This is a genomic window from Azospirillum fermentarium, from assembly GCF_025961205.1.
Classification (GTDB): domain Bacteria; phylum Pseudomonadota; class Alphaproteobacteria; order Azospirillales; family Azospirillaceae; genus Azospirillum; species Azospirillum fermentarium.
On record NZ_JAOQNH010000001.1, the window covers coordinates 2,784,994 to 2,897,096 of the forward strand.

A 112,103-nucleotide genomic window follows, 5' to 3' on the forward strand; every position below is an offset into this window, starting at 1 on the left:
ACGCGCCAGCGACGACGCGCTGATCCAGGCCGGCGCCTAACTAAAGCACCTGCTTGGGCAAGGACAGGAGTTCCGCCCGGATGCGCCCCAGGCTCGGCCGGTTGGCCGGGCCAAAGGGGACCGGGCGGCACAGGTGCATGGCCGCCAGCCCCACCCGCGCGGTCAACAGGCCGTTGATGACCCCCTGCCCCACACGGGTGGAAATGGCGGCGGCCAACGTGCCGCCCAGCGCTTCCACCGCCACGTGGTGGGCGCTTTCGGTCACCCCGGCGACGGCCAGATTGGCCAGCATCTTGCGCAACAGCCGCAGCGACCCCAGATAGCCGGGCCGGGCGCCGTACAGCCCCGACACCTCCCGCACCAGCTTCAGGTTCCGCCACAGCACGATCAGCAGGTCCAGGATGGCCGCCGGGCTCAGCGCCGTGCCCACCGCCGTGTCGCGGGACGCGCGCAGCACCATCTGGTACGCCCGGCTGTCGATCACCGCCAGCAGTTCCCGGTCCAGCAGCCGCACCACCTCGCCGTCGTCATGGGCGTCGGTGACCGCTTCGCGGAAGCGGGCCAGCGCCGGGGCCAGATCGGCCCGCCCGGCGTACAGGCCGGCGACGTTGCCGGTGAACCGCTCCGCCCCGCTGTGCCCGCCGGCCAGGGCCAGCGCCCCCGCCTCCCCCCGCAGGGCGTCGATGCGGCGCAGCCGGCGCAGGCTCAGCAATTCCTTGACCACCAGCGTGACCGACGCCACCGCCGCCACCGCCGCCAGCAGCGCCACCACCCCGCCCAGCGCCACGCTGGTGGCGAACGACCGCTGCAACAGGTCGGCGGTGTCGAAGCCCACCGCCACCAGCAGCAGCGCCGCCACCGCCCCGGCCAGCCACCGCCCCACCCGGCTCTTTGGCCGGTCCAGCAGGGTGGCCAGGGGCTGGGCCGGATCGCCGTCCAGGGGCGGTTCGTCGGCGGGCACCGGCATGGCGCGCTCCACCGGCATCTCCACGGGGCCGGGGGCCGGGCGGCGCCGGGGCGGTTCGGCCTCGTCCACCGGCGGGGCCGGCTTGTCCGGGCCGAGCGTCTCGGGGTCGAGTTCCAGGGGGGCGGTCCAGCGGTGGCCCTGCGCCTTGGGGTCGCGGTTCATGGTCCCGGTCACTCCAGATGATCGCCGATCAGGAACTGCATGGCCTGATCCAGCCGTACATGGGGCAGCCCGCGCCCGTCCGCCCCGGTGCCGGGCGGCGGGCGGAAATCGAGGAAGCGGTACGGCGCCTCCTGTCCCGGCGGGAAGATGGCATGGCCCTCCGGGATTTCGCCGGGGAACAGCACGGTGGGCCTGTCGCGCCCGACGGGATAGCCCTGGACGCAGCGCAGCGTGCGCCCCTCGTGCTCCACCGCCACGGTCTCGGTGCATTTCAGCGACGCGATGGCCATGGTGTCCACCGCCGCCCCGTCGAAACGGATGGCGGCGCGGGCGTCGGCCACCAGCGTGTCGAGCAGGCGGCGCAGGTCGCCGTGCTGGTCGGCGGGGATGTGGTCGGCCTTGGTGGCGGCGAACAGCACCCGGTCGATCTTCGTGCCGAACAGCCAGTCCAGCCAGCCGCCGCTGCCGTGGCGGAACGGCTCCAGGCTGGTTTCCAGGGCGCGCTTCATGTCGCCCACCCCGTCCGCCCCGGCGTTCAGCGCCCCCAGCACGTCCACCAGCACCACCTGACGGTCCAGGCGGGCGAAATGCTCGCTGAAGAAACGGCGCACCACATGGGTCTTGTAGGCGTCGTAACGGCCCTCCATCAGCGCCCACAGGCTGCCACGCCCGCGCGCCTCCCCCGGCAGCGGGCAGAAGGTCAGGAGCGGCGCGTTCTCCAGATCACCCGGCTCGATGAAGCGGCCGGGCTGGATGATGCTGAGCAGCGTGTCCGCCGCGCGGCAGGCGTGAAGATAGGCGGTGTAGAGGGCGGCCCCGCGCCGCGCCGCCTCCTCCTCCGCCGGGGCCGCCGGGTCGATGGCGGCGAGCCACCCGCGCCAGCCGGCGGACAGCGCTGCCCGCGCGCCCCGCTCGGCCAAGGCCAGCGTCTGCGCGCTCCATTCCCCATAGGACAGGGCCAGCAGCGGCAGGTCCATCAGCCATTCGCCGGGATAGTCGATGAGGTCGAGGTTGAGCGTCACCGTCGGCTGCACCACCCGCCGCACGGTGCTGCCGGTGCGGAACCGCACCGCCACGCGCAACTGGCTGATGCCACGGGTGGGATCGGGCCAGCGGGCATCGGGGCCGGTCAGCGCCGCCCGGTGGCGCTCCACGTCGAAGCGGGGCACGTCGGCGTCGGGCTGGGGCTGGAGCCGCGCGCCCAAGAGCCGCCCCGACGCCGCCACGTCCAGGAACGGCAGCCGCCCGCCGCGCAGCAGATTGTCCACCAGGGCCGTCATGAACACGGTCTTGCCCGACCGCCGCAGGCCGGTGACGCCCAGCCGCAGGTTGCGTTCGAGCGCCCGGCCCGCCAGCCCCTCCACACGGTCGAACAGGCGGGTGCCGGCATCGGTCAGGTCGGTCAGGTCGGGAAAGCGCACGGGCAGGGATCTCGATCAGGAAAAGCGGTCGGCGGTTCCGCATATGGGGGGGACCGGCCTTGGCGTAAAGACACCCGCCGCAGGGCTGCCCCGCCGCGGCGGGCGGACAGGGGGCGCTTTACCCCGCCGGGTCACCTGGGGCACACTCCGCCCGCGCACAGCACCAAGAGACACCTTGCATCATGTTCGTGGCACTTCCTCAGGACGGGGGGCTGACGCCGCAGCGCCCGCAGCTCACCCTCGGCACCAAGATCCGCATGATCAACTGGGGGCTGGTGTTCCTGGTCTGCCTGATCACCAGCGTCGGCATCGCCATGCTCTATTCGGCCGCCGGCGGGCAATGGGATCCGTGGGCCAAGTCGCAGATGATCCGCTTCGCCCCCGGCTTCGTGCTGATGCTGATCATCGCGCTGGTGGACATCCGGCTGTGGATGCGCTTTGCCTATGGCATCTATTGCGTGGTCTTCCTGCTGCTGGTGGCGGTGGAGATCATGGGCCATATCGGCATGGGCGCCCAGCGCTGGATCAACCTGGGCTTCTTCGTGCTCCAGCCGTCGGAGCTGATGAAGCCGGCGCTGGCCCTGGCGCTCGCCCGCTATTTCCACGGGCTGACGCTGGAACAGATCGGGCGCCCGCTGATGCTGATCCCGCCGCTGATCCTGGTGTTCGCCCCGGTCGGTCTGGTGCTGCTTCAGCCCAACCTGGGCACGTCGCTGCTGCTGATCATGGGCAGCGGGGCGATCTTCTTCGCGGCGGGCGTGCGGATCTGGAAATTCCTGCTGGCCATCGGCGCCGGGCTGGCGGTGATCCCCATCGGGTGGGAGATGCTGCACGATTACCAGCGCCAGCGCGTCTATACCTTCCTGGAGCCGGAAACCGACCCGCTGGGGGCCGGATACAACATCATCCAGTCCAAGATCGCGCTGGGATCCGGCGGGCTGTTCGGCAAGGGATTCATGATGGGCTCGCAGAGCCAGCTCATGTTCCTGCCGGAAAAGCACACCGACTTCATCTTCGTGGTCCTGGCGGAGGAGCTGGGCATGGCCGGGGCGCTGGCCCTGCTGTTCCTCTATTGCCTGATGCTGGTGTACGGCGTGGTCATCGCGCTGTCGGCCCGCAACCAGTTCGGACGGCTGGTGGGGGTGGGACTGACGACCCAGTTCTTCCTGTACATGTTCGTCAACGTCGCCATGGTGATGGGCCTGATCCCGGTGGTGGGCATCCCGCTGCCGCTGGTGTCCTATGGCGGCACGGCGATGATGACGCTGCTGATCTGCGTGGGCTTCCTGCTCAGCGTGTCGGTCCACCGGGAGATCCGCATTCCACGGTCGGGCATCAGCGATTTGTGAGGGCCCGAAACGGAAAAGGGCGGACGGGGATGCCTCACCACCCCCGTCCGCCCTTTTTTCATGCCGGCCTCAACGCGCCGACCGGATGGTCCCGGTCTTGGCGTCCATCTCCACCGTGGTCCACGACCCGTCGCGCTGCTGGGCCTCGGCCATATAGCGGTCGCCGTCCTTGTGGAAATTGCGCACGCCCATGAAGCCCGCCGAGCTGAAGCTGTTCAGCAGCGAGGTCTGGGTCAGCTCGGTCATGTTCTGGCCGCGCCCGCGCCGCTCGCGGATCGAGGTGTCGTTGCCCACGTCGATCATGACACGGCCCGCCGTCATCGCACCGGTTCCGCCCATGGACGTGCCCGAGGAGCCCGCGGAGCCCGAGCCCATGGCCCCCTGATCCATGGTCCCGGTCGAACCATAGGTGCCCTGGGGATAGGCGCCGGTCGCGTCCATGGGCGGGGTCGCGGTTCCGTTGACCGACCAGTTGTCGGCCCAGTTGGTGGACACCGGATCGGTCATGGTCACGCCGTCCTGAGCCATCAGGGGCGCGGCGAACAGGGTGGCGGCGACGGCGGCCCCGGTCAGCATCGGTTTCAGCATCGGATTCCTCCTGTTTGTTCATAACGGCACGGTCACCGGAGTCAACACCGCGGCCCCGGTTCCGGTTTCCTACCCCCTTCGGTGAGGAGGGATGGTGGGGAACCACGGCGCGGCGGCGATGTTGTGCCTATCGGAACCGCCGCTGCCGCACGGCACGGGGTCTTTCCCGGTAAAGGAGAAGGGTCATGCTCTATTGGGCCTTGGTGTTCCTGGTTGTCGCCCTGGTGGCGGGGGCTTTGGGCTTTGGCGGTATTGCTTCGGCGTCCGCCGGGATTGCGCAGATTCTGTTCTTCATCTTCCTGGTTCTTTTCGCCGTCAGCCTGATCATGGGTTTCGTACGGCGGCGTTAGCCCACCTTCCCCACAACGAAAAACGGCAGCATTCCCACCGGGTGCTGCCGTTTTCGTATGGGGAGGGGGCGGGGTCAGGCGGCGTCCCGTGCCGCCTCCGCCGCCGTGTAGCCCTCCATCAGCAGACGCAAAGCGCGCCGGCCGCGGGACAGGCGGGATTTGACCGTGCCGATGGAGATCTTGAGGATATCCGCCGCCTCGCCATAGCTGATGCCCTCCAGCCCGATCAGCAGCACCACCTCGCGCTGTTCGGTGGGCAAGAGCTGCAAGGCCCGGCGCAGGTCGCGCAGCTCCAGCCGGTCCATCTGCGATCCCGGCGCCGAGCCGATGGCGGCCTGCGCCTCGTCGTCGATGTCCACCACGCTCTGGCGGCGGCGGATGCCGTTGATGTGCAGGTTGCGCAGGATGGTGAAAAGCCATGCCCGCAGGTTGGTCCCCGGCTGCCACAGATGCAGCCGGCTCAACGCCCGCTCCAGGCATTCCTGGACGAGATCGTCGGCCAGGACCGCATCGCGCACCATGGCGCGGGCAAAGCGGCGCAGACGGGGGATTTCCTGTTCGATCTGGCCGATGATGACGGCGCGGGGCGGAACCGCGCCCGCATCGGCGGGGCCGGCCGCGGCCGTCTCAGCCGAAGCGGTGATGAGCGGACTGCACCGTTCAGGCACGTGCTTCCGGCCGGCCTCTGCGTGCAAAGTGCGCATGACATCTCCCAGACATTCAAACGCTGTCGTTGAATATCAGGTAAGGTCTGCCGCTGCCGTTTCCATTGATAAAAAGGCTAAATGCGGAACAGTAACCCTGGGCTTACTGCCTAAGTCATGGATTAAACCGACTGGTACGAAAGTCCGGGGCACCCCCGAAGATCAGTTTCATTGCATGGCAGAGCATCCATCTTTGCAGCACAGGATGGACAAGCCGCGGAACAGCCATGACCCCCCTTTCGGCGCTGGTTTCATCACCACCGACGTACCCCTGCGGCCCCATCCATTCGGCCGATGACCGGATGAACCGCCGAAGCCCGTAACAGGACACCCCCGCACCATGAAGCACTGGATCGTTGCCGCCTGCCTTGCCGGGGCGGTGGCCGGCGGCGCCCCCGCCGTGGCCGCCGCCGGAATGATGGAACGGGAAATCGCGGCCCTGGAGGCGCTGGCCGCCAAGGGCAGCCCCCGCGCCCGTCAGGAATTGCAGGACCGTCTGGCCAAGGACGACAAGCGGGGCCGCGTGCGCCAGGCCTATTGCACCGCGGTCCGCGACCGCATCCTGGACAGCCGCGCTTCCGGCAAGGGCAGCCGCCGCGTGACCGTCGCGCTCAATCAGGAAAAGAGCGCCCTGATCTCCGCCGTCCGCGCGGCGGCGAAGCCGGTGCCGGCGGCCCGCTGCACCACCCTCCCGGCCGGGCGGGCGGTGATGGTGCCGTCCCCCCCGCCCGCGGCCATCAAGGCGCTGGTGCACAAGATGGCCCCCGCCTATGGGCTGGACCCCGATCTCGTCCTGGCGGTGATCGCGGTGGAATCCAATTTCCGCGCCGGGGTGGTGTCGGACAAGAACGCCATGGGGCTGATGCAGCTGATCCCCGAAACCGCCGAACGCTTCGGCGTCGCCAACGTCTTCGACGCCGAGGACAACATCCGCGGCGGCATGAAATACCTGCGCTGGCTGCTGGCCCATTTCGACGGCGACGTCACCCTGGCGCTGGCCGGGTACAACGCGGGCGAAGGGGCGGTGCGGCAATACGGCGGCATCCCGCCCTACCGCGAGACGCAGGACTACGTGGTCAAGGTCCACAGCCTGTACCGCCCGGCGCGCCATCCCTTCGACCGCACCGCCGCCCGGTCGGCGGGCGTGGGGCGGGAACTGGTGGCCGAGCTGTCCTTCGCCGCCCCCCGCCGGGACCGCTGACCCCCCGGCCCGCCCCCGGCTTTCACCTCAGCCGGACACCTCAGCCGAACAGGGCGTCGATGGACGACTGGTCCAGCGGCGGCGGGGGATTTTCATCCTCCGGGGCCGGCTTGGCCGCCACCGGTGCCGACGGGGCGCACGGCGCCGCCGCGGGCGCGCAGGGAAAGGCATCGCCGTTCAGCAGCCGGTCCACGTCGTCCTGATTGACGCCGTTGTCGCTGGGACCGTTCAGCAGATGGGCGTCGGGGCGGGTGTCCACCGGCCCGGCGGGCAGATCGGCGGCGGCCACCTCCACCACGCCCCAGATTTCCATGATCGCCAGGATGCGCTGTTCGATGTAGCGCAGGGCGTTGACCACCTTGGTGGTGCGCTGGCCGGTCAGATCCTGGAACGAGCAGGCGGTGAAGATGCTCATCACCTCCGCGTCCAGAATATCGCACAGGGCGGCGGGCGCCGCGGCGGCGCGCAGCTTGCCCGCCGCATCCATGATGTGCTCGGCGGCGTTCAGGATCTCGAACGAGGCGCGCTCGGTGGACATCACGATGGCGTCCAGCTCGTTGGCGGCGGTGGTGATGCGGTCGTTCTCCACATCCTTGGGCCGGATCGCCGCGATTTCCCGCCGCGCCTGGGAAATGGACGCGCTCATGTCCTGCAACTCGTGGCGCAGCACGTTGATGTGGCGCACCGCCTGCGATGCCGCCTCGTGCTCCAGCCAGGCGTTGCGAAGCTGGCCGACCAGCCCCTGTACCTCGTCGATGCCCATGCTGCGGGCACGGCGGGCGTGCTCGTCCAGAAAGGCCCGCCCCTTGGGCGTGCGGGCGATGAAGGCCGCGATCTGCCGGTAATCCTCGTCAGGGAGAGCAACGGTATCCATGGTCACGCCATACTCCTGAAACGGGCGGCACAAAGGGAGGATCGGGCACCCGGCCGATACGTCGGTGATATTTCCTGAATCACCTCGACAAGACAACCACGAAGCCATACGAAGGTGATCGGCCGCCCGGACGCGGTATGCCGGTGCCGGCAGCGGCGCATATTACGCAACAAACGTCCGGCGCCTCTGCGTCACGCCGCCGCAATCACGAAAAATAACCATAACGGCCAGGCCCATGGTTAATCGTTTGGTTACCCCCCATCGCCTAAGATCCCGTCCGTAACGCCCGCCTTACGGGAATAAGGATCTTGCGGATGCCAAAGGCTGCCGACGTCGATACCATCGAACGGACCTCCATCGTCTCGTACACCTTGCTGCAGGAACTGCACGGCGTTCTCGCCCATCCCCAGACACCGGACGATGTGACGCTGGGCATGCTGATGGGAATGGCCATGTTCCTGGACGAAACCGTCGGCCCTATGCGCGCCCAGCGCCTGATGGCGGAGGCGCCGTCCATCGTGCTGAAGACCGACGCCCATGTCACGGCGGACCAGATGCAGCGGGTGATGCCGGTTCTGCGCGCCCTGGGCGACCATTTGAAGGACATCCGCCACCCGACGGAGCGCGCGCCCGCGGCATAAGCGCATCCGGTCCCGGATGCGGCCTTGACGGCGCGGGGCCTTTGCCCCGATGCTTGGTCCATCCGACGTTTCCGGTTCCCTCTTTTGCCATGACCATGGATTGGCTGACCGCCCTTGCCATCGTCACCATCGCCGCCGGCGTCACCATCAGCGTGGTGGTTCTGGTGGCGGTGGGGTCCATCCGGCGCAGCCTGAACGATCATGGCCTGCGGCAGGCGCAGCACATCCGCGCGTTGCGCGGCACCATCGCCGCCCTGACCCGCCAGCAGCAGGACGCCGACGCCCGCATCCTGGCCCTGCTGGAAGCCAACCGCCGCATGACGGAGGAACTGGCTGCCCTGGGCGAACGGGTCGCCGACACCGACGGCACGGCCCGCCCCGGCGGGGCGCCGCGGATGCTGCATTAGAGTGTGATCGGTTCAAACGGAATCGTTTGAAGCGTGACTCACACGGGGACTCTCGGGCCGGACCGTTGCGGTTTGGGCGGCCTTCCCCGATAGTGGCGGCCCTGTCCCAACAGCCATGCCGCACCGATCATGACCATTCCCGACCGCGATGCCGAGCGCGCCCGCTGGACCGCCAGCGCGCCCGCGTGGGAACGCTGGGCCGACCCCATGGCCGATCTGGCCGACCGCATCAACCAGCCGCTGCTGGACGCCGCCGGGGTCACGGCGGGCGGGCGGGTGCTGGATCTGGCCTGCGGGGCCGGCGAACCGGCGCTGAGCGCCGGGCGGCGGGTCGCGGCGGGGCCGGGCGGGCTGGTGGTGGGCACCGATCTGGTGCCGGCCATGGCCGAGGGCGCCGCCCGGCGGGCAGAGGCCGGCGGGACCGCCGTGTCCTTCGCCGCCGCCGACATGACCGCCCTGCCCTTCGCGGACGGGGCGTTCGGGCACGTGGTCTGCCGTTTCGGCATCATGTTCGTTCCCGATGCCGCCGCCGCCCTGGCCGAGGTGCGGCGGGTGCTGCGTCCCGGCGGCACCGCGGCCTTCATGGTGTGGGGGCCGCTGGCCGGCAACGCCCTGCTGCGCCTCCTGAACGACGGCGTTGACGCCGTGCTGGGGCCGGACGCTGGGCCGGGGCTGGGGCCGCTGTTCCGCTACGCCGCCCCCGGCAGCCTGGAAACGGCGATGAAGGCGGCGGGCTTCACCGCCGTCGCCGCCACGCCCCTGATGCCGGAGGGCAAGGCCCGCGCCGGCGCGCCTTTCTGGAAGGCGCAGCTTGAGATGAGCTTCGGCACCCGGCTGACGGGGCTGGCCCCCGCCCGCCGCGCGGCGGTGGAGGCGTCGGTCGAGACCCGCTTCCGCAACGCGGCGGTGGACGGGGTCGTTGCCTTGCCCGTCCACATCCGCATCGTCACCGGAACCGCCTGAAGACCGTCACCCGTTCAGCCGGAAGCGTCCGACCAGGTGATCCAGGCTGGTGGCCAGCCGCCCCAGTTCGTTGGCGGCGGCGGTGGTCTGGCTGGCCCCGCCCGCGGTTTCGGCGGCGATGCGGGCCAGGAAGCCCACCGCGTCCTTCACCACCTGCGCCTGGGTGGAGGTCTGCACCGTGTCCTTGGCCACCTCCTTGGCGGCGGCGGCGACCTGGGACACGTTGCGGCCGATCTCGGCGGTGGTGGCGCTCTGCTGGTCCACCTCGCGGGCGATGGAGGCGGCGATGCCGTCGATCTCGCCGATCACGTGGTTGATGGATTCCACCGATCCGCGCACCTGCTCCATGATCCGGGCCACGGTGTCGATGGACGCCACGCTGCGGTCGGTCATGGATTGGGTGGTGGTGATGCGGGCCTCGATATCCTCGGTGGCCTTGGCGCTCTGGTTGGCGAGCGTCTTGACTTCCCCCGCCACCACGGCGAAGCCCTTGCCGGCCTCGCCCGCCCGCGCCGCCTCGATGGTGGCGTTCAGCGCCAGCAGGTTGGTCTGTTCGGCGATTTCGGAAATGACCTTGATGACCGCGCCGATCTCGCCGCTGGCCTGGGCCAGCCCGCGGATGTTCTCCACCGCCTCGGTGATCGCCCGATCGGCGGAGGACAGCACGCCGCGCACCTGCGACGCCGCTTCCGCCGCCCGGTGGGCCACCTGGGAACTGTCGGTGGCGTGGCGCGACACCTCGTTGATGGAATGGCCCATGTGGGCGGCGGCGGACGCCACGGTTTCGGCGTTGGCCGCCAGTTCCTCGGCGATGGCCGACAGGTCGCCCACCGCCCCGACCACCCCGTCCACCGCGTGCGCGATGCCGTCGGCGCGTTCGTTCATGCTGGCCGCCTGCCGGTTCATGTTGGCGGCCGACGCGTTCAGTTCGACCGACGCGGAGGAGACGGCCGCACTCGCCTCGCCCACACGGGCGATGCTGGTGCGCAGGGTGCCGATCAGCCCGTTGAAATCCTGGGCCATCACCGCCAACTCATCCCGCCCGCTGACCGCGGCGTCGCGGGTCAGGTCGCCGTCGCTGGCGGCCTTGATCACCGCCTGCATGACCGGGATCGGCCGCACCACCGCCCGCCCGATCAGCAGCGTGACGCCCACGCCCGCGGCCAGGATCACGAGGCAGGTGCCCCCCAGTTTCCACACCTGCTGGAAAAAGGCGGTGTCGATGTCGTCCACATAGATGCCGGTGCCGATGGTCCAGTCCCACGGCTCGAAATAGCGGACGTAGCTCAGCTTCGGCTTGGGCTGTTTCGCCGGGTCGTTGGCACGGGGAAAGGCATAGCCGACGAAGCCGCCCTCCGCCTTCGCCCTGGCGGTGCCGATCATGTCGCGGGTGAAGAAGACCCCCTGCGCGTCGGCGACGTTCCACATGTTCTTGCCCACCTGGGCCGGAACCGGGTGGGCCATGGTGTTGCCCGCCGAATCGAGGATCATGAAATAGTCGCCGTCGCCGTAGCGCATCTGCGACACGGCCTTCAGCGCCGCGGCCTTGGCCGCGTCTTCGGCCATGCGCCCGGCCTTGGCCTCGTCGGCGAAATGGGTGACGAGGGTGAAGGTGGCCTGGGTCAGATCGCGGACCTTGGCCTGCCGGTCCCCGACCATCTGTCCGCGCAGGGCGAACAGCGCCAGCCCGATCACCACCAGCAGCCCGACGACGCTGACCCCAAGGATAAGCCCGATTTTCCCACGGATTCCGAGTGTGCCCATGATGACGCTTCCTCCGCGGGCCCTTCCGGCAGCCGCGCAATCTTGTTGTTCCTTATGGCTTATATTATAAGGCGTAGAGAATGATAAAAGGTTAAGGAGCGGATAACCTTTGTGCGCCGTGGACAGGGCAGGCATACGCATCAAAGGCCGACGAAAATTTATTTCCGATAAATTTTATGCTTATGGCGTATAGGCAGCATGTTTCTTTTCTCCCCATCTTAGGTTTACGACTTGTCCGCATTTTGAGATAATCAGGGAGACGAGCAAATGCATATAACAGTATGATAAAATGGGCCGCCCTCATGCTGAAATCGCAATACATTCCTGTTATTTTGAATAAAATACAGGAACTTGACTGGAAGCGCCGAGGGGCACTGAGAGTTTTTCTGGAGTCTTTTTCTTTTTTATTGTTAATTCTTCTTGATCCATTCGGATTGTCTGCCATCACCTCCATAGCATCCCAGAATATGTTCGATAGGCTTCACGCAATAATTACGCCGGCGAATGAATCAGATCGAATAGCAATCGTCCTCGTAGACTTAAAAACACTAAATGATGCGAATGAAACGTGGCCACCATCATTTAATTTATGGAGCAATCTCCTTACCTCAATTTCAGAATATGATCCATTAGCAATTTTTGTTGATGTTTATTTTGGGGTTGACCGCTCGAAATCAAAAGAAAGTGACCTGGCGGCCCTTGTAAAACATGATATTCCGGCAAGCCCGCGTATTTTTCTCGCCGACCATGGACAGAACGCTCTGAGGCGATCCCTTTTGGATGGGGATTGTCTGGAATGGTCGCCGGATACCGCCTATCCGTCATCAGGGCATCAGATCCCCAGTCCCAAATGCCAACCAAGCGCCCTGTTCCCCCGGCTGCGGGATGCTGCCGGCGACCGGCGCACCTACATTGATTGGCCCCTGCGCGACGACCGGCGCCTTTATCCTCTACATACCCTGCATTCAATTCCCATGAATCAGGCGGGGGATGTTCTGAGCATCGCAAGTTCCTTGCCTGCCACGGCCCTTGCACGCGAAGTATGCCGTGAAACACCGGGGCGGCCGGCTGGACCCGCATGGTGCAAGGAGAATTCTCAGTTCCTCACTCCGCCCACCGAATGGGTTGCTCCCCGCATCAGCCGCCAAGACACTATAAAAAAAGCAATTGAAGAAAAATTTGATCGTGCCCTGCTGCCCCGCTGGTCATTTTACAGCTCCCCAAAATCAGAAAGCTTAATTGAAGATTTCAAAAAAACAGGATGCATTGTTCAAAAATCTGACTTCATTGGGAAAAAGATAATACAATCTATTGGTATTTTACCAATAACAGCTTTTCCTCGAATTTTTGACACGCCATATTTTCGGAATATGTTTTTTCTTCCTGCATTTTCGAACTCAGGACCTGAGCATCTGGATGAAAATGGAATGTTCGCGCAAGGTATTTCATGCCCCCATATCGTCACCATTCATGCATCCGATATTATCATGCCAACAAATATTAAATCTTCCAATTCGCTGCAATCGGCGATTAAAGACAGAGTCGTTCTGATAGGGATGGCTTTTGATGGGATAGATCAATGGCCAACGCCCATCTACGGGAATATGCCGGGTGTTTTCATTCATGCTGTTGCCCTGGAAACGCTTTTGAATTATGGGCCTGATCATCCTGAAAAACCAGATGAATACATCATGGTGTCAAGCAGTGATATTTTTGATATATTAATTCATGCAATTTTTATATTTTCTGTCATTGTGGCCGCAAAAAAAGAAAAACTAATTGTTGGCGCTGCCGGATTCTTTGCTCTGACAATTGCAATGCCATATATTTATTTTTTTATGGGTTATATGATACCATCAATTACAAGCATAAATGTAACGGAACAGATGGTATTCACCACCACCCTCGCCATAACTCTTGCCATGAAAAGCATACCCGCTCTCGATGAGGCAGACTCCTGACACTTATTAATCAGACAAGAGGCTTTCCCATGAGATCCGATATCTTGAAAATCTTGCTGACGGCCGCCAGCCTTTTTCCAGCACCCGCTTGGGCCGGAAGCCAGGTGGAGATTTCCGGTTTTGCCCGCTCCTCAATCCCAGCCATGGACGCACAGGGTAACAGCACGACACTATCGTCAGACGATATGAAATTCCCTTTGCTCGCTGATGAAGAACATGAAAAATATTGGGTAATGGTGAAAGGGCAAAGGCTGTCTTTGCAACGGCGCCACATCATACTTCCTAAGCCATCATGTGCATTTTCTATCTCTGGCGGTAACAGCATCTCGGCAGGCAATGCGGGTGCTGGCCCGAGTGGCTGCCCGGTTGATATGGGGAAGCCAAAATGATGCGCCGGTTGACATTTTTTTCCGCTACCACTCTGGCCATGAGTTTGGCCGGGTGCATCTCGACCCCAACCACGCGGGTTACTCAAGACCCCAAAATAATTGAAACCGCGATCCGAACGATCCAGCAGGCACCATCACCGCCACAATGCACAGCGATCCGCGGTCCCCACCTGCTTGAAGAACGTCAGATCATAAACAGCCCTGAACTGAATCGAGAATTACGCCGCATTCTCGACGATGTGCGCACCGGCTGGACGGCAACCAGGGAAATGCCACCGATCGACATTTATATTGTTGCAAATGATCGGTACAACGGATTCACCAACATCCATAATCAGATCTTCATCAATCTTGGGGTGCTGGCGGGCGCAGAAACCCGGGATGAAATCGCCTTTATGGTCGCCCATGAAATGGCCCATGCCTCTCTTGGCCATATCGGGGAGCGGCGCCAACGCCAGCTTGAAACCCGCCGAACCTTCAGCCAGATCAACGATGGGATCTCGCTGGGCGTGGTTCTCGCAAACACCCATCAAATAAATGCAGGGCAGAATGCGGCCCCGCGGTTCCGATCCGATCTCGGCCCAGGAGACATGAACACCGTTGCGGCCTCGGCAGCCGGAATGCGCATTCTGTCTTCACTGTATGCCGAAGTCGGCGATGCGCTTTATAGCCGGGAGCAGGAAACCTATGCCGATCTGTTTGCTTACGACCGTTTGATGGATACGAAACAATCCGTAAACGGCACCGGCGGCTTCTATGATCGGCTGCACAAGGCCGAGGATATTAAAAATAAAGAAATCGCTGTATTGAAAGGCGCAGTCAGCCAAAGCGTCGCCTTAGCAACAGCTCTTGCCCTTCGCGATGCCAAACCGCCAGACAAGAGCATTACCTCTCTGTCTTTGACCGCAGCTTCCGTATTCGGCCCCAAACTCGAAAACATGATCGGTGATATTTTAAGCCCCTGGGCTGAAAGATACGATCCGATCGTAAAGCGCCGGGAAACGGCCGGCAAATACGAAGACAGCCTGTGGAAGAATGCGGAAGTACCGCCCTCCAAGCCGTCTCCTTTCACGGAAAAATCGTCAATCCGAAAAGCCGTGAAAGATTATATGGAGGCGATAAGCGCCTACAATGATGCGGAAAACGCAATCATGAACCAAAATCCTGAAGCCGCCGCCAAGGCCGCCAATAATGAAAAATTACAGCGCCTTTTGCCCGTCTTGGGATTGATGACCAAAGCCCGTCTTTCCGAAGCGGATGGCAAACTCGAACAGGCATTGCATCATGCCGAGGCCGCAAAACGCCACCAAGAAGCAACGCCAGGGACATTCACCATGGTCGCCACACTCTTGACACGGCTTGACCAACCCCGGCGGGCTTTATCCGTTCTTGACGAAGCGGAAAAACGCTTCTGCACACGCGAACCGTTCCTCGTGACACGGGCGGGCGCTATGGCCAAGAACAAGGACAAGGCCGGCACCTTGCGGGCATTGTCGGAATGCGACGCCACGGGGGATGCCGCAATCGGACGGGCCTGCTATCTTGCGGCACGGCCTGAAGACAAGGATGGCAAGGAAATCGAGAGCAACCCTCTCGTGAAACTGACGGGATCGAACAACAATTTTCTAAAGGATATATTGGGTAAGGCAAGCTTACCATTCTGATCGGCGGTTCTATCACCGGTGCGGTCCATCAACCTCGCAGCGGATCCCCGCTGTTCGAACCGGGCCGTTGACCGGCAGGCTTCAGACGGCACGTGGGCGCCAAGGGGCCAGCGCACATCTGAGGGGCCAGCCCACATCTGAGGGGCACGGAACCATCACGGCCTGTCCGCCGCCTTCCGCCGGGATCCCCCCGGCGGAAGGCGGTCCTTACTCCTCGATCAGCTTCTGTTCCGCCGCGGCGGTGCGGATGGCCTTTTGCAGTTTCTCGAACGCGCGCACCTCGATCTGGCGCACCCGTTCGCGGCTGATGCCGTATTTCTGCGACAGGTCTTCCAGGGTGGTGGGCTCGTCGCGCAGGCGGCGTTCGGCCAGGATGTCGCGCTCACGCTCGTTCAGATGGGCCATGGCCGCGGTCAGCAGGGTGCGGCGCTTGCCCAGTTCCTCGTCCTCGGCCAGCACATGTTCCTGGTTGGAGCTTTCGTCCACCAGCCAGTCCTGCCACTCCCCCTCCCCCTCGGCACGCAGGGGGGCGTTGAGGGAATGGTCCGGCGCGCTCAGGCGGCGGTTCATCTGCACCACGTCGCCTTCGGGCACGTCCAGGTCGGTGGCGATCTTGGTCACCTGTTCGGGGCTGAGGTCGCCCTCGTCGATGGCCTGCATCTGGCCCTTCAGCCGGCGCAGGTTGAAGAACAGCTTCTTCTGGGCCGCGGTGGTGCCCATCTTCACCAGCGACCAGGAATGCAGGATGTATTCCTGAATGGCCGCCCGGATCCACCACATGGCATAGGTGGCAAGCCGGAAGCCGCGGTCGGGGTCGAACCGCTTGACCGCCTGCATCATGCCCACGTTGCCCTCGGAAATCAGTTCCGACAACGGCAGGCCGTAGCCGCGGTAGCCCATGGCGATCTTGGCCACCAGACGCAGATGGCTGGTGACGAGCTGGTGGGCGGCGTCGGTGTCGTCATGCTCCTGCCAGCGCTTGGCCAGCATGTATTCCTCTTCGGGCGCCAGCATGGGAAACTTGCGGATCTCCTGGAGATACCGCGACAGATTGCTCTCCGCCCCGATGACGGGAAGATTGCCGGACGTGGCCATGCGTGACGGACCCTTCTCTCCTTCGGCCCTGGGGTTGTGCTGCGCCATACTGGCGGGCGCCCCGGCGGCCGTTTGCCGGGGAGTCTACGCCCGCACCCGGCCTATTGCCAAGGTGCCGGGTTCTATATGGGGCAATATCCCGCATTCAAAAAGGGGTACGTCCACCTAAATCGATTCCAGACTGTGCAACAGGGCCGTGAAATCCTCCGGCAAGGGCGAATCGAAACTCACCACCTCCCCGCTGCCGGGATGGACAAAGCGGATGGCGGCGGCGTGCAGCGCCTGGCGCGGAAAGCCGGTCAGCGCATCGCGCACCGCGTCGGGCAGGCTGCCGGCGTTGGCGCCGCCGGCCCGCCCCGTGCGCCCGCGGCTGTAGAGCGCATCGCCCACCAGCGGGTGACCGATGTGGGCCATGTGCACGCGGATCTGGTGGGTGCGCCCGGTTTCCAGGGTGCATTCCACCAGCGCCACCCCCTGGCCGCGCTTGGCGCCCTCGAACGCGCGGACCACGCGGTAGCGGGTGGCGGCGGGCTTGCCGCCGTGGGCGGTCACCGCCATGCGCTTGCGGTCGGTGGGGCAGCGGCCGATGGGCGCCTCGATCCGGCCCTTCGCCGGGGACGGGATGCCCCAGACCAGCGCGCGGTAGGTGCGCGACAGGCTGCGGTCGGCGAATTGCGCGGTCAGCCCGTGGTGGGCGCGGTCGTTCTTGGCCACCACCATCAGGCCGCTGGTGTCCTTGTCCAGCCGGTGGACGATGCCGGGGCGGCGTACCCCGCCGATGCCCGACAGGCTGGCGCCGCAATGGAACAGCAGGGCGTTGACCAGCGTGCCGTCGGGATTGCCGGCGGCGGGGTGGACCACCATGCCCGCCGGCTTGTCCAGCACCAGCACGTCGGCATCCTCGTACACCACGGCCAGGGGGATATCCTGGGGCCGGGGCACCGGGGCGGCGGCGGCGGGAATGGTGACGGCGAAGGTCTGGCCGGGTTTGACCCGCTGGGAGGCGTCGGTTATGGTCCGGCCATCGGCCACCACCCGGCCCTGTTCCATCAGGGCCTGGACCCGCGACCGCGACAGGCCGGCGATGCCGTCGGCCAGCAGCTTGTCGAGCCGCGCGCCCGCCGTGTCCGCCGTGACGGTGACGCTGTGATGCTCCGCGGCCCCGCCGGCGGCGGCATCCTCGTCGTCCAGGTCGGCGTCCAGGCCCGCAAGGGCATCGTCCGGGAGGCTGGCGGCGTGTTCTTCGTCCCTGTTCACCGGATCGGATTCCCTATCGTGCGCGTTCTCAAAGCGGCTATGATCATCATGGGTGTGTTCATTCTGGCCGGATATGCCTATCTGGGGGTGGAGGTCGTCAAGCGCTTCACCAACCACGAAGCCCGCGACGCCGCCAAGGATGCACGCGAGGCGGTTGAGGACCGCACCGTCACCCCCGCCCCCGGCGGCGAGGTGGCTCTGGGCCTGCCCCAAGGTGCCCGCATCGCCGGCATGGTGTCCACCGGCAACCGCGTGGTGGTGCAGGTGAGCATCCCCGACGGCCCCGACCGGCTCTACACCCTCGACCCCCGCACGGGCGGGGTGACCCCCACCCTGACCACCGGCGCCAAGACGCCGTAACCGGACACGAAAGCCCCCGCCATGACCGGCCCCCTTCCCCGCGGTTACGATTTCCGTAGCGACAACGTGGCCGGGGTGGCCCCGGCGGTGATGGCGGCGCTGACGGCGGCGTCCACCGGCACCGCCCCGTCCTATGGCGCCGACCCCTGGACCGCCCGGCTGACGGCGCAGCTTTCCGCCCTGTTCGAGCGGGAGGTGGCGGTGTTCCCGCTGGTCACCGGCACAGGCGCCAACGCGCTGGCGCTGGCCGGGCTGGTGCCGCCGTGGGGGGCGGTGCTGTGCCACGAGGAAAGCCACATCACCGCCGACGAATGTAACGCGCCGGAGGCGTTCACCGGCGGCGCCAAGCTGGTGGGGCTGCCCGGCGCCCACGGCAAGCTGACCCCGGACACGGTGACGGCGGCGCTGGAGCGGGCCGGCATCGGCATTGTCCACCACGCCCAGCCCGCGGCCCTGAGCATCACACAGGCGACGGAGGCCGGCACCGTCTACACCCCCGATGAAATCACGGCCCTGAGTGCGGCGGCCCGCGGTTTCGGCCTGTCGGTCCACATGGACGGGGCGCGGTTCGCCAACGCCGTGGCCCATCTGGGCTGTTCCCCCGCCGACGTGACGTGGCGGGCGGGGGTGGACATGCTGTCGCTGGGCGCCACCAAGGGCGGGGCGATGATGGCCGAAGCTCTGGTGGTGTTCGACCCCGCCCGTGCCGAGGGTCTGGCCTTCCGCCGCAAGCGGGCCGGGCATCTGGTATCGAAGATGCGCTTCGTCTCCGCACAGGTGGAGGCGTGGCTGACGGACGGCCTGTGGCTGCGTCTGGCCGCCCACGCCAACACCCAGGCCCGCCGTCTGGCCGATGGCCTGACCGCCGCCGGCTACCCGCCCGTCCACCCGGTGGAGGCCAACGAGGTCTTCGTACCCCTGCCCGACACCGTTCTGACCCGGCTGGAGGCCGCGGGCTATCTGTGCCACCGCTGGGACGGCGCGTCGGTGCGCTTCGTCACCGCCTTCGACACCCCGCCGTGGGCGGTGGACGGGGCGGTGGCGGCGGTGCGGGGCTGACAGGCCGCGTGCAATCCTCCTCTCGCCTCTGGGGAGCCACGCATTGCACACATTATGCAACATACTGATATAAAATAACTTTTCATCGTCATCCCAGCGAAGGCTGGAATCCAGAAGGTGTTTCCATCGCTAAAACCTCAGGCGATTCATATCGCCGCTAATCGCGGCTCACGCCTGGATTCCCGCTTTCGCGGGAATGACGACGAAATAAGGTATTTTATATCAATAAGTTAGATATCTGCGCAGTGAGTAGCCCCTCCATGGAGAGAGCCTCTCAGCCGTGGGCCGTATCCGGCAGGGGGAGGGGGTTGCCCGGTGGTATGGACAAGGCCGCCACATCCCACGCGGGTTTTCACGTTTCCTCCTCTCCGTTATCTCCCTACCATCGGGCCTACAAACGATTTTCCGGGGAAACGCGCCGATGTCCACGCCCGCCTCTACGCCCAAGACCGTTCTGCTGATCCGCCACGGCGAGAAGCCCGACGACGACACCGATCCCAACCTCTCGGCCAAGGGATGGGCGCGGGCCTGCGCCATCACCGACACCCTGCCGGCCCTGGTGCCCAAGGGGGCGGACCCCATCGCGGCGGTGGTGGCGACCGCGCCCTCCGCGAACAGCGTCCGCCCCATCGAAACGGTGACGCCGATCACGCTGATCCGCGGGCTGCCGTTCGCCCACACCATCGCCGACGACGACGTGGCCGCCGTGCCGGCCCTGCTGGCGCAGCCACCCTATGCCGGGGCCACGGTGCTGGTGTGCTGGCATCACGGGATGCTGCCCAAGCTGGCCCTGGCGCTGGGCGCCCCGCCCGCCGACGTTCCGGCGAAGTGGGAGGGCGACGATTTCCACACCGTGTGGATCCTCACCCACCACGCCGACGGGAAGGTGGATTTCACCGTGACCCGTCAGCCGCACCTCTGACCGTCAGCCGTTCCCCCCGCAGCCGGTGCCGCGGGTCGGTCAGGCGGTAGACCGCCCCGGTGGTCGCCAGCAGCACGCCGACACCGCTGGCCCCGGCCAGCAGGAACATGATGAGGATCTGGTACTTCACCGCCTCGTGCGGATCGACGCCGCCCAGGATCTGGCCGGTCATCATGCCGGGGATGGACACCAGCCCGGTGGCCGACATGGCGTTGACGATGGGCATCATCCCCATGCGCAGCGCGTGGCGGTGGACGGTGCCCAGCGCCTCCCACCGCGTGGCACCCAGGGCCAGCCGCGCCTCGATGGCGGCGCGGTCGCGGACCACGGCGGTGGTCAGGGCGTTGAGCGCCAGCGACACCCCGCTCATCACATTGCCCAGCACCATCCCCAGCATGGGAATGGCGTAGCGGGCGTCGTACCACGGGTCGGGCCGCACCGCGGCCAGCAGCCCCAGCAGCATCACCAGCGTTGCCGCCACCACCATCGAGCCGGTGCCCAGGCCATAGGTCCAGCCGCCCGACAGCCGGCGGTCCTGGCGGGCCATGATCTCCTGCCCGGCGAACAGCCCCATGGCCAGCGCCGCCCCCAGCGTCAGCCATGGCGATTGCAGGGCGAAAAGCTGTTTCAGCACCAGCGCCACCAGCGACAACTGCACCACCATCCGCACCGCGGCGATGGCCAGCGGGCGGGCCAGCCCCAGCGACAGGGCCAGCGATACCCCGCCGTTGACCAGCAGCAGCAGCGCCGCCAGGGCCAGATCGCCATAGGACAGCGAAATCAGCGGCATGGCGCGCCGCCCTCCGTCCCGTCCCCCTCGGCCACATCCCGGACCATGCCGTCGGCCACCCGCATGCGGCGGCGGGCCAGACGCGCGGCCTGTCCGGCGTCGTGGGTGACCAGGATGATGCCGGTGCCGGCGGCCATCCGCTCCCGCAGCACCGCCTCCACCAGCGCCGTCGCCGCGGGGTCCAGGGCGCCGGTGGGCTCGTCCAGCAGCAGCACGCGGGGGTGTTGCACCAGCGCGCGGGCCAGCGCCAGCCGCTGCCGCTCGCCGGTAGAGGCCCGCGCCACCGGCCAGCCCAGCGCCGCGGGAGGCAACCCCAGACGCGGCAGCAGGTCCGCCGTTGCCCCTTCATCGGAAAAATGATCGCCCACCCGGTCGGTCCACCACCCGGCGTCGGGCCAGACATAGGTGACCAGACGGCGCCAGCGCGGGGCGGGCATGGCGCTGCGCAACAGCCCGTCGAGCCGCACGTCGCCGCTGTTGGGGTCGAGATCGGCGATGGCGCGCAGCAGCCGGGATTTGCCGGACCCGGACGCCCCCTCCACCGCCAGACATTCACCGGGGTCGAGCCACAGGCTGGCCGCGCGCACCACCGGGGTCAGCAGCCCGGCCACCGACAGCAGCGGCGGCACCGCCCCTACCCCGCCACGGGCGGCGATGGGGGCGACAGCGGCGTGACTCCCACCACGGTTTCGTCGATCAGCCAATCCACCACGCGGGCCAAAGCCTCCCACCCGGTTTCGCCGTCCTCCAGCGCCTGTTCATAAAGGGCGACCTGCCGGTGGGCGCTGGTGCCGCGGGCCAGGATGCCGCGGGCGTTCTCCAGCTCTGCCACGCAACCGAAATGCTCGGCGTCCTCCCGCACCAGACCCAGCATTTCCTCGAGAAGGTCGGCGTAGGGCACGATCTGCCCCCGCCCGAAATCCACCAACCCCTCGTCGAAGCCATAGCGCTGGGCGCGCCAGCGGTTCTCACCGATCAGCAGGTTGCGGTAGGGGCGCCAGGTGACGTTCTTCAGCTTCAGCCGCCACAGCATCCGCAGCAGGCAGCGGTAGAACGCCGCCACCGTCACCGCATCGTCCAGCCGGGTGCAGATGTCGGTGATGCGCATCTCCAGCGTGGGAAAGCGGCTGGACGGGCGGATGTCCCACCACAGCTTCGTCGCATCCTCGATCACGCCGGCGCGCACCAGCACGTTCACATGGTGCAGATATTCGCCATAGCTCTCGAACCGGTCGGGCATGCCGGTGCGCGGCAGCTCGTGCCACACCGACAGGCGGTAGGATTTGCGCTCCATGGGCCGCCCGCGCCAGAACGGCGAGGACGTGGCCAGCGCCAGCAGGTGGGGCAGGAAATAGCGCACCTGATTCATCAGGTCGATGCGCAAATCGTCGTCGTTGAGCCCCACATGCACGTGCATGCCGCAGATCATCAGCCGCCGGGCCGGCGCGCCCAGGTCGCGGGCCAGCATGTTGTAACGGTCGCGGTCGGTGGGCCGCTGCGGCTCCCACGCCGCGAACGGGTGGGTGGAGGCGGCGATGGGCGCCAGCCCATAGGCATCGGCCACCCCGGCGACGATGCCGCGCAGGCGGGCCAGCTCGGCGCGTGCCTCCTGCACCGTGGCGCAGACGGGGGTGCCGACCTCGATCTGGCAGCGCAGGAATTCCGGGTGGATCTGGCCGGGGGCGAGATCCTGGCAGGCAGCCAGCATCGCCTCGGGCGGGGACGGCACGATGTCGCGCGACCGCCGGTCCACCAGCAGATATTCCTCTTCGATGCCGATGGTGAAATCCGGTTCGGTGGTCATGCCGGCTGCTCCCGCGGGTAGAGTGTCGCCGTGTAGAGCGCGGGATCGGCCAGGATGGGGGCCAGCGCGTCGCCCAGCACCGCCGCCCATTCCCCGGCACCCGCGTCGTCGGCGATGAGATCCTGGCGGATCTCGATCAGCACGTTGGGCAGGCCGGCGGGGATGGCGTGGGTTTCCACCGTGCCGCCCAGCGTGCCGCGGCCGGAATAGGGCTCGTTGTCGCCCACGCACCACCGCCCGCCCGCCCGCAGCCGCTCCATCAGCGGCACCGGGATGCGCGGGTCGTAATCCCACAACACCCCCACCTGCCACGGGCGGGCGAAGCCGCGCATGACCGGGGTGAAGCTGTGCACCGACACCAGCGCCGGCACCCGCCCCGCCGCCCGGTGGCCGGCGATGAGGGCCGCGATGGCGTCGTGATAGGGGGTGAACAGCGCCGCCACCCGCCGGTCCTGTTCGTGGGCGTCGATGGCGCGGTTGCCGGGGATCACCACCTCGTCGCTGATCACCGGGATGGCGGTGGGATCGTGCAACGCGCGGTTGGCATCGATCACCAGCCGCGAATAATTCGCCAGCACCGCCGCCGCCCCGAACCGTCCGGCCAGCCGGTGCGTCACCGCCGCCGCCCCGATGTCCCACGCGATGTGGCGGTCGAGATCCGCCGCCGCCAGCCCCAGCCGCCCCAGCGACGCCGGGATGGCGCGGCCCGCGTGATCGCACACCAGCACCACCGGCACCGTCGAGCCGGGGTTGAGCACGCTGACGGGCGGCGGGTCGTCCGGCCCCAGCAACGGCGGCGGCGGGGCCTTGGACGGAACGGGGGCGGTCGGAACGGGCATGGTCGGGGATGGCGCGGGACAGCGGGGAAAGGGCGGAGGCATGAGCGTCAATTTAGTGCCGTCCGGGCGGGGCTGGAAGCCATGTCCTCGCTGGTATGCCCTTGGTTATGTTGTTAAGGAGGAAAGACCTTACCCATTCCTTAACCCAAACGAGGCCCCCATGACCCGCCTGCTGCGATTTGCCGTTCTTTGTCTTTCGTTGGGGCTGACGCTGACCGCGTGCGGGCCGGTCATGGAAACCCGCTACCACTTCACCCCGCCGAAATCGTCGCAGGGGAAGATGATGGTCAACCAGTGCCAGCAGAATCAGAACATGTGCCGCCAGAACTGCCGCCTGGAAAAGCAGGTGTGCCTGAGCGATGCCCGGTCCCGCGGCATGATGGAATATCAGCAGTACGTGGCCGAGCGGAACGCCAAGAAGGAACCGCTGAAGCGTTCCCCCGAAAGCTTCGTCAGCGAGTGGCGCTGCAACGAGGACAATTGCGAGAAGTCGTGCGCCGAGGATTTCCGCATGTGCTACATCAACGCCGGCGGATCGGTGAATTCCAAGCAGGTGTGCACCGCCTTCTGCGAATGACACCTTCCTTAGAAAATTCTAATTTTCCACCAACACCCCGGCACCCGTCGCTGCACGGGTGCCATGCGGGCGGGCATCGCTGACAGCCATCGGCTGGAACGGTTATAAAACGGCGACGCCCGCCGCCGGTCCCACCTCCTCCCTATTCCCGGTCCGTCCGGGCGGCGGCACCCGTCATGATCGTGTTCGCCTGCCGGGAGAGGCTGGAAGATTGCAAATTCTTTGCACTGTTTGCCGCATGTGCGGCATCCGCGTTGACGCTGCGATACCAGCGAGTTAGCCTATGCCGAAGGAAAGAGGTGAAACCATGGGCGTGGCCGACGCTGGCCCAGCCGCGGGGCATGATCCGACGCGGCGTATCTCCGATTGGGTTGCTGAACAGTTGCTGGACCGCATCGGCCGGGGCGATCTCGTACCCGGACAGCGGCTGCCCGGCGAGCGGCAGCTTGCCGAACAATTGCATGTGTCCCGCGTGTCGGTGCGTGCGGCCCTGCAAAAGCTGAAGACGCAAGGGTTCCTGACCGCGGTCCAGGGCGGCGGCACCCGCGTGGTGTCGTCGGCGGGCGTGATGGACGGCGCGCTCACCGAAATGGTGCGGGCCAAGCTGGACAACCTGTACGATCTTCTGGAACTGCGCATCGCCATGGAAAGCTGGGCCGCCCGCCGGGCCGCCGAGCGTGCGACGCCGGACCAGATCGACGCCATCACCCGCGTGGTGGACGCCATGGCCCAGCCGGGGCGCAACCATGGCCGCGACGACATGGATTTCCACGTTGCCATTGCTCAGGCCGCGGCCAGCCCGGTCTATCTGCACATCCTGGCGACCGTGCGCGACATCCTGAGTCATATGGTGGAATTCCACCACTCCCCCCCCTTCATCGAAGGGCAGGAGGAACTGATGCTCAATCACCACCGCGCCATCCGCGACGCCATCGCCAACCACCAGGGCGAAGGGGCGGCGGAGGCCATGAAGACCCATCTGCGCTGGGTGCTGGACCGTTACCAGCAACTGAGCCAGGGCGGCACCGCCTCCCCCCTGGCCAAGGTGGTCAGCGAGTAAACGGCACCGGCCTTTCGGGCGGGGGGCTTTCCGCACCCTCCGCCGGGCCGGCGGCGTCCATGCCGCCCCGCTCCCGCAACAGAACGATGCTGACCCGCCGGTTGCGCGGCGAATTGGGCTGATCGGGCACCAGAAGGTCGCGGTCGGCGCGCCCGGCGATGTCCTGCACCCGCCCCTCCCCCACCCCGGCGGCCACCAGCACCCGCTTGAGGGCGTTGGCCCGTTCGAACGACAGCGACCAGTTGTCGCGCCCCGCATCGGCGGCAAAGGCGCTGGCGTCGGTGTGGCCGGTGATGACCATGCGGTTGGGCACCTTGGCCAGCACCCGCGCCAGCAGCAGCATCACCTGCCGGGTCTGGGGGTACATCTGGGCCGAGCCGCTGGGGAACATCGCCACCCGGTCCCCATCCACGATCTGGATGCGCAGGCCCTCCGCCGTCTGGTCGATCAGCAGGTTGCGGGCCAGCGGCTCCAGGTCCGGCACCGCCTGCAGGGACTGGCGGATCTCGGCGGCGGCGTTCTGGAACGCCGCCGCCTCCGCTTGGGCCTCTGCGTCCGCAGCCGCGTCGGCGGCGGGGGGCGTCTTCGCGGCTTCCTGCACGCGGGCGGCGAAATCCTCCAGGGATTCACCGGGGCGTTGCGGGGGAACGGCGGCGGCCTCCGCGGCGTGCTCCACCCGCCCGCGATAGGCGAAACGGCTCTCCTCGGCCCGCTGCCCGTCCAGCCCCGTGCCGTCCTCCTCCCCCTCGGGCATGGCCGGGGGCTGGGTGGTGGATGGGGTGTCGGGGGTGATGGGCGACGACGGCGTGCTCTGCGCCCCCGGTGCGGTGATGGACCGGCCGCCCAGCAGCCCGCCGGCCCCCGATGTTTCCTGGCTGACCGCCACCGGGGCGAAATACTCGGCGATGCCCTTGCGCTGCTCGGAATTGATGGTGTTCAGCAGCCACAGCAGGATGAAGAACGCCCACATGGCGGTGACGAAATCGGCGTAGGCCACCTTCCACGCGCCGCCATGGTGACCATCGTGGCCGCCCTTGCGCCTGCGCTTGATGATGATGGGCCGTTCGACGCCGGTTGAACCGTCGGTCATGATGTCCGCCAAGACAATCCGATATCATCAATACGATACCATACGGTATCAATTTATGCCAAGAATACACCCGTTCCCCCCGACGCACAAGAAACCCGACACAGGCGCCGCCATGCCCAAAACCGATACCCGCCCCCCCGACAGCCGCACGACGAAACGCCCCCAGCGCCGGGGAGAGGAACGCGCGCAGGCGCAGTTGGAAGCGGCGGCGGCCCTGTTCGTGGAAAAGGGGTTCGAGGCCACGTCGCTGAACGACATCATCGGCCGGGCCGGCGGGTCGCGCACCACCCTCTACACCCGCTTCGGCGACAAGGACGGGCTGTTCCGCGCCCTGATGAAGGAGCATTGCAACCGCATTCAGGGGGAGATGGTCCGCATCCTGGAGGAAAACACCGGTCTGTCGCGCCTGAGCCTTGCCGAGGGGCTGGCCCGCATCGGGCTTCACATCATCCGCACCCTGGCCGACCCCAAGACCATCGCCATCGTCCACACCCTGGTGTCGGAGGGGCGGCGCATCCCCGACATCGCCGGGGAGTTCCAGGCCATGGGGCAGGAACGCGGCATCCAGAAGATCGCCGAGTACCTGCGCGCCGCCCCCACGGGCGACGGACGGCGGATCGGCGATGCCGACGCCAAGGCCGAGATCTTCTTCAGCATGATCCTCGGCTCGCGCATCCTGCGGCAATTGACCATGCCGGGCTACCGGGTGGATGTGGACGCGGCGGAGGAGTATGTCCGCCACAGCGTGCGGGTGTTCCTGGCCGGGTGCTTCGCCGAAGGGTGAGGTGGGGCCGCCTCACACCGTCGCGCGCTGTGCGAACACTCCCGGTCCCGGATCGGCGGCGGGTTCGGTCTCCACGCTGCGCACCACCGCCATGGGCGGGCCGCCGCGGCAGGCGGCGAGCATGGAAGCGACCCGGTCCGCCGGGCCGGCGAACAGCGCCTCCACCGCCCCGTCGGACCGGTTGCGCACCCAGCCGGACAGGCCGCGGGCGGTGGCCTGCTCCACCGTCCAGCCGCGGTACCATACGCCCTGCACCCGCCCGGCGATCACCGCCCGCACCGCGGTGCGCGCGCCCGTTTCGGTTCCGCTCATTCCCACCGTCTCCGTTCCGGTTCCTGCACGGCGGCGTGGAGCGCCAGGGCGGTGCCCCATCCGGCCAGCGCCGGCCACACCAGCCACCGCCCGAACCCGGCCCCCGCCGCCATCAGCACCACCCCATAAACCACCAGATGCAGCCGGAAAAGCCGCATCGCGCGGCGGCGGCTCAGGCGCTCTCCTGCCCGGCCCGGCGGCGCGCCTCCTCCTCTTCCAGCAAAGCCTTGCGGGAGAGCTTGCCGATCATGGTCTTGGGCAGATCGCCGCGAAACTCCACGATCTTGGGCATCTCGATGGGCGACAGCTTGTCCTTGAGGAAGGCCAGCAGCGCCTCCTTGTTCAGCGTGTGTCCATCGGCAATGCGGATATAGGCTTTCACCGTCTGCCCGCGGTACGCGTCGGGAACGCCGGCCACCACGCATTCGGCGACCGCCGGATGCAGATAGATGGCTTCCTCCACATTGCGGGGATAGACGTTGAAACCGCTGCACAGGATCATGTCCTTGATGCGATCGACGATGGTGACGTAGCCGTCGGCGTCCATCACGCCCACGTCGCCGGTGTGCAGACGGCCGTCGATCAGAGTAATCTCGGTCTCATAGGGTTTGTTCCAATAGCCCTTCATCACCTGCGGCCCCCGGACGCAGACCTCCCCCTTTTCGCCGGCGGGCAGCACCCGGCGGGGTTCGTCCAGGCTGACGATTTCCACCACCGTGCCCGGCAGCGGCAGGCCGATGGTCCCCTGCTTGTCGGTGGGGTGGATCGGGTTGCAGGTCACCACGGGGGAGGCTTCCGACAGCCCGTAGCCCTCCACCAGCACGCAGCCGGTCAGCCGCTCGAACGCATCCCGAACCTCCGCCGGCAGGCTGGCGCCGCCCGACAGGCAATAGCGGACCGACGACAGGTCGTAACGGGCGAGATCCTTGTGGTGGTTGATGGCGGTGTAGATGGTGGGCACCGCGGGAAACAGCGTCGGCTTCTTGTCGTTGATGGTCTGCATCACCTGATCCAGGTCGAAGCGGGGCAGCATGATGATCTCGCCCCCCAGCCGGATGGCCAGGTTCATCACCGCCGTCATGGCGAAGACGTGGAAGAACGGCAGCACCCCCAGCATCTTTTCCTGCCCCGGCCGGGCGCCGACGAACCAGCGGCAGCACTGCTCGGCGTTCGCCGCCACGTTGTGGTGGGTCAGCATGGCGCCCTTGGGCACGCCGGTGGTGCCGCCGGTGTATTGCAGCACCGCCACGTCGTTGGCCGGGTCGATGGCCACGGGGGTGAAGCGCCCGTCGTTGGCGGTCAGCCGGGCGAACGGGATGTGGCGTTCGTCGCGGGGGATGCGCGCCACCTCCCGCCGCTTGACGATGGGGAACAGCCAGTTCTTCGGGAACGGCAGGATGCCGGCCATGGGGCAGACGACGACGCGTTTCAGCCGCCCCTCCTCCAGCATGCGCGCCATCTTGCCGTACAGCACGCCCAGGTCGAGCGTGACCATGGTCTCCACACCGCTGTCGGCGATCTGGGCCGCCAGTTCCCGCTCGGCGTAGAGGGGGTTGAAGTTGACCACCGTCCCGCCGGCCTTGAGAACGGCGAAATAGGCGATGACGTAATAGGGTGTGTTGGGCAGGAAAAGACCGACCCGCGTGCCCTTTTGCACACCCATGTCCTGCAACCCGCGGACCGTGCGGTCCACAAGACCGGACAGCGTGCGGTAATCGGTGCGTTTGCCCAGGAAATCCATGGCCGGACGGTCCGGGAAACGCGCCACCGAGTCGTCCAGCAGGGCGAAAAGCGGCCGCAGGGGCAGCGGTTCCGCCCACGAAACTTCCCGCGGATAGGAATGGTCCCAGGGATGTATGCCCAACGGCGTGGCGGCCTCGCCCATCTTCATAGTCCTCCCATTGTCCGTCCCGTTCCACCATAGGGGATCGCCGGGGGTGACCCGGCGTTTCCACGGTCGTTTCGGTGTCGGATTGTATCCTTGTCCCCGTGCAGATGGGGGTGCGCCGCCGGCCCGGCAAGCCGCCCCGCGGGCATTCCCCCGCCCGCACCGCGACCAAATGGCGTTTCATCGCACGGGAGTGCCCGCGGGATGAAATTACACTGGAGTGTCCCTTTCGTCTGTGCCTAATATCGTCTCGGGTGCAGGGTCTTGTGTGGCGTCCCCCGTCATCGGGGCGTGGGGATGAATGAAGAGGCCCGGTGCCGCTTAGGCTTAACTGCGCGCCGCGCTCGGTCGAAGGTTTCGGACACTTGTCTCGTTTCAATCAGCACAACGCCATGTCCTATGATGATGGCGTCCAGGCCAAGGCCCTCGTGAAGTGGTTCAATGTCACGAAGGGATTTGGTTTCGTCGCTCCGGTGGATGGTACCCCGGATGCTTTTCTTCACATTTCTGTCCTGAACCGCGCCGGCTTGCAGGAGCTGGGTGACGGCACGGAAATCCTCTGCCAGATCACCCAGGGCCCCAAGGGTCCGCAGGTGACCCGGATCGTCGAGGTTCTGAACGAGGCCGCACCTTCGTCGAATTCCCGCGGCGCCGACCGCGGCGGGTACGACCGTGGTGGTTATGACCGTGGTGGTTATGACCGTGGCGGGTACGAACGCGGTGGTTATGACCGTGGCGGGTACGACCGCGGCGGCTATGACCGTGGCGGGTATGACCGGAACGATTACGACCAGGGCGGTTACTCCGAGCCGTCGGGGCCGTCGCTGGAAATGTCGGGCACCGTGAAGTGGTTCAAGCCCGACAAAGGCTTCGGCTTCGTCACCGCCGACGACGCCAGCAAGGACGTGTTCGTCCACAAGAGCGTGCTGCGCCGCTGCAACCTGATGCAGCTCGAAGCCGGCCAGCGCGTTCACATGCGCGTGCAGGAGGCCCCGAAGGGCCGCGAAGCCACCTGGATCTCCCTGCTCTGATCCTTTTGGATCGGCGTGGGCGACGGTCTGCGGGCCGTTTCCGGTGACTGAGTTCGACAACGCCGCCCGGCATCCCCGGGCGGCGTTGTTCATTCCGGGGAAAAGGCGGCAGGGGCCGGATGGCGGACAGGAGCGACAGACGCGGCGCGCACCCCCGCCCGTCCGGCACCGGCTATTTCGACCCGGATTTCAAGGCCAACGCCATTCCCATCACGCTGGGCGAATGGCGGGTGTGCCGCCGGCCCGACGAGATGGTGACGACGGTGCTGGGGTCGTGCGTGGCGGCGTGCGTTCACGACCCGGTGGCGCGGGTGGGCGGCATGAACCATTTCCTGCTGCCCGGCGCCCCGGCGGGGGCCGAGGGGGCGCACAGCCCCTGCCGCTATGGCGCGGCGGCCATGGACACGCTGTTGGACGCGGTGACCGCCGCCGGGGCCGTGCGGGACCGGCTGGAGGTGAAGCTGTTCGGCGGCGCCCGTGTGATCGAGGCGGGCCAGGACATCGGCGCCGACAATGTGGCCTTCGCCCTGGACTATGTGGCCCGCGCCGGCCTGACGCTGACGGGCCGGGATCTGGGCGGCACGCTGGGCCGGCGGCTGATGTTCTTCCCCGCCACGGGCCGGGCCTACCGGCGCTTCATGAAGGCGGATGCCGCAGGCGTGGCGCAGGAGGTCACCCATTGGCGCCGGCTGCGGCGCGCGGTTCTTCCCTAACCGGCGGTGACGATCTCCAGCCCGCGGATGGGGCCGTAGCGCAGGCGGCGGCGGCCCCGCGGGGTGTCCAGGGGCGGGGTGGTCCAGGTGCCGTCCTCCTCCCGCCGGGTCAGGAACACCACGGTGCCGGGCGTCAGCAGGCGGGCGGTCTCCTCCGGCAGCGTGGCGGCCAGGGCCTTCACCAAATCTTCCTGCCCCGGCTGCGGCGGCGCCGGCAGCGGGCTGCGGCATTGGGCGGCGTCGGGCGCGGGGGTGCCGCCGGGGGCGTGGCCCAGCAGGCGCGGCGCGCCGTCCTCCACCACCGCCAGGATCACCGTGTAACCGTCGATCAGCCGGGTGCGCGGCTCGTCCAGGCCGGTGTCGGGACACTCGGCCCCCTTGGTCCAATCCTCCAGCAGCCCCTCGCGGAAGGTCAGGCGGGCGCGCAGGCCGGCGGCGCGCTCGGCGGCAGCGCTGCCCTGGGCGCTGTCATGGCTTTTCAACAGGGCCTCGGGCGCGCCGGCCGGCGGGTCGGCGTAGACCGCATCCATCAGCGGGCGCAGGTCGCGGGCCAGCACCAGCGGCCCCGCCCCCGCCGCCCGTGCCGGTATGCGGTCCGGGTGCAGCAGATACAGCGCCGACAGCCACAGCCGGGCGTCGTCGTCATAGATCACCGCCGCCCGGCGGAAGGTGCGGGCGTACCAGCCATCGCGCGGGTTTTCCAGCGGCGGGCACAGCAGCAGCACGGGGCTGTCGGGCCGCCCGTCCTCGCCGCCCTCCCCCATCAGGGCACCGGCGGCGGTGCGGGCGTGACGGCGGCGGCGGCCCAGACGCTGGATCACCGCATCCACGGGGGCGAGGTCGATCACCATCTCGTCCGCGTCCAGATCCAGGCTCTGTTCGGCGGCCTGGGTGGTGATGACCAGCCGCCCGCGGCGGGCCGCCGGGTCCGCCGTCTTACCCACGGCGGCCAGCAGCGCCGTTTCCCGCGCGGCCCGGTCGGCGGGCAGGAAGCGGGCGTGATAGAGCAGCGGATCGTGGTCGGCCATGCGCTCCCACGCCGCCACCGCATCGCCGACGGTGTTGCGGAACCACACGACGCTGCGCCCCGCGGCCAGCCACGCGGCGATGCGGGCGGCCACGGCATCCTCGTCATGGACCGCCTCGAACCGCACGGGGCGGGTGCCGGGGCCGGGGACGGGATCGGCAGGGTGCTGGGCGATGCCCTGCTGGCTGACCAGGGTCAGCAGCGGATAGGCGCCGGGCCGGGTGCGGGCGGCCATGGCCGCCACGTCGCCCCACCCGGCCCCCTCGGCATAGGCGCGGATCAGCGCCGCCCGCGGCCCGCTGGGCAGGGTCGCCGACATCAGCACCACCGGGTCGCCCATCATGCCGTGCCAGCGCAGCAGCGATTCCAGCAGCGCGCGCATGTAGCCGTCATAGGCGTGCACCTCGTCCACCAGCAGCACCTTGCGCCACAGCCCGGCCAGCCGCACCATGGCGTGGCGGGCGCGCAGGGCGCCGGCCAGCGCCTGATCGACGGTGCCCACCCCCAGATCGGCCAGCAGCGCGCGGCGGGACGACAGCGCGAACCACACCACCGCCATCCCCGCCCCCTCCTCCACCCCGGCACGGGTGGGGGCGGTGCGGAAGGCCGGGTTGTGGTGCCGGCGGCTGTGGGCCAGCACCGTCTGCGCCCCCCCGCGGAACAGGTGTTGGGTGAGCGTCAGCTCATCCTCCCCGCCGGGGGTGCGGACGAATTTCCGCGCAAAGGCGGCGTCCGCCGTGACCATGGTGGGCAGGGCGAAATAGGCGCCGTCGGCGCGGCCCCCGGCCAGCAGCCGATGGACGATCAGGTCGCCGGCCTCGGTCTTGCCCGCCCCCGGCAGGTCTTCGATCACCACCAGCAGCGGCCCGTCGGGCAAGGCGTCGGCGGTGAACAGCCGGTCCGCCAGAGCTTGCAGCGGCGTGGGCCGCCCCAGGGTGGGAAACAGGCCGGAAAAGGCGGTGGCCGGGCATACCTCCCGCTCGGTGAAGGGGGCCGGGCACACCGCATCCAGCACCGCCGCCGCCCGCACCAGCGCGGTATCACGATAATAACTTTCGAGATCGCACGGCGCCTCCCGCGGGTCGAAGGCGTCCGATGATCCCAGCCAGTCGCACAGGGTGAACAGCCCGTTCAGCAACGGCGACAGCCGCCGCAGCCCCGCCGGATCGGGCAGCCCGCCGCGCCAGCCGAACAGCCCGGCCATGGCGGCGATCAGCCCATCGGCCACCGCCAGATCGGCGGACGTGACGCGCCGGCTGGCCCCCTGCAACCGGGACAGTTCGGCGTCGATGGCGGGCCGCCCGTGGTGGCCGGTGGCGATGGCGCACAGCAGCGCCACGTCGGGCCAGAACGCCAGATCGTCGGGGAAGCCCTGCTCCACCAGCACCTCGGGCAGCCGCTCCACCAGGATGGCCTGTCCCATGGCGTCGTGGCGGATGCCGGTGACGGCGGTCTGGCCGGGAATCACCGCCCCCACCCGCCGGGACGCCGCCGGATTGAGGCCCTGGAAGGCGGCGGCCACCTTGCCGATGTCGTGCAGCGCCATCAGGGTCAGCAGCATGGCCCGTGCCGTGTCCCGCTCCATGCCCAGCCCGTCGGCCAGGGTGTGGAAAAGACGGGGCCGCCGCCGCAGCCCCACGTCGAGAACGGCGGCGGTATCCAGCATGTGAAACGGCAACAGGTGGCACACCTCCGCCCACCGGGCCTTTCCCCACCGCTGAAAAATCAGCGGATTGCCGAATCCTGCCATGTCAACCCCCGCCATGAGCTCTCTTTATGAGAATGATTGCCGCATCACAAACGTCATAGGCGATAAAATTCCCACCGAGCCCTTGCCGTTGCAATGTCTTTGGCTATCATGCACTCGCCTTGGTTGATGATTTTTCCAAAGACGTTCCATTGTCAAGGGGTGCCCATGCCGCCCGCCACACTCGATTTCCTCACCCAGCCGGTCCCGGTGGTGCGCCGGTCCGGTCCCGGTCTGGCAACGCCGCTGACGATCACGGCGGATTACGACGACGACCCCGTGCTGGCCGTGCGGTTCGGGCACCCGCTGGCCGACATCGGTTTTCACTTTCTGCTGCGGGATGTTCTTCAGGCGGCGCTGGCCCCGCGGAACAACGCGGATTGGGTGCGGCGGCTGGCCACCCCGCCCACCCCGGCCGAGCTGGAAACGGCGCTGGCCCCCTACCGCGATGCCTTCATCATCGACCACCCGGTCCACCCGGCTTTGCAGGTGCGGCCCAGCGCCGAACGGCTGGCCGAGGCCGCGGCGGGCAAGCCGGCCAAGGGCAAGAAGCGCCCGGCCACCAAGCCCGCCGCCATCGACACCGGCAGCGATGACGAGGGGGAGGATCTTCCCGCCGGCCTGCAGCCCATCGCCACCCTGCTGCCCGACTGCCCGACGGGGGAGGCGGTGAAGCAGGATACCGATTTCTTCACCCGCCGCGGCGGGCTGACCGCCATCGGGGCGGGGGCCATTCTGCCGGTGCTCTACGCTCACATGGTGCTGTTTCCGCCGGGGGGCGGGGGTTATCTCGGCCTGCCCCACGGGGCCGACAGCATCAAATACCAGATGGCCGGCCACACCCTGTGGGAAAGCCTCTGGCTCAACGTGCTGACCCAGGAGGCCGAGGGCATGGGCGAATCCCCCTGGCCCGCCCCGGCGGACGCCAGCGTGTTCCCCTGGCTCGATCCCACGCTGGCGGCGATGCCGCTGGGGCGCAACGATGACGGGGCCGCCCGCGCGCTGGACCGCCCGCGCCTGCACCCGGCGCACATCCCCATGCCGCGGCGCTATCTGCTGATGCCCCCGGTGGCGGGGCGCTGCGGGCTGACCGGGCTGGAGGGGCCGGTGTTCACCGGCTACAGCCGCTGGCCCAAGGGGCTGGCTTATCAGCGGGTGGGGTGGTGGATGCCGTCGGTGTCGCGCATCGACGCCCCCGGCGATGCCGGCAAGCCCCCCGGCTTCGTCCGCGCCCAGGGGCCGCTGCGCTTCGACGACTGGCTGGAAACGGCGCTGTTCAAGGACAGCCCGCCGGAGGGGCGGAATTCGGCCCCGCGGCGGCTGTTGCCGCCCGTGCTGGCGCAGTTCCGCAGCGCCATGAGCACCCACCCCGCGGCCCTCACCGCCATCGCCCGGCGCCGCGGCGGCCCCCCCCCCCGCCGCCACCGCCCTGACCGGCAAGGGCGCGTTCCGCGTGTGCGCCACCGCCCAGTATTTCTACGGCAAGCCGGTGGGCGGCATGAGCCAGCGGGAAATGCCCGTGTCGCTGCTGCCCGCCCCGGATCTCGCGTGGATCGGCGCCACGGTGGCCGAGGCGCTGGCGACGGTGGCGGCGATGGCCGTCGCCCTGTACGGGTCCGCCGCGCGGGCCGCGGCCTTCGAACGGCCCAAACCCAACGGCAAGGCCGCCGACGGTGGTGGCGGCAAAAAGAAGAAAACCGCCGCCCTGGCCGCCCAGGTGCGCGATGGGCTGCTGGCCGACCTCGACGGGCTGGTGCTGGACGCCCCCGCCCGGCTGGCCCACGCCGCCGAACAGCCGGAGGAGGAGGAGCGGTGGAAGACCGCCGGCACCATCCAGGCCACGCTCCGCAAGGCCGCCTATGGCACCGCGCTGAGGCTGTTCGACCAGACCTTTCCCATCGACGGCACGCTGGGCACCGATGCGGCCTTGGCGCAGGAGCGCGCCGTCCTGGTCCGCCGCCTCAACGCCATCCTTCACCCCAAACCACCCAAACAGGGAGCGTCATGACTGACCCGACCGACGGCAGCGGCCCGGACGGCCCTGTCCCTCCCATCGCCCGCTGGCACGCCGACCTGCAAAAGCGCAAGGGCGACCGGGCCGCCCTGCGCCGCGCCCAGACCATCGACGAGGTCTATGTGGTCCCGTCGTTCCACACCCTGCTGCGCCGGCTGGGGTGGACGCTGAGCAGCCGGACCCCCGGCGACGATGAAATCGCGCGGCTGGCCATGGTGCTGGCCGATGTGGAGCACGACACCGGGCAGCCCAGCCCCCGCTGGGGCGACGCCCTGGGCCGGGCCTTCGGCACGCCCAGGAAGGATGTGCCCAAGGCCCATGTCAGCCACGCCCGCTTCCGCCAACTGGCGGCGACGGACGATCTGGACGAATTCGTCCGCCTGCTGCGGGGGGCGCTGCACCTGATCAAGCACGAGGCCCCCCTGCTGGATCTGGCCGAGGTGGTGCGGGCGTGGCACCACCCCGCCCGCCGCCAGCAGGTCCGCCGCACCCTGTTCCTCGCCTATTTCGAAACCGCCCCGGAGACGGAGACGACCGATGCCTGACACCCTGCCCCCGGCCCTGGCCGCCGACCTGATCCAGTTCCACGCGCTGACCGCCTTTCCCCCGCACAACGTCAACCGCGACGAGGACGGGCGGCCCAAGACCTGTCTGCTGGGCGGGGTGCTGCGCGGGCGCATCTCCAGCCAGGCCAAGAAGCGCGCCCTGCGCTTCGCCCCCCATTTCCCCCATACCCAGCGCGCCACCCGCACGCGCCGGGCGGGCCTTCTCAGCTACCGGCACTTGGCCGACGCCGGGGTGGCGGATCTGCCCGCGGTGTGGGCCGCCCTGACGGTCAATTACGCCACCGGCGGCACCTCCACCCCGCCCAAGAAGGAGGATGCGGAAAAGCTGCTCGGCGGCGGCAAGAAGCCGAAAAAGGGCAAGGCCGCCGCCGATGCGGAGGCCCCCGGTACGGCGGAGGCCGAGGCCGCCCCCCTGACCCGCGCCGATATCGAGCGCGCGTTGCGCACCGAACAGGGGCTGGTCATCAGCACCCGCGAATTCACCCGCATCCGCGAGGCCATGGCGGCGCTGGCCGAGGCGTGGCACCAGTCCCCCGCCACCTTCGACACCGTGCTGGCCGACTGGGTCAAGGGCGTGTGCAAGGACAAGCTGCTGACCCAGGCCGATCACGACCTGGACACCGCCCTGTTCGGGCGGATGGTCGCCACCGCCCCGGATTTCAACGTGGAAGCGGCCTGCGCCGTCGGCCACGCCTTCACCACCCACGCCTTTGTGACCGAGGGTGATTACTTCTCGGCGGGCGAGGAGCTGAACGAGCGCGGCGACACCGGGGCGGCGATCACCAGCTACGCCTTCTTCGGCGGCGGGGTCTATTACCAGCACGCGGTGCTGGACCGCGGCCACCTGCGCGAAACCCTGAGCGAAGGCCGCAGCGCGGACGAGGCGGAGCGCCTGACCGCCGAGGCGGTGGACGCCTTTCTCACCGGCCTGCTGTTCGCCCAGCCCAAGGGCAAGCGCAACAGCCACGCCAGCGACGTGGCCGCCAGCTATGTGCTGGTCACCCGCGGGGGCGACCCGGCGATGAATCTGGGGCTGGCCTTCCTCGATCCCGTGACGCGGACGGAAAAGGAGGATGTGATGCAGGCCTCCATCAAGCGGCTGACGCAGTTCCACACCGCGGCCCGCGGTTCCTATGACCTGTCCAACGCCGTGTGCGCCTTCAACGCCTATCCCGGTGCCCGCGCCGGCAACGCCCCGGCGGCGGGGGAGGTGTGGACGGTGGAGGAACTGCGCCGCTTCGTCCATCAGGGACCGGACGCGGGGGGACCGGGCGCATGACGGCCCCCCTTTCCCACCTGTGCTTCACCCTGGCAGCACCCTATGGCGCGTGGGGGGCGGCGTCGCAGCCGTCGGCCACCACCGCGTGGAAGGCGACGGAGCTTGATCCGTCCAAATCCGCCATCGTCGGTCTGTTGGGGGCGGCGCTGGGGATGGAGCGGGCGGGTCTGGGCCGGCTGGCGGAGCGGGTGCGGGTGGCGGTGCGCACCGTTCTGCGCCCCGTGCGCGACCCGCGGCCCGATTACCACACCATCAGCCGCGGCCACCGCCCGCCGGACCGCGACCGCTGGAGCCGGTTCGAGGAGTTGCGCCCCGCCCTGTCGGGGCAGGAGCACGCCGGCGCCCTGCTCTCGTCCCGCGAGTATTGGGCGTGCGGGGTGTGGACGGTGGCCCTGACCCCGGCGGCCCTGACCCCGGCAGACGGGACCGCGGGGGCGGAGGCCGCCGCCCTGCTGGACCGGCTGCACGCAGCGCTGCGGTCGCCGCGCTGGACGCTGTACGCCGGGCGCAAGGCCTGCACGCTGGGCCTGCCGCCGGCCCCGGCGGTGCTGGCCGCCGCCGGGCCGGTGGACGCGCTGAGCGCCTATGGCCTGCCGTGGGAGCGGACGGGGATGGACAAAGTGCTGGCCCCGCTGGCCCGGCTGAAGACCCGGCAAGGCGACGTGGAAACCCTGGCCTGGGATGAGGATTACCCCGGCGCCCCCACCCCCGCGGGTGATGGCGACGGCGGCAGCGGCGAAGGCGGCGGCGTGGTGGTGCAGCGGGTGTGGCGGCGCGACCAGCCCGACCCCGCACCGCTGCCGGGCGGGCGCGTCCACCCGCGTTATCACGGGCGCACGGAACGGCGCACCCGGTTTCCCGTGGTGGTGGATGCCGGCACGAACGCACAGGGGGGATCATGACCGCAACCTTGACGCACCCGCGGCCCGCCGCCACCCAGCCGGAAACGGGGGAGCCGTTGTGGGAAAGCCGGGTGGTTCTGGCCCCGCGCGACCCGCGGTCGCTGCTGGCGATTCTGGGATCGGACATGCGGCGCAGCGATGCCCAGTTCGCCCACCGCATGATCTGGACCCTGTTCCCCGGCCTGCCCGATGCCGAACGGCGGGGCCTGTTCCTCTATCATGTGGAGCGGACGCGGCCCCTGACCGCCATCCTGCGGTCCCGCCGCCCGCCGGAAGACGGGCTGGGCGGGGTGTGGCACATCGAAAAGACCCGCCCCTTCGCGCCCATGCTGCACGCCGGCCAGCGGCTGCGCTTCCGCCTGCGCGCGGTGGCCAGCCGGTGGGAACCGCAACCGGGGAAAAAGCGGGGCCGGCGGATGGACGTGGTTCATTTCGCCTGGAACCGCCTTCCCCCCGACGCCCGCACGCCGGAGATGGTGGAAGCGGCGGCGGAACGGGCGGCGCTGGAGTGGCTGGCCTGCCAGGGGGACCGCTGCGGCTTTTGCCCGATGGACGGGTCGGTGTCGGTCCTGGGCTATGACCTGACCCACCTGTGGCCCGAACGGCGGCGGGACCGGACGACGAAGGAGGAGATCTCCTTCGGCGCCCTGACCTATGAAGGGGTTTTGACGGTGACCGACCCCGCCGCGTTCCGCATCATGCTGGCCGACGGTCTGGGGGCGGCGCGGGCCTATGGCAACGGCCTGATGCAAATCGCCCCGGCCCCCTGACCACCCCCGGCCCGATGGGGATGCGCCCATCCCCCATCGGACCGGGTGCCGCGGGCGGCGCTATGCCGGGGGTGGTTGATGTGATACAGTAACGCCCGCACCGAATACCCGCCACTTCATCCCCCGACATCTTCCACGCCCCGGCGTTATGGGGATTGACTGGGGTGGTTATTGAACATCGTGAAAATTTTGCAGACCAGTGCAAGACTCTGGATAAAAGTACGTTGCAAAACAAGAGCCTGAAAGCACCCTTTCCCCTGCACGCGCAGGGATGAACCCCCCCCGCCGTCCGCCCTCGATGCCGCCCCCGTCTTTCCCCTGCACGCGCAGGGATGAACCCTGGTCACCAAGGGGGGAGGGCTTGCGCCCCCCCTTTCCCCTGCACGCGCAGGGATGAACCCAGGGTGGCGCGTCCGATTTCCACGGTATCAGGCTTTCCCCTGCACGCGCAGGGATGAACCCCGTCCCGGTTCAGCGGCTTTTGCCGGGACGGTCTTTCCCCTGCACGCGCAGGGATGAACCCTGATTGCAGGAGATGATGACCCATGACGAAGACTTTCCCCTGCACGCGCAGGGATGAACCCGTGTCGCCATACTCTAATATGCAACGCCATATCTTTCCCCTGCACGCGCAGGGATGAACCCACCCGGCAGAATGTGGAGCGTATGCGCCGCCCCTTTCCCCTGCACGCGCAGGGATGAACCCCACTTTCGCCCAGGTGATCGGCGGGCTGCTGGCTTTCCCCTGCACGCGCAGGGATGAACCCCGCGTGTCATAACGCTCGGTGTTCAGGTGAATCTTTCCCCTGCACGCGCAGGGATGAACCCGACAGTGACCAGAGAGCCGAACCGGCGCCGCACTTTCCCCTGCACGCGCAGGGATGAACCCCCCATCATCGGCGCTGTGCCCGATCAGCCCGACTTTCCCCTGCACGCGCAGGGATGAACCCCCTTCCGCTTGCGCACCCGCCCGCCGTCGAGTCTTTCCCCTGCACGCGCAGGGATGAACCCGGGGCGCTGATGGCGACCCTGACCTACATCGCCTTTCCCCTGCACGCGCAGGGATGAACCCGACGCCGAAGCCCGCCGCCGCGGCACCTCCCGCTTTCCCCTGCACGCGCAGGGATGAACCCAGCGGGGCCTCCACCCTTGGCCAGTCCACTCACTTTCCCCTGCACGCGCAGGGATGGACCCGCACAGCTCACCAGCTACATCGGCCAAGTCTCCTTTCCCCTGCACGCGCAGGGATGAACCCCTTCTCCCGCACAATTCCATTACGGAAAAACGCCTGCCTCCCGCCCGTGTGGGAATTCCACCGTCGATTTTTCCGGTTGCCTGCTCTACACCTTTTCCCGGAACCTCTTTTTCCATCGGAAGGTGTCCATATGCTCAAAGGGCGGCTTGGGCTGGACGAGGCCCGGATCCCGCAGAAATCACGCAACGGGCTGCTTTATGTGGAGCGGTGCCGGCTGACCATCGACAACGGCAGTCTGGTGCTGGCCTTCGACGACAAGGGGGAAGAGGTGGAATTGCCCTATCAGCGGTTGAACGCCGTTCTGATGGGGCCAGGCAGCAGCGTGACCCATGACGCCATGCGCCATTGTTCGGCCCACGGCACCTGTGTGGCGTTCGTCGGCACCGGCGGCACGCGGATCTACACCGCCCCGCCGGTGTTCGACCGCGACAGCACGCTGGCGCGGCAGCAGGCGGCGTGGTGGGCCTCGGAAACCACCCGGATCATGGTGGCAAAGCGCATGTACGCCAAACGGTTCGGGGAAACGCCGCGGGTCACCTCGCTGGACAGCCTGCGGGGGATGGAGGCGGCGCGGATCAAGCGCAGCTACGAACTGATCGCCGCCCAGGCCGGCATCGTGTGGAACGGGCGGCGGTTCGACCGCGCCAATCCGGGGGCCGCCGACCTGCCCAACCAGGCCATCAACCATGTGGTGACGGCGCTGGAATCCTGTGTCGCCATCGCGGTTCAGGCCACCGGCACCCTGCCCCCGCTGGGCTTTCTGCACGAGGACAGCGCCAAGAGCTGGATTCTCGACCTCTGCGACCTGTACCGCACCACGGTCACGGTGCCGCTGGCGTTCGGCTGCGTCAAGCGCGTGGAAGAGGGGGAGGCGGAAAGCCTGGACCGCCTGTGCCGCCGGGCGGTGTCGAAACACGTGCGCAAGAACGCCTTCGTGGACACCGTGATCGACGACATCCACGCGATGCTGTCCTGATGATCGTCATCTGCCTGTCGGGCACCCCCGACCGTTTCCACGGTTTTCTGCGCTCGGTGATGATGAACGTCCATCCCGGCGTGTACGTCAGCATGGATCTGGACGCCGGTTCCCGCGACCGCATCTGGGACATCCTGTCCCAGTGGTGGGAGGCCGATCCCCGCGGCATGGCCCTGATGATGCACCGGGACAAGGCCATGCCCATGGAACTGGCCCTGCGGTCCCTGGGCACCCCCAAACGCACCATCACCGGCTGCGACGGTCATTACGCCCTGGTGCGCAAAGCCCCGGAGGACGCGGCGGGTGACAATGCCCCAAACAAAGAAACCCCTTGATTCCACCAAAGGAATCAAGGGGTTCGATTGGTAGCAGCGGAGGGATTTGAACCCCCGACCAAGGGATTATGATTCCCCTGCTCTACCACTGAGCTACGCTGCCATCGTGGTGTGGGCGCAACTGATACTAAAGGGACCGGGGCGGCTTCAAGGGTTTTTTTTCATTCCGCCTGCGTCCCGGTGATCCACCCCCCGCCCAGCATCCGGTCGCCGGCATAAACCACGCACGCCTGTCCCGGCGCGATGCCGTAATGGGGCTGGTCCAACACCACCTCCGCCGTGCGGCCGGGGCCAAGGCCGATCACCGCGTCCGCCGCCGGCTGGGCCGAGCGCAGCTTGACCGACACCGCCAAACCCTGCCCGTCCGCCAGGGCCGGGCCGATCCAGTTCATGCCGCGCACCAGAACCCGGCGGCGGCCCAGGGCGTCGCGCGGGCCGACAATCACCCGGCGGGTGGCGGCGTCCAGCCGGATGACGTAGAGCGGTTCGCCCCCGTCGCCCTTCTGCCCGCCGATGCCCAGCCCTTTGCGCTGGCCCACCGTGTAGTGGATGATGCCGTCGTGGCGGCCCAGAACCCGCCCGTCCAGATGCACGATGTCCCCCGGCTCCACCCCGCCGGGGCGCAGCTTCGCCACCAGATCGGCGTAGGAACCGGCGGGCACGAAGCAGATGTCCTGGCTGTCGGGCTTGTCGGCCACCGCCAGACCGAACCGCTCGGCCAGCGCCCGCGTCGCGCTCTTGGGCAGGCCGCCCAGGGGGAAGCGCAGGAAATCCAACTGCTCGCGGGTGGTGGCGAACAGGAAATAGCTCTGGTCGCGTCCGGGGTCGGCGCCGCGGTGCAGCTCCGGCCCGTCCGCCCCCATGGCCCGGCGCACGTAATGGCCGGTGGCCAGCGCGTCCGCACCCAGATCGCGGGCGGTGGACAAGAGGTCGCGGAACTTGACCGTCTGGTTGCAGCGCACGCAGGGGATCGGGGTTTCGCCGCGCAGATAGGTGTCGGCGAAATCCTCGATCACCTCCTGCCCGAACCGGCTTTCGTAATCGAGCACGTAGTGGGGGATGCCGATGCGGTCGGCCACCTGGCGCGCGTCATAGATGTCCTGGCCGGCGCAGCAGGTGCCGGGGCGCTGGACCGCCAGACCGTGGTCGTAAAGCTGAAGGGTGATGCCCACCACATCGTACCCCTCCTCCCGCAGCAGGGCGGCGGTGACGGAGGAATCCACGCCCCCCGACATGGCGACCACCACGCGGGTTTCGTGCGGGGGCTTGGGCAGGCCCAGGCTGTTCAGTCCGGTATCGCTTGGATGACTTCCACTCATGGCGCCACAATATGGAACGGGGCGCCCCGGCGGCAAGCACCGCCCGGACGCCCCATGCCGGTATCCTTGCTGAAACGGGTCAGACGGAAACGGTCACTTGCCCGCGTTGCGCGCGCCGGCGGGCAGGCGCACGGTCAGACCGTCCAGTTCCTCGGTCATGATGATCTGGCAGCCCAGGCGCGAGGTCTTGGACAGGCCGAAGGCCAGATCCAGCATGTCCTCTTCATCTTCCGACGCTTCGGCCAGAACGTCGTACCAGTCGGGTTCGACGATGATGTGGCAGGTCGAGCAGGCCAGCGACCCCTCGCACGCCCCTTCCAGGTCCAGGCCGTGCTTGTGCGCGATTTCCAGCACGGACAGGCCGAGGGGGGCGTCCACCTCGCGGCGGGTGCCGTCGGTCTCGATGAAGGTCATCTTGGGCATGAAACGCAAACTCCCTAATGCGCGTCTTGAAAACGGAACGGATGATGGGGTCAGGGCGGCGGGGCACTGCCGGACCGGCGGGCCAGCGCGGCGGCGGTGACGGCCTCCAGCGCCTCCAGCCGTGCCAGCAGCCGGGCGGCGGCGCCGGTCCGGCCGTGGCGGAAGGCATCGGCCAGCGCGCGGATCCCCTCTTCGGTCAGACGGGCGGCCTCGGCGGCCACCTGATCCACCGCAGCGGCCCCGCCGGAAGCCAGGGATGCCGCCAGGGATGCCGTGTCGGGGTCGCGGGCGGGGTCGGCGGGCAGCAGATCCACCCCCGCCCGCCGCAGCAGGGTGCGGGCCCGCTGCAGCGGGTCGTGCAGCGTGGCGTGGGCCTGGGCCATCGCCTCGGCCTGGGCGCGGGCGTTGGCCTGCTGGCGGGGGCCGCGGGCGGCGAAACGGGCGGGGTCGAGCGCGCGGGTGAAGCCGGCCAACTGCCGCCCCAGCACCGCAAGGTCGAGGTCGAAGTGCTGCTCCACCCCCAGCCGGGTGAACGGGTCCAGGGCACGCGGCGGCAGCACCGCCCCGCACCCGTGACAGAACAGCGCGCGCGCACCCACATCCTGCCCGCACTGCCAGCAGGGCTGCAGGCCGCCGTCGATGGCGCCCGCGATGCCGTGCGGGTGCGGGCCGTTACCGCCGCTGGGGCCGTCGCTGGTGGGGGTCATGGCTGTTGTTCGCTTCCGGCCGCGCGCCAAATCGTTGGTAAAACTGACAATCACCATCGCCCCGCTCTCGGCGAGGTGCCGGAAAACGGGGCATGGGACACGGGCGGGTCATACCGGGTGCCGGGCGGCAAAGCAACGGGTTAAACCGCCGCAAGCGCCGGCACCAGCCGCCGGGCCATGGCGGCCCAGGCGGTGACGAAACGGTCAACGTCCGCCGCCGTGCTGTTCCACCCCAGGCTGACGCGGATGACGGAACCGGCCACGTCCTCCGGCTCCCCCATGGCTTCCAGCACGTGGGACGGACGCACCTTGCCGCTGGAGCACGCCGCCCCGGCGCTGACCGACACCCCGGCCAGATCCAGCGCCATCACCTGCGTCTCCCCCGCCACGCCGGGCAGGGCCAGACAGGTGACGTTGCCGGCCCGCGGGGCGCCCATGCCCATCACCCGCACCCCCGGCACCGCGGCCAGCGCCCGACGTTCCAGCCCGTCGCGCAGGGCGGCGAGATCCGGCCCCGGCGCGTCCAGGGCCGCGGCGGCGGCGGCGCCGAAACCGGCAATGCCGACCAGATTTTCCGTGCCGGCGCGGCGCCAGCGCTCCTGCCCGCCGCCGCGGATCAGCGGGTCGGGGTGGCACCCCTCCGCCACCACCAGCGCGCCGCAGCCGGCGGGGCCGCCCAGCTTGTGGGCCGACAGGCTGAGCAGGTCCACGCCCAGCGCCGCCCGGTCCAGCGGCACCCGCCCCGCCCCCTGCACCGCGTCGCAATGGACGATGGCGCCGCGGGCGCGGGCCAGACGCGCCACCTCCGCCACCGGCTGGATCACGCCGGTTTCGTTGTTGACCAGCATCACCGACACCAGCGCCGGCCCCTGCCCCTCGGCCAGCAGCCGTTCCAGGGCGGCCAGATCCACCACGCCGGTGCGGTCCACCGGGATGCGCGCCGCCGCCGGGGCCGCGGCCAGCACCGATTCATGCTCCACCGCCGACACGATCAGGCGCCGCCCGGCAAAGCCACGCAGCGCCAGATTGTTCGCTTCGGTCCCGCCGGCGGTGAACACCACCTCCGCCGGGGTGGCGCCGGCCAGCCGGGCCACCTGGCGCCGCGCCTCGTCCACCGCGCGGCGGACGGTGCGGCCGTCGGTGTGGACCGACGACGGGTTGCCGGTCAGGTCCAGCGCCTCCGCCATCGCCCCGCGCACGGCCGGGCGCAGGGGCGACGAGGCGTTGTGGTCGAGATAGGAGCGGCGTCCGGCGGCGGCCACGGTCATTCCGCCGCGACGGCGGCGCCGTCACCCGCCTCGCCCTCGCCCGTCAGATGGACCAGGGTCGCCATGCTGGTGCCGATGATCCGCCGTTCCACCACGTCGGCCACGGTGACCGACGACAGATAAATGTGGATCTGGTTGCCCAACTCCTCCCACAGGTCGTGGGTCAGGCAGCGGGACCGGTTGGTGCGGCAGCCCTGGGGCGTGACGTTGGAACAGCGGGTGGTGCGAATCGGTTCGTCCACCGCCAGGATGATGTCGGAAATGCGGGTGGCGTCCGCCGGATGGGCCAGCAGATAGCCGCCGCCGGGGCCGCGCACGCTCTTGACCAGCCCGCCCTTGCGCAGCTTGGCGAAGAGCTGCTCCAGATAGGAGAGGGAGATTTCCTGCCGCTCGGCGATGTCGGCCAGGGCCACCGGGTTGCCCTTGCTGGTGGAAGCCAGATCGACCATGGCCATCACGGCGTAACGTCCCTTCGTGCTCAGCCTCATCGCTCTGCTCCCTCCGTTCGTGCCGCGTCCGTGGCGGCCTGCGTCTTTGCAATCATGATCCGGTCACCCGGCGGCGGCATCCGCCTCAACACGCCGCGGCGTCCACCGGGCGGCGCTGGGGGGTATCCCCTTCCCCCACCCCGTTTCCGGGGCCCTGGGGCACATGGGCGGGGTGCGGGGCGACCAGCGCGTCGGCCTGGGCCGCTTCCAGCTCGCCCACCCGCTGGCGCAGGCCGTGCACCTGTTCCAGCAGGCTGGACAGCGCGCGGGCCACCGGGTCGGGAATGTCGCCGCACGGCGTGCCATAGGGCAGGAAATCGCGGGTGGCCACTTTGGGCGTCACCACCTTGGCCGGGATGCCGACCACCGTCGCCCCGTCGGGCACGTCGGCCACCACCACCGCGTTCGATCCCACCCGCGCGCCGTCGCCGACCGTGATGGCGCCCAGCACCTTGGCGCCCGCGCCGACGATCACGCCGTTGCCCAGCGTGGGATGCCGCTTGCCCTGGTGCAGCGCCGTGCCGCCCAGGGTCACCCCGTGGTACAGCATCACGTCGTCGCCGATCACCGCCGTCTCGCCGATCACCACGCCCATGCCGTGGTCGATGAAGAAGCCGCGCCCGATGGTGGCGCCGGGATGGATTTCGATGCCGGTCAGGGTGCGCGCCGCCTGCGATACCAGACGGCCCGGCAGCTTCCATCCCCGCCGCCACAGAGCGTTCGCCACCCGGTGCGCCAGCAAAGCATGAAGGCCCGGATAACACAGCAGCACCTCGATCCGCGACCGGGCCGCGGGATCGCGGGCCATGATACCGTCGATTTCCTGACGAAGATGCTTGAACACCCGCGGACCCATCATGGTATAGTTCGCGCCCCGGTGGGCTTTCTTCCCGACAGCCGCGGTTTCGCCGTCTTTGCCTTGGCAGAAAAACGGGTGAATGCGGGTGCGGCGGGAGGTGCCCCGGATGGCTTAACGACGCATATATGATGACCAAGCAAAACGGTCAAGTATTCAGTTCACAAAAAACATGGCCTCTGCCGGCGGCCCGCATTTGCTTGTCAGCCGCATCACCCGCCGCTTATGGTGCGGCCACGGGCCGGGGTCCGGTTCCGCATTCGTCCTTCGTGTCTTTCCGGGAACGCAAGCGCCATGCCTGAAGTGATCATCAACGGCCCGGCAGGCCGGCTGGAAGGCCGCTACACCCCCGGCAAGGAAGCGAATGCCCCCGTCGCGCTGCTGCTCCACCCCCACCCGCACCACGGGGGCAGCATGAGCAACAAGGTGGTGTTCACCCTGGGGCAGTCGTTTATCAAACGCGGATACGCCACGCTGCGCTTCAACTTCCGCGGGGTGGGCCGCAGCCAGGGCAGCTTCGACAAGGGGGAAGGGGAACTGGCCGATGCGGCGGCGGCCCTGGATTGGCTGCAGAACATCAACCCCAACGCGGCGCTGTGCTGGATCGGGGGTGTGTCGTTCGGGGCGTGGATCGGGATGCAGCTTCTGATGCGCCGGCCCGAGATCGACGGGTTCATTTCGGTGTCGCCCCCGGCGGGCAAGTTCGATTTCTCCTTCCTGGCCCCCTGCCCGTCGTCGGGCCTGATCGTTCACGGGGACCGGGACGAAGCCGTTCCGCAGACGGCCATTTTGAAACTGGTCACCAAGCTGTCCAATCAGAAGGACATCCGCATCGACCACCGCATCGTGCCCGAGGCCAACCATTTCTTCGTCAACCGCACCGACGAACTGGCCCGCGAGGTGGATGATTACCTGGACAGGGCCCTGGGCAACCCGCTGGAAACGGTGGCGGGGTAAATCTCCGGTCATTGTGGAACGGTAAGAACACAGATTTGAATGCAAAAGTATTCATTTGGTATTTATTGACGTTCCATATGTGCATTTCCTAGCATCGGTTCAACCAAGAAGGAGAACCGGATGCTGCCCAAGATCACACCCTCGCGCCGTACCTTTCTCATGGGCCTCGGCCGCTTCGCCGTCGCGGCCGAGGTGGCACGGCACCTGCCGTCTACGGCATTTGCCGCCGAGGGATATTGTCCGCCGCCATCGGCCTGGACCGATCTGGCGAAACAGGTCAGCGGTGGCGTGCTGCGGCCCGACGATCCGTTCTACGCCGACGTCTGCCGGCCCAACAATCTGCGCTACGCCGCCAACCTGCCCGCCGGCATCGCCCGCTGCGTCACCGATGCGGATGTGCAGGCGTGCATCGCGTGGGTGAAGAAGCTGGGCATCCCCTTTGCCGTGCGCTCGGGCGGGCACAATTACGCCGGCTATTCCACCACCGGCGGCCTGTTGATCGACATGTCCCGGATGGTGGGGGCGACGGTGGGCAAGGATGGGCTGGTCACCATCCGGGGCGGCGTGCTCAATTCCTATGTCTACACCCAGATGGAACGGCTGGGCCGCACCGTCACCCACGGGCGGTGCGACAGCGTGGGCGCCGCCGGCTTCCTGCTGGGCGGCGGCATCGGGTTCAACATGCGCAAGTTCGGCATGGGGTCGGATCTGCTGCGCGCCACCACCATCGTCACCGCCGATGGCGAGGTGCGCCCGGTGTCGGGCGAGGATAAGCTGTTCTGGGCGTCGCGGGGCGGCGGCGGGGGTAATTTCGGGATCAACACCTCGTTCACCCTGCAGACCTACCCCATCGAAAAAGTGACGGTGTTCAAGATCACCTGGACCACCAGTCTGGAAAAGGTGCTGCTGACCCTGCTGAAGCGTCTGGCCGAGGCGCCGGACGATTTCGGCAGCAAGATCAGCGTGACCATCCCCAGCCTGTCCGAACGCTGCGCCGGGGTGAAGCCGGAAATCTCCATCCTGGGCCAGTTGCACCCGTCCAAGGTCACGCTGAAGGACATCTTCGGGGATACGTGGGAGATGGCCGCCACCCGCGACGTGCGCGAGGATGTGGATTACTGGCCGGCGCAGGATTTCCTGCTGGAAACCACCTATCCCTATTATTATCAGGAAAAATCCAGCTACGTCACCGCCGCCGGGATCAATGAAGAGGCGGTGGCGGCGATGTTCGACTGGGCGGCGAAGATGCCGGCCACCTCGCTGCCGTCGGCGTTCAAGTTCTTCCAGGTGGGCGGTGCGGTCAACAAGACCAGCCCCACGGCCACCGCCTATGTCCACCGCGGCTACGACTGGCTGTTCAGCATCGAGGCGAATTGGTGGCGGCCCACGGATTCCGTGCCGCTGGTGGACGCGGCACTCGACTGGCAGCAGGGGTTCTACGCCGACGCCAACCGCCGGATGAAGGCGGCGGGCGCGTTCCAGAACTTCCCCGACCCGTCGCTGGCCGATTGGCAGTCGGCCTATTACGGCGAGAATTACCGCACGCTGACCGAGGTGAAGAAGGCCGTCGATCCCACCATGCTGTTCACCTTCCCCCAGGCGATCAAGCCGGCGTAAGCCGTCAGAACAGACTGAGTTGCTGCGTGCGCCGCCGTTTGCGCGCCACCGAACCGCCGTCCCGGCACAACTCTGCCGGGACCGCGGCCAGGAACGGCGACGGCGCCAGAGTCCGCACCGCCCCCCGCCACACCCGTTCCCCCGCGCGGGTCAGGAACAGCCGGTCGCGGGCGCGGGTGACGGCCACGTAGAACAGCCGGCGTTCCTCGGCCAGCGTGGCCTCGTCCGGTTCCGCGTCCCACGAAAACGGCATCAGGCCGGATTCCAGCCCGGCGACGAAGACGTTGGCGAATTCCAGCCCCTTGGCCGCGTGCATGGTCAGCAGCGACACCCGGTCGGCGCGGGCGTCGTGGAAATCGGCCTCGGTGGACAGCGCCACCGCGTCGCGCAGGCGGGCGGGGTCGCCGGCCACCGTGTCCGACGCGGCCAGGGCGGTCAGCCAGCCCGCGGCCTCCGCCACCGCCGCCGGGTCGGCGCCCTCCCCCCGCGCACGTTCCGCCGCCGCCGTCACCCGCGCGGCGAGATCCGCGCCCTCGGCCCCGTCCAGGGCGCCCAGCACCGCCCGCACGCCGGGGTGGCCGGCGATGGCGGCGGGGGAGCTTTTGCGGAACGGAATGCCGGCCCGGTCGAACGCCGCGCGGAAGGCCGCGGCCTGGGCATCGGTGCGGTAGAGCACGGCGCAGTCGCCGAAGCCCAGCGCCCCGCGGCTGGACCGGGTGCGGTTGGCGGCCAGCATGTCATGCCCGCCCAGCAGGTCTTCGATGGCGGCGGCGGCGAAGTCCGCCTCCGCCGCCTCGTCTCCTGCGGCGTGGACCGTCACCGGCTCCCCCATCGCCCGCGTGATGCCGTCGGCGGCGGCGCCGATCACCGCGGCAGCCGCCGTTACGATCGTCCCCGACGAGCGGTAGTTGCGTGACAGGCACAACATCGGGGCCGCCGGGTAATCGGCGGCGAAGCGCTGGAAGCACGCCGCGTCGGCGCCGCGGAAGCCATAGATGGCCTGATGCGGGTCGCCGATCACGCACAGGTTCCCCCCATCCCCCGCCAGCCGGCGCAGCAGGCGGTATTGCTGCTCGTCCACGTCCTGAAACTCGTCGGCCAGGATGTGGGAGAAACGGTCCCGCCACACGGCGGCGACGTCGGGGTGGGTGTCGAGCAGGTCCGCCGCCAGCACCACCAGATCGTCGAAATCCACTCATCCCTGGTCCCGCCCGGCGCGGTCCAGGGCGGTGCGGGCCGCGGTCTCCTCGTCCGTGCCCGTGCCGCCGGTGCGTTTGAGTGACGCGGTTGTACGCCTCGGCCACCGCTTTCGACGCGACCCCGGTGCCGACGATTTCCGACAGGATTTCCGGCAGGGGCACCAGGCTGGTCACCGGCCCGGCGGTGGGCGGCGGCACCGGCACATCGCGGTCGGCCAGCATCTCCACCCGGTGGGCCACGCCCACGGTGACGCGGGTGCCGCACACGGGGCACAGCCCGCCCAGCGCCAGCGTTTCCTTCGGGTCCAGCCGCACGCCGCAGGTGCGGTGCCCGTCCATATGGTATTTGCCCTCTTCGGGGAAGAATTCGACGGTGCCGCCGTACCCCTCCCCGCTTTCCAGCGCCCGGCGCATGGCGGCATAGCCGGGGTCGCCCAGAAAGCGCGTGGTCTCCCGCCCCAGCTTGGCCGGGGAATGGGCGTCGGAGTTGGACACCAGCCGGTAACGGTCCAGCGACGACACCCGCCAGTTCATGGCCGGGTCCGACGACAGCCCGGTTTCCACCGCGAAGATGTGACCGGCCAGATCGCCATAACACTCCGCCACGGAATCGAACCCCGACTGCGACCCCAGCACCGCGAACCACGGCGTCCAGATGTGGGCGGGGACAAGGTAGGAATCCGGCCCCGATTCCAGCGTGATCTCCAGCAGATCGCGGGAATCCAGCCCCAGGATGGGCCGCCCGTCCGACGCAATGTTGCCGATGCGCGCCAGACTGGCCGACAGCCGCACGGCGGCATCCAGATCGGCGGCGTAGACCAGATGATGGATCTTCCGGGTCTTGTCGCCCTTCTTGTAGATGGTGGAGATTTCGGTGGAGAGCATGAACGACACCGGGCGCCGGCACGTCTCGGGCAGCGTCTCCCACACCCGCCGTTCCAGATCGGGTTTCAGGCGGTAGAGCCCGTTGCCCTCCGCCACCAGCGTGTCACGGATTTCCGCCTGCCACGCCGGGTGGACGCAATCGCCGGTGGCCACCACCCGGATGCCCTTGCGCGCCGCCCACCACGCCAGATGCTCCAGATCCAGATCACGGCTGGTGGCGCGGGACAGGCGGGAATGGACGTGCAGGTCGGCGTGAAAGATCATCGGCGGGGCCTCGGTGCGGCGTCGGGTGGTCCATCATACCGGCAGTGTGACCGTCCGCTCCACCCCGATGGCGGTGAGAAAGGCCGGGTCGTGGCTGACCACCAGCAGCGCGCCGTCGAAGCCGGCCAAGGCATCCTCCAGCACCTCGATGGATGGCACGTCCAGATGGTTGGTGGGCTCGTCCAGCATCAGCAGCCATGGCGGCCGCTCCCCCGCCAGCGTGGCGGCCAGCCCGGCGCGCAGCCGCTCGCCGCCCGACAGGCAGCCCACCGGCTGCAAGGCGTCGTGGTTGCGGAAGGCGAAACGGGCGCAGGCGGCATAGGCCCCCCGCTCGTCCAGCGCCGGGTTGATCCGGCGGACATTATCCAGAACGCTGGCCCCATGGTCCAGCAGCGCCCCGTGCTGGTCGAGCAGCGCCACCCGCCCGCCGGGCCGGGACACGGTGCCGCCGCCGCGCGCCAGATCCCCCGCCGCCACCCGCAACAGGGTGGATTTGCCGGCACCGTTGGGGCCGGCAATGGCAACCCGTTCCGGCCCGCGCACCCGCAGCGTCCACGGCCCCAGGGTGCGGGCGCCCACGGTCACCGTCACCCCGTCCATGTCCAGCACCACGGCGGCGGCGGGCAGGCCGGTGGGCGGCAGGGCGATGGTCAGGGGGGTCAGCACCTCCACCCGCCCGCGGGCGGCGGCCAGCCGGGCTTCGGCCTCCCCCACCAGCCGTTCGTTCAGGCGGTGGCGCTGGCCGCCGCTGTTTTCCGCCCGCTCCGCCTGACGGCCCAGCAGGATCTTCGGTTCCGATTTGCGGGCGGCGAAGGCGCGCCCGGCCCGGTCGCGGCGGTCCTTGGCCTCGCGCTGGCGTTGGGCTTCCTGCTGCACCATGCGCAGGCCGGCGTGCGACCGCTCCAGATCACGGGCGGCGGCGTCGCGCTCCGCATCGCGCACGGCGGCGAAGGCCGACCACCCGCCGCCGACGATCCGCACCCCGATAGGGGTCAGTTCGACGATGCGGTCCATCGCTTCCAGCAGCGTGCGGTCATGGCTGGCGACGACGGCGCCGCCCGGCCAGCCCCGGATCAGGTCCATGACCGCCGCCCGCCCCGCCGCGTCCAGATTGTTGGTGGGTTCGTCCAGCAGCAGCAGGTCCGGCGCATCCAGCAGCAACCGGGCGATGCCGGCGCGCGTGCGCTCCCCACCGCTCAGGCTGCCCATCAGCCGGTTGAACGGCATGCCGGGCAGCCCGGCATCGGCCAGCGCCTGAAGCGCGCGGGCTTCGATGGTCCAGTCGGCGGCGGCGAAATCCGCGTCCCCGCCGGTCCCGGCCATGATGCGGTCCATGGCGGTCAGGATGGGGGCGATGCCCAGCGCCTCGGCCACCGTCAGATGCTCCGGCCACGCCTGTGCCAGAGAACCGATGCGCGCGCACCGGATGACGGTGCCGCCCGCCGGTTCGCGCGTGCCGGCGATGATGGCGAGCAGCGTCGATTTGCCGGCGCCGTTGCGGCCCACCAACCCGATGCGCTCCCGCCCGACGGACAAGGTGAGGTTTGAAAAGAGGCGCTCCCCGTCAGGGGTGACGGCGGAAACGGAATCGAGCGTGAGATATGCGGTCATGACGTGCCATGGAATCGAACGAACCGAGGGTGATGCCGGTGTTCGTTTCCATGTCCATGACACGTGTCTCCTGACTTTGGTCTCTGCGATGCTCCCTATCGTCGGATGATACCGGCGATAGGGGCGGTTTCACTCCGCTCCGCCGTGGCCGTGGCGGTCCCGCTCATTCCAGCGGACAGCGGCATAGCCCAGCGCCACGACGATGGCGGGCATGATGATGTAGGCCAGAACCCACATGCTGTTCATTTTAACCCTCCCAAGGTCCGCCGAGCAAAGCAATGCAGCGTTACCGCTGCGCCCAGCCACACCGAGCTTCCGATCCCCAACGCCAAGGACGATACGGGGACCGTCCCCATACCATATAGGAACGCGGCGGCAGGACCAACAACACCAACGGCGACACACGCCGTCGAAGCGCGGTCCAAAGCATTGGCAAGCAGCTTCACGCGCTCATTATGGATCAGGCTCATGTCTGCCGGGCTCCTGGCCCTGTCAGACCCAGACCCAGGTCCACTTCACGACCTGTCCCAACGCTGTGGAGATCGTGATAGGCAGGGAGCACCCGTCTAAGGATGCGTTGTGGATCAACGTCTTACGGGAGAGAGTGGCGGAGCGGGGGGGATTCGAACCCCCGGTACGGTTTAACCCGTACGACAGTTTAGCAAACTGCTGGTTTAAGCCACTCACCCACCGCTCCGCCGGGGTACGCCGCGAACCGCAGCGTTGTGGTGGACGTGTTTCTAGCGGGGCCGCCCACCCTTGTCAATCACCAAGGATGCGGGAAACCCATACAAGCCCGACCTTTTCTTCCCGCTGACCACTGTGGAGAATCTGTGACAAAAACGCATAAAATTTTATATACATTTTAGATCCAGCGCGCTATGATACCCCCATCAACAGTAGGGACCACTCAAACACGGTCGGGGAGACGGATCATGACGATATCCAAGCGCTGCATCGAAACGCTGATCGACCTTGCCGAAATCAAGCTGAGCTGCATGGACGTCACCGACGCCGAGGACCGGCGCGAACGCGAGCTGCTGGAACGCTGCATCGCCGAGTTGAAGGCGGAAGCCTCGGGCGCCAACGGCTCGTTGCTCGCCATGTCCGGCAGCGGACCCAAGCGCCGCGGCCGCCGGCCCAAGCACCTGCAATACCACGAACTCCACGCCGCCTGAGACATACACGGCCAGCGTCTTACCCGGCGCCCGTCTCCACCGCCATCGGGCTGCCGCCCGGTGGAAGAGCCGCGGCCAGGGGGGCCGACCGCGGCAGGGTCAGGCGGAAGCGCGTGCCCTCCCCCTCGTGGGACTCCACGGCGATGCGCCCGCCCAACACCTGGGTCATGGTGTTGAACACGATGTGAAGCCCCAGCCCCGATCCCCCTTCCCCCCGCTTGGTGGTGAAGAAGGGGTCGAAGATGCGGGGCAGAACGTCGGCGGGGATGCCCTTGCCGGTGTCTTCGAACAGGATTTCCACCTGTTCGCCGCCGATGCGGGCGGCGCGGATGGTGATCGTGCCCTGCCTGCCGCCCTCCGGTCCGGCTTCGCCGAATCCGTGGATCACGGCGTTGATGGTCAGGTTGCTCAGCACCTGCGACAGGGCGCCGGGGTAGCTGTCCATGGCGATCCCCTCGGGGCACTCCACCGACACCGCCACCTGCGTGCGCTTCAGCCGCGGGCGCAGGCTGAACAGGATCTCGTTGATGTAGGAGCCGAGGTCGAACGGCCGGCGGTCGCCGGAGCTTTGGTCCACCGCCACCTGCTTGAAGCTCTGCACCAGTTCCGCCGCCCGGTTGATGTTGGCGACCAAGAGGCGCGTGCCCTCGTTCACCCGGCCCAGATAGGCGGCCAGATCGGTCTTGCGCAGGGTATTGCCGGCGAACAATCCCTGGATGCGGTCGGTTTCCTCCGCAATATGGGTGGCGGCGGTCAGGCCGATGCCGACGGGCGTGTTGATCTCGTGCGCCACCCCCGCCACCAGTTGGCCCAGCGATGCCATGGTTTCCGCCTGGATCAGGCTGTTCTGGGCGATGCGCAGGTCGGTCAGCGCGCGTTCGGCCTCGTCACGGGCGGCGCGCATGGCCGCCTCGGCCAGCTTGCGGTCGGTGATGTCGTAGAGCCACGTCAGCAGCGCGCGTTCGCCGTCGAAGTCGATCTCGCTCCACGACGACAGCACCCACACCACGGTGCCGTCGGGGCGGCGGAACGCCACCTCCGCATCGCGGAACGAGCCCGCGGCCTCCAGCCGGCGGATCAGCCGGTTGCGGTCCTCGGGGTTGACGTACCATTCCGCCGCCGAATCGGCGAGAAGCTCGTCAGGCCGCCGCCCGAAGATGGTGGCGCTGTGGGCGTTGCAGAACAGCCACCGCCCGTCCGCCCGCCGGGTGATGTTGACCGAGATGGGGGCCGCCTCCAGAATCGCCAGCAGCCGTTCGCGGCTGGCGCGCAGTTCCTCGTCCCGGCGGCGGCGGTCGGCGATGTCGGTCATGATGCCGACGTACCGCACCACGTCCCCTTCGCCGTCGCGGATCACCCGGCCCTTGTCCTCGATCCACAGCCACGACCCGTCTTCCCGGCACAGGCGGTACACGATGTCATAGGTGGAGCAGCGCCCGTTCAGGCAATCCTCCACACTGGTCATCACCATGGGGCGGTCGTCGGGATGCAGCCGCGATTCCCAGAAGTCCGCCGGCATGTCCGGTTTTTCGCGGTAGCCCAGCATGCGCCAGAAGCTGTCGGACCACCAGCAGGTGCCGGCGGGGATGTCGGCGTCCCACACCGCGGAATTGGTCACCTCCAGCGCCAGTTCCAGCCGTTCGGCCAGATCGCGCATCTCGGCGTCGGCGGCCAGTTGCCGGGTCAGGTCGCGGATCCAGGAAATGTGATAGGGGTCTTTGCCGCGGCCGATGACGAACGACGCCATCGACCCGGTGTAGATCTCGCCGTTGCCCTTGCGCAGCAGCACGGTTTCACCGTCGATGGTGCCGTCGCGGTAGAGCCGCTCCACATAGCGTTCGCGGTCGTCGGGGTTGGCGTAGAGGGAAATGACGCCGCCGGTGGCGAACGTCTGGTCCTGGGCCTTGAAAAAGGCCAGCGCACGGGTGTTGCGGTACAGGTTGCGCCCGGCGCGGGTGTTGATGATCACGCCGATGGGGGCGGTATCGAGAATGCGGTGGAGATGGCCGGTCAACACCCGCCGCAACGGATAACGGCGGCCCAGCAGGAAACCCGCCGCAAGACCGAAGGCCAACGCCAGAACAGCGGTGATAATAGAGTTTACGAACATTCACCCTCCCGCCAGCACCCCATGGATACCGACGCAAGGGAGGATTTCCAACCTCTTTATCAGCAGAAACGGCCAAAGCCCACACGCTGAGAGCTTTGGCCGCATCCCTTTAGCCTTTCAGCTTTTTCGTCAGGATTTCATTGACCAGCGCCGGGTTCGCCTTGCCCTGCGTGGCCTTCATCACCTGACCGACGAAGAAGCCGAACAGCTTGTCCTTGCCGCTGCGGAATTCCTCGACCTTGCCGGCGTTGGCGGCCAGCACCGCGTCGATGGCGCCCTCGATCGCCCCGGTGTCGGTGACCTGGCGCAGCCCCTTCTTCTCCACGATGTCGGCGGGCTTCTCACCCGTCTCGAACATGGTCTCGAACACCTCCTTGGCGATGCGGCCGGAGATGGTGTCGTCGGCAATCAGGTCGATCAGCCCGCCCAGGTTTTCCGCCGAAACGGGGCTGTCCTCGATCTCCTTGCCGGCCTTGTTCAGATAGCCGAACAGGTCGCCGGTGACCCAGTTGGCGGCGATCTTGGGATCGCGGCCCTTGGCCACCGTCTCGAAATAATCGGCGCGCGCCTTCTCGTTCACCAGCACGCCGGCGTCATAGGCCGACAGCTTGTAATCCTCGATGAAGCGGGCCTTCTTCTCGTCGGGCAGTTCGGGCAGGGTCTTCCTGATGTCCTCGACCCAATCGGGGTCCAGTTCCAGCGGCAGCAGGTCGGGATCGGGGAAGTAGCGGTAGTCGTGCGCCTCTTCCTTCGACCGCATGGAGCGGGTGACCAGCTTGGTGGTGTCCCACAGCCGGGTTTCCTGCACGATGGTGCCGCCCTCCTCCAGCACCTCGACCTGACGCTGCGCCTCGTACTCGATGGCGGCGATGACGAAGCGGATGGAGTTGACGTTCTTGATCTCGCAGCGGGTGCCGAACGGCGCCCCCGGACGGCGCACCGACACGTTGCAGTCGCAGCGCATGGAGCCTTCCTCCATGTTGCCGTCGCACGAGCCGATGTAGCGCAGGATCGAGCGCAGCTTGCGCAGATAGGCCCCCGCCTCTTCCGCCGACCGCAGGTCGGGTTCGGAAACGATTTCCATCAGCGCGACACCGGCCCGGTTCAGGTCGATGTAGCTCTTGGCCGGGTGCTGGTCGTGCAGCGACTTGCCGGCGTCCTGTTCCAGATGCAGCCGGGTGATGCCGACGGTGCGCGACGTGCCGTCGGGCATGTCGAGCACCAGCTTGCCCTCGCCCACGATGGGCTGCTGGTACTGGCTGATCTGATAGCCGGACGGCAGGTCGGCGTAGAAATAGTTCTTCCGGTCGAAGACGGAGTGATGGTTGATCTTCGCCTTCAGCCCCAGCCCGGTGCGCACCGCCTGCTCGACGCAGTATTCGTTGATGACGGGCAGCATTCCGGGAAAGGCCGCGTCAACGAAACTGACCTGGCTGTTGGGTTCGGCCCCGAAGGCGGTGGCCGCCCCGGAAAACAGCTTCGCGTTGGACGTGATCTGGGCATGGACTTCCAGCCCGATCACGATTTCCCAGTCGCCCGTTTCGCCCTGAATGTAGCTCATCGATCCGCTCTCATAGATCCCAGAAGGGATGCAAGGGCTGCCGCCCTTGCCGGGGGGTCCGGGGGGCAGCACCCCCCGGCTCACATCACGCCGTAAAGCCCGGCTTGGCCGTGAACTGCGCGGCTTCCTCGATCACGCCGCCGACGCGGAACAGGGTTTCCTCGTCGAACGGCTTGCCGATGAGCTGCAGGCCCAGCGGCAGACCGTCGGCGCCCAGGCCGGCGGGCAGGCTCATGCCCGGCAGCCCGGCCAGGTTCACCGTCACCGTGAACACGTCGTTCAGGTACATCTGCACCGGATCGTCGGAATTCTCGCCGATGGCGAAGGCACCGCTGGGAGCGGTGGGCGTCAGGATGACGTCGCAGGACTGGAACGCCGCGTCGAAATCGCCCTTGATGCGGGTCCGCACCTTCTGCGCCTTGACGTAATAGGCGTCGTAATAGCCCGCCGACAGCACATAGGTGCCGATCAGGATGCGGCGGCGCACTTCCTTGCCGAAGCCGGCGCCGCGGGTGTTCTCGTACAGCTCGTTCAGCGAGCCGCCATCGACCCGCAGGCCGAAGCGCACGCCGTCATAGCGGGCGAGGTTGGACGAGCATTCCGCCGGGGCCACGATGTAATAGGTGGGCAGCGCGTATTTGGTGTGCGGCAGGCTGATGTCCACCGGCACCGCACCGGCGGCCTTCAGCCACTCAATGCCCTTCTGCCACATGGCCTCGATCTCGGCGGACATGCCGGGGATGCGGTATTCCTTGGGAATGCCGACGCGCAGGCCGCGGATGTCGCCGGTCAGCGCCTTTTCGAAATCGGGCACCGGGATATCGACGCTGGTGCTGTCCTTGGGATCGAAACCGGCCATGGACCGCAGCATGATGGCGCAGTCGCGCACCGTGCGGGCCATCGGCCCCGCCTGATCCAGCGAGGAGGCGTAGGCGATGATGCCCCAGCGCGAGCAGCGGCCATAGGTCGGCTTGATGCCGGTGATGCCGCAGTACGCCGCCGGCTGGCGGATCGAGCCGCCGGTGTCGGTGCCGGTGGCGCCCAGCGCCGCGCGTGCCGCGACCACTGCCGCCGACCCGCCCGACGAGCCGCCGGGCACCAGCTTGCGCGTCCAGGTCTCCGGCGTGCCGGGGGTCCAGGGGTTCACCACGTCGCCGTGGTAGCTGGTGGTGTTGGACGAGCCCATGGCGAATTCGTCCAGGTTCACCTTGCCCAGCATCACCGCCCCGTCGCGCCACAGGTTGGCGGTGACGGTGGATTCGTACGGCGGGACGAAGCCGTCCAGGATGTGGCTGGCCGCGGTGGTCGCCACGCCCTTGGTGCAGAACAGATCCTTGACCGCGATGGGCAGACCGTCCATCGGCCCCGCCTCCCCCTTCGCCCGGCGGGCGTCGGAAGCCTTGGCCATCGCCAGCGCCTGTTCCGGCGTCTCGGTGATGTAGGCGTTCAGGGGGCGGATCTTTTCCATCGCCGCGACGTGGGCGGCGGTCAGCTCGGCTGCGGAAAAGCTCTTGTCGGCCAGACCCGTCAGGGCCTCGGCCATGGTCAGGTGCGTAAGCTCGGTCATTATTCGACCACCTTCGGGACCACGAAGTAACCCTCGGCCGTTTCGGGGCCGTTCTGCAGCACGGCGTCGGCGTAGCCGCCGTCCGTCACCACGTCGGCCCGGCGGCGCAGCGTCTGCGCGGCGGTGCTGGCCATCGGCGGGACGTTGCCGGTATCGACTTCGTTCAATTGCTCGATGAAGCCCAGGATCTGGCTCAGTTCGCCGGCCAGATGATCCAGTTCTTCCTCGGGCACCCGAATGCGGGCCAGATGCGCGATCTTGGCCACGGTGGCCTTGTCGAGCGACATGCCTGTTACTCTCTTCCGCGACGTCAACAATCAAGGCCGCGAGGCTATCACCCGCCGCGCGGCAGAGCAACGCCGCGCGCCACACCGATGGGCGGCGCGCGGCGTTTCCGGTCCGGGCAGGCCCCCCGCGGGGGCCGCCGCCCTTACTTGGAACGGATGACGGGGGTGAGCTGGTCGCCCCAGTTGCCCGATTCGTTGTGGTAACGGGCCGTGCGCATCAGCTCGACGGTGATGCCGAGATCGACGGCCTTGACCACGGATTCGTTCAGACGGTGCAGGTTGTTGGCAAGAATGCGGATGGCGCTTTCCTGCTCGGGCGTCAGGGCCGAACCTTCATCCGGCGGCGCATCCTGAAAGCCTTTGGTGCTCATCGTGGCTTTTCCTTCCCCTGGTTCGTGGTGGCATCACGCCCACCATGGCAAAAGTCTTTAACACATTGGCGGTGCAGCACAAGCCCGCGCAACGTCCGTCTTTCGCACGGTCCCCTTTGCACACCACCCCGCATCCGGCCTACGCTGATGGTCCGACCACCACAGATCCCGCCGTCAAGGAAAGATCCGATGACCACCGCTCCTCTCTCCGTCGCGTTCCTGGGCCTGGGCGTCATGGGCGGCCCCATGGCCGGGCATCTGGCCAAGGCCGGCCATGCCGTGACCGTGAGCAACCGCACCCAGGCCAAGGCCGACGCCTGGGCCGCTCAGCATCCGGGCCGGGCCGCCCCCTCGCCGGAATCGGCGGTGGCCGGGGCCGACATCGTGTTCATGTGCGTGGGCGGCGACGACGACGTGCGCGCCGTGGGCGGTGCGGCCCTGGCGGCCATGAAGCCGGGGGCCGTGCTGGTGGACCACACCACCGCGTCGGCCCAGGTGGCCCGCGAGATGGCGGACAAGGCGGCCAGCACCGGCCATCACTTCCTCGACGCCCCCGTGTCGGGCGGCCAGGCGGGGGCCGAGAACGGCGTGCTGACCGTCATGGTGGGCGGCGACCCGGCGGTGTTCGAACGGGTCAAGCCGGTGATGGACGCCTACAGCCGGTCCGTCGTGCTGATGGGGCCGGCGGGGGCCGGGCAATTGACCAAGATGGTCAACCAGATCTGCATCGCCGGCCTGCTCCAGGGGCTGTCGGAGGCGCTGGCCTTTGCCGGCAAGGCGGGACTCGACGCCAAGCGCGCGCTCGACGTCATTTCCAAGGGGGCGGCGCAGTCGTGGCAGATGGAAAACCGCGGCCACACCATGGTCGATGACCGCTTCGACTTCGGCTTCGCCGTCGATTGGATGCGCAAGGATCTGGGCATCTGCCTGGACGAGGCGCGGGCCAACGGCGCCACCCTGCCCATGACGGCGCTGGTGGACCAGTTCTATGGCGATGTGCAGGCGATGGGCGGGGGCCGCTGGGACACCTCCAGCCTCATCAAGCGTCTGCGGGGCTGATCCTCAACCTGCAAACTCGTGACGGGGTTGCGGAATGTGCTATCACTCCGATCCAGCCCCGTCACCGTTACGGGCCGTCATCCGTCCAGGAGAGTTTTCGTGAGCGCCGACACCCATGCCCCCGGTCCTCAGGACATCGCCCCCGCGCCCGACGACGCGCTGGTGCTGGCGCTGCCCAAGGGGCGCATCCTGAAGGAGCTGCGGCCGTTGCTGACCCACGCCGGCATCGTGCCGGAAGCGGAGTTCGACAACGACAACAGCCGCCTGTTGCGTTTCGCCACCAACGTCCCGAACCTCAGCATCATCCGGGTGCGGTCGTTCGACGTGGCGACCTTCGTGGCGTTCGGGGCGGCGCATCTGGGCGTGGCCGGCAACGACGTCCTGATGGAATTCGATTACCCCGAGATCTACGCGCCGCTGGATCTGGGCATCGGCCATTGCCGCCTGTCGGTCGCCGAGCCGAAAGAGCTGATGGAAAACGACGACCCGTCGCGGTGGAGCCATGTGCGCGTCGCCACCAAATACCCCGAGGTGACCAAGCGGCACTTTGCCGCGCGGGGTGTCCAGGCCGAGTGCATCAAGCTGAACGGCGCCATGGAACTGGCCCCTACGCTGGGCCTGTGCCGGCGCATCGTGGATCTGGTGTCCACCGGCTCGACGCTGAAGGCCAACGGGCTGGTGGAGGTGGAGAACATCGCCGAGGTGTCCTCCCGCCTGATCGTCAACCGCGCCGCGTTCAAGACGCGGCCCGATGAAATCTCCAACTGGATCGAACGTTTCCGGGAGGCCGTGAATGCCGCTCAGGCTTGATATCCGCGACGCCGGTTTCGCCCAGGGTTTCACCACCCTGCTCCACGCCAAGCGCGAGGTGAGCGAGGATGTCCAGGCCATCGTCCACGGCATTCTGGACGACGTGCGCACCCGCGGCGACGACGCCCTGATCGACTACACCGCGCGCTTCGACCGCATGACGCTCACCGCGGACCGCCTGCGCATCGGCGCGGACGAGGTGCAGGCGGCGCTGACCCGGTGCAGTGCGGAGCTTCTGGCCGCCCTCGACCTGGCGGCGGAGCGGATCGAGGCGTTCCACCGCATCCAGCTTCCCGGCGTCACCGATTACCGCGATGCCGCGGGCGTGCGGCTGGGGGCGCGCTGGACCGCCGTGGGGGCCGCCGGCCTCTACGTGCCGGGCGGCACGGCATCCTACCCGTCGTCGGTGCTGATGAACGCGCTGCCGGCCCGCGTGGCGGGGGTGGAGCGGATCGTCATGGTGGTGCCCACCCCCGACGACACGCTGAACCCGCTGGTGCTGGCCGCCGCCCACCGCTGCGGCATCACCGAGATCTACCGCATCGGCGGGGCGCAGGCGGTGGGGGCGCTGGCCTACGGCACCGCCACCATCCGGCCGGTGGACAAGATCGTCGGTCCCGGCAACGCCTTCGTCGCCGCGGCCAAGCGGCAGGTCTACGGCACCGTCGGCATCGACAGCATCGCCGGCCCGTCGGAAATCCTGGTGGTGGCCGATGGAAAGAACGATCCCGCCTGGATCGCCGCCGACCTGCTGTCGCAGGCCGAGCACGACACCTCGGCCCAGGCCATCCTGATCACCGACGACGCGGGCTTCGCCGATGCGGTGGCCGCGGCGGTGGACGATCACCTGACCCGCCTGAACCGCCCGGCCATCGCCGGGGAAAGCTGGCGCGAACACGGGGCGATCATCCTGGTGCGCGACCTGTTGGCCGATGCCCCGGCGCTGGTGGACCAGTTGGCGCCCGAGCATCTGGAACTGGCGGTGGACGACCCGGACGCGCTGGCGGCCACCATCCGCAACGCCGGCGCCATCTTCCTGGGCCGCTACACGCCGGAAGCCATCGGCGATTACGTGGCCGGGCCGAACCACGTGCTGCCCACCGCGCGCAGCGCCCGCTTCTCCTCCGGCCTCAACGTGCTGGATTTCATGAAGCGGACCACCTTCGTCGCGTGCGACGCCCGATCCCTGAACGCCATCGGCCCGGCGGCGGTGACGCTGGCCGAATCGGAAGGGCTGGGGGCGCACGCCCTGTCCGTGGCCATCCGCCTGAAGGGAGGCACCGCGTGAGCGCCAAGACCAGCCGCCGCATCGTTCACGTCACCCTGGACGAAAAGACCGTCGTCCGCCGCAAGCCGGAGGTGGAGCACGAACGTGCCGTCGCCATCTTCGACCTGCTGGAGGAAAACGAATTCTGCCTGTGCGACCACGCGGAGGCCGGTCCCTATCACCTGCACCTGTCCATCGAGGACAACCGGCTGATCTTCGACGTGCGCGACAGCGACGACGGCGGGCTGGACAAGGTGGTGCTGCCGATCACCGGGTTCCGGTCGATCGTGCGCGACTATTTCATCATCTGCGAGAGCTATTACAACGCCATCAAGAAGGCCACGCCGTCCCAGATCGAAGCGGTCGATATGGGGCGCCGCGGCCTGCACAACGAAGGCTCGGAACTGCTGCGCGAGCGGCTGGCGGGCAAGGTGGATCTGGACCTGCAGACGGCGCGGCGGCTGTTCACGCTGATCTGCGTCCTGCACATTCGCGGCTGAACGGCAACGGCGGAACGGCGTTTCTCATGGCCCATGTCCTACAGCCGCTTCCCGTGGGCAGCGTGCTGTTCGCCTGCACCTACAACATGATCCGGTCGCCCATGGCGGCGGGGCTGCTGCGCCATTTCCTGGGCCACAAGATCTTTGTGGATTCCGCCGGGGTGCGGGATGCGGACGAGATCGACCCCTTCGTCGTCGCGGTGATGGAGGAGCTGGGCATCGACCTGTCCCGCCATGTCTGCAAGACGTTCGAGGAGCTGGAGGACACCTCCTTCGACCTCATCATCTCCCTGTCGCCGGAAGCGCAGCACCGGGCCATCGAAATGACCCGCACCATGGCCTGCGACGTGGAATTCTGGCCCACCTTCGACCCCACCCTGGTGGACGGCAACCGCCATGCCATGCTGGAGGCGTACCGCAAGGTGCGCGACGGGCTGCTGGAACGGGTGAAGGAGCGCTTCCCCCTCAGCCGCGGACCCAGCGTCTAGGGACTATATGACGGTTTTTTGTCGTTAAAATTATATTTTTATCACTACGCGATAAATAGGGAATTGACTCCCCCGCCGCCCGGCTGTAGAAACAGGGACAGACGGGACCACCGTCTCGCGGGAATTTGACCTCAGCAGCTTGCGCCGCGTCACCAAACGCTAAAGCGCCACGATACCGTCGTGGGTCTTTGTCCGATTTTGGATTGTCAGGAGACTCCGGGCATGACCACCCTTTTGCTTGCCCCCGGCATGATTGTGAAGCGCCGCTCCCCCGCCCCTCCGATGAGCCGGCTGTGTCCCATGTGTGGCCCCTGTGGAACCGGGATGCGTTGCGGCTGTTGAGCCGCGCATCCCATTCCCATGGGCTGTCCCCATGGCCCCTACCGATCTGTTCTCTGACGAATCAAGCCGGGCGGACGCTTGTGAGCGCCCCGGTGCAGGAGCGACGACCATGACCAACACCAACGCTTTCGCCATCGAAGTCCACGGAACCCCCGCCGGTCTGGTGGTGGGTGGGCACGGCGGCTACACCTTCTTCGCGTCCGACTGGGCGTTCAAGGAACTGGACCGCCGGGTGTTCCGCCACGTCCGCCACGCCGAACGCGCCGCCGCCCAGGTGCTGGCCGGCAAGCCCCTGGCCCGCAGCCGGTAACCGATACCGCGCCACGGATCACGCACACGAAAATGGCCCCGCACGGGTGTTCCCCGCGCGGGGCCGTCTTTTTTCATGCTGGGGTCCGGGGGATGCGGATCACACCGTGACCGACACCCGCCCGCCGGATGACGCGCCGGCACTGCCGGAAACGCCCGCCGCGGGGACGGCGGTGCCCACCGCCGGCACGCTTCCCGTTCCGCCCCCCTGCCCGCCCAGCGTGGCGGCGGCCTGATAGAGGGCGGCGGCGGACGTGCCGGAGCCGCGGTTGCCGGTGGCGGAAAAGCCCCCCGCCGTGCGGCCATCGGTGGCTGTGCCGTCCGTCTGGCCGGTGGCGGGCGTCTCCCCGCTCCGTCTGTTGACGGTGGCACCCTGGCCGGATGCGGAATCGTGGCTCAGATTGGCGCGGCGGTATTCCTCCACCACCTGCTCGGCGGGGATCTGGTCGCGGGTGGCGCCGGTGTCGGGGTCGCGGTAGAACAGCACGGCCAGCCGGGCCGCCTGATCGTAGCGGACGACCGGGCTGATGTAGATGAAGCCGGAGCTTGCTCCGGCGGCGCCGGACGAATCACCCGTGGATGCCGCCGCCCCGGAGGCAACGGCACTGCTTCCCGCACCGGCGCTGGACGCGCTCCGCGGGGTGGCGGCGGCGGAACGTGCCAACGCGATGCTGTCGATCGCTTTGACGTCCATGGCTGCCTCCGCTCAACCGGCTGCGAAAGACCGCGAACGGATCGATCAGACCACGATGTTCAGGTTGTTGCCGCGGGTGGCGGTGACCTGTCCGGGGCTGGGCGGCTGGTTGTTGGCCGCCTGTGCATCGCGGGTGCTGTTGCTGTTGTCCTGCGATTGCTGATTGGGATCCTGAACCTGCTGAACGGACGCCGTGGGGCCGCTCTGCAGCGCCGTGGTGGAGGGCTGATAGCCACCGTACCCACCATAGCCGCCGACACCGTTGATGCCCATCGCCCTCTCCCTCGCACGAGTGGATAACACCCGGTTAAAAAGGGTAGGCAAAAAATGCCCATTGCGCAAGGGATCAAACGCCGCATGGGCACGCATGGCCGGTCAGCCCGGCGGGGATCAGTCCTCCGGCCAGAAGGCTTCATCCATGAGTTGTTCGAACGGCCAGGGGCAGGTTGCAGGGAAGGGTGCTGCGGACAGGCCGGTTTCCGCGGCCGCTTCACGGCGTGCTCGCCGATAGGATGCCTCAACCGATTCCGGGAGCCGGCCCTTGAGGCTGGGGTTATCCGCCAAATGATCAATCAGATCATCCCGCGTGTTGGCAATGGACGCCTCCCACAACGTGCCCCGCCGGCTTGGCTGATACTGCCACTTCAGCAGGTGGGGCACGAGCACCGTCAGCCGGCTGACCAATTCGCGCTTTTCACTGCGGCCCATGCTCCCGATCTCCTCAGCGATGTTCGCGATGTCGGCGGCGGACAGTTTCCCCGCCCGGAGCAAGGCCGCCTGTTCATTGGCCCAGGCGTAGAAGCCGCTTTCGTAGAGGCTCGTGCCCATAACGAGATCTCCTCGTCCTCATTCTCGGGTTCATCCCTGCGCGTTCAGGGGAAAGCGATTCGCCGGCATGGTCGGTGATTCCCTGGGGGTTCATCCCTGCGCGTGCAGGGGAAAGACCTTTCCCAGCTCTTCCACGACATAGGCTTCGGGTTCATCCCTGCGCGTGCAGGGGAAAGAATTTCGCCCAGGCGTCCAACATGCTGTAGCTGGGTTCATCCCTGCGCGTGCAGGGGAAAGGGTGGCTGGAACAGCCTGTTCTCAAACGTACTTTTTTCCAGAGTCTTGCACTGGTCTTGCCGATTTCCGCGTTCTGTCAGTAACGCAACAACTCGCAAGAGGGCCGTTCCCGCGGCACAAGACGCCACGGGGGGATGGGGTGGTTCTGGTGCGCCACATTATTCACAATATTGAGGACCGGCCACGCCCATACGGGGCGTGATGTGACGATACCGTGCCTTCCGGGGCACCGTCAACCGGGCGCCCGTGGGGGAACCGCCGCCGTCCCCCGTTCAGATGGCGTCACCGGCGGGGAGAACGGGGGCCTGTTCGGCGCGGATCATGTCGGCCAGGGCCGCGGGGGCCATGGGGCGGCCGAACAGATAGCCCTGCAACAGGTCGCAGCCGATGGAGCGCAGGAACCGCTGCTGCTCGGCGGTTTCCACCCCCTCGGCCACGGTGACCAGCCCCAGACCGTGGGCCATGCCGACGGCGGCGCGGACCAGCGCCACGTTCTTGGCGTTTTCCGGCACGTCCACCACGAACGCGCGGTCGATCTTCAGCTTGGCCACCGGCAACTGCTGCACATAGCTGAGCGAGGAATAGCCCGAGCCGAAATCGTCGATGGCCACCTGCACGCCGATGCTTTCCAGCTCGCCCAGGGTGCGCACCGCCGCCTTCAGGTCGCGCACCGCCGCCTGTTCGGTGATCTCCAGCCCCAGATGGTGCTGAAGCTGCGGGTGGTCCCGCAGCAGTTCCTGAAGCCGGTGGGTCAGGTTGCCGCGCAGGAACTGCTGGCCCGAGATGTTCATGAACACCCGGTCGGGCAGCACCCCGTCGGCCTCCCACGCCAGCATCTGGTGGACGGCGGTGGTCAGAACCCAATCGGTGATGGGAACGATCAGCCCGCTTTCCTCGGCCACCGGGATGAATTCCGCCGGGGAAATGGCGCCCAGGGAATTGTGGGTCCAGCGCAGCAGCGCTTCGGCACTCTTCACATGGCCGGTGGCCGCATCGACGATGGGCTGATAGACCAGATGCAGCTCGTTGCGTTCGATGGCGTGGGCCAGATGCATGGTCAGCAGCATCCGGCGGGTGGCGGCGGCGGCCATCTCGGGCGTGTAGAAACAGACGGAGTTGCCGCCGTTGTGCTGCACCGCCTGCAACGCCAGCTTGGCCTTGGTGTTCAGCTCTTCCAGCCGCTGCACCGTCTCGTCGCAGATGGCGCCCCCCACCGACACCCGCAGGCGCACCCAGTGGCGTTCGGCGTAGATGGAGGCGGTCAGGCGGTCGTGCAGGGTGTGGGCCAGTTCCTGCGCTTCCTGCCCGCCCGGCACCCGCGACAGGGCGGCGAATTCGTCGGCGGCGATGCGGCAGATGTAGGTTTCCTTGGGCAGCACCTCCATCACCCGGCTGACCAGCGCCTTCAGCGCCGCGTCGCCGACGTGGAAGCCGAACGCCTCGTTCACGTCGCTGAACTGGTCCACGTCCAGGGTGTAGAGGGCGTAACACCCCTCCATCCCCGGCACGTTGCGGGAATTGGCCAGCACCGATTCGCATTCGTCGAGAAAGGCGCTGCGGGTCAGCACGCCGGTCAGGGCGTCGTGGCGGGCCAGGTATGTCGCCCGCTGTTCCGCTTCCAGCCGGTCGGAGATGTCGCGGATGACGCCGACGAACACCACCTCGCCGTTGATGCGCGCCTCGCCCACGCTGAGGTGGATGGGAAAGACGGCGCCGCTCTTGCGCTTGCCCAGGGAATCCCGCCCGATCCCGATGATTTTGGGCCGGGCGGTGTCCATGTAGGAATCGATGTACTTGTGATGATCGCGGGAGAACGGCGGCGGCATCAGCACCGACAGGTTCTGGCCCAGAAGCTCGTCCGCCTCGTACCCGAACTGCTGGCAGCACGCCTGATTGATGGTGCGGATGACGCCGGCGCGGTCGGCGATGACCACCCCGTCCACCACCGCGTTCAGCACCGTGTTCACGAACGGGTCGCGGCGCAGCAGGAAATCGGCGATGCGCTGGCGGTCGGTGATGTCGTGCAGCAGCCCCAGAAACCCGACCGTGCCGTCGTCGTGCCGGTGGGGCACCACCCCGCCGGTCAGCAGCCGGTGGCCGCCGTCGGGCAGGTTCAGCACCACGTCCACCGGGCTGGCGGCGGCGGCGGCGCGCGCCTCGTCCACCGCGCGGGCCAGGGCGGCGGCGGCCGGGTGGGCGATCTCGGCCAGCAGCCGCCCGGCCAGAACCGCGGCGGCGTCCGCCCCCCCGTCCTGTTCGGCCAGCAGCCGCCCGGCCGGGCCGTTCAGATGGCGGATGTGCCCATGGGCATCCAGATAGAACAGCGCCTGGGGCGTGTGGTCCAGCAGGCTGCGCGCCAGCGACGCCAGGAACGCCACCTCCGGCATATCCGACGGGGCGCAGGGCGAACAGGGTGCCCGATATCCGCCCGCCGGCTGCGCCGGCACGGATCGCATGGATGCTGCCGAACCCGTTTCCACCATCAACCCTCGTGTTCTAGCGCCGCCCCCGGCCCCTGCCCTTGCGGTGGCCGGAACGTTCCTGGCAGCGGCAACCCGTCACAACCGGCACCGGCACCCCCCGCCGCCATCCGTGACCGGTGATACCCGTCAAAAGGCATATAACCTGCGAAAGGTATAGCCATGACTAATGTTCGGAGCAACCGAAACGCGCACGCGTTACGAAATCCCTTGTCTCTCAATAAGAACTAACCGGCCCGCCTCTGCAAGAGTGTAAACATCCATTAGGAATGAAAGAGCGAAATTTTGTTGCAATGCAGCTCTTCGCTCACCCGGTTCCTTCGGGGCGGCAACAGAGGGCTGCTCCCGGCGCATACGATTGTGAAGCGTTTACCGCGCGCCCTCCTCCACCATGCGGTGCAGAAGCCCGATGTTCTGCTGCAAACAGGATTGCAGTTCATAGCCGTCTTGGGCCGTCTTTCGCGCCGCAGAACGGATCGCGTCGAAGGCACGCGGGTCCGCCAGCACATCCACCACCCGCGCAGCCAGGGCGGCGGGATCGAAGAACGGGGTCAGCAGCCCGTTCTCCCCATCGCGGATCACCTCCCGCACGGGGGCCGTGTCGGACGCGACGATGGCGCAGCCCATGGCCATGGATTCCAGCATCGACCATGACAGCACGAAGGGATAGGTCAGATAGACGTGGACCGTGGAAACCGACAGCACGGCCATATACTGCTCATAGGGAAGATGGCCCAGGAAATGAACGCGGGAGGTGTCGGCCTCCACCTCCTTCAGCATGGCTTCCCGCCAGGTCTTGGCATCTTTGGGCGGGGAGCCGTAGCTCACCTCGTCGCCGCCCACCACCAGCACGGTGGCGCCGGGCCGCGCCGCGCAGATGGCCGGCACCGCACGCATGAAGGTGGGGAAACCGCGGTAGGGCTCCAGGTTGCGGGCCACATAGGTCACCACCTCGTCCCCCGGACGCAGAACCCGCCCGTCCGGCAGGGGCACGGCGGCGGCCGGGTCGGGCTGAAGCCGCCGGGTGTCGATGCCTTCGTGGATCACCGCGATCTTGGGCTGAAACGCGGGCGGATGGGTGGAGCGCTGCCAATGGGTGGGAGCGATGCCGCGGTCGCACGCCTCCAGCGCGTGCAGAAGCGGGGTCGCACGCAGGCGCAGGGCCAGACGCGAATCGAGGCTGGGGGCAAAGGACGGATCGAAGCCGAAATCCTGCCCCTCGGGCCGGTAATAATATTCGCAATAGTTGAGATAGGGGGTACGGGGGAAGACGTCCTTGACGAACAGGGTCTCCCCCCATCCCGGATGGCCGGCGATGACGTCGGGGACGAAGCCGCCGTTCTTCAGCGTCAGCAGCATCTTCGCCACCTCCTGCCCGTGATACACGGCCTCCTGGGTGGAGCGCAGGTACAGGTGGGGCTTGGCGTCCGTCTTGCGGGTGGCATAGATCATGCGCCGGACGTTCGGCAGGGGCCGGTCGCCCCGCTTGGTGATGAACACCACCTGATTGGCCGGATCGGCGGCAAGGGCGGCGGCCAGATGCTTGTACTGGCCCGGCATGTTCTGATGGATGAAGACAGCTTTCACGGATTCCCACACCACGCTGACGGCCTGGAACATCCCGGTACGGGACGCCACGGGCGATGAACCATCTTTCTAAATAAAGTGGTTGTGGCGGCGAAAACCAAGCGCTCCACGGCATACAGGGCCGGGCGGGTCAGCGCAGCAGCATTTCCTGCACCAGCACCTTGCGCACGCGCAAGGGACGCAGCTCCTGATTGGCGGCATGGGCGACCACGCTCTTGACCACCGTCACCCCTTCCGCCCCGTTCAGGTCGTCGGCGCCCACGTCGGCCATGCGGGACGACACCGTGTTGGCGATGCGCGGCACATAGGATGCGATGAGGTCGCGGTCCACATCCCCCGGCATTTCCAGCACCAGCCGCACCCGAAGCTGGCGGAACCGCAGCCCGTCGGGCATGGCGAATTCCATGGCCGGCATCTTCACATAGATGTGGCCCGCCGCCGCCTGACTGATGCCCCGCGACGGCTTGACCGGGCCGATGCCGAACACGGTGGCCGTCCCCCACCCCAGCCCGGCCAGACACGCCAGCGCCGCCACCAGCATCAGGATGAGCCGCAGCGGCGACCGTTCCGCCGGAAGCGCCGGGGGCGGCACCTCCCGCTCGGCGCGCAGGCGGGCCGACGGCAGCGGGCGTGGGGGGAACGGGACCGGTGGCGGCGGAACCGGGGCGGCGGCGGTGCCGGGGGTCTCCGGCACGGGCTGCACCGCCTCGCCCGGAGGGGCGGCGGCGGGGGAAACGGGCGCGGGTTCACGCGGCGGTGCGCTGACCTCCGCCTCCCCGGACCCTCCCACAAGAAGTATTGCCGCCTTCATCATTCCCCCGCAGCCCGGCTGCTCTGGGGGAAAGGTTAGGCCGTTCCCCACGGCCCGTCAAATAAAGGCTTTTGATACTGTTCCGATCCTTTTCTAAGGTATCGAAACAATACCCTTTATTTGTCCTTTTTAAATTCCGTCTTTCACCGCGCGGGCCAGGGCGGCGAAACCGGCCACGTCCACCTCTTCCGCCCGTGCGGTGGGGGGGATGCCGGCGGCGGCCAGCAGGGCTTCGGCGTTGCCCAGCGCCTTCAGGCTCTGGCGCAGCATCTTGCGCCGCTGGCCGAAGGCGGCGGCGGTCACCGCCTCCATGGTGCGCCAGTCCGCCGGCTCCGGGTTGGCGCGGGGGGTCAGGCGCACGACGGTGGATTCCACCTTGGGCGGCGGGGTGAATGCCTGCGGCGGCAGGGTCAGCAGCGGCTGCACCTCCGCGCGCCAGTTGGTGATGACCGACAGCCGGCCATAGCTCTTGCTGCCCGGACGGGCCAGCAGCCGGTCGGCCACCTCCTTCTGGAACATCAGGGTCAGGCTGGCATAGTCCTCGATCCGCTTCAGCCAGCCGATCAGCAGCGGGGTCGCCACGTTGTACGGCAGGTTGGCGACGATGGCGCGGGGGGCGGGCACCAGATCCACCGGGTCCACGGTCAGCGCGTCGGCCTCGACGATGGACAGCCGGCCCGCCGCCGCCGCCACCACGTCGCCCAGCGCCTCGATGAAGCGGGTGTCGCGTTCCACCGCCACCAGCCGGGCGGCGGGGGATGCCAGGATGGCGCGGGTCAGCCCCCCCGGCCCCGGCCCCACCTCCACCACCGAGGTGCCGGGGGCGATGGCCGCCCCGCGCACGATGCGCCCCGTCAGGTTGAGGTCGAGCAGGAAGTTCTGCCCCAGCGCCTTGCGCGCGCCCAGGCCGTGCCGGGCGATCACCTCCCGCAGGGGCGGCAGGGCGAAGGGGTCGAAGGCGGGCGGGGTGGCGGGGGCATCGGCGGGGGTATCAGCGGTCATGGGGCGGTTTATAGCCGCAAAGCCGCCGCCCCGTCATCCCATTCGACCTTTCTATTCCTCCAGAAAGGCGCGGACGGCGGCGATCTGCTCCTCGTCCATCAGGGCGGGTGCGTGGCCGGCGCCGGCAAAGGTGACCAGCCGTGCCTTCGGCCCGCGCCGGGTCATCTCCTCGGCAGTCTCGGCGGTCAGGATGTCGGACTTGGCCCCGCGGATCACCAGCACGGGGCAGGTGATGCGGTCCCACAGGTGCCACAGGTCCACCGGGCCGATGGGCTGGGCCTTGAACACCGCGGCGATGCCGGGGTCATAGGCCAGGCCGAAGCGCCCGTCGGGCAGACGCCGGGCGCTGGTTTCCGCCATGTGCCGCCATTGCCGGTCGGTCAGCCGCCCGAATCCCATCAGCACGAAGCGCAGATAGGCCTCCACCGCCGCCATGTCCTCGAACACGGGATCCTTGCCCACGTAATCGGCGATGCGCTGCAACCCTTCCTGCGCCACGAAGGGGCCGACGTCGTTGATGACCAGCCGGCGGATGGGGCTGCCCGGCTGGGCCGCCACCATCATGCCGATCAGCCCGCCCATGGAGGTGCCGACCCAATCCACCGTGTCCACGTTCAGCCGCGCCAGCAGAACCGCCATGTCGGCCACGTACTGGGGATAGCCGTAGAGCGCAGGCTCGGCCAGCCAGCCGCTGCGCCCCCGCCCCACCACGTCGGGGCAGGCCACGCGGCAGCCGCCGCTGAGCGCCAGGGCCAGATGGTCGAAATCGCGCCCGTTGCGGGTCAGCCCGTGCACGCAGACCACCGTGCGCTCCGCCCCCTCCCGCCCCCACTGGGTATAGGCCATGGGGTGGAACCCGGCGGGGCTGAGACAGGCGACGGTGCGTTGGGTCATGGGCATGGGCGGCGTTCTCCCCTTCCTCTTACGGTTCGCTCCTCAGCGCCCGGCCTCCGCGGTCTGGGCGGCGATGCGCGGGCTGGGACTGGTGACACCGGGATCGTAGGGGTGAAGCGTTTGCGGGTAAAGCCGGCGGACAAGCTGAACATAGGACTGCGTTTCGGCATAGGGCGGCACGCCGCGGTGACGGTCCACCGCCCCCTCGCCCGCGTTGTACCCGGCCAGCGCCAGCGTGACGTCGCCGCGGAAATAGGCCAGCAGCCAGCGCAGGTACTTCATGCCGCCGCGGATGTTCTCCTGCGGGTCGAAAACGTCGCGCACGGCGAACCGCTCCGCGGTTTCGGGGATGAGCTGCATCAGCCCGGCGGCCTCCTTGGGCGACACCGCGTCGGTGCGGAACGCGCTTTCCACCTGGATCACCGCCAGCACGAGCTGGGGATCCAGGCCATAGGTGGGGGCCATGGCCTTGACCATCTTCACCACCTCCGCCGGGGGCGGGGCCAGCCCGCGGGCCGGCGCCCCTCCCGGACGGCACCAGGGGCGGATGTGGCCCATGCGGCCGGGGACATAGGCCACCAGCCGCTGCGCTTCCTTGTGCCCGCGGGTGGCGGCGGCGCGCAGCCATGCCAGACCGGCGCGCTGGTCACGCACCACGCCGCGCCCGAACATGAAGCGGCGGGCGACGTTGTACGCCGCCTCGGCGTTGCCGCGTTCCGCCGCCTCGCACTGGGCCAGGAAGGTGTCGCGGACGGCACCCGCCTGCGCCCCCCGCCCCCCGGCGGCCAGCAGAACCAGCGGCAGCGCCACCGCCGCCATCCGTCTCAACGCACGCACCAAACCCACGATTCGATCACCCGATTGCCTGCTCCGCCGCCAACCATGCCGCCGGCAATCGGGGGACGGCAAGAGTTACAACCCTTCGGCGCGATTCAGGGTGATGCCATACTGGGCGGCAAGATCGTATTTGGCGCCGTGAACCGTGCCCTGCCCCTGGGCGATCATCATCTTGCGGGACAGCACGTCATTCTCCCATTTGGGATTGCAGGCGGCGGCCCGGCGGCGGGCGACGATCTCCAGCTTGGGCGTTTCGTCGGCGGTGGCGCCCAGGGCGGCGAAGTCGCTTTCGATCTGCGCCTGCACGGTGCCGGAGATGCCGCCGTTCTGCACCATGATGTCGAACATCAGCGCCACCGCCCGTTCCGACACCAGACCATAGGTGCGGCACAGGGACAGCGCGCTGTTGTAACGGTCCTGCGCCATGGCGATCTGCAGCGCCTGGCATTCGGCCTTGGTGCCCAGGGTCTTGAACTGGGTCTTCCACGGCTCCTGCACCTGATTGTTGGTCTGGATGCCGATGGCCCAGGTCATCTGGTCCGCGTGGGACGCCTGGGTGAAGGTCTGGGTGAAGACGGCGGCGTTGGTGCCGAACACCGCCGACACCACATCGGCGTTCTGGGTGCACAGCTTTTGGAACAGCGGGGCCAGCGTGCCCTGTCCCAGTGCCCACTGGATGGCGCCATAGCTGATGCCCTGACCGTCGAAATTGCCCGACAGGCCGCCGAAGCAGCCGGGCACCGGCAGACCGGTTTCGATGGAGCCGGTGAGCGACAGGCACCGCCACGCCAGCGATTGCCCCACCGCCGGCGTGCCGGCTGTGGCCGTGGTGGTGGCAGCAGTGGTGGCAGCAGTGGTGGCAGCGGTGGTGGCAGCGGTGGTGGCAGCGGTGGCAGAGGGGAACATGAGCCTCCACGTCAACGGCCCCACGATGCCGTCCGCGATCAGCCCGGCGGCGGTCTGAAAGGCGATCACCGCCGTGCGGGTGCCGTTGCCGAACATGCCGTCGATGGCACCGGAATAAAGCTGGCGCGCGGGGTCGGCCAGAAACCGCTGCACCTGCTCCACCTGATCACCCGAAGACCCCACCTTAAGAATCACCATCGTTTCCCCCACGCCCACGGCTGTTTGATGGCGCCATGGAGTGGACAAGCTCTTGGTGTTTGGCAAGAGCATTCATTGGCGTGACTTTACATGGTCATTCTTTGACATTCATTTGTATTCCATTTGACCGCCACGCCGCCCTTGCCGCCCCCGCCCCCCGCTTCCCATCTTTTGACGGTAACGACGGGCGGGGACATCATGGCCGGAATCCGGCGGGTGCTGGGGTGGGCCGCGGCGGCGGCGGTCGGGCTTCCGCTGCTGGCCGCCGGGGCGGCGTGGGGGTGGCTGCGCTGGCAGGTGCCCGCTCCGGGGGGCGACGCCGCCCTGCCCGGCCTGGAACAGCCGGTGACGGTGATCCGCGACGCCGACGGCATCCCCCACATCCGCGCCGCCAGCCCCCGCGACGCCTATGCCGCACTGGGCTATCTCCACGCCCAGGACCGGCTGTGGCAGATGGAGATGGCCCGCCGCGCCGGGGCCGGACGGCTGAGCGAGGCGCTGGGCGGCCAGCCCTTTCTGCTGCGCACCGACCGGCTGATGCGCACGCTGGGCCTGTACCGCCGGGCCGAGGCCAGCCTGTCCGCCCTGTCCCCCGGCACCCGTGCGGCCCTGGATGCCTATGCCGCCGGGGTCAATGCCTACCTCGCCCACCGGCGGGAGGCGCTGCCGCTGGAATTCCAGCTTCTGCGCCTGACGCCCGAGCCGTGGCGCCCCGCCGACAGCGTGGTGTGGGCCAAGGTGATGGCGCTGCGCCTGTCCACCAACTACCGGTCGGAGATCCACCGCGCCCGCCTGCTGGCCCGCCTGCCGCCGGGCCGGGTGGAGGCACTGTTCCCCCCGCCCCGCCCCGGCGCGCCCACCACGCTGGCCGCGCTGGACGGTGCCCCGGACGGTGCCTTGGAGGGGATCGGGCCGGACCGGCTGGCGGCCCTGGCCGCGGCCCTGCCGCCGGAACCGCCGGGGCTGGGGCTGGCCTCCAACGAATGGGTGCTGGACGGGCGCCTCACCGCCACCGGCAAGCCGATCCTGGCCAACGATCCCCATCTGGAGCTGGAGGCGCCGATCCTGTGGTATCTGGCGCGCATCGACGCGCCGGGCCTCAGCCTGGCCGGGGCGACGGCGCCGGGGATGCCCTTCCACCTGCTGGGCCACAACGGGCGGCTGGCGTGGGGGTTCACCATGACCTACAGCGACACCCAGGATCTGTTCGTCGAGCGGGTGGACCCCGCCGACCCGTCCCGCTACCTCACCCCCGGCGGCAGCGCGCCGTTCGTCACCCGCACCGAGACCATCGCCGTGTCCGGCGCCCCGTCCGAGACCATCACGGTGCGGGAGACGCGCCACGGCCCGGTGCTGTCGGATCTGGAGGGTGGTGATCTGGCCGGCGCCGGGGATGTGCTGGCCCTGGCCTTCACCGGGTTGGGCGCGGCGGACACCTCGGTGGAGGCGCTGCACCGGCTGAACCGCGCCGGCACAGGGGCGGAGGTGCGCGCCGCCCTGGCCCTGCACCAGTCGCCGCAGCAGAACGTGGCCTATGCCACCACCGACGACACCATCGGGCTGATCGCGCCGGGGTGGGTGCCGGTGCGCCGCCGGGGCGACGGGCGGCTGCCGGTGCCCGGCTGGACCGGGGACTACGACTGGACCGGCATGATCCCGTTCGACGAACTGCCGCAGGTGGAAAACCCGCCGTCGGGCCGGCTGGTCAACGCCAACAACGCCGTGGTCGGCCCGGACTATCCCCACCTGATCGCCGCCGAATGGCCGGAGCCGCTGCGCGCGCGCCGGATCGCCGCCATGCTGGACGGCGGCGGCCCCTTCACCCTTGACGGCGTGACGGCGCAGCAGATGGATGCCGTGTCCACCGCCGCCGGCGACCTGCTGCCGCTGATGCTGGCGGTAACCCCGGCCAGCCCGCGGGCGGAACGGGCCGTCGCCCTGCTGACGGGCTGGGACCGCCGCATGGACCGCACCCGGCCCGAGCCGCTGATCTTCGCCGCGTGGCAGCGGGAGCTGTCGCGGACGCTGTTCGCCCAAGACCTCGGCCCCCTGTTCACCGAGGGGCTGTGGGAGAGCGCCCGGCTGGTGCAGGACGCCCTGACCGCCGGCTCCGGCGGTGGCTGCGGCCCGGCGGATGATGCCTGTGCCGCCGTCCTGTCGGCCAGCCTGGAACGGGCGCTGGACGGGCTGGCTGCCGGCTACGGCGGCGACCCCGCCGGGTGGCGTTGGGGGGATGCCCACCGGGCGGTGCTGTCGCACCGGCTTTTGTCGCTGATCCCCGGTATCGGGCGCCTGTTCGACCTGTCGCTGCCCGCCGACGGCGGCAACGACACGGTGAACCGCGGTTCCCACACCCTGTCCAACCCCGGCGCCCCCTTCGCCCAGGTCCATGGGGCGGGCTTGCGGGCGGTCTATGATCTGGCGGATCTGGACCGTTCGCGCTTCATCATCGCCACCGGACAATCGGGAAATCCCCTATCGCCATACTGGGGCAATCTGGTGCACCGTTGGCGGGACGGCGGCTTCGTCGAAATGCCGCCGGAACCCACGCCCGCCGCCCGCCTGACGCTCCACCCCATCCCCGCAGGACCATCACCGTGACCTCCTTCCCCCCTGCCCCCGTCCCTGCCCCAGGCCCCGCCCCTGCCCCCAGGTTCGTGACGATCGACGACATCCGCGCCGCCGCCGCCCGGCTGGCCGGACACATCGCCGCCACCCCCGCCGTGGCCGCCCCCCGCCTGTCGGACGAGGCGGGGTGCCGCCTGTTCCTGAAGCTGGAAAGCCAGCAGGCCACCGGATCGTTCAAGGAGCGGGGCGCGCTCAACAAACTGCTGATGCTGCCCGAGGACGGGCGGCGGGCCGGCGTCATCGCCATGTCGGCGGGCAACCATGCCCAGGCCGTGGCCTGCCACGCCACGCGGCTGGGCATCCGCTCCACCATCGTCATGCCGGCCTTCACCCCCTTCACCAAGGTGGAACGGACCGAGGCGCTGGGCGCGCGGGTGGTGCTGCACGGGGAAACCCTGAGCGATGCCCAGAGCTTCGCCGCCACCCTGGCGCAGGAAGAGGGGTTGGCCTTCGTCCACCCCTACGACGATCCCCTGATCGTCGCCGGCCAGGGCACGGCGGCGCTGGAGTTTCTGGAGGCGGTGCCGGATCTGGACGTGCTGGTGGTGCCGATCGGCGGCGGCGGGCTGATGGCCGGCATGGCGGCGGCGGCCCGCACGCTGAACCCGCGCCTGACCATCCTTGGCGTGCAGTGCGCGCTCTACCCCTCCATGAAGCAGGCGCTGGCGGGGGAGCCGGTGACCTGCGGCGGCGTCACCCTGGCCGAGGGCATCGCGGTGAAGGCCCCCGGTGCCCTGACCCGCGCCATGATCGCAGCGTTGGTGGACGAGGTGCTGCTGGTGGACGAACCGGCGCTGGAGGGGGCCGTCTACCGCCTCGCCACCGTGCAGAAGCTGGTGGCGGAGGGGGCCGGGGCGGCGGCGCTGGCCGCGGTGCTGAGCAACCGGGACCGTTTCGCCGGCAAGCGCGTGGGTCTGGTGGTGTCGGGCGGCAACATCGACGCCCGCCTGCTGTCGCAGGTGCTGGTGCGCGGTCTGGTGCAGGAGGGGCGGATCATCCGCCTGCGCATCGGGCTGAACGACATGCCCGGCGCCCTGGCCCGCATCACCCGCATCCTGGGCGATGGCGGCGCCAACATCGTGGAGATCCACCACCAGCGCCTGTTCCACGACGTGCCGGTGAAGATGGCGGAAATCGACGTGATCCTGGAAACCCGCGGCCACGCCCACGCCCACACCCTGATCGAACGCCTCCAGGCCGCCGATTTCCCCACCGAACTGATGAGCGAGGTGAGCTGAGGGGATCTCACCCCCGCACGGGGCCGAGCAGCGATGCCGCCAGGGCGACCAGCGCGTCCTCAAAGGCGGGCGTACCCGGCAGAGGGGAATCCTCCAGCACCGCGGCGCGGATGGCGCCCAGAACGGCGCGGGTCACCACGAACAGGACCGCCGGGTCCGGGGTGGGAAAGGACGGGTGGGCGCGGCGTTCCAGAGCGGTGTGGATGCGCGCCGCCGTGTCCCGCGTCATGGCGATGACCTCGGGCGTGTGGTCCATCAGCCACGCGCGCCTCAACAACGCCCGTCCGCCCGGCGGGGCGGTGCCGAACGACAGGATCAGGTGACGCACGAAGCGGCGCAGATGCACCGCCGGATCGCCGCCGTCCATCTCGGCGCCGGCCAGGATGCCGTCGAGTTCGCGGACGACCCGCCGCTGTTCCAGGCCGATCATGGTCAGGATGACCGAATCCATGTCGGGAAAGTACTGGTACAGCGTGCCGATGGACACGCCCGCCCGCTCGGCCACGCGGTTGGTGTTCAGCCCCCCTTCCCCGTCGCGCCCGAGAATCTGAGCGGTGGCTTCGAAAATCGCCGTGATGGTCTGCCACGCCCGCCGTTGGCGCGGAACTTTACGCATGGTTTCAATGGGTTGATCCATGACCGGCACCCTGGGGGCACGAACGGGGAAAGCGAGTTTTCCCCGCCAGGATGCCGGGCTATGGTTGGAAAGTCCAGACGGAAGGAATGGTCATGTCAAACCTGAAGATCCGAAAGCTTTCCATCGACATCGAGCGGATGAACCTGCCCTCTCAATGGAACGGCGGCAATGCCGTACGGACACAGGTCTTCAATGCCTTGTCCATGATGTTTCCCGTTGGCGAGAAATACTTCATCGACAGCTTGATGGAAGCGGAAAAACATCCGGCCTTTCATGGACCGGCCGAGGACGTGCCGCTTTTCATCCGGCAGGAAGCCATTCATTCGGCGCTGCACCGCCGCTTCAACACCCGGCTGCACGCCCAGGGGCTGCGCAACATTGTGGAACCGCTGATCGCGTGGCGCATCCGCCTGGGCGAGCGTTTCGACACCCGCAGCAAGCTGGCCATCACCGTCGCGTACGAGCATTTTACCGCCGTGCTGGGCAACGCCGTGCTGACCGACGCATCCTGGCTGGACGGCGCGGCGGAGGACGTCCGCACCCTCTTCCTGTGGCACGCGGCGGAGGAATGCGAGCATCAGGCCGTCGCCTTCGACGTCTACCGGGCCATGGGCGGCGGCTATCTGCGGCGGGTGCTGTGGATGCTGTACGTCACCCTGCTTCTGCTCACCGACACCACGGTGCAGACCGTGGTCAACCTGTGGCGATCCGGCGCCCTGTGGCGCTGGAAGACCGCGGGAGAGGCCGCCCGCTTCCTGTTCGGGCGCGGCGGCCTGTTTCCCGCACTGGTTCCGGCGTGGCTGGCGTGGTTCCGCCCCGGCTTCACCCCGCACCGGCCCGGCGGCGGTGCCGCGGCCCAGCGCTGGCTGGAACGGAACAGCCGTCATTACCGCCTGGTCCCCGGTTCCGGCCCGGATCGGGACGGGGACCGGGCGCCGGCTCACCCCACCGTGGCGTAGGCGCCGCGGAAGTACAGCAGCGGGCGGCCGTCGGCGCGGGATTCAAGACGGCGGACGCGGCCCACCACGATCACGTGGTCGCCACCGTCCAGCAGGTCGTGGCGGTCGCACTCCAGCACCGCCAGGCAGCCCTTCAGGATCGGCGCGCCGGTGTCCCAGGTGTCCACGGCCAGCCCGCCCCAGCGGTCCTGCAGGTCGCGGCGGGAGAAGCGCACCGACAGCTCCTGCTGGTCGTCGGCCAGAACGTTCACCGCAAAGCCCGGCGCGCTGGAGAAAGCCGCCAGCGACTGCGACGAACGCGCCACGCAGAACAGCACCAGCGGCGGATCCAGCGACAGCGAGGAGAAGGAATTGACCGTGATCCCCACCGGCACGCCGTCGGCCCCCATGGCGGTCATCACCGTGATGCCGGTGGCGAAGCTGCCCAGCGCGTTGCGGAACGCCCGCGAGTCGATGGCCGGGGCGGGGGGGACGGCGGGGGTTTCAGGGGCAGCGCTCATGATCGCCTGTGCTGTGTGTGATGAAAAAATGGGCTGTCCGGGATTAACCCACCGGCACGCTCAACGCAAGCCCTCCGGCGTGGGCACGCCGCCGCACCCGGCATAGCGTTAAAGGGATCTTAATAAAAAATGGCGATGGTCGGGGCGTCTTTTCCCCGCCGTTTTCCCTTGGTCCGTGTCCCGGTTCCGCCATGTCCAATTCCGCCGGCGGCGAACAGCCGATCATCATCAAGAAGAAGAAGGGCGGGCACGGCGGCCATCACGGCGGCGCGTGGAAGGTGGCCTACGCCGATTTCGTGACCGCCATGATGGCGTTCTTCCTGCTGCTGTGGCTGCTGAACGTCACCACGTCGGACCAGCGCAAGGGCATCGCCGACTATTTCGCCCCCGTCAGCGTCAGCCGCGAGACCTCCGGGTCCGGCGGCATTCTGGGCGGCCAGACCATCACGGCGCCGGGCGCGCAGATTTCATCCTCGTCGCCGGTGTCGGCGGACGTACCCTCCTCCGGCCCGCCGGGCCAGCAGGCGGAGGAGAGCGAGAACCCCGATCCCGACGCGCTGGCCAGCACCCAGCGCAGCGGCAACAGCGAGCTGACGGGCCAGGGCCCGGCGGACACGCCCAAGGATCCGGCCAGCCAGCGCCCCAACGAAAACCGCCTTGAGTACCAGCAGCGGCTGGAGCAGATGGCCAAGCAACTGGGCGTTCCCGGCCAGAAGATGGGCGAAAAGCTGTCGGATTTCGCCGAGCGGCTGAACGAGGCGTCCCAGACCCTGCAGATCCAGAAGACCGAGGCGCAGCAGTTCCAGCAGGCCGCCAGCGAGATCCGGCAGGCCATCCAGTCCATCCCCGAACTGGAGCCGCTGGCCCAGAGCCTGATGATCGACCAGACGCCCGACGGTCTGCGCATCCAGATCGTGGACCAGGACCGCATCAGCATGTTCCCCGGCGGATCGGCCCAGATGTACGGCCCGACACGCGCCCTGATGGGGCAGCTCGCCAAGGCGCTGTCGAAGCTGCCCAACCGCCTGTCCATCAGCGGCCACACGGATTCCACACCGTTTACCAACGGCGGCGGGCGCGACAACTGGGATCTGTCGTCGGAACGGGCCAACGCCACCCGCCGGGCGCTGATTGCCGGCGGCATCCCCGAAAGCCGCATCCAGGACGTGGTGGGCCGGGCCGACCGCGACCTGCTGGTGCCCGACCAGCCCAATTCCCCCCGCAACCGCCGGATCAGCATGATTCTGCTGCGCGACGGTGTTGCCCCGTCCAACTGACCGGGGCGATTGTTTCCGAAAAACACAAAAACGGCCCCCTGTTAAACAACAGGCATTTGCCCAAAGTGTAAGCAGAACGAGAGCCTTTTCGCCGTTGCACACGCAGCCGGCGGTTTGGCCCTGTTCAAAGCCGCCGGAATTGGATCATAATCCCTTTAGTGCTCGCACCGGGCGCGGACAGCCCTTTCTATCCCCCTCGTCGAGCAAATTGAGCGGAGGAGTCGCCGAGCGTGACCGGGACTAAAGCGGTTGATCTTTTGTCATCTTATGACTCCGGCGTTTATTTCGATGAACTGTTCGGCAAGCCGGGGATGGAGGCCGCCCACACGGCCCTGATCCGGGAGCGGCTGGCGGCCATCGACTTCGACGATCTCAGGCGGCGCGCCGCCGATGTGGAAAGGGAGCTGTACAACCTCGGCATCACCTTCCTCGTCTATTCGGAAAAGGATGCGGTTGACCGCATTCTGCCGTTCGACATCATCCCGCGGGTGATCTCGGCCCAGGAATGGGCGCATCTGGACGCCGGCGTGCAGCAGCGCGTCGCCACCCTGAACCTGTTCCTGCACGACATCTATCACGACCAGAAGATCCTGAAGGACGGGATCATCCCGCCCGAACTGGTGCTGGGCAACCCCAATTTCCGCCCCCAGATGGTGGGGCTGGACATCCCCCACAACACCTACATCCACATCATGGGCGTGGATCTGGTGCGCGACCGCCACGGCACCTTCCGCGTGCTGGAAGACAACGGGCGCGTGCCGTCGGGGGTGTCGTATGTGGTGGAAAACCGCCACATGATGCAGCGGATCTTCCCCGACCTGATGCAGGGGATCGGCATCCGCCCGGTGGACAACTACGGCCACAAGCTGTTGGAGGCGCTGTACGAAATCGCCCCCGCCTCGGCCGGCGACGATCCCCAGGGCGCGCTGCTGTCGCCCGGCGCCTACAACTCCGCCTATTTCGAGCACATCTTCCTGGCCCGCGAGATGGGCGTGCCGCTGGTGGAGGGGCGCGATCTGGTGGTGGAGAACGACCGGGTCTACATGAAGACCACCGACGGCCTGGCCCCGGTGCATTCCATCTACCGCCGCATCGGCGACGATTTCCTCGACCCCCGCGCGTTCAACCCCGACAGCCTCTTGGGCGTGCCCGGCATCTTCGATGCGTACCGCAAGGGCAACGTGGCGCTGGCGAATGCCATCGGCACCGGGGTGGCCGACGACAAGGCGGTCTATTGCTACGTCCCGCGGATGATCAAGTACTATCTTGACCAGGATCCGATCATCCCCAACGTGGATACCCGCATCTGCCGCGAACCCGACGCGCTGCAATACACGCTGGACCATCTGGACGAGCTGGTGGTCAAGCCGGTGGGCGAGGCCGGCGGCTACGGCATCACCATCGGCCCGCGCGCCAGCAAGGCCGAGCTGGAGGACTGCCGCACCAAGCTGCTGGCCGACCCGGCCAACTACATCAGCCAGCCGGTGGTGGACCTGTCGGTGTGCCCGACCATGGTGGACGGCGACATCGAGCCGCGCCACGTGGACCTGCGCCCCTTCGCCATCACCGGGTCCAAGACCTGGGTGCTGCCCGGCGGGCTGACGCGGGTGGCGCTGAAACGGGGTACGCTGATCGTGAACTCGTCCCAGGGCGGCGGCTCGAAGGACACCTGGGTGCTGGAGGATCGCGCGTGAACCTGCTTGCCCGTTACGCCGAGTGCATTTTCTGGATGGCCCGCTACATGGAGCGGGCCGAGAATTTGGCCCGCATTCTGGACGTTCAGGAAACCTTCGCCCGCGACAGCAAGGGCGACATCAACTGGCTGTCCATCGTCCAGCTCTACGCCGACGAGACGGCGTTCTTCGAACGCCACAGCGAGGCGACCGCCGAAACGGTGATCCAATTCTACGTGCTGGACCCGCAGAACACCAGTTCGCTGACGTCCATGATCCGGGCGGCACGGGAAAACGCCCGCATCCTGCGCCCGTGGATCTCCACCGAGATGTGGACGCAGATCAATGTCTTCTACAACAAGCTTCTGGAATTGAAGCCCAAGGACGTGACCGCGCGCGGGCTGGGCCGCATCTGCGCCTGGATCAAGGAGGAGTGCCAGACCCACACCGGGATCACCGAGGGCACCTTCTACCGCGACCAGGGCTGGTACTTCTACCAGATGGGCAAGTACATCGAGCGGGCGGACCAGACCACCCGCCTGCTGGACATCAAGTATCACACGCTGGTCCCCACGGTGGGCGACGCCCCCCCCGACGGGTCCACCCTGGACGTGTCGCAATGGTGCACGGTGCTGCGCTCGGCGGCGGGTTATCACGCCTTCCGCCGCGTCTACCCCCGCGGCATGAGCCCCGCCACCGTCGCCGGCTTCATGCTGTTCAACGAGGGGTTCCCGCGGTCGGTCGTCATGTGCGTGCGCCAGATCGACGGGTTCCTGACCCGGCTGCGCTCGCGCTATTCGCTGCGCCGCGGGGCGGCGGCCATGGAATCGGTTGACGAGCTGCTGGGCGCGCTCCTGAGCCGCCCGATCGAGGCGGTGATCCGCGAAGGCTTGCATGATTATTTGGATTGGGTGCAAAGACAGCTTATCCTGATCACCAGCGAGATCGGGCAAGCGTTCTTCGGTCTTGAGCCGCCGGCCCCGCCCGCGGTTGAGGCTCCGGCCACGTCCCAGAGCGGCGGGCAGAGCCAAAGCCAGGGTGACGGCCAGGGTCAAAGCCAGACGCAAGCCGCCGTTCCGTAACCGCCACCCCAGCAAAAGGCATCGCCGCCGATGTCGGTCATTCCGCCGCATCACCGCCCGCTTCAGCAGTTCTTCCGGTCGGGGCCCATGCCCTGCCCCTATCTGCCGGGACGGGTGGAGCGGAAGCTGTTCACCCGGCTGACCGGCATCCACGCGGCGGAGGTCAATTCCACCCTGTCGCGGGCGGGCTTCCGCCGCAGCCACGACATCGTGTACCGCCCGGTGTGCCCGTCGTGCCAGGCGTGCGTGCCGGTGCGCATCCCGGTGGCCGGGTTCACCCCGTCGCGGTCGCAGCGCCGGGTGATGCGCACCAACCGCGATCTGACGGTGGCCGAGGTGCCGGCCATCGCCAGCACCGAACAGTTCCGGCTGTTCGCCGCCTATCAGGCGTCGCGCCACGGGGATTCGGACATGGCCCGCATGGGCATGGCCGATTTCGCCGCCATGATCGACGAGGGCCGCGCCGACACCCACCTGCTGGAAGCCCGCGGCGGCGGGCGCCTCACCGCGTCGATGCTGATCGACCGGCTCCAGGACGGCTATTCCGCCGTCTATTGCTATTACGACGCAGATCAGGAATCCCGCAGCCTGGGCAGCTTCATGATTCTCAGCCTCGTGGAACGGGCCCGGTCCCAGGGCCTGCCCTATGTCTATCTGGGCTACTGGATCGCCGGCAGCCGCAAGATGGCCTACAAGGCCCGCTTCCATCCGCTGGAAGCGTTGACGCCCGACGGTTGGATGCGCTTGCCGGAAGACAACGAGCCGTAAGCGTACGGCCCGCCCACCCGCTAAGTAAAAACCCGTATGCCCCCGCGGCAGCCCTTGCACGGTCCTTCGTGCATCGTTTATGCACGCTACAGCAAATGGTTGGTGCTACCATTGCTTTGCCCGGCATCAGCGGGACATAACCCGCAATGCCGTACGGTTAACAGGGTTCAAAGAGACAAAATCCCGGCGCAAAGCCGGTCGGTGAAAACGCCTGACCATCCGGCAGGCAGACCAAAACACGCCGGCCGCAGCCGGCGGCACGGACAGGGAGGTCACGTTGAACATCCTGCTGCGTTTGAGCAGGGTGATCGACGCCATCAACAACGGTGTCGGCCACCTTACGTACTGGCTGGTCCTGGTCGCTGTCATCATCAGCTCAGGCAACGCCACGGTACGGTACGTCTTCAACACCAGCTCCAACGCCTGGCTGGAGCTGCAATGGTATCTCTTCTCGGCCATCTTCCTTCTGTGCGCCGGGTACACGTTCCTCAAAAACGAACACATCCGCATCGACGTGGTTGTCGGGCGCTTTTCCAAGCGGGTTCACGCCTGGATCGACGTTTTCGGGATCCTGTTCTTCCTGTTCCCGATGGCGGTGCTGATCCTGGTGCTGTCGTGGCCCATGGTGGTGTCGTCGTACACGATCCATGAAATGTCCAACAACGCGGGCGGGCTGCTCCGCTGGCCGGTAAAGCTGCTGGTGCCGGTGGGCTTTGCGCTGCTGGTGCTGCAGGGCGTCTCCGAACTCATCAAGCGCATCGCCTTCCTGCTCGGCCTGACCGACGAGCCGGGCGAGAAGATGCATGGGCATTCGTAACCCGCGGAGCCGCCGACCATGACGACCTTTCTGATTGCGAATATGGCGCCGCTGATGTTCGGCGCCCTGATCTTCCTGCTGCTGATGGGCTTTCCCGTCGCGTTTGCGCTGGCGGCCAACGGTCTGGCCTTCGGCTTGATCGGGATCGAACTGGGGCTTCTGACCCCGGCGCTGTTCCAGGCATTGCCGGAGCGCGTGTTCGGCATCATGCAGAACGACACGCTGCTGGCCATCCCCTTCTTCACCTTCATGGGCCTGATCCTCGAACGGTCGGGCATGGCCGAGGATCTGCTCGACACCGTGGGGCAGTTGTTCGGGCCGATCCGCGGCGGTCTGGCCTATGCCGTGATCTTCGTGGGCGCGCTCCTGGCGGCCACGACGGGGGTTGTGGCGGCCTCGGTGATCTCCATGGGGCTGATCTCGCTGCCGATCATGCTGCGCTACGGCTATGACCGGCGTCTGGCGTCGGGCGTGATCGCGGCGTCGGGCACGCTGGCCCAGATCATCCCGCCCAGCCTCGTCCTCATCATCATGGCCGACCAGTTGGGCCGTTCGGTGGGCGACATGTACGCCGGCGCCATGCTGCCGGGTCTGGTGCTGACCGGGCTGTACGCGCTGTACGTCTTCGGCTTCTCCATGGTCGATCCCAAGGCGGCCCCGGCCCTGCCGCCGGAGGCGCGCAACCTGCACGGCATGGCACTGCTGACGCGGGTGGTGGTGTCGCTGGTGCCGCCGCTGGTGCTGATCTTCCTGGTGCTGGGCACCATCTTCCTGGGCATCGCCACTCCGACCGAGGGCGGGGCCATGGGGGCCGCCGGCGCGCTGATCCTGGCGCTGATGAAGCGCAAGCTGTCGATGGACCTGATGAAGCAGGCCATGGACAGCACGGCCAAGCTGACGTCGTTCGTGGTGTTCATCCTGGTCGGCTCGACGGTGTTCGGCCTGGTGTTCCGCGGCGTCAACGGCGATCTGTGGGTGGAACACCTGCTGACCAGCCTGCCGGGCGGGGAGATCGGGTTCCTGATCGCCACCAACGTTCTGATGTTCGTTCTGGCCTTCTTCCTCGACTTCTTCGAGCTGGCGTTCATCCTGGTGCCGCTGCTGGGCCCGGTGGCCGAGAAGATGGGCATCGACCTGATCTGGTTCGGCGTGCTGCTGGGCGTGAACATGCAGACCTCGTTCATGCACCCGCCGTTCGGCTTCGCGCTGTTCTACCTGCGCTCGGTGGCACCGCGGAACGCCTACACCGACAAGGTGACGGGCAAGCGGACCGAGGGCATCACCACCACCCAGATCTATTGGGGTGCGGTGCCCTTCGTCTGCATCCAGATCGTCATGGTGTGCATCGTGCTGGCTTTCCCCGATCTGGTGCTGGCCGGTCTGGACCGCCACGAGAAGGTGGATCTGGATAGCATCAAGATCGAGGTGCCGACCATCGACTACGGCGCCCCGCCCCCGCCGTTCGGGGCCGAGGGCGGCGATGGCAGCGCCCCGGCGGAGCCCGATCCCGGCGCCGATCTGATGAGGCAGTTGCAGCAGCAACAGTGATGACGATGGGGGGAGGCCGGTGGCCTCCCCCGTCTCCTATCAGGCCGTCCGGTCCCCATGGGGGCGGGCAAGACGGAGATCCGGCTCCATTCTCTCGTGAAGCAGGCGCAGGATGATGATGCACCGGGGGCCGCCGGGGGGATCATCCACGATGTAATAGAGCATATGGGATGCCGCACCGCGCCGGCCAGCCGCGGTTTCCAGGTGAAGCGCGCGAAGGCCGGGCACGATATGCCCCCGGTCCCATGAACCGCCACGCGCCGGGTCGGCGGCGGCCATGGTGACCGCCTTGGCAATCAGCGCCTTATAAATATCCCGCTGGCGGGTTCCGAACCGTTCGGCGGTTTCCTTCAAAACCGCCCTGAAATCCTGTTTTGCCGCCTCGGTAACGCGGTAGGCGGACACAGGCTCACTCCTCGATATCGTCCAGGATCATGCCGATGGGGCGGTCATCAAAGCGCCCGACCGTCCAATCACCGATGCCGGTCATGACGGCGCGGCGCAGCATCTCCTGCTTTTCCTGGGCAACGGCCTTTTCCCGATGGAGCAGACGAAGCGCCTCCCGCACCACCTCGCTTTGCGAGGTGTAGTCACCGCTGGCCACTGCATGTTCGACAAACGCGGCCAGCCCTTCGGGCAGGCTGATGGTCATGGTGGGCATCTGACACCTCGCCGTTGCTGCCGCCAGCGTGGGATTCCCGCCACCATTTGTCAACGCCGCGGATAGCAGCGCCCTCCCCCCAAACACCAAGGCCCCGCGCGGGGGATATCCGTGCGGGGCCTTGGGGCATCGGAACCGGCAGTACGACAGGGTCAGATCAGCGTCTGGACCTTGCGGTTCTGCTCGCGGGTCTTGAGGAAGCGCAGGGCCGGGTAATCCTCTTCGGTCCGGCTCATGTGCCAGGCGTTGCGGGCCAGGAAGACCAGCGCCCCGTCGTGATCCTCGGCGATGGCCGAACGGTTCAGGTCGATAAACTTCTTCAACTGCACCTCGTCATCGGTCTCCACCCAGCGGGCGGCGTCGATGCCGGCGGTCTCGAAGTGGGCGGCGATCCCGTATTCCGCCTGGATGCGGGAAGCCAGCACTTCGAACTGCAGCGGACCCACCACGCCGACGATCCAGTCGGCCCCGGTCAGGGGCTTGAACACCTGGCTGGCGCCTTCCTCGGCGAAATGCTCCAGCGCCTTGCGCAGGTGCTTGATGCGCATGGGATCGTCCAGCCGGGCGCGCTGGAGCACTTCGGGCGCGAAGCTGGGCACGCCGGTGAAGCGCAGTTCCTCCCCCTCGGTCAGCGTGTCGCCGATGCGCAAGGAACCGTGGTTGGGGATGCCGATGATGTCGCCGGGCCACGCCTCTTCCGCCAGTTCGCGGTCGCGGGCCAGGAACAGCACGGCGTTGTTCACCGCCAGGATCTTGCCCGAGCGCATGTGCTTCAGCTTCACGCCGCGGCGGAAACGGCCCGAGCACAGGCGGAAGAAGGCGATGCGGTCGCGGTGGTTGGGGTCCATGTTGGCCTGGACCTTGAACACGAAGCCGCTGACCTTGTCCTCGTCGGGCTGCACGGTGCGGGTTGCCGCAGGCTGGGGCCGCGGCGGCGGGGCGACCTCGGCCAGACCGTCCAGCAGCTCATGCACACCGAAGTTGTTGATGGCCGAGCCGAAGTAGATGGGCGTCAGCCGGCCGGCGCGGTATTCGTCGAGATCGAATTCCGGCATCAGCCCGCGGGCCATCTCCACATCCTCGCGCAGCTTGGCGGCGGCGTGGGCGGGCAGAAGCTCGTCGATCTTGGGATCGTCCAGCCCGTGACAGGCGATGCCCTCGCTGGCCACGTCGCCCTGCGTCTTGTCCATCAGCACGAGCTGGTCGCGGATCAGGTCGTAGCAGCCCAGGAAATCGCGGCCCATGCCGATGGGCCAGCTTGCCGGGGTGACGTGGATCTGAAGCTGGTCCTCGATCTCCGACACAAGGTCGAAGGGGTCGCGGGCCTCGCGGTCCATCTTGTTGACGAAGGTGATGATCGGCACGTCGCGCAGGCGGCAGACCTCGAACAGCTTGCGCGTCTGGGCTTCGATGCCCTTGGCGCCGTCGATGACCATCACCGCGCTGTCCACCGCCGTCAGGGTGCGGTAGGTGTCTTCGGAGAAGTCCTCGTGGCCCGGCGTGTCCAGCAGGTTGAAGGTGCGTCCACGGTAATCGAAGGTCATCACCGAGGCGGTGACCGAGATGCCGCGTTCCCGCTCCACCTTCATCCAGTCCGACCGGGCGCGCCGCTGTTCACCGCGGGCCTTCACCGCGCCGGCAAGCTGGATGGCGCCGCCGAACAGCAGCAGTTTTTCGGTGAGCGTCGTCTTACCAGCGTCGGGGTGCGCGATGATGGCGAATGTCCGGCGCTGGGATACGGCTTCCTGAATCTCGGACATGCCAGAACCCAAGGTGATGAATAGGCGTACGGGGGCATCGCTGCCCCCGCGGGAACGGCACTTTACATAGCAGCGTGCCCCACCGCAGACCAGCGGCGATTCCGGTGGGGCGTCACGCAGCGCGCACGGTGCGGATGAAGTGGTCCACCGCTTCGCGCAACGCCACCGCCTGACGGTTCAGCGCGTCCGCCGACGACAGCGCCCCGCCGGCCAGCTCACCCGTCTGCTCGGCAGCCTGGGTGACGGAGGTGATGTTGTGCGTCACTTCCTGCGTGCCCTGGGAGGCTTCGCGGACGTTGCGGGCGATTTCGGCGGTGGCCGCTCCCTGTTCCTGCACCGACGATGCGATGGTGGCGGTGATCTCGCTCATGCGCCCGATCGTGCCGGTGATGTGGCGGATGGCGTCCACGGCGCTGGCCGACACCGCCTGGATCTGCTGCACCTGGGTCTGGATGTCCTCGGTCGCCTTGGCGGTCTGGTTGGCCAGCGTCTTCACCTCGCTCGCCACCACGGCGAATCCCTTGCCGGCCTCGCCCGCGCGGGCGGCTTCGATGGTGGCGTTGAGGGCCAGAAGGTTGGTTTGGGACGCGATGTCGTTGATGAGGTTCACCACCTCCCCGATCTTGTGCGCCGCGTCGGCCAGCGAGCCGACGGTTTCGTTGGTGCGCCCGGCCTCTTCCGCCGCGGTATGGGCAATAGCAGAGGATTCGGTCACCTGCCGCCCGATCTCGGCCACCGATCCGGTCAGTTCCTCGGTGGCGGCGGCCACGGTGTGGACGTTGCTGGACGCCTGTTCGGCGGCGGCGGCCACGGCGGCGGACTGGCGGTTGGTCTCGTCGGCAGCGGCGGCCAGGGTTTCGGCGTTGCTGCGCATGCCGTCGGCGGCCTGGAGCACATGATCGACGATGCCGCGCACGCTGCTTTCAAAGGTGGCGGCCAGATCGTGCAGCGACCGGCGGCGCTCCTCGGCGGCGCGGGTGCGCTCCTGCTCCTGGGCGGCGTGAAGCTGGCGGTTCTCGCGGCCCGCATTCTTGAACATCTCCAGCGCCGCGGCCAGACGCCCCACCTCGTCCCGCTGATCGGCGCAGGGCACGGGGATTTCCAGATTGCCGCCGGCAACCGCGGTCATGGCGTCGGTCATGGCCCGCATGGGGCGCGTCACCGTCAGCGCGATCATGACCGATGCCAGCACCATGCCCAGCAGGATCCCCGCCGCACTGATGGCAGTCAGTTCGAACCGGGTGTCCGTGTTGACCTGGGCGGCCTCCGCCACCTCGCGCTTCAGCACCTTTTCGTTGCGTTCGGTGATGGCCTGAAGCCGGGCGGCGGCGATGCGGTACTGTTCGTTCAGACGGATCAGCGCGGCGGCGGCGGCGGCGATATCGCCCTTTTGCGTCAGGGCGTTCACATCGGCGTCGATGGTTTCCATCTTTTCCAGGGCCGCGCGGGCGGTGGCGATGTCGGCCCGGCCTTCGGGGAAGCGGACCCGGCTTTCCAGCTCCGTCACAAAGGCCATCACCCGGTCATGCTCCTGGTCGGAGGCGGTGTCCAGTTCCTTCAGCGCCGCGGGGTTGGCGGCCAGGGGCATCGCCTGCACCAGACGGGTGTAGTTGGCGAACGCGGTGTTGGTCTTGGTCCCCAGCAGGGCCAGTTCGGCGGAGGCGGCAACCCCTTCCACCTCCTTATAGATTCCGGCCATGCCGTTCTGCCCCAGCACGGTCAGGATGACCGCCAGAACCGACAAGGCCCCCACCACGATGCCCAGTTTCGGACCGATGCCGATGGTCCCCAGCCAACGCATGTTCGTGCTCCCCTTTTTCGACACCCCGAACAGGGGTGTCTTCCTGCTTGTGCCGACACTTTTTGTGATGGCTTGCTTAAATTTAATTTTCAAAAAGAAGGCAACAAATTTGCCTTAAAATGCGCGGCTTAACGCCGCAGCCAAAGGTAATCAAAAGGGGCGGCGCCCATTGGACGCCGCCCCCCGGCCGTACATCAGCAATCAGGACGCGAAAAGGATCAGCGGAACCCGTCGCCCCCCGCATCCGGGGCGATCTGCTTCACGTGCCAGATCTCATCGGCGTATTCGCGGATGGTGCGGTCCGACGAGAACCAGCCCATGTTGGCGGTGTTGAGGATCGCCTTGCGGGTCCACTCCTCCGAATCACGGTAGAGCGCCATCACCTCGTCGTACGTGCGGCAATAGTCGGCGAAATCGGCGGTCACCAGGAAATGGTCGCCGCCGTCGGTCAGTGCGTTGACGATGGGGTGGTAGCGGCGGGGATCGTCGGGGGAGAACACGCCGGTGGACACCATGTCCAGGGCCCGCTTCAGGCTGGGGTTGGCGGCGATCACGTCGCGGGGGTTGTAGGCGCCGCCCTGGCGCAGGGCGTTGGCCTCGTCCGCGGTCAGGCCGAAGATGAAGATGTTGTCCTCGCCCACCGCGTCGCGGATTTCCACGTTGGCGCCGTCCAGCGTGCCGATGGTCAGCGCGCCGTTCAGCGCCAGCTTCATGTTGCCGGTGCCCGACGCCTCCATGCCGGCGGTGGAGATCTGCTGCGACAGGTCGGCGGCGGGGATGATGATTTCCGCGCCCGTGACGTTGTAGTTGGGCAGGAACACCACCTTCAGCAGATCATGCACCGCCGGGTCGTGGTTCACCACCTTGCCCACATCGTTGATGAGTTTGATGATCAGCTTGGCCTGGTGGTACGAGGGGGCGGCCTTGCCGGCGAAGACCTTGGTCACCGGCACCCAGCTCACCGTGGGGTTGTCGCGGATCTCGTTGTAGAGCGCGATGGTCTGCAAGATGTTGAGAAGCTGGCGCTTGTATTCGTGGATGCGCTTGACCTGAACGTCGAAGAGGCTGTCCACCGGCACCTCCACCCCGGTCTGCCGGGCGATGAAGGCGGCCAGCCGCTTCTTGTTCTTGCGTTTGGCCCGGCGGAATTCCTCGCGGAACACCACGTCGTCGGCCTTGTCCTTCAGCGCTTCCAGGTGCGACAGGTCGGCGATCCACCCCTTGCCGGTGCGGCTGGTGATCAGGTCCGACAGGGCGGGATTGGCCTGCTTCAGCCAGCGGCGCGGGGTGATGCCGTTGGTCTTGTTGCAGATGCGGTCGGGGAATTCGTTGTGCAGGTCGGCGAACACCGTCTGCTTCATCAGGTCGGTGTGCAGCGCCGACACGCCGTTGACCTTGTGCGAGCCGATGAAGGCCAGATTGCCCATGCGCACCCGCCGCTCGCCCCGCTCGTCGATCAGCGACAGCCGCGACAGCCGCCCGTTGTCCCCCGCCGCCCGCGCGTTGGAGCGGTTGAGGAACTTGGCGTTGATCTCGTAGATGATCTGCATGTGCCGCGGCAGCACCCGCTCCACCAGCCGTACCGGCCACGCCTCCAGCGCTTCGGGCAGCAGGGTGTGGTTGGTGTAGGAGAAGCAGCGGCTGGTGATGTCCCACGCCCGGTCCCACAGCAGCCCGTGCTGGTCCACCAGCAGGCGCATCATCTCGGCGATGCCGATGGCGGGGTGGGTGTCGTTCAGCTGCACCGCCGCCTTTTCCGGCAGCAGGTCGAAATCGGAGTGGTCCTGGAGGAAGCGGCGCAGGATGTCCTGAAGCGAGGCGGAGGTGAAGAAATACTCCTGCTTGAAGCGCAGCTCCTTCCCCGTTTCCGTGGCGTCGTTGGGGTAGAGCACGCGCGACAGGTTCTCCGTCATCACCTTCTGCTCGACCGCCTTCATATAGTCGCCTTCGTTGAAGTGGCCGAAGTTGAAGTCGCGGGTGGCGCGCGCCGCCCACAGGCGCAGCGTGTTGATGGTCTTGCCGCCGTACCCCACCACCGGGGTGTCATAGGCCATGGCCAGCACCCGTTCGGCATCGACCCAGCGGTAGGCGCGCTGGCCGACGGAATCGCGGAATTCCTCCACCCGGCCATAGAACTGCACGGGGTACATCACCTCGGGCCGGGGGAATTCCCACGGGTTGCCGAACTGCAGCCAGTTTTCCGGGTATTCCACCTGCCAGCCGTTTTCGAACCGCTGTTCGAACAGGCCGAACTCATAACGGATGCCATAGCCGTATCCGGGGTATCCCTGGCTGGCCAGGCTGTCGAGGAAACAGGCGGCCAGACGGCCAAGCCCGCCGTTGCCCAGCGCGGCGTCGGGTTCGGAATCGGCCACGTCGTCCATGGACAGGCCCAGCTTGTCCAAGGCCTGCCGGCATTCGTCCAGGATGCCCAGGTTGGACAGGCTGTTGGTCAGCAGCCGCCCGATGAGGAATTCCAGCGACAGGTAATAAACCCGCTTGGCGTCCTCGTGATAATAGGTGCGGGTGGTGTCCATCCAGTGATCGACCACCCGGTCGCGCACCGACAGCGCCACGGTGTAGAACCAGTCGCGGCGGGTGGCGGCGCGGGCGTCCTTGCCCACCGAATAGACGAGCCATTCCAGGAACGACCGTTTCAAGCCTTCCACGTCCATGCTGCGGCGTTCGATGTCGCGGGTCTTGTACCGAGCATCCATGTGTCCAGTCTTCCTCGTTGGCGGCCGGCCGGCCGGGGCTGGGGTGCCATCGGCGGCAGGGTGTTTCACACCCGGTCAGCTTAAACATGAACCACCGCACCGCGCAAAGATCCTTTGCGCGGCGCACCCGCCGGTGGGGAGGGTGCGGGCGGCGGTTATGAGGATGGCGCAACCGGCGGCCAAATCCACCCTGTGGATATCCCCCTCCCCCTTTTTGCGGGGTTCCGTTTGCCCGCTTGACCACGCCGTCCGACCGGGGGGCCGATGCCGTCCGGGGAACAAGCAGGCGGGTCGCCGCGTTCATAGGCCATGACGACGATCATACGGACGACCGGACAGACCACCGGACGAAGGGTGGCAGGCGATGGCGGCGCAGGGCGCCCACCATGCCGCCGCCCTGCCGAAAACGGGTAGAGCCGCTTCCCCCGGCGCCAATCCACGGCACCACAGCCGATCCGGGTCCGGCCCAGCGCCGGCCCCGCGGGGACCGCTTTTACCGATAACAACCAGGAGGATGTGAGACGATGGCCTATTCCTTCGAAGCCGAATTGCTCCGTTGCATTCCCGGACTGCAGCGCTATGCCTGCAAACTGACCCGCGACGCAGCGGCGGCGGAGGATCTGACCCAGGATTGCCTGGCCCGTGCCCTGTCCCGCTCCCATTGCTTCGAACCCGGCACCAACATGCAGGCATGGCTGACGACCATGCTGAAGAACCTGCACTTCAACAATCTCCAGCGCGAAAAGAACGTGACCAAGGTGGAACTGTGGGACGGCGCCATGTCGGTGGAGGCCGGGCAGATGGCGCGGCTGATGGTGCGCGACGTCACCCGGGCCTTTTCCGCCCTGACCCCCAGCCAGCGCAAGGTCGTGAAGCTGGTCGCCATCGAAGGCCGCCCGTACCAGGAGGCGGCGGAGCGGCTGAACGTGTCCATCGGCACCATCCGGTCGCGCCTGTGCCGGGCGCGCGAACGGTTGAACACGGTAATGGCGGCCTGAACGGCGGCAATCCGCCCGGAAGGGGTGGAACAAGCCCCGATTCCGGGCGTTACACCCGAGACGACACCGACAGGGGGCCTGACCGGAATGGCGTGTTCACCAGCAGCCGTCCTGATAGAGTGGCGGTGCGCACCACGGGCAGCAGGCGGAAGGACGATGCCGGGCAACAGCAATTCCGACCCCTCTCTTCCGGCCATGCCCCCCGAGACCACCCCCGAGGCGCCCCCCGAGGCCAATGGATCCCAACGGATGGCGATCATGAAGGATGAGACCGTCACCCGCTTCCGGCGGGAGACCCGTACCCCCCTCCAGACCCCCACGGCACAGGATGCCGCTCCCGATGCCGGTCCGTGGGACGACGGGCTGCCCGATCTCAGCCGTCAGCACGTGGCCGCCCTGCACCGGATGTATGATCCGATCCTGAACGAGCCGATCCCCGACCGGATGCTGACCCTGTTGCGCCGCTACACACGCTAGCAGCACGGCCGACATCCGCAAGGGGGCCGGCTGGCCGCGCGCCGGCGTTGCGATGCAACACCGGACACTGAATTTCCTTTCAAATCCAACCGACCCGCGGCATACCCCTTCACGGACGGACCGTATCCGTCTATGGGATGAGGTATGGTGCACCCCCTCGACGACCCGACATTCCTGCTGGGGCCTGTCCTCTACTTCCGCGGAGAACAAGGCGACCGCTGGCGTCTGTCCGCGCTTTTCGTGTTGGAAGGCGATGCGGAACCGGACGACCTGCGCGTGGACGGCGTGTCGTTGCCGGTGCCCCCGCGCCACGTGGGGGCATGGCGGGGCCGGCATGTCTGGCGTTTCGATTTCGCCGTGCCGCGGGGACGCGAGGATGGGGAGGCCGGGTACGGTTTCCCCAGCGGTCCGCGGTGGAGCACGACCGTTCCCGCCCGCCAGCGCCGCCCGCGCATCGCCTTCGTCACCGGCAGCGGCACCGCGGACGAGGCGGCGTGGGACAAGGCCGGCGGACCGGAAATGCGCAACCGCCTGTGGCGCGGGCTGATGGAGGCCCACGCGGCAACCCCCTTTCACCTGCTGCTCCACGGCGGCGGCCAGATCGACGCCGATTCCGTGTGGGAGGATTGCCCGCTGCTGGCCAAATGGGCCAAGGGCAACGACCCCCAGCGCTTGGCCCGCCCCTTCACCGCCCCCATGGCGGAAGAGGTGATGGACTTCTACTTCTCCCACTACATCGCGCTGTGGAGCCGGCGGGAAATGGCCGATGCCCTCGCCCGCATCCCCTCGCTGATGATGTGGGACGACCACGACATCTTTTCCGGCTGGGGCACGCTGGGTGACGGGGCGCAGGCCGCGTCCGTCAACCGCGGCGTGTTCATGGTGGCCCGCCACACCGCCGCCATGTTCCAGTTGGGTGCCGCCACCGACGCCATGCCGGAACTGGCCTGGGGCACCGACATGGGCACCTTCACCCAAGGGGTGCGGCTGGGCGATGTGGGCATCTTCGCCCCCGACCTGCGCACCGAACGCACGGCGGGCCGGGTGTTTTCCGACCGCACGTGGCGGGCGCTGCCCGAATGGCTGGCGCGGTTCAACGGCTGCCGCCATCTGCTGCTGCTGTCGGGGGTGCCGCTGGTGTTCAGCGACACCAGCCAGGTGGAACGGCTGATGGACCGTCTGCCCGGACGCCAGGGGGTGGAGGAGGATCTGCGCGGCCAATGGCGCTCGCAGGCCCATGCCGAGGAATGGCGGTATCTGGTGGAGCTGCTGGCCGGCTTTTCCCTGCGCAGCGCCTGCCGCATCACCGTGCTGTCGGGGGGGATCGGAGCCGGGGCCTGCGGCGTGCTGCACGGCGGCGGGGTGGACATCCGCCAGGTGATCTCCGCCGGCATCGTCCAGCCGCCCCTGTCCACCATCACCGCCTTCGGCCTGGAGCGGCTGGCCGCGCGGGAGGATGAGCCGATCGACGGCTATTCCCTGTCCATGCTGCCCTTTGCGGAGAGCGGCAGGCGGCTGATCCGGGCGCGCACCTGGGTATCGCTGGGGTTCGACCCCCGCGCGGCCCTGCACGCCCAATGGAACGCCGAAGGCCGCCCCGACCGCTACCGGGTGAGTTTCTAAACCCGCTCCACCACGAACACGGTTCCCGGCACCGGCTGGCGGCGTTCCTGACGGGACGAGCACGGCTCCAGCAGACGCACGGCCAGCCCCGCGGCCCCCGCCGCCGCGCGGATGTGGGAGTCGGCATGGGCGTACCGGCGGGCGGGGCCGAGGGCGAAGCCGTCCCCGCCCCGCCGTTCGACCGTGGCGGCGAACCAGCCGCCGGACCGCAAGGCCCGCGCCGCCGCCGCCATCACCGGGTGCAGGTCGCCCAGATAGACCAGGACATCGGCAGCGGTCAGCAGATCCCACGATCCCGGCTGGGCCTCCATGGCCTCCACCACGTCGCCGACGCTCAGCATGTCATAGAGCCTGCGGGCGCGGGCCTTGTCCACCATGCGCGGCGCAAGGTCCACCCCGGCCAGCATGCCCACCGCCGGGCGCAGCGGCACCGCCATCAGCCCGGTACCGCAGCCCAGATCCAGCGCCCGTTCCCACCGCGCCGCCCGTCCCGCGGCCCCCGCCGAGCGCAGCAGCGCGTCATGAAGCAGGGCCGGTCCGGTGTAGGCCAGTTTGGTGACCAGATCGGCGTCGAAACGGTCGGCGTAGCGGTCGAACAGGGCGCGGACATAGGCCGGGTTCAGCCCCTCGTCCCCGCCATCGAGCGCGGCCAGCACCGCCGCCGCCCCGCGGGCGTCCGCCGGATCGGCCTCCAGCGCCGCGGCCAGGGCGGCGCGGGCCTTGTCCGGTTCCTGCAAGGCCGCCCAGGCGCGCCCCAGCGGCACCAGCAGCGCCGGGTCGTCGCCGAAGCGGCGGCGGGCCGGTTCCACCAGTTCCACCGCGGCCAGCGCGTCACCGGCATCCACCAGCACCCCGGCCAGAACCGCCGTCACCGCCGGGTCGCCGGGGGCGAGAAACGCCGCCTCCCGCACCTCGTCCAGCGCTGCCGCGGTTTGCCCCGCCGCCGCCAGGACCGCACCCAGCCCCAGACGGGCCGGGGCCGAATCCGGGCGTTCGGCCGCCAGCGCGCGGAAGGCCGCTTCCGCCACGCCGTCCCCGGCGGCGGCCAGGGCTTCCGCGTGGGCCAGCCGCCACGCCCAGCGCGCCCGGCCCCCCGCAGACTCTTCTATAGTGATGGCGCGCCGATAGGCCGCAGCCGCCCCCGCCGGATCGCCGGCCAGGGCCAGCGCCTCCCCCCAGCCGGCGCAGGCGTCGGCCAGACAGGCGGCATCATCGTCGTCACCGGGAACGGGGGGAAGAGCGGCGGCCTGTTCCAGAACGGCCGCCGCCGCCACAGGATCCCCATGGGCCAGATGGCCGAAACCATCCTGCAAAAGCGCTGCCCGCCGGGCCGCCGCAGAGCCGGCGGCGTGATGCTTCGAATCCAAAGCTCTGACCCGAATCAAGTGACAAAAGTGAGGGGCGCAGAGTAATGCCGCACCGCACCGGCCCGCTGCAAGGGGAAAAATCTTTGATTTCATGCTGTGGCAATCACGCCACAGAAACACGCAACACCCCCCATTCGGCGTGGGGTGAAACGGTTCTATTTCTCAGATTTTTTTGGTTGGTTTTCAGGAATTTGCCACCTTTTTCTAAAATACCTCCGTCCGCTGTGGCATTTGCGACATGGGGTTACCTCCTGCGGCGAGGGTGGTAGGACCGGAACGCAAGGCTGTTGACAGACGGCGAAGCTTCGCAAACAGTTCAGCCGGCGCCTGATGGTAGGCGCTGACTTTTGGCAGGAGGCGGTCGTCGGACGAGTAATCGGCGGCCGGAAGACAAATCCGCGCAATGACGCGCGGTGCCCGCGGGCAAGCGGGCCGGAACCGTGTGAGGAGGATGGGCTATGGCGAAACAGGTACGACGCACCGGAGCGTTGATCGGCGGATGGGTCGCCGCAGCACTCTTCGGTCTCGGCCTCGCAGGCGCTCAGCCCGCTGCCGCTGCCGGCAAGCTCTCCGACGCCAACGCCTGCGTCCAACACGCGGCGGAAGCGGAACAGGCGCTCGATATTCCCCGCGGCCTTCTTCTCGCCATCGCGCTGGTCGAAAGCGGCCAGGACGGCATCCCCCACCCCTACGCCATGAGCGTGAACGGGCGTGCGGTGAGCGCCCGCAACGTCTCCGACGCCTCCCGTCACCTGAAGGACCGCCGCGGCCAGATGCGCGGCAACGTCTATGTCGGCTGCATGCAGTTGTCCCTGGCCCATCACCGCAGCCAGTTCCAGCCCGCCGAGGCGATCGTGGAGCCCAAGCAGAACGTGTGGTACGCCGCCCGCCTGCTGGTCCGCCTGCACACCGACGAGGGAAGCTGGAAGTCGGCGGTCGCCCGCTACAACGGCGGCTCCACCCGTCAGGCCCGCAATTATGTCTGCAAGGTCTGGCAGAACCTGAACGAACTGGACACCCGCAGCGCGCGGCTGCTGGAATCCGCCGGGTGCGATGACTCCGGCAACGGCTCCGTGACCCCCGCCACCCGCCGCAGCTACCGCAACGCCCAGCAGGTCGCGGCCATCGACTGACGGCTGGTGCGTGAGAAATCCGCTGGCACGGGCCGGACGGATCGGTTAAACCGCCCCCCATGAATTACCGTCACATCTATCACGCCGGCAATTTCGCCGATGTGATGAAGCACGCGGTTCTGGCGCTGGCCGTGTCCCACCTGCGGGTCAAGCCGGCGGCCTTCCGCTTCATCGACACCCACGCCGGCATCGGGCGCTACGACCTGTCGGCGGACGAGGCCCAGCGCACCGGGGAATACCGCGACGGCATCGGGCGGCTCTTTGGCCGGCCCAGCCCCCACCCGGCGCTCGCCCCCTATCTCGACGTGGTGCAGGCGCTGAACCCGGATGGGGTGCTGCGTGTCTATCCCGGCTCGCCGCTGCTGGTGCGCCATCTGCTGCGCGGGCAGGACCGCATGACGCTGGCGGAACTGCACCCCCAGGACGCCCAGACGCTGAAGGATCTGTTCGCCCGCGACCGCGCGGTGTCGGTCCACCACACGGACGGATACCAGTCGCTGAAGGCACACCTGCCGCCGCCGGAAAAGCGCGGGCTGGTGCTGACCGACCCGCCGTTCGAATCCCCCGACGAATTCGCCACCATGGCCGCCGCCCTGGCACGGGCGCACAAGCGTTGGCCCGGCGGCATCTATGCCCTGTGGTACCCCATCAAGGAGCGCCCCGCCGTCTGGCGCTTTCACGAGGCGCTGGCGGGCGCCGGCATCCCGCGCATCCTGACCGCCGAACTGACCATCCACGGGGAAGACACCCACCTGCGGCTGAACGGCTGCGGCATGGCGATCGTCAACCCGCCGTGGAGGCTGGACGAGGCGCTGACGGCGGTGCTGCCGGCGCTTCACGAACGGCTGGCGGTGACCGGCGGCGGCAGCCGGGTGGACTGGCTGGTGCCGGAATAGCCGTCAGCGCGACGCCGCCCGTTCCGCCGCATCGCGGGCCACCGCGGTGGCCGTCTGGGTCAGGCGGATGCCGTGGTTGAGCGCCAGGGAGATTTCATCCTTCAGCCACTGGCTTTGCACCGCAAAAGCGCTCTGCGGATCGCGGGCGCGCACCAGAGCGGACCACGCATCCATGCGCCTGTCCATGGTTTCCTGGCTCATGGCCACCCATTCCTGCCACAGGCTCTGTAACCCGCTCACCATCGCGGCGTTGTAGAGCGTCAGGGTGTCGGCCTGGCGTTGCATCGGCTCCGCCATCCGCTGCACGGGTTCCGCCATGCGCTGCACCGGCTCGGCGGCGGCGTTGCGCACGGCCTCGGCAGCCTTGCGGGTGGTGGCGGCGATATCCCTTTCCAGGATGTTCTTTTCAAAGGCCATCGGACTCTCCGCTTGCATGAGGGACCGCCCTCTCAACAACGCACCTGCAAAAAGATCACGCGCCTTTTTCCCGGGTTCCAAGGGCCGCCGCCTCTTGGGTCGGGGGGCCGGGGAAAACCCCTGACATATCGGTCGGCCGCACCCCACATCAAAAGGGCGATCCCTGTCCTGCGAAGGGGAAAATCATGCTCATCGGCGTGCCCAAGGAAATCAAGAACCACGAATACCGTGTGGGCCTGACGCCCGGTTCGGTGCGGGAACTGACCCATCACGGCCACGGCGTGCTGGTGGAAACCGGCGCCGGCGCCGCCATCGGCCTGGATGACGACCTGTACCGCGCCTCCGGCGCCGCGGTCGCCCCCCATGCCGCCGCCGTGTTCGCCGAGGCGGACATGATCGTCAAGGTCAAGGAGCCGCAGCCCACCGAATGCCGCCTGCTGCGCCCCGGACAGGTGCTGTTCACCTATCTCCATCTGGCCCCCGACCCGGAGCAGACGGCGCTGCTGCTGGATTCCGGCGCCGTCGCCATCGCTTACGAAACGGTGACCGATGCCCGCGGCGGGCTGCCGCTGCTGGCCCCCATGAGCGAGGTGGCGGGCCGCATGGCGGTGCAGGCCGGCGCCCATTGCCTGGAAAAGGCGCAAGGGGGCCGCGGCGTGCTGCTGGGCGGGGTGCCCGGCGTGCCGGCGGCGCGGGTGGCGATTCTGGGCGGCGGGGTGGTCGGCACCAACGCCGCCCGCATGGCCGTGGGGCTGGGGGCGCGCGTGACGGTGCTGGACCGGTCGCTGCCCCGGCTGAAGGAGCTGGACCAGATGTTCGGCCCGGCGATCCAGACCATCGCCGCCACGGTCGATGCGGTGGAAGAGCACGTGTTGTCCGCCGATCTGGTGATCGGGGCGGTGCTGCTGCCCGGTGCGGCGGCGCCGAAACTGGTGACCCGTGCCCAGGTGGCGCGCATGGCCCGCGGGGCCGTGGTGGTGGATGTGGCCATCGACCAGGGCGGCTGTTTCGAAACCTCCCGCCCGACCACCCACGCCGCGCCCACCTATGTGGTGGACGGGGTGGTGCATTACTGCGTGGCGAACATGCCGGGGGCGGTGGCGCGCACGTCCACCTTTGCGCTGAACAACGCCACCCTGCCTTTTATCCTGGCTCTGGCCGGGCGGGGATACCGGGCGGCCCTGCTGGACGACCCGCACCTGCGCCGGGGGCTGAACGTGCACCAGGGGATTTTGACCTGCGAAGCGGTGGCGGCGGCCCAATCCCTGCCCTTCCAGACCGCGGAAAGCGTGCTGGAGAGCTGAAACGGCCGCGACTCCGTGCGGGCATCGGACAAACGAAAGCGCCCTGCGGATTCATCATCCGCAGGGTGCCAGGACGAGCCAGAAGACCGCTTACTCAGGCCAAACGCTCAAACCCGAATCACGCCGCCGTGTTCACGGGGAAGCCGCTGTAATCCAGCGACGCCGACCAGAAACGTTCCAGCTTGCGCAGGATCTCGTTGCACTTGGTCAGCTCTTCGTCCGAGAAGCCGGCCTTGTCCAACGCCACCAGATGGCGTTCGAACATCAGGCTGATCTTCTCGCGCAGATCCAGCCCCTTGTCCGACAGACGCACCCGCACCGACCGGCGGTCGTGCGGCGAACGCTCCTGGACCAGGTAACCGTTTTCCACCATTTTCTTGACGTTGTACGAGACATTGGAGCCAAGATAATAGCCACGCGCGGTCAATTCACCGACCGTCATCTCGTCTTCGCCAATGTTGTACAGGATCAGGCTCTGGACGTTGTTTATATCCTGAATGCTCAAACGGTCCAGTTCCGTCTTCAGTACTTCCAGAAAATGGCGATGCAGCCTTTCAATCAGAAGAATGCTTTCATAGTAGGGTTTGCGCACCGCGGTCTCCTTTGGCTCGAACCGTCGTGGTAACAAGGGTAAACGCCTATTAACCCTGTTCCGCGCCGGGATAGCTTAAGAACAGATTAACCCATCGTTCGTGGACAATCATCTTAATAATGTCAATTAAGCATCTTAACCACCGTCCACGCCAAGAGCTAGGGGGCCAGCGCGCCGGCAAACGCCCTCCATGGTGCAAGAGACTATATTCACCCCCCGGAACACAAGTGTTTTACCGATGCGTGACATGCAACCGCATCGTGCATTCGCCCGTGCGCAATCACGTGCAACGCGGGTGAGGTACATCCTTACCGGACCGGGCGGAAAAGGGGGCGGTGGGGGTGCCCCTCTCGACAAGGACGGGGGGCGGACCCACATGGGCGCTACCGGCTCCGGCCCTAACCCGCGCGAGACTCCCGGCATGAAGATCGCCGTTATCCTCAACCGACAGGCCGGTACCCTGTCCGGCCTTCCCTTCGACGAGGCGGTGTCCACCATCGCCGCCGCCTTTCACGCGCACGGGGCGGAGGTGGCGGTGACCGGCACCGACGGCCCCGGCTGCGGTCCCCGCATCGCGGAGGCGGCGCGCTCGGACGCCGACGTGGTGGTGGTGGGCGGCGGCGACGGCACCATCGCCACCGCGGTCAACCTGCTGATGCCGGCGGGAAAGACGGTGGGGTTCCTGCCGCTGGGCACCATGAACCTGCTGACCCGCGACCTCAACACCCCCCTGGAGCTGGACGCGGCGGCGGCGGCGCTGGCCGCCGGCACCATCGGCGCCATGGACGTGGGCGAGGTCAACGGCGAGGTGTTCCTGAACGCCTCCGTCCTCGGGCTTTATCCCACCGTGGTGCAGGAGCGCGAACGGCAGCGCAGCCGGCTGGGCCTGCGCAAATGGCCGGCCATGGGGCTGGCGATGGTCAAGGGGCTCTACCGCCTGCCCATCGTCGATGCCCGGCTGGATCTGGGCACCGAATACGGGGAGCGGCTGGGAACGGTGCGGGTGCGCACGCCGATCCTGGCGGTGTCCAACAATCCCTATGCCCATGGCTTCGGGCCGGTGGTGCGGCGCACGGTGCTGGATTCCGGCAAGCTCGGCGTTTACGTCGCCCACCATCAGGACGCCTGGGGCATGATGCGGCTGATGGGCCGGATGATGCTGGGCACCTGGCAGCAGGATCAGGAGCTGGACGCCTTCCATTCCACCGGCCTGACGGTGCACAGCCGCCGCCGCCACCTGCGCGTCGCCAACGACGGCGAGGTGCGCCGGCTCAAGCCGCCCCTGGTCTATGGCATCCGGCCCAAGGCGCTGCGGGTGCTGGCCCCCCAGGGCGCGCCGCTGGGAGGCGCCCCGCTGCACGCCGCCGAACAGGCCGGACAGCCCTGATGCGGACGGTGGCGCACATCTCCGACCTGCATTTCGGGCGCATCGACCGGGCGGTGGTGGAAGGGCTGGTGGCCGATCTGATGCGGGTGGCCCCGGATGTGGTGGTGATTTCCGGCGATCTGGTGCAGCGGGCGAAGGAGAGCCATTTTCTCCAGGCCCGCGCCTTTCTGGAACGGCTGCCGTTTCCGGTGATGGTGGTGCCGGGGAATCACGACATCCCCGTCTATAATGTGTTTCTGCGCTTCACCAACCCGCTGGGGCTGTACCGCCGCCACATCGCCCGCGATCTCAGCCCCGTGCGGGTGGATTCGGACATCGCCATCCTGGGGCTCAACACCGCCCGTTCGGCCATCCTGGATTTTTCCGAAGGCCGGCTGAACCAGACCCAGATCGCCCGCATCCAGGATGTGTTCGGCGCCCTGCCGCCGGCGGTGTTCAAGATCCTGTTCACCCACCACCCGTTCCTGCCGCCCCCCGACGCGCCGGGCACGCGGCTGGTGGGACGGCACCGGCTGGCGCTGCCGGCGCTGGAGGCGTGCGGGGTCGATCTGCTGCTGGCCGGCCACCTGCACCGGGCCTACAGCGGCGACATCATGACTCATCACACCCAGGTGGCCCGGTCGATCCTGGTGGCGCAGGCGTCCACCGCCACCTCCACCCGCCTGCGCAACGAAGCCAACGCCTACAACAAAATCGTGATCGGCACCGACGGCGGCGCCCACACCGTGACGCTGGAGGTGCGGTCGTGGGAGGGGGCCTTCTTCACGCCGGGGCTGGTGTCGCGCTACCGCCGCGACGGCGGACGCTGGACCCTTGTCCATCAGGACACAGGTTTTCGCCCCGCCGATGCCCGGACGGCTTGAGGTTGCCGCGCATGCGGGCGTAACATCCGCCCCGTTATCCGGTCCCGCAACCGTTCGTGAAGTCCCATGCCCGCTTCCGCTTACGGCGCCCTGGGCGCCTTTCCCCGCACGCGCCTGCGCCGCAACCGTGCCGACGCCTGGACCCGCCGTCTGGTGGCCGAGAACCGGCTGTCGGTGGACGACCTGATCTGGCCGATCTTCGTCATCGAGGGCGAGAACCGGCGCGAGGCCGTGACCTCCATGCCCGGCGTGGAGCGCATGACCATCGATCTGGCATCCGAAGCGGTGGCCGGCGCCCGCGACCTGGGCATCGCCTGCGTGGCCCTGTTCCCCGTGGTCCCGGCGGCGCTGAAGTCGGAGGACGGGGCCGAATCCTACCGCCCCGACAACCTGATGAACACCGCCATCCGCGCCATCAAGGCGGCGGTGCCCGACGTGGGCCTGCTGTGCGACGTGGCGCTTGACCCCTACACCAGCCACGGCCACGACGGCATCGTGCGCGACGGGCGCATCGTCAACGACGAAACGGTGGAGGTGCTCGCGCGTCAGGCCCTGTCGCAGGCCGAGGCCGGTGCCGACATCGTGGCCCCGTCGGACATGATGGACGGGCGCATCGCCGCCATCCGCGACCTGCTGGACGGGCACGGGCACGAGCTGACCCGGATCTGTTCCTACGCGGCCAAGTACGCGTCGGCCTTCTACGGCCCGTTCCGCGACGCGGTGAACTCCGGCGGCTTCCTGAAGGGCGACAAGCGCACCTATCAGATGGACCCGGCCAACGCCGAAGAGGCCCTGCGCGAGGTGGCGCTCGACCTGAACGAAGGGGCGGACATGGTGATGGTGAAGCCGGGCCTGCCCTATCTCGACATCATCCGGCGGGTGAAGGGCACCTATGGCGTTCCCACCTTCGCCTATCACGTGTCGGGCGAATACGCCATGCTGCGCGCCGCCGCCGGCAACGGCTGGCTGAACTACGAAAACGCGCTGATGGAAACGCTGATGTCGTTCAAGCGCGCCGGCAGCGACGCCATCCTGACCTACGCCGCCCCCGACGCCGCCCGGCTGCTGAAGCAGGGCTGATGCGATGACCGGTTCAGACGCTTCCCCCTGAACCGGCCGCCGTACCCGCGCCCAATCCCCCGGCCCGCCGCCAGCGGGCCGGGGGATTTTTTATGGTGCCCCGCCAATCAACCCAAAGGTACGAACGCCGGCTTGCCGGCGTTGACTCGGTTGTGCCCACAATGTATCTTTCGACAATCCATAGTAAATTAATATTCACATAAAAGGGGATAAAATGGCAACGCTGAGCGTGAACACATACTCCTTTAACATGGAAAATATGAGCATTGGCAACATTCGATATTTACCAACCACATCAGCAAACGCAACGAACGTCCGTTTGTCCGAATCATCCAGCTCATATATCGATATCGGTGGAAGTTTCTACTACAATGGCACAAATTTAGATAATAACAAAGGGTTCGTAAATTCGATTAAATATTACCTTAATGGTGATAAATTATTTGATTTATCAATAACACCCCTCAGTGTTTCGGCATTTCTGAGTCACCTTTATTATGGAAATACGAACACATTCCTATCGACGGTCCTTCAGTGGGGCGACTATCTGGATGGGGGCGCCGGCAACGACCTCATGCGCGGGTACACAGGCAACGATTTCCTGCATGGCGCCGCCGGCAATGACCGGCTGTACGGCGATGCGGGCAGCGATTCCCTGTACGGATCCTATGGCAACGACGTGCTGAGCGGAGGAAGCGGCAACGATTTCCTGTTCGGGCAGGAAGACCACGATACCCTGTATGGCGAGGCGGATCACGATTACCTCGACGGTGGCACCGGTAACGACATGCTGCACGGCTGGACCGGCGACGATACCCTGATCGGCAACACCGGCAACGACGTCCTGCTCGGGCAATGGGGCAACGACGTGTTGTCGGGCGGGGACGGCGACGACCAGTTGTATGGCGACGAGGATAATGATTACCTCGACGGCGGCACCGGCAACGATGTGCTCCATGGCTGGACCGGCAACGACACCCTGTACGGCGGCCCCGGAAACGACACGATGCTGGGACAGCAGGGCAGCGACCTTCTGCTGGGTGGCCAAGGCGACGACCGCCTGTATGGGGACGAGGGCAACGACCACCTGGACGGCGGGGACGGCAACGATCAGCTTCACGGCTGGACCGGCGACGACACCCTTGCCGGGGCCGCCGGCAGCGACACCCTGCTGGGGCAGGACGGCAACGACACCCTGCTGGGGGGGCTGGACGACGATTTCCTGTACGGCGACGCCGGGGCCGACCGGCTGGAGGGGGGGAGCGGCGACGACCAACTCCACGCGTGGACCGGCAACGACACGCTGATCGGCGGGGCCGGCAACGACACCCTGTACGGGCAAGGCGGGGCCGACCTGTTCTATTACACCACCGGGACCGGCAACGACGTCATCATGGACTTCAACGCCGCCGAGGGGGACCGCATCCTTCTGGACCGCGGCACGCCTTATATGCTCAACACCGCGGCGAACGGCACCGCCTGGGTTTCCTTCTCCGACGGCAGCGCCGTGACGCTGAACGGGGTATCCGCAGCCCGGTTCACGTCGTCCTGGATCCAGTATTTCTGAACCCGCCGGCATCCCGCTTGATACGGATCAACGCGGGAAAGGGCGGCTTTGCGGCCAACTGCGGCCCAGCACACCCGCATCCTGGCCCGAGGGACCGCCCCATGAAGTACGTCGATGAATTCCGTGACGCCGGTCTGGCCCGCACCCTGGCCGGGGCCATCGCCCAGGCGGTGCGGCCCGACCGGGTGTACCGCATCATGGAATTCTGCGGCGGACACACCCATGCCATCGCCCGCTACGGCCTTCCCGACCTGCTGCCGGCCAATGTGCGGTTGATCCACGGGCCGGGGTGCCCGGTGTGCGTCCTGCCGGTGGGGCGGATCGACGACGCCATCGCCATCGCCCGCCAGCCGGGCGTGATCCTGTGCACCTATGGCGACGTGATGCGGGTGCCGGGATCGGGGCGCTTGTCGCTGGTGAAGGCCAAGGCCGACGGGGCCGACGTGCGCATGGTGCTGTCCACCCTGGACGCGGTGAGGATCGCAGAGGCCAATCCCGACCGCCGGGTGGTGTTCTTCGCCATCGGGTTCGAGACGACCACGCCGCCCACCGCCGTCGCCGTCCTGACCGCCCAGGCCAAGGGGCTGACCAATTTCCTGGTCTATTGCAACCACGTGCTGACCCCCGCCGCCATTCAGGGCATCCTGAACGCGGAAGAGGCGGCGACGGTGCCGCTCGACGCCTTCATCGGCCCGGCCCATGTCTCCACCGTCATCGGCAGCCGCCCGTACGAATATTTCGCCGAAACCCGCCGCAAGCCGGTGGTGGTGTCGGGGTTCGAGCCGCTGGACGTGATGCAGTCGATCCTGATGCTGATCCACCAGATCAACGACGGGCGGGCGGAGGTGGAGAATCAGTTCATCCGCGCCGTCACCCGCGACGGCAACACCAAGGCGCAGGCGCTGGTGGCGCAGGTGTTCGAAACCCGCCCCAGCTTCGAATGGCGCGGGCTGGGGGCGCTGCCCGACAGCGGCCTGCGCCTGCGCGACGGCTTCGCCGCCTTCGACGCCGAGCGGCACTTCACCCTGAGCGGCGGCAGCGTGCCCGACCACAAGGCGTGCGCGTGCGCCGACATCCTGCGCGGGCTGAAGCGCCCCGCCGACTGCAAGCTGTTCGGCACCGTCTGCACCCCGGAAAACCCCATGGGATCGTGCATGGTGTCGGCGGAGGGGGCCTGTGCCGCCCATTACACCTATGGGCGGTTCCGCGACCACGCGGCGTAAGGTTACGGGGACCGGCTCTGGGCGGTTGCCGCCAGCACCGCCGCCTGCGTCCGGTTGCGCACGCCCAGTTTCTGCATGATGGCGCGCACGTGGACCTTGACCGTCCCCTCCAGCACACCCAGGGTGCGGGCGATTTCCTTGTTGGATTGCCCGGCCAGGAGCAGGTCGAACACCTCCCGCTGGCGTTCGGTCAAGCCGTCCAGGCGGGGGGCTGCGGCGGGCGGCACACCCCCACCGCCGTCCAGCACCGCCCGCGGCAAGGGCAGGAAGGTTTCCCCCGTCAGGGCCAGCTTGACCGCGTGCTCCAGCACCGCCGCCGTGCCGCTTTTCAGAACGCACCCCCGCGCCCCGGCCCGGATCGCCGCCCGGATCGCGGTGGAGTCGCCGCCTTCGGCCAGCACCAGCAGCGGCGCCGGATCCACAGCCTTCAGCAGCCGCCCCAGGCGGCCCCCGTCCGGCGGAACAAGATCCAGGTCAACCAGCACCAGCGCCAGATCGGGGATGGATGCCGCCCGTGCCACCGCCTCGGCCACCGATTCCGCCTCGGCCACCCGCACCCCCGGCTGGCCGCCGCGCAGCGCCAGGATGAAGCCGTGGCGCACCAGCGGATAGGGATCCACCAGCAGAATCGTCCCCATGGCCGCAGCCGGACGTGCACCGCCGTTCACCGCATAAGAAAAAGCCTGCATCGGTTGATGCCCTTGCCTTGATTTCGATAAAAATGGAAAAATCAGAAGTATTGGCGTTATCCCAAAGTTTTCTATGGTTACAACCGCCTTCTCCTATAGAAGATCGGACAGACAAACGCAAAGAAACTATTTTGCATAAAAAGCACAACTCTTTTGGCGCGGGGAAAATGGGCGATGACGGAAGCACTCGTAACATTGATCGACCACGATCAATTGTTCTCGGCAGCGCTGGAAGCCCTTCTTGACGGCAGCCCGTTCCGTATCGCGGCCACGGCCCCCACGGTGGCGGCGGGGGTGGCGTCGCTGAAGCATCCTCCCTCCCCCGACATTGTGATCGTCGCTGCGGCGCTGCTGGATGGCGGGGCCCTCCCCTGCCTGCGCGCCCACACCGGCGCCCGGCTGGTGGTTCTGGGGTCCAGCAGCGGCGGCGAGCCGTTGGCCCAGGCGTTGCGCGGCGGGGCCGACGCCTATCTGGACAAGGGAATGTCGCGGGAATCCCTGATCCGCGCCCTGCATCTGGTGGCCCTGGGGGAAGCGGTCTATCCCTTGAGCGCGGCGGAACTGCTGACAACCGCCGCCCCGTCCCCGCCGCCGGCCCCCACCCCGCCCACGGCGGACGGTGGCGGCATGCTGTCGCGGCGGGAGCT

Annotated in this window: 109 protein-coding genes, 2 tRNA genes, 2 pseudogenes and 1 CRISPR repeat array (2 of these 114 only partly in view); of the genes and pseudogenes, 57 read left to right on the forward strand and 56 right to left on the reverse strand. The window is 67.8% G+C overall.

The features are described from left to right. Positions 1-40, forward strand: partial view of an arsenate reductase ArsC gene (locus tag M2352_RS12975; protein ID WP_264664899.1) — the 3' end only. The gene continues 518 nt to the left of window position 1, outside the view; the window shows 40 of its 558 coding nt (coding positions 519-558); the start codon falls outside the window, past its left edge; its stop codon occupies positions 38-40. Here M2352_RS12975 and M2352_RS12980 read toward each other — a convergent pair whose 3' ends face one another. Continuing rightward, positions 41-1,141 carry a YcjF family protein gene (locus tag M2352_RS12980; RefSeq protein ID WP_264664900.1) on the reverse strand — a complete coding sequence of 367 codons (1,101 nt, stop codon included), beginning with the start codon at positions 1,139-1,141 and terminating at the stop codon, positions 41-43. Next, on the reverse strand, positions 1,138-2,550 hold the full coding sequence (locus M2352_RS12985) for a YcjX family GTP-binding protein (RefSeq protein ID WP_264664901.1): 1,413 nt from the start codon (positions 2,548-2,550) through the stop codon (positions 1,138-1,140). Before M2352_RS12985 ends, M2352_RS12980 begins: the two co-directional genes overlap by 4 nt. 182 nt (positions 2,551-2,732) lie before the next feature. Here M2352_RS12985 and rodA point away from each other — a divergent pair, with 182 nt between their 5' ends. Further along, the gene (gene rodA / locus M2352_RS12990) at positions 2,733-3,899 is read left to right on the forward strand and encodes a rod shape-determining protein RodA (protein ID WP_264664902.1); all 1,167 of its coding nucleotides are present in this window, start codon (positions 2,733-2,735) and stop codon (positions 3,897-3,899) included. A 69-nt stretch (positions 3,900-3,968) separates the two neighbouring features. Here the strand turns inward: rodA and M2352_RS12995 are convergent, their stop codons facing one another. After that, entirely contained in the window at positions 3,969-4,487 is a 519-nt protein-coding gene (locus M2352_RS12995; protein WP_264664903.1) for a hypothetical protein, read from the reverse strand. Positions 4,488-4,672: 185 nt separating this feature from the next. Here M2352_RS12995 and M2352_RS13000 point away from each other — a divergent pair, with 185 nt between their 5' ends. Further along, positions 4,673-4,837: a DUF1328 domain-containing protein gene (locus M2352_RS13000; protein WP_264664904.1), complete on the forward strand. Its 165-nt coding sequence runs from the start codon at positions 4,673-4,675 to the stop codon at positions 4,835-4,837. Between the two features lie 74 nt (positions 4,838-4,911). Here M2352_RS13000 and M2352_RS13005 read toward each other — a convergent pair whose 3' ends face one another. Continuing rightward, positions 4,912-5,505 carry a sigma-70 family RNA polymerase sigma factor gene (locus M2352_RS13005; protein ID WP_319802035.1) on the reverse strand — a complete coding sequence of 198 codons (594 nt, stop codon included), beginning with the start codon at positions 5,503-5,505 and terminating at the stop codon, positions 4,912-4,914. Between the two features lie 376 nt (positions 5,506-5,881). Between M2352_RS13005 and M2352_RS13010 the strand changes: the two genes are divergently transcribed. Continuing rightward, positions 5,882-6,742 carry a lytic transglycosylase domain-containing protein gene (locus M2352_RS13010; protein ID WP_264664905.1) on the forward strand — a complete coding sequence of 287 codons (861 nt, stop codon included), beginning with the start codon at positions 5,882-5,884 and terminating at the stop codon, positions 6,740-6,742. A 40-nt stretch (positions 6,743-6,782) separates the two neighbouring features. On the opposite strand, the gene M2352_RS13015 is transcribed toward M2352_RS13010, so the two are convergent. After that, a complete protein-coding gene (locus M2352_RS13015) occupies positions 6,783-7,616 on the reverse strand; it encodes a protein phosphatase CheZ (protein ID WP_264665360.1) in 834 nt (277 codons plus the stop codon). Positions 7,617-7,930: 314 nt separating this feature from the next. Here M2352_RS13015 and M2352_RS13020 point away from each other — a divergent pair, with 314 nt between their 5' ends. From M2352_RS13020 to M2352_RS13030, 3 genes are all read left to right on the forward strand, one after another. Then, positions 7,931-8,257 (forward strand): hypothetical protein, encoded by a 327-nt coding sequence (locus tag M2352_RS13020; RefSeq protein ID WP_264664906.1) that lies wholly within the window; start codon positions 7,931-7,933, stop codon positions 8,255-8,257. A gap of 89 nt (positions 8,258-8,346) precedes the next feature. Next, positions 8,347-8,664: a hypothetical protein gene (locus M2352_RS13025; RefSeq protein WP_264664907.1), complete on the forward strand. Its 318-nt coding sequence runs from the start codon at positions 8,347-8,349 to the stop codon at positions 8,662-8,664. A 129-nt stretch (positions 8,665-8,793) separates the two neighbouring features. Further along, complete coding sequence (locus M2352_RS13030) at positions 8,794-9,627, forward strand: class I SAM-dependent methyltransferase (RefSeq protein ID WP_264664908.1); 834 nt, start codon at positions 8,794-8,796, stop codon at positions 9,625-9,627. 6 nt (positions 9,628-9,633) lie between these two features. On the opposite strand, the gene M2352_RS13035 is transcribed toward M2352_RS13030, so the two are convergent. Next, positions 9,634-11,391, reverse strand: coding sequence for a methyl-accepting chemotaxis protein (locus tag M2352_RS13035; RefSeq protein WP_264664909.1), 1,758 nt, complete (start codon positions 11,389-11,391; stop codon positions 9,634-9,636). Between the two features lie 302 nt (positions 11,392-11,693). Here M2352_RS13035 and M2352_RS13040 point away from each other — a divergent pair, with 302 nt between their 5' ends. Genes M2352_RS13040 through M2352_RS13050 form a run of 3 tightly spaced genes read left to right on the forward strand, consistent with a single transcriptional unit; the run spans position 11,694 to position 15,405 of the window. Next, on the forward strand, positions 11,694-13,352 hold the full coding sequence (locus M2352_RS13040; protein ID WP_264664910.1) for a CHASE2 domain-containing protein: 1,659 nt from the start codon (positions 11,694-11,696) through the stop codon (positions 13,350-13,352). 29 nt (positions 13,353-13,381) lie between these two features. Continuing rightward, the gene (locus M2352_RS13045; protein ID WP_264664911.1) at positions 13,382-13,741 is read left to right on the forward strand and encodes a hypothetical protein; all 360 of its coding nucleotides are present in this window, start codon (positions 13,382-13,384) and stop codon (positions 13,739-13,741) included. Next, positions 13,738-15,405 (forward strand): M48 family metalloprotease, encoded by a 1,668-nt coding sequence (locus M2352_RS13050; protein WP_264664912.1) that lies wholly within the window; start codon positions 13,738-13,740, stop codon positions 15,403-15,405. Before M2352_RS13045 ends, M2352_RS13050 begins: the two co-directional genes overlap by 4 nt. Positions 15,406-15,612: 207 nt before the next feature. Here the strand turns inward: M2352_RS13050 and rpoH are convergent, their stop codons facing one another. Beyond that, positions 15,613-16,500: an RNA polymerase sigma factor RpoH gene (gene rpoH, locus M2352_RS13055; RefSeq protein WP_264664913.1), complete on the reverse strand. Its 888-nt coding sequence runs from the start codon at positions 16,498-16,500 to the stop codon at positions 15,613-15,615. A gap of 165 nt (positions 16,501-16,665) precedes the next feature. After that, complete coding sequence (locus M2352_RS13060) at positions 16,666-17,757, reverse strand: RluA family pseudouridine synthase (RefSeq protein WP_264664914.1); 1,092 nt, start codon at positions 17,755-17,757, stop codon at positions 16,666-16,668. Positions 17,758-17,775: 18 nt separating this feature from the next. Here M2352_RS13060 and M2352_RS13065 point away from each other — a divergent pair, with 18 nt between their 5' ends. The 3 genes from M2352_RS13065 to M2352_RS13075 all read left to right on the forward strand — a co-directional run bounded on the left by M2352_RS13065 (position 17,776) and on the right by M2352_RS13075 (position 20,098). Beyond that, entirely contained in the window at positions 17,776-18,117 is a 342-nt protein-coding gene (locus tag M2352_RS13065) for a hypothetical protein (protein ID WP_264664915.1), read from the forward strand. Between the two features lie 21 nt (positions 18,118-18,138). Continuing rightward, a complete protein-coding gene (locus M2352_RS13070) occupies positions 18,139-19,176 on the forward strand; it encodes a threonine aldolase family protein (protein ID WP_264664916.1) in 1,038 nt (345 codons plus the stop codon). Positions 19,177-19,597: 421 nt separating this feature from the next. Next, positions 19,598-20,098 (forward strand): histidine phosphatase family protein, encoded by a 501-nt coding sequence (locus tag M2352_RS13075; RefSeq protein ID WP_264664917.1) that lies wholly within the window; start codon positions 19,598-19,600, stop codon positions 20,096-20,098. Here M2352_RS13075 and M2352_RS13080 read toward each other — a convergent pair. The 4 genes from M2352_RS13080 to M2352_RS13095 are packed head-to-tail and all read right to left on the reverse strand — an operon-like array spanning position 20,070 to position 23,531. Next, the gene (locus M2352_RS13080; protein ID WP_264664918.1) at positions 20,070-20,888 is read right to left on the reverse strand and encodes an ABC transporter permease; all 819 of its coding nucleotides are present in this window, start codon (positions 20,886-20,888) and stop codon (positions 20,070-20,072) included. The two genes, M2352_RS13075 and M2352_RS13080, sit on opposite strands and share 29 nt — an antisense overlap. Further along, a complete protein-coding gene (locus tag M2352_RS13085) occupies positions 20,879-21,517 on the reverse strand; it encodes an ABC transporter ATP-binding protein (RefSeq protein ID WP_264664919.1) in 639 nt (212 codons plus the stop codon). The genes M2352_RS13080 and M2352_RS13085 overlap by 10 nt, the downstream gene beginning before the upstream one ends. A gap of 5 nt (positions 21,518-21,522) precedes the next feature. Beyond that, positions 21,523-22,692, reverse strand: a complete 1,170-nt coding sequence (locus M2352_RS13090) for a carboxylate-amine ligase (protein ID WP_264664920.1) — start codon at positions 22,690-22,692, stop codon at positions 21,523-21,525. After that, the gene (locus M2352_RS13095; RefSeq protein ID WP_264664921.1) at positions 22,689-23,531 is read right to left on the reverse strand and encodes an N-formylglutamate amidohydrolase; all 843 of its coding nucleotides are present in this window, start codon (positions 23,529-23,531) and stop codon (positions 22,689-22,691) included. The genes M2352_RS13090 and M2352_RS13095 overlap by 4 nt, the downstream gene beginning before the upstream one ends. A gap of 160 nt (positions 23,532-23,691) precedes the next feature. On the opposite strand from M2352_RS13095, the gene M2352_RS13100 reads away from it, so the two are divergent. Together M2352_RS13100 and M2352_RS13105 are read left to right on the forward strand one after the other, a co-directional pair. Continuing rightward, on the forward strand, positions 23,692-24,108 hold the full coding sequence (locus M2352_RS13100) for a hypothetical protein (protein ID WP_264664922.1): 417 nt from the start codon (positions 23,692-23,694) through the stop codon (positions 24,106-24,108). 307 nt (positions 24,109-24,415) lie between these two features. Then, positions 24,416-25,168 (forward strand): FadR/GntR family transcriptional regulator, encoded by a 753-nt coding sequence (locus M2352_RS13105; RefSeq protein WP_264664923.1) that lies wholly within the window; start codon positions 24,416-24,418, stop codon positions 25,166-25,168. Here the strand turns inward: M2352_RS13105 and M2352_RS13110 are convergent. Continuing rightward, on the reverse strand, positions 25,158-26,258 hold the full coding sequence (locus M2352_RS13110) for a flagellar motor protein MotB (protein ID WP_264664924.1): 1,101 nt from the start codon (positions 26,256-26,258) through the stop codon (positions 25,158-25,160). The two genes, M2352_RS13105 and M2352_RS13110, sit on opposite strands and share 11 nt — an antisense overlap. A 112-nt stretch (positions 26,259-26,370) precedes the next feature. Here M2352_RS13110 and M2352_RS13115 point away from each other — a divergent pair, with 112 nt between their 5' ends. After that, complete coding sequence (locus M2352_RS13115) at positions 26,371-27,042, forward strand: TetR/AcrR family transcriptional regulator (RefSeq protein WP_264664925.1); 672 nt, start codon at positions 26,371-26,373, stop codon at positions 27,040-27,042. A gap of 12 nt (positions 27,043-27,054) precedes the next feature. Here the strand turns inward: M2352_RS13115 and M2352_RS13120 are convergent, their stop codons facing one another. From M2352_RS13120 to M2352_RS13130, 3 genes are read right to left on the reverse strand one after another with little or no spacing between them, the layout of a single operon-like run. Further along, entirely contained in the window at positions 27,055-27,354 is a 300-nt protein-coding gene (locus M2352_RS13120; protein WP_264664926.1) for an acylphosphatase, read from the reverse strand. After that, positions 27,351-27,512: a hypothetical protein gene (locus M2352_RS13125; RefSeq protein WP_264664927.1), complete on the reverse strand. Its 162-nt coding sequence runs from the start codon at positions 27,510-27,512 to the stop codon at positions 27,351-27,353. The genes M2352_RS13120 and M2352_RS13125 overlap by 4 nt, the downstream gene beginning before the upstream one ends. Positions 27,513-27,526: 14 nt before the next feature. Further along, positions 27,527-29,239 carry a long-chain-fatty-acid--CoA ligase gene (locus M2352_RS13130; RefSeq protein ID WP_264664928.1) on the reverse strand — a complete coding sequence of 571 codons (1,713 nt, stop codon included), beginning with the start codon at positions 29,237-29,239 and terminating at the stop codon, positions 27,527-27,529. Between the two features lie 395 nt (positions 29,240-29,634). On the opposite strand from M2352_RS13130, the gene M2352_RS26495 reads away from it, so the two are divergent. Then, positions 29,635-30,273, forward strand: a complete 639-nt coding sequence (locus tag M2352_RS26495) for a cold-shock protein (RefSeq protein ID WP_319802036.1) — start codon at positions 29,635-29,637, stop codon at positions 30,271-30,273. Between the two features lie 119 nt (positions 30,274-30,392). Beyond that, positions 30,393-30,986 carry a chemotaxis protein CheD gene (locus M2352_RS13145; protein ID WP_264664929.1) on the forward strand — a complete coding sequence of 198 codons (594 nt, stop codon included), beginning with the start codon at positions 30,393-30,395 and terminating at the stop codon, positions 30,984-30,986. Here the strand turns inward: M2352_RS13145 and cas3 are convergent. Beyond that, the gene (gene cas3 / locus M2352_RS13150; protein ID WP_264664930.1) at positions 30,983-33,778 is read right to left on the reverse strand and encodes a CRISPR-associated helicase Cas3'; all 2,796 of its coding nucleotides are present in this window, start codon (positions 33,776-33,778) and stop codon (positions 30,983-30,985) included. The two genes, M2352_RS13145 and cas3, sit on opposite strands and share 4 nt — an antisense overlap. Before the next feature lie 150 nt (positions 33,779-33,928). On the opposite strand from cas3, the pseudogene M2352_RS26585 reads away from it, so the two are divergent. After that, positions 33,929-34,858, forward strand: a pseudogene (locus M2352_RS26585) (type I-E CRISPR-associated protein Cse1/CasA); the annotation flags it as partial. Positions 34,859-34,908: 50 nt separating this feature from the next. On the opposite strand, the gene M2352_RS13160 reads toward M2352_RS26585, so the two are convergent. Beyond that, positions 34,909-35,118, reverse strand: a complete 210-nt coding sequence (locus M2352_RS13160) for a hypothetical protein (RefSeq protein WP_264664932.1) — start codon at positions 35,116-35,118, stop codon at positions 34,909-34,911. A 95-nt stretch (positions 35,119-35,213) separates the two neighbouring features. On the opposite strand from M2352_RS13160, the gene M2352_RS13165 reads away from it, so the two are divergent. From M2352_RS13165 to cas2e, 7 genes are all read left to right on the forward strand, one after another. After that, entirely contained in the window at positions 35,214-35,768 is a 555-nt protein-coding gene (locus tag M2352_RS13165; RefSeq protein ID WP_264664933.1) for a hypothetical protein, read from the forward strand. Continuing rightward, entirely contained in the window at positions 35,765-36,319 is a 555-nt protein-coding gene (gene casB, locus M2352_RS13170; protein ID WP_264664934.1) for a type I-E CRISPR-associated protein Cse2/CasB, read from the forward strand. Before M2352_RS13165 ends, casB begins: the two co-directional genes overlap by 4 nt. Beyond that, positions 36,312-37,619, forward strand: a complete 1,308-nt coding sequence (locus tag M2352_RS13175; protein ID WP_264664935.1) for a type I-E CRISPR-associated protein Cas7/Cse4/CasC — start codon at positions 36,312-36,314, stop codon at positions 37,617-37,619. Before casB ends, M2352_RS13175 begins: the two co-directional genes overlap by 8 nt. After that, a complete protein-coding gene (cas5e, locus tag M2352_RS13180) occupies positions 37,616-38,521 on the forward strand; it encodes a type I-E CRISPR-associated protein Cas5/CasD (protein WP_264664936.1) in 906 nt (301 codons plus the stop codon). The genes M2352_RS13175 and cas5e overlap by 4 nt, the downstream gene beginning before the upstream one ends. Further along, on the forward strand, positions 38,518-39,291 hold the full coding sequence (gene cas6e, locus M2352_RS13185; protein WP_264664937.1) for a type I-E CRISPR-associated protein Cas6/Cse3/CasE: 774 nt from the start codon (positions 38,518-38,520) through the stop codon (positions 39,289-39,291). The genes cas5e and cas6e overlap by 4 nt, the downstream gene beginning before the upstream one ends. Positions 39,292-39,541: 250 nt before the next feature. Next, positions 39,542-40,546: direct repeats of the CRISPR family, unit length 29 nt; unit sequence CTTTCCCCTGCACGCGCAGGGATGAACCC. 130 nt (positions 40,547-40,676) lie between these two features. Continuing rightward, positions 40,677-41,522, forward strand: coding sequence for a type I-E CRISPR-associated endonuclease Cas1e (gene cas1e / locus M2352_RS13190; RefSeq protein ID WP_264664938.1), 846 nt, complete (start codon positions 40,677-40,679; stop codon positions 41,520-41,522). Continuing rightward, entirely contained in the window at positions 41,522-41,857 is a 336-nt protein-coding gene (gene cas2e, locus M2352_RS13195; protein WP_264664939.1) for a type I-E CRISPR-associated endoribonuclease Cas2e, read from the forward strand. The genes cas1e and cas2e overlap by 1 nt, the downstream gene beginning before the upstream one ends. Before the next feature lie 28 nt (positions 41,858-41,885). On the opposite strand, the gene M2352_RS13200 is transcribed toward cas2e, so the two are convergent. The 7 genes from M2352_RS13200 to cysE all read right to left on the reverse strand — a co-directional run bounded on the left by M2352_RS13200 (position 41,886) and on the right by cysE (position 46,921). Continuing rightward, positions 41,886-41,960 (reverse strand) — tRNA-Met (locus M2352_RS13200). Positions 41,961-42,018: 58 nt separating this feature from the next. Continuing rightward, positions 42,019-43,146 carry a tRNA 2-thiouridine(34) synthase MnmA gene (gene mnmA, locus M2352_RS13205; protein WP_264665362.1) on the reverse strand — a complete coding sequence of 376 codons (1,128 nt, stop codon included), beginning with the start codon at positions 43,144-43,146 and terminating at the stop codon, positions 42,019-42,021. Positions 43,147-43,269: 123 nt separating this feature from the next. Beyond that, the gene (locus tag M2352_RS13210) at positions 43,270-43,599 is read right to left on the reverse strand and encodes a ferredoxin family 2Fe-2S iron-sulfur cluster binding protein (protein WP_264664940.1); all 330 of its coding nucleotides are present in this window, start codon (positions 43,597-43,599) and stop codon (positions 43,270-43,272) included. A gap of 50 nt (positions 43,600-43,649) precedes the next feature. Beyond that, entirely contained in the window at positions 43,650-44,306 is a 657-nt protein-coding gene (locus M2352_RS13215) for a molecular chaperone DnaJ (protein ID WP_264664941.1), read from the reverse strand. A 140-nt stretch (positions 44,307-44,446) separates the two neighbouring features. After that, positions 44,447-45,574, reverse strand: coding sequence for a cysteine desulfurase family protein (locus M2352_RS13220; protein WP_264664942.1), 1,128 nt, complete (start codon positions 45,572-45,574; stop codon positions 44,447-44,449). Further along, positions 45,571-46,062 carry an Rrf2 family transcriptional regulator gene (locus M2352_RS13225; protein WP_264664943.1) on the reverse strand — a complete coding sequence of 164 codons (492 nt, stop codon included), beginning with the start codon at positions 46,060-46,062 and terminating at the stop codon, positions 45,571-45,573. Before M2352_RS13225 ends, M2352_RS13220 begins: the two co-directional genes overlap by 4 nt. An 85-nt stretch (positions 46,063-46,147) precedes the next feature. Continuing rightward, positions 46,148-46,921: a serine O-acetyltransferase gene (cysE, locus tag M2352_RS13230; RefSeq protein WP_264664944.1), complete on the reverse strand. Its 774-nt coding sequence runs from the start codon at positions 46,919-46,921 to the stop codon at positions 46,148-46,150. Positions 46,922-47,212: 291 nt separating this feature from the next. On the opposite strand from cysE, the gene M2352_RS13235 reads away from it, so the two are divergent. Further along, a complete protein-coding gene (locus M2352_RS13235; protein WP_264664945.1) occupies positions 47,213-47,875 on the forward strand; it encodes an alpha/beta hydrolase in 663 nt (220 codons plus the stop codon). Between the two features lie 120 nt (positions 47,876-47,995). Then, complete coding sequence (locus tag M2352_RS13240) at positions 47,996-49,492, forward strand: FAD-binding oxidoreductase (protein WP_264664946.1); 1,497 nt, start codon at positions 47,996-47,998, stop codon at positions 49,490-49,492. A gap of 4 nt (positions 49,493-49,496) precedes the next feature. On the opposite strand, the gene M2352_RS13245 is transcribed toward M2352_RS13240, so the two are convergent. Continuing rightward, positions 49,497-50,360: a 3'-5' exonuclease gene (locus M2352_RS13245; RefSeq protein WP_264664947.1), complete on the reverse strand. Its 864-nt coding sequence runs from the start codon at positions 50,358-50,360 to the stop codon at positions 49,497-49,499. A gap of 129 nt (positions 50,361-50,489) precedes the next feature. Then, positions 50,490-50,687, reverse strand: a pseudogene (locus M2352_RS26590) (UvrD-helicase domain-containing protein); the annotation flags it as partial. 83 nt (positions 50,688-50,770) lie between these two features. On the opposite strand from M2352_RS26590, the gene M2352_RS26595 reads away from it, so the two are divergent. Beyond that, positions 50,771-51,115, forward strand: coding sequence for a hypothetical protein (locus M2352_RS26595; protein ID WP_406567253.1), 345 nt, complete (start codon positions 50,771-50,773; stop codon positions 51,113-51,115). A gap of 758 nt (positions 51,116-51,873) precedes the next feature. Here M2352_RS26595 and M2352_RS13250 read toward each other — a convergent pair. From M2352_RS13250 to M2352_RS13260, 3 genes are all read right to left on the reverse strand, one after another. After that, a complete protein-coding gene (locus M2352_RS13250) occupies positions 51,874-53,451 on the reverse strand; it encodes an ABC-F family ATP-binding cassette domain-containing protein (RefSeq protein WP_264664948.1) in 1,578 nt (525 codons plus the stop codon). Between the two features lie 242 nt (positions 53,452-53,693). Continuing rightward, on the reverse strand, positions 53,694-53,921 hold the full coding sequence (locus tag M2352_RS13255; protein ID WP_264664949.1) for a hypothetical protein: 228 nt from the start codon (positions 53,919-53,921) through the stop codon (positions 53,694-53,696). A 135-nt stretch (positions 53,922-54,056) separates the two neighbouring features. After that, positions 54,057-54,148 (reverse strand) — tRNA-Ser (locus tag M2352_RS13260). A gap of 238 nt (positions 54,149-54,386) precedes the next feature. Here M2352_RS13260 and M2352_RS13265 point away from each other — a divergent pair. Beyond that, positions 54,387-54,629, forward strand: coding sequence for a hypothetical protein (locus M2352_RS13265; protein WP_264664950.1), 243 nt, complete (start codon positions 54,387-54,389; stop codon positions 54,627-54,629). A gap of 19 nt (positions 54,630-54,648) precedes the next feature. Here the strand turns inward: M2352_RS13265 and M2352_RS13270 are convergent, their stop codons facing one another. The 5 genes from M2352_RS13270 to M2352_RS13290 form a co-directional block, all read right to left on the reverse strand. Next, positions 54,649-56,739 carry a PAS domain-containing protein gene (locus M2352_RS13270; RefSeq protein WP_264664951.1) on the reverse strand — a complete coding sequence of 697 codons (2,091 nt, stop codon included), beginning with the start codon at positions 56,737-56,739 and terminating at the stop codon, positions 54,649-54,651. Positions 56,740-56,848: 109 nt separating this feature from the next. Further along, on the reverse strand, positions 56,849-58,300 hold the full coding sequence (gatB, locus tag M2352_RS13275; protein ID WP_264664952.1) for an Asp-tRNA(Asn)/Glu-tRNA(Gln) amidotransferase subunit GatB: 1,452 nt from the start codon (positions 58,298-58,300) through the stop codon (positions 56,849-56,851). 85 nt (positions 58,301-58,385) lie between these two features. Then, on the reverse strand, positions 58,386-59,867 hold the full coding sequence (gene gatA, locus M2352_RS13280; protein ID WP_264664953.1) for an Asp-tRNA(Asn)/Glu-tRNA(Gln) amidotransferase subunit GatA: 1,482 nt from the start codon (positions 59,865-59,867) through the stop codon (positions 58,386-58,388). Then, positions 59,867-60,154, reverse strand: coding sequence for an Asp-tRNA(Asn)/Glu-tRNA(Gln) amidotransferase subunit GatC (gene gatC, locus M2352_RS13285; protein WP_264664954.1), 288 nt, complete (start codon positions 60,152-60,154; stop codon positions 59,867-59,869). The genes gatA and gatC overlap by 1 nt, the downstream gene beginning before the upstream one ends. A 143-nt stretch (positions 60,155-60,297) precedes the next feature. Beyond that, entirely contained in the window at positions 60,298-60,525 is a 228-nt protein-coding gene (locus tag M2352_RS13290; protein WP_264664955.1) for an SMc00767 family acetate metabolism repressor, read from the reverse strand. A gap of 189 nt (positions 60,526-60,714) precedes the next feature. On the opposite strand from M2352_RS13290, the gene M2352_RS13295 reads away from it, so the two are divergent. The 6 genes from M2352_RS13295 (at position 60,715) to M2352_RS13320 (ending at position 65,301) form a co-directional block, all read left to right on the forward strand. Then, positions 60,715-61,584, forward strand: a complete 870-nt coding sequence (locus tag M2352_RS13295) for an NAD(P)-dependent oxidoreductase (protein ID WP_264664956.1) — start codon at positions 60,715-60,717, stop codon at positions 61,582-61,584. A gap of 99 nt (positions 61,585-61,683) precedes the next feature. Further along, positions 61,684-62,394 (forward strand): ATP phosphoribosyltransferase, encoded by a 711-nt coding sequence (hisG, locus tag M2352_RS13300; protein ID WP_264664957.1) that lies wholly within the window; start codon positions 61,684-61,686, stop codon positions 62,392-62,394. After that, on the forward strand, positions 62,378-63,682 hold the full coding sequence (hisD, locus tag M2352_RS13305; RefSeq protein WP_264664958.1) for a histidinol dehydrogenase: 1,305 nt from the start codon (positions 62,378-62,380) through the stop codon (positions 63,680-63,682). The genes hisG and hisD overlap by 17 nt, the downstream gene beginning before the upstream one ends. Beyond that, positions 63,679-64,161, forward strand: a complete 483-nt coding sequence (locus M2352_RS13310) for a UPF0262 family protein (RefSeq protein WP_264664959.1) — start codon at positions 63,679-63,681, stop codon at positions 64,159-64,161. The genes hisD and M2352_RS13310 overlap by 4 nt, the downstream gene beginning before the upstream one ends. Positions 64,162-64,187: 26 nt before the next feature. After that, positions 64,188-64,649 (forward strand): arsenate-mycothiol transferase ArsC, encoded by a 462-nt coding sequence (locus M2352_RS13315; protein WP_264664960.1) that lies wholly within the window; start codon positions 64,188-64,190, stop codon positions 64,647-64,649. 451 nt (positions 64,650-65,100) lie between these two features. Beyond that, the gene (locus M2352_RS13320; RefSeq protein ID WP_264664961.1) at positions 65,101-65,301 is read left to right on the forward strand and encodes a hypothetical protein; all 201 of its coding nucleotides are present in this window, start codon (positions 65,101-65,103) and stop codon (positions 65,299-65,301) included. A gap of 99 nt (positions 65,302-65,400) precedes the next feature. Here the strand turns inward: M2352_RS13320 and M2352_RS13325 are convergent, their stop codons facing one another. The 10 genes from M2352_RS13325 to M2352_RS13370 all read right to left on the reverse strand — a co-directional run bounded on the left by M2352_RS13325 (position 65,401) and on the right by M2352_RS13370 (position 75,774). After that, positions 65,401-65,994, reverse strand: a complete 594-nt coding sequence (locus M2352_RS13325; protein WP_264664962.1) for a hypothetical protein — start codon at positions 65,992-65,994, stop codon at positions 65,401-65,403. Between the two features lie 45 nt (positions 65,995-66,039). Beyond that, the gene (locus M2352_RS13330; protein ID WP_264664963.1) at positions 66,040-66,267 is read right to left on the reverse strand and encodes a hypothetical protein; all 228 of its coding nucleotides are present in this window, start codon (positions 66,265-66,267) and stop codon (positions 66,040-66,042) included. A 117-nt stretch (positions 66,268-66,384) separates the two neighbouring features. Further along, positions 66,385-66,822, reverse strand: a complete 438-nt coding sequence (locus tag M2352_RS13335; RefSeq protein WP_264664964.1) for a DUF29 domain-containing protein — start codon at positions 66,820-66,822, stop codon at positions 66,385-66,387. Between the two features lie 509 nt (positions 66,823-67,331). Further along, positions 67,332-69,446 (reverse strand): putative bifunctional diguanylate cyclase/phosphodiesterase, encoded by a 2,115-nt coding sequence (locus M2352_RS13340; protein ID WP_264665363.1) that lies wholly within the window; start codon positions 69,444-69,446, stop codon positions 67,332-67,334. 462 nt (positions 69,447-69,908) lie between these two features. Continuing rightward, a complete protein-coding gene (locus tag M2352_RS13345; protein WP_264664965.1) occupies positions 69,909-71,177 on the reverse strand; it encodes a glycosyltransferase family 4 protein in 1,269 nt (422 codons plus the stop codon). A gap of 79 nt (positions 71,178-71,256) precedes the next feature. After that, positions 71,257-71,820: a flagellar basal body-associated FliL family protein gene (locus M2352_RS13350; RefSeq protein ID WP_264664966.1), complete on the reverse strand. Its 564-nt coding sequence runs from the start codon at positions 71,818-71,820 to the stop codon at positions 71,257-71,259. A gap of 246 nt (positions 71,821-72,066) precedes the next feature. Next, complete coding sequence (gene rsmA / locus M2352_RS13355) at positions 72,067-72,939, reverse strand: 16S rRNA (adenine(1518)-N(6)/adenine(1519)-N(6))-dimethyltransferase RsmA (RefSeq protein ID WP_264664967.1); 873 nt, start codon at positions 72,937-72,939, stop codon at positions 72,067-72,069. Between the two features lie 51 nt (positions 72,940-72,990). Further along, a complete protein-coding gene (locus M2352_RS13360; RefSeq protein ID WP_264664968.1) occupies positions 72,991-73,839 on the reverse strand; it encodes an alpha/beta fold hydrolase in 849 nt (282 codons plus the stop codon). Between the two features lie 36 nt (positions 73,840-73,875). Beyond that, positions 73,876-74,679 (reverse strand): lytic transglycosylase domain-containing protein, encoded by an 804-nt coding sequence (locus tag M2352_RS13365; RefSeq protein ID WP_264664969.1) that lies wholly within the window; start codon positions 74,677-74,679, stop codon positions 73,876-73,878. A 66-nt stretch (positions 74,680-74,745) separates the two neighbouring features. Continuing rightward, a complete protein-coding gene (locus M2352_RS13370; RefSeq protein ID WP_264664970.1) occupies positions 74,746-75,774 on the reverse strand; it encodes a peptidoglycan-binding domain-containing protein in 1,029 nt (342 codons plus the stop codon). A gap of 198 nt (positions 75,775-75,972) precedes the next feature. On the opposite strand from M2352_RS13370, the gene M2352_RS13375 reads away from it, so the two are divergent. Both M2352_RS13375 and M2352_RS13380 read left to right on the forward strand, forming a co-directional pair. Next, positions 75,973-78,375, forward strand: coding sequence for a penicillin acylase family protein (locus tag M2352_RS13375; protein ID WP_264664971.1), 2,403 nt, complete (start codon positions 75,973-75,975; stop codon positions 78,373-78,375). 56 nt (positions 78,376-78,431) lie between these two features. Beyond that, the gene (locus M2352_RS13380; RefSeq protein ID WP_264664972.1) at positions 78,432-79,640 is read left to right on the forward strand and encodes a threonine ammonia-lyase; all 1,209 of its coding nucleotides are present in this window, start codon (positions 78,432-78,434) and stop codon (positions 79,638-79,640) included. A gap of 7 nt (positions 79,641-79,647) precedes the next feature. Here the strand turns inward: M2352_RS13380 and M2352_RS13385 are convergent, their stop codons facing one another. Next, complete coding sequence (locus M2352_RS13385) at positions 79,648-80,277, reverse strand: TetR/AcrR family transcriptional regulator (protein ID WP_264664973.1); 630 nt, start codon at positions 80,275-80,277, stop codon at positions 79,648-79,650. 92 nt (positions 80,278-80,369) lie between these two features. Here M2352_RS13385 and M2352_RS13390 point away from each other — a divergent pair, with 92 nt between their 5' ends. After that, positions 80,370-81,236, forward strand: coding sequence for a metal-dependent hydrolase (locus M2352_RS13390; RefSeq protein ID WP_264664974.1), 867 nt, complete (start codon positions 80,370-80,372; stop codon positions 81,234-81,236). Here M2352_RS13390 and M2352_RS13395 read toward each other — a convergent pair. Continuing rightward, entirely contained in the window at positions 81,218-81,736 is a 519-nt protein-coding gene (locus M2352_RS13395) for a flavin reductase family protein (protein WP_264664975.1), read from the reverse strand. The genes M2352_RS13390 and M2352_RS13395 overlap by 19 nt on opposite strands. Positions 81,737-81,927: 191 nt before the next feature. On the opposite strand from M2352_RS13395, the gene M2352_RS13400 reads away from it, so the two are divergent. From M2352_RS13400 to M2352_RS13425, 6 genes are all read left to right on the forward strand, one after another. Continuing rightward, positions 81,928-83,013: a flagellar motor protein MotB gene (locus M2352_RS13400; RefSeq protein ID WP_264664976.1), complete on the forward strand. Its 1,086-nt coding sequence runs from the start codon at positions 81,928-81,930 to the stop codon at positions 83,011-83,013. A 311-nt stretch (positions 83,014-83,324) separates the two neighbouring features. Beyond that, positions 83,325-84,707, forward strand: a complete 1,383-nt coding sequence (locus M2352_RS13405; RefSeq protein ID WP_264665364.1) for a circularly permuted type 2 ATP-grasp protein — start codon at positions 83,325-83,327, stop codon at positions 84,705-84,707. Next, on the forward strand, positions 84,704-85,768 hold the full coding sequence (locus M2352_RS13410; RefSeq protein ID WP_264664977.1) for an alpha-E domain-containing protein: 1,065 nt from the start codon (positions 84,704-84,706) through the stop codon (positions 85,766-85,768). The genes M2352_RS13405 and M2352_RS13410 overlap by 4 nt, the downstream gene beginning before the upstream one ends. A 30-nt stretch (positions 85,769-85,798) precedes the next feature. Then, positions 85,799-86,536, forward strand: a complete 738-nt coding sequence (locus M2352_RS13415) for an arginyltransferase (RefSeq protein ID WP_264664978.1) — start codon at positions 85,799-85,801, stop codon at positions 86,534-86,536. 277 nt (positions 86,537-86,813) lie between these two features. After that, positions 86,814-87,353, forward strand: a complete 540-nt coding sequence (locus M2352_RS13420; protein WP_264664979.1) for a TRAP transporter small permease subunit — start codon at positions 86,814-86,816, stop codon at positions 87,351-87,353. 18 nt (positions 87,354-87,371) lie between these two features. Continuing rightward, positions 87,372-88,901, forward strand: a complete 1,530-nt coding sequence (locus M2352_RS13425) for a TRAP transporter large permease (protein WP_264664980.1) — start codon at positions 87,372-87,374, stop codon at positions 88,899-88,901. A gap of 39 nt (positions 88,902-88,940) precedes the next feature. Here the strand turns inward: M2352_RS13425 and M2352_RS13430 are convergent, their stop codons facing one another. The 5 genes from M2352_RS13430 to M2352_RS13450 form a co-directional block, all read right to left on the reverse strand. Next, the gene (locus tag M2352_RS13430) at positions 88,941-89,306 is read right to left on the reverse strand and encodes a type II toxin-antitoxin system RelE/ParE family toxin (RefSeq protein WP_264664981.1); all 366 of its coding nucleotides are present in this window, start codon (positions 89,304-89,306) and stop codon (positions 88,941-88,943) included. Positions 89,307-89,310: 4 nt separating this feature from the next. Beyond that, positions 89,311-89,562, reverse strand: a complete 252-nt coding sequence (locus tag M2352_RS13435) for a type II toxin-antitoxin system ParD family antitoxin (protein WP_264664982.1) — start codon at positions 89,560-89,562, stop codon at positions 89,311-89,313. 152 nt (positions 89,563-89,714) lie between these two features. Continuing rightward, positions 89,715-91,322, reverse strand: coding sequence for a peptide chain release factor 3 (locus M2352_RS13440; protein ID WP_264664983.1), 1,608 nt, complete (start codon positions 91,320-91,322; stop codon positions 89,715-89,717). Positions 91,323-91,434: 112 nt separating this feature from the next. Next, positions 91,435-93,123 (reverse strand): methyl-accepting chemotaxis protein, encoded by a 1,689-nt coding sequence (locus M2352_RS13445; protein WP_264664984.1) that lies wholly within the window; start codon positions 93,121-93,123, stop codon positions 91,435-91,437. Between the two features lie 218 nt (positions 93,124-93,341). Continuing rightward, on the reverse strand, positions 93,342-95,840 hold the full coding sequence (locus M2352_RS13450; protein WP_264664985.1) for a glycogen/starch/alpha-glucan phosphorylase: 2,499 nt from the start codon (positions 95,838-95,840) through the stop codon (positions 93,342-93,344). Positions 95,841-96,364: 524 nt separating this feature from the next. Between M2352_RS13450 and M2352_RS13455 the strand changes: the two genes are divergently transcribed. The 3 genes from M2352_RS13455 (at position 96,365) to M2352_RS13465 (ending at position 98,938) form a co-directional block, all read left to right on the forward strand. Next, on the forward strand, positions 96,365-96,838 hold the full coding sequence (locus M2352_RS13455) for an RNA polymerase sigma factor (protein ID WP_264664986.1): 474 nt from the start codon (positions 96,365-96,367) through the stop codon (positions 96,836-96,838). Positions 96,839-97,096: 258 nt separating this feature from the next. Further along, the gene (locus M2352_RS13460; protein ID WP_264664987.1) at positions 97,097-97,315 is read left to right on the forward strand and encodes a NepR family anti-sigma factor; all 219 of its coding nucleotides are present in this window, start codon (positions 97,097-97,099) and stop codon (positions 97,313-97,315) included. 144 nt (positions 97,316-97,459) lie between these two features. Further along, complete coding sequence (locus M2352_RS13465) at positions 97,460-98,938, forward strand: alkaline phosphatase family protein (protein ID WP_264664988.1); 1,479 nt, start codon at positions 97,460-97,462, stop codon at positions 98,936-98,938. On the opposite strand, the gene M2352_RS13470 is transcribed toward M2352_RS13465, so the two are convergent. Next, positions 98,935-100,305, reverse strand: a complete 1,371-nt coding sequence (locus tag M2352_RS13470; RefSeq protein WP_264664989.1) for a methyltransferase domain-containing protein — start codon at positions 100,303-100,305, stop codon at positions 98,935-98,937. The two genes, M2352_RS13465 and M2352_RS13470, sit on opposite strands and share 4 nt — an antisense overlap. A gap of 458 nt (positions 100,306-100,763) precedes the next feature. Here M2352_RS13470 and M2352_RS13475 point away from each other — a divergent pair, with 458 nt between their 5' ends. Continuing rightward, a complete protein-coding gene (locus M2352_RS13475; protein ID WP_264664990.1) occupies positions 100,764-101,438 on the forward strand; it encodes a transglycosylase SLT domain-containing protein in 675 nt (224 codons plus the stop codon). Positions 101,439-101,497: 59 nt separating this feature from the next. Continuing rightward, on the forward strand, positions 101,498-102,334 hold the full coding sequence (locus tag M2352_RS13480) for a 23S rRNA (adenine(2030)-N(6))-methyltransferase RlmJ (RefSeq protein WP_264664991.1): 837 nt from the start codon (positions 101,498-101,500) through the stop codon (positions 102,332-102,334). Positions 102,335-102,337: 3 nt separating this feature from the next. Here the strand turns inward: M2352_RS13480 and M2352_RS13485 are convergent, their stop codons facing one another. Then, a complete protein-coding gene (locus M2352_RS13485; protein WP_264664992.1) occupies positions 102,338-102,751 on the reverse strand; it encodes a phasin family protein in 414 nt (137 codons plus the stop codon). 185 nt (positions 102,752-102,936) lie between these two features. On the opposite strand from M2352_RS13485, the gene ald reads away from it, so the two are divergent. Beyond that, complete coding sequence (ald, locus tag M2352_RS13490; RefSeq protein WP_264664993.1) at positions 102,937-104,055, forward strand: alanine dehydrogenase; 1,119 nt, start codon at positions 102,937-102,939, stop codon at positions 104,053-104,055. A 118-nt stretch (positions 104,056-104,173) separates the two neighbouring features. On the opposite strand, the gene M2352_RS13495 is transcribed toward ald, so the two are convergent. Further along, complete coding sequence (locus M2352_RS13495) at positions 104,174-104,647, reverse strand: MarR family winged helix-turn-helix transcriptional regulator (protein ID WP_264664994.1); 474 nt, start codon at positions 104,645-104,647, stop codon at positions 104,174-104,176. A 421-nt stretch (positions 104,648-105,068) separates the two neighbouring features. On the opposite strand from M2352_RS13495, the gene M2352_RS13500 reads away from it, so the two are divergent. From M2352_RS13500 to hypD, 5 genes are all read left to right on the forward strand, one after another. Then, positions 105,069-106,034 carry a diacylglycerol/lipid kinase family protein gene (locus M2352_RS13500; protein ID WP_264664995.1) on the forward strand — a complete coding sequence of 322 codons (966 nt, stop codon included), beginning with the start codon at positions 105,069-105,071 and terminating at the stop codon, positions 106,032-106,034. After that, entirely contained in the window at positions 106,034-106,897 is an 864-nt protein-coding gene (locus tag M2352_RS13505; RefSeq protein WP_264664996.1) for a metallophosphoesterase family protein, read from the forward strand. The genes M2352_RS13500 and M2352_RS13505 overlap by 1 nt, the downstream gene beginning before the upstream one ends. Positions 106,898-106,963: 66 nt before the next feature. Continuing rightward, positions 106,964-107,977, forward strand: coding sequence for a porphobilinogen synthase (hemB, locus tag M2352_RS13510; RefSeq protein ID WP_264664997.1), 1,014 nt, complete (start codon positions 106,964-106,966; stop codon positions 107,975-107,977). A gap of 259 nt (positions 107,978-108,236) precedes the next feature. Then, positions 108,237-109,544 carry a calcium-binding protein gene (locus M2352_RS13515; RefSeq protein ID WP_264665365.1) on the forward strand — a complete coding sequence of 436 codons (1,308 nt, stop codon included), beginning with the start codon at positions 108,237-108,239 and terminating at the stop codon, positions 109,542-109,544. Positions 109,545-109,645: 101 nt separating this feature from the next. Beyond that, complete coding sequence (hypD, locus tag M2352_RS13520) at positions 109,646-110,767, forward strand: hydrogenase formation protein HypD (protein WP_264664998.1); 1,122 nt, start codon at positions 109,646-109,648, stop codon at positions 110,765-110,767. Positions 110,768-110,769: 2 nt separating this feature from the next. Here hypD and M2352_RS13525 read toward each other — a convergent pair whose 3' ends face one another. Further along, on the reverse strand, positions 110,770-111,405 hold the full coding sequence (locus tag M2352_RS13525) for a response regulator transcription factor (protein WP_264664999.1): 636 nt from the start codon (positions 111,403-111,405) through the stop codon (positions 110,770-110,772). A 225-nt stretch (positions 111,406-111,630) separates the two neighbouring features. Here M2352_RS13525 and M2352_RS13530 point away from each other — a divergent pair, with 225 nt between their 5' ends. Then, positions 111,631-112,103, forward strand: the 5' portion of a protein-coding gene (locus M2352_RS13530; protein ID WP_264665000.1) for a LuxR C-terminal-related transcriptional regulator. The gene runs 181 nt beyond the window's last position; the window shows 473 of its 654 coding nt (coding positions 1-473); the start codon lies at positions 111,631-111,633; its stop codon lies beyond the right edge, outside the window.

Bases quoted from the DNA above. Each gene is read 5' to 3' on its own strand.
- rodA (WP_264664902.1), top strand. From the start codon at position 2,733: ATGTTCGTGGCACTTCCTCAGGACGGGGGGCTGACGCCGCAGCGCCCG.
- M2352_RS12995 (WP_264664903.1), bottom strand. From the start codon at position 4,487: ATGCTGAAACCGATGCTGACCGGGGCCGCCGTCGCCGCCACCCTGTTC.
- M2352_RS13000 (WP_264664904.1), top strand. From the start codon at position 4,673: ATGCTCTATTGGGCCTTGGTGTTCCTGGTTGTCGCCCTGGTGGCGGGG.
- M2352_RS13010 (WP_264664905.1), top strand. From the start codon at position 5,882: ATGAAGCACTGGATCGTTGCCGCCTGCCTTGCCGGGGCGGTGGCCGGC.
- M2352_RS13015 (WP_264665360.1), bottom strand. From the start codon at position 7,616: ATGGATACCGTTGCTCTCCCTGACGAGGATTACCGGCAGATCGCGGCC.
- M2352_RS13020 (WP_264664906.1), top strand. From the start codon at position 7,931: ATGCCAAAGGCTGCCGACGTCGATACCATCGAACGGACCTCCATCGTC.
- M2352_RS13025 (WP_264664907.1), top strand. From the start codon at position 8,347: ATGACCATGGATTGGCTGACCGCCCTTGCCATCGTCACCATCGCCGCC.
- M2352_RS13030 (WP_264664908.1), top strand. From the start codon at position 8,794: ATGACCATTCCCGACCGCGATGCCGAGCGCGCCCGCTGGACCGCCAGC.
- M2352_RS13035 (WP_264664909.1), bottom strand. From the start codon at position 11,391: ATGGGCACACTCGGAATCCGTGGGAAAATCGGGCTTATCCTTGGGGTC.
- M2352_RS13040 (WP_264664910.1), top strand. From the start codon at position 11,694: ATGCTGAAATCGCAATACATTCCTGTTATTTTGAATAAAATACAGGAA.
- M2352_RS13045 (WP_264664911.1), top strand. From the start codon at position 13,382: ATGAGATCCGATATCTTGAAAATCTTGCTGACGGCCGCCAGCCTTTTT.
- M2352_RS13050 (WP_264664912.1), top strand. From the start codon at position 13,738: ATGATGCGCCGGTTGACATTTTTTTCCGCTACCACTCTGGCCATGAGT.
- rpoH (WP_264664913.1), bottom strand. From the start codon at position 16,500: ATGGCCACGTCCGGCAATCTTCCCGTCATCGGGGCGGAGAGCAATCTG.
- M2352_RS13070 (WP_264664916.1), top strand. From the start codon at position 18,139: ATGACCGGCCCCCTTCCCCGCGGTTACGATTTCCGTAGCGACAACGTG.
- M2352_RS13075 (WP_264664917.1), top strand. From the start codon at position 19,598: ATGTCCACGCCCGCCTCTACGCCCAAGACCGTTCTGCTGATCCGCCAC.
- M2352_RS13080 (WP_264664918.1), bottom strand. From the start codon at position 20,888: ATGCCGCTGATTTCGCTGTCCTATGGCGATCTGGCCCTGGCGGCGCTG.
- M2352_RS13090 (WP_264664920.1), bottom strand. From the start codon at position 22,692: ATGACCACCGAACCGGATTTCACCATCGGCATCGAAGAGGAATATCTG.
- M2352_RS13095 (WP_264664921.1), bottom strand. From the start codon at position 23,531: ATGCCCGTTCCGACCGCCCCCGTTCCGTCCAAGGCCCCGCCGCCGCCG.
- M2352_RS13100 (WP_264664922.1), top strand. From the start codon at position 23,692: ATGACCCGCCTGCTGCGATTTGCCGTTCTTTGTCTTTCGTTGGGGCTG.
- M2352_RS13105 (WP_264664923.1), top strand. From the start codon at position 24,416: ATGGGCGTGGCCGACGCTGGCCCAGCCGCGGGGCATGATCCGACGCGG.
- M2352_RS13110 (WP_264664924.1), bottom strand. From the start codon at position 26,258: ATGACCGACGGTTCAACCGGCGTCGAACGGCCCATCATCATCAAGCGC.
- M2352_RS13115 (WP_264664925.1), top strand. From the start codon at position 26,371: ATGCCCAAAACCGATACCCGCCCCCCCGACAGCCGCACGACGAAACGC.
- M2352_RS13120 (WP_264664926.1), bottom strand. From the start codon at position 27,354: ATGAGCGGAACCGAAACGGGCGCGCGCACCGCGGTGCGGGCGGTGATC.
- M2352_RS13125 (WP_264664927.1), bottom strand. From the start codon at position 27,512: ATGCGGCTTTTCCGGCTGCATCTGGTGGTTTATGGGGTGGTGCTGATG.
- M2352_RS13130 (WP_264664928.1), bottom strand. From the start codon at position 29,239: ATGGGCGAGGCCGCCACGCCGTTGGGCATACATCCCTGGGACCATTCC.
- M2352_RS26495 (WP_319802036.1), top strand. From the start codon at position 29,635: ATGTCCTATGATGATGGCGTCCAGGCCAAGGCCCTCGTGAAGTGGTTC.
- M2352_RS13145 (WP_264664929.1), top strand. From the start codon at position 30,393: ATGGCGGACAGGAGCGACAGACGCGGCGCGCACCCCCGCCCGTCCGGC.
- cas3 (WP_264664930.1), bottom strand. From the start codon at position 33,778: ATGGCGGGGGTTGACATGGCAGGATTCGGCAATCCGCTGATTTTTCAG.
- M2352_RS13160 (WP_264664932.1), bottom strand. From the start codon at position 35,118: ATGGCGCTGCGGAACTGCGCCAGCACGGGCGGCAACAGCCGCCGCGGG.
- casB (WP_264664934.1), top strand. From the start codon at position 35,765: ATGACTGACCCGACCGACGGCAGCGGCCCGGACGGCCCTGTCCCTCCC.
- M2352_RS13175 (WP_264664935.1), top strand. From the start codon at position 36,312: ATGCCTGACACCCTGCCCCCGGCCCTGGCCGCCGACCTGATCCAGTTC.
- cas5e (WP_264664936.1), top strand. From the start codon at position 37,616: ATGACGGCCCCCCTTTCCCACCTGTGCTTCACCCTGGCAGCACCCTAT.
- cas6e (WP_264664937.1), top strand. From the start codon at position 38,518: ATGACCGCAACCTTGACGCACCCGCGGCCCGCCGCCACCCAGCCGGAA.
- cas1e (WP_264664938.1), top strand. From the start codon at position 40,677: ATGCTCAAAGGGCGGCTTGGGCTGGACGAGGCCCGGATCCCGCAGAAA.
- cas2e (WP_264664939.1), top strand. From the start codon at position 41,522: ATGATCGTCATCTGCCTGTCGGGCACCCCCGACCGTTTCCACGGTTTT.
- M2352_RS13210 (WP_264664940.1), bottom strand. From the start codon at position 43,599: ATGCCCAAGATGACCTTCATCGAGACCGACGGCACCCGCCGCGAGGTG.
- M2352_RS13215 (WP_264664941.1), bottom strand. From the start codon at position 44,306: ATGACCCCCACCAGCGACGGCCCCAGCGGCGGTAACGGCCCGCACCCG.
- M2352_RS13220 (WP_264664942.1), bottom strand. From the start codon at position 45,574: ATGACCGTGGCCGCCGCCGGACGCCGCTCCTATCTCGACCACAACGCC.
- M2352_RS13225 (WP_264664943.1), bottom strand. From the start codon at position 46,062: ATGAGGCTGAGCACGAAGGGACGTTACGCCGTGATGGCCATGGTCGAT.
- cysE (WP_264664944.1), bottom strand. From the start codon at position 46,921: ATGATGGGTCCGCGGGTGTTCAAGCATCTTCGTCAGGAAATCGACGGT.
- M2352_RS13235 (WP_264664945.1), top strand. From the start codon at position 47,213: ATGCCTGAAGTGATCATCAACGGCCCGGCAGGCCGGCTGGAAGGCCGC.
- M2352_RS13240 (WP_264664946.1), top strand. From the start codon at position 47,996: ATGCTGCCCAAGATCACACCCTCGCGCCGTACCTTTCTCATGGGCCTC.
- M2352_RS13250 (WP_264664948.1), bottom strand. From the start codon at position 53,451: ATGACCGCATATCTCACGCTCGATTCCGTTTCCGCCGTCACCCCTGAC.
- M2352_RS13255 (WP_264664949.1), bottom strand. From the start codon at position 53,921: ATGAGCCTGATCCATAATGAGCGCGTGAAGCTGCTTGCCAATGCTTTG.
- M2352_RS13265 (WP_264664950.1), top strand. From the start codon at position 54,387: ATGACGATATCCAAGCGCTGCATCGAAACGCTGATCGACCTTGCCGAA.
- M2352_RS13270 (WP_264664951.1), bottom strand. From the start codon at position 56,739: ATGTTCGTAAACTCTATTATCACCGCTGTTCTGGCGTTGGCCTTCGGT.
- gatB (WP_264664952.1), bottom strand. From the start codon at position 58,300: ATGAGCTACATTCAGGGCGAAACGGGCGACTGGGAAATCGTGATCGGG.
- gatA (WP_264664953.1), bottom strand. From the start codon at position 59,867: ATGACCGAGCTTACGCACCTGACCATGGCCGAGGCCCTGACGGGTCTG.
- gatC (WP_264664954.1), bottom strand. From the start codon at position 60,154: ATGTCGCTCGACAAGGCCACCGTGGCCAAGATCGCGCATCTGGCCCGC.
- M2352_RS13290 (WP_264664955.1), bottom strand. From the start codon at position 60,525: ATGAGCACCAAAGGCTTTCAGGATGCGCCGCCGGATGAAGGTTCGGCC.
- M2352_RS13295 (WP_264664956.1), top strand. From the start codon at position 60,715: ATGACCACCGCTCCTCTCTCCGTCGCGTTCCTGGGCCTGGGCGTCATG.
- hisD (WP_264664958.1), top strand. From the start codon at position 62,378: ATGCCGCTCAGGCTTGATATCCGCGACGCCGGTTTCGCCCAGGGTTTC.
- M2352_RS13315 (WP_264664960.1), top strand. From the start codon at position 64,188: ATGGCCCATGTCCTACAGCCGCTTCCCGTGGGCAGCGTGCTGTTCGCC.
- M2352_RS13320 (WP_264664961.1), top strand. From the start codon at position 65,101: ATGACCAACACCAACGCTTTCGCCATCGAAGTCCACGGAACCCCCGCC.
- M2352_RS13325 (WP_264664962.1), bottom strand. From the start codon at position 65,994: ATGGACGTCAAAGCGATCGACAGCATCGCGTTGGCACGTTCCGCCGCC.
- M2352_RS13330 (WP_264664963.1), bottom strand. From the start codon at position 66,267: ATGGGCATCAACGGTGTCGGCGGCTATGGTGGGTACGGTGGCTATCAG.
- M2352_RS13335 (WP_264664964.1), bottom strand. From the start codon at position 66,822: ATGGGCACGAGCCTCTACGAAAGCGGCTTCTACGCCTGGGCCAATGAA.
- M2352_RS13340 (WP_264665363.1), bottom strand. From the start codon at position 69,446: ATGCCGGAGGTGGCGTTCCTGGCGTCGCTGGCGCGCAGCCTGCTGGAC.
- rsmA (WP_264664967.1), bottom strand. From the start codon at position 72,939: ATGACCGCTGATACCCCCGCCGATGCCCCCGCCACCCCGCCCGCCTTC.
- M2352_RS13360 (WP_264664968.1), bottom strand. From the start codon at position 73,839: ATGCCCATGACCCAACGCACCGTCGCCTGTCTCAGCCCCGCCGGGTTC.
- M2352_RS13370 (WP_264664970.1), bottom strand. From the start codon at position 75,774: ATGGTGATTCTTAAGGTGGGGTCTTCGGGTGATCAGGTGGAGCAGGTG.
- M2352_RS13375 (WP_264664971.1), top strand. From the start codon at position 75,973: ATGGCCGGAATCCGGCGGGTGCTGGGGTGGGCCGCGGCGGCGGCGGTC.
- M2352_RS13385 (WP_264664973.1), bottom strand. From the start codon at position 80,277: ATGGATCAACCCATTGAAACCATGCGTAAAGTTCCGCGCCAACGGCGG.
- M2352_RS13390 (WP_264664974.1), top strand. From the start codon at position 80,370: ATGTCAAACCTGAAGATCCGAAAGCTTTCCATCGACATCGAGCGGATG.
- M2352_RS13395 (WP_264664975.1), bottom strand. From the start codon at position 81,736: ATGAGCGCTGCCCCTGAAACCCCCGCCGTCCCCCCCGCCCCGGCCATC.
- M2352_RS13400 (WP_264664976.1), top strand. From the start codon at position 81,928: ATGTCCAATTCCGCCGGCGGCGAACAGCCGATCATCATCAAGAAGAAG.
- M2352_RS13405 (WP_264665364.1), top strand. From the start codon at position 83,325: ATGGAGGCCGCCCACACGGCCCTGATCCGGGAGCGGCTGGCGGCCATC.
- M2352_RS13415 (WP_264664978.1), top strand. From the start codon at position 85,799: ATGTCGGTCATTCCGCCGCATCACCGCCCGCTTCAGCAGTTCTTCCGG.
- M2352_RS13425 (WP_264664980.1), top strand. From the start codon at position 87,372: ATGACGACCTTTCTGATTGCGAATATGGCGCCGCTGATGTTCGGCGCC.
- M2352_RS13435 (WP_264664982.1), bottom strand. From the start codon at position 89,562: ATGCCCACCATGACCATCAGCCTGCCCGAAGGGCTGGCCGCGTTTGTC.
- M2352_RS13440 (WP_264664983.1), bottom strand. From the start codon at position 91,322: ATGTCCGAGATTCAGGAAGCCGTATCCCAGCGCCGGACATTCGCCATC.
- M2352_RS13445 (WP_264664984.1), bottom strand. From the start codon at position 93,123: ATGCGTTGGCTGGGGACCATCGGCATCGGTCCGAAACTGGGCATCGTG.
- M2352_RS13450 (WP_264664985.1), bottom strand. From the start codon at position 95,840: ATGGATGCTCGGTACAAGACCCGCGACATCGAACGCCGCAGCATGGAC.
- M2352_RS13455 (WP_264664986.1), top strand. From the start codon at position 96,365: ATGGCCTATTCCTTCGAAGCCGAATTGCTCCGTTGCATTCCCGGACTG.
- M2352_RS13460 (WP_264664987.1), top strand. From the start codon at position 97,097: ATGAAGGATGAGACCGTCACCCGCTTCCGGCGGGAGACCCGTACCCCC.
- M2352_RS13465 (WP_264664988.1), top strand. From the start codon at position 97,460: ATGGTGCACCCCCTCGACGACCCGACATTCCTGCTGGGGCCTGTCCTC.
- M2352_RS13475 (WP_264664990.1), top strand. From the start codon at position 100,764: ATGGCGAAACAGGTACGACGCACCGGAGCGTTGATCGGCGGATGGGTC.
- M2352_RS13480 (WP_264664991.1), top strand. From the start codon at position 101,498: ATGAATTACCGTCACATCTATCACGCCGGCAATTTCGCCGATGTGATG.
- M2352_RS13485 (WP_264664992.1), bottom strand. From the start codon at position 102,751: ATGGCCTTTGAAAAGAACATCCTGGAAAGGGATATCGCCGCCACCACC.
- ald (WP_264664993.1), top strand. From the start codon at position 102,937: ATGCTCATCGGCGTGCCCAAGGAAATCAAGAACCACGAATACCGTGTG.
- M2352_RS13500 (WP_264664995.1), top strand. From the start codon at position 105,069: ATGAAGATCGCCGTTATCCTCAACCGACAGGCCGGTACCCTGTCCGGC.
- M2352_RS13505 (WP_264664996.1), top strand. From the start codon at position 106,034: ATGCGGACGGTGGCGCACATCTCCGACCTGCATTTCGGGCGCATCGAC.
- hemB (WP_264664997.1), top strand. From the start codon at position 106,964: ATGCCCGCTTCCGCTTACGGCGCCCTGGGCGCCTTTCCCCGCACGCGC.
- M2352_RS13515 (WP_264665365.1), top strand. From the start codon at position 108,237: ATGAGCATTGGCAACATTCGATATTTACCAACCACATCAGCAAACGCA.
- hypD (WP_264664998.1), top strand. From the start codon at position 109,646: ATGAAGTACGTCGATGAATTCCGTGACGCCGGTCTGGCCCGCACCCTG.
- M2352_RS13525 (WP_264664999.1), bottom strand. From the start codon at position 111,405: ATGGGGACGATTCTGCTGGTGGATCCCTATCCGCTGGTGCGCCACGGC.